Genomic DNA, 93,354 nt, shown 5'->3' with positions numbered 1-93,354 from the left:
CGGCAAGGTGGAACGCTTTTGGAGGACCCTTAAAGAAGACCTTATTGAAGATACCGATTTCGACAGCTTTGAAGAGCTGGAAGATGAACTCCTCAAATATCTTGTTTATTATAACTGGGAACGGCCACATCAGGGCATCAATGGTAAAAAACCTATCGATATGGTCACCCTAAACAACAAATAAAAATACCTGATTCTGTTACCGAATTACTAAACCCTTACAGCAATGACGCGGGTTTTAAATTTCCAGTTCAAAAACCATCTCCACAACCATTTTCAAATCCTCAAATCAACCTATCTTCAAATTTTTTCATCATCTGCACATTTGCATATTTAAAATCTGCACATCTGAAATCTGCACACCCGCATATTTAAAATCTGCACATTTGCACACATCAATGCTTGAAAAACGATAGATAAACCTGCTTCACAATATGATACCCCGCAAAGGCGAAAAACAAGATGGCGATACTGGTATTAATTAACCGCGTACTAAGTGCAAATTTACTTTGTATATACCGGGCGAACAGCGCGTAGATATATAAGCATAAAAAAGAACCGGCTGCAGAGCCTACACTAAATATCACTAAGGCTATCCTTCCGTCAAGGATCCATTCGTGAGTAATGAGGTAAGTTCCTGTAACCATCCAGAAAGGTACTTGCATGGGGTTTAAAAAGCCCAGCAGGATGCCATACTTGATGCTGGCATGTTCGGAGTAAGTAGTTTGGGGTGGTTTATTGCGATGGATCCAGGTAATGGCGCCCAATACGCCAAAAAGGATAACCATTACCCAGTCGATAATAACGGCCAGGTGCATTTGGCCCGAAAGCCACCTTGCGGCCTGCATAATGCAATAAGTGAAGAAAAACTCAACGCATGAAAAAGCGATGATAAAGCGTAAAGCCTCTTTTATGCCACGGTTTATAGTGATCTGTATAAGTGAAAGGTTAATGTTGCCGGGAGGGATGTAACCAATAAAGTTGGCTATCAGCCCGATGAAAAAGGTAAGAAATATCATTGCGGCAAAGATATGTTGTTAAATTGAAAATTTGGAGATGAGTTGATTTGAAAATTTGAAGATGTGACAATTTGAAAATGAGTTTGCATTTCAAATCTTCAAATTGACAAATTTTCAAATCAATCTGCACTTCTTCCGTACATTTGCACATCTGCATATTTGAAATTGCACGTCTGAAAACATGTCAACTGATAAAATAATCTCCTTACTTCCATCCGCTACCGAAATAATATGTGCCCTGGGGCTCGAAGATAACCTGGTGGGCCGCTCACATGAGTGCGACTATCCCGAATCGGTAAAACAATTGCCGGTTTGCACCGAAGCGAATTTTCCTGATGGTTTAAGCAGTGCCGATATTGATGTGAAGGTGAAGGAAATTCTTGCCGATGCCTTATCAGTTTACACGGTAAAACGCGAACAGATCAAACAACTGGCACCCGATGTGGTGATTACGCAGGATCAGTGCGAGGTTTGCGCGGTATCACTAACGGATGTGGAGCTGGCTCTGGATAACTATCTTGATAAAAAAGCCCATATCATTTCATTGCGACCAAATAGTGTAGAAGATATCTTTAATGATATAATCACCATAGCCAATGCGTTGAATGTACCCCAGGCAGGTGCCGACCTGGTGGAATTGCTTAATGAACGGGTTGATATCATTAAACATAAATTGAAATTTGCAGATAGCAAACCAACCGTAGCCTGTATAGAATGGCTGGAGCCAATGATGATATCTGGCAACTGGGTGCCCGGATTGGTAAACATAGCCGGCGGTACACCTGTGCTGGCCCAGGATGGCAAGCATTCACCCTATGTAAGCTGGGACGAGATTCGTGCGCAAAATCCTGAAATCATCGTAGTAATGCCCTGTGGCTTTTCAATAGAGCGCAGTTTAAAGGAAATAGATATTTTAATGCGGCTTCCGGGCTTTGCTGATATGAAGGCCGTGAAAAATAATCGGCTGTATATTGCCGATGGCAACCAATACTTTAACCGCCCCGGTCCGCGAATTGTCGATTCTATCGAGATCCTGGCCGAGATCATCCGCCCTAAGCAGTTTGCCTTTGGGTACGAGGGTGAGGGCTGGATAAAGTTCGGGGTGTAAGGTCTGCCGGTCATTGTACTTAAGACCAATTTAGCCCTCCGCGCGTCATTGCGAGGCACGAAGCAATCTCCACGATGGCAGGGCGAATATGCAGGCTTAGCTTTTCTGTCTGCTCTGTATAGTAGGGAGATTGCTTCGTTCCTCGCAATGACGGGGTTACAATAAATCACTTTTTGTCATACTGAACGCAGTGAAGGATCTGTTGTTGCCATGCTTTTTTGCTAGGTACAGTCTGCGAATAGATCCTTCGTCCCTAAGTATAACAAAATTTTCAAACGTCATTTTTTTTCAGTGTCCCCGCGATAGTAAAACTCGTGACGGTTCTGTATAAATCAGGAAGTAAATAAAATCTCCACTTATTAAAATTATTTAAAAAGTTGTATATATTTACGTGTCCAATAAAATTAAACACTAAAATTATATGCGTAAAATTTTTACTACGATGCTTATCGCGGCATTTTTTATGAGTTCTGCTTTTAAAACTACGGATGCTATAAAATTTAATGCTGCCGATTTGCGCATTAGCTGGGAGGTAATGGATAATAACTACCAGGGTAAAAATGAAGCGTTGACCGCGCTGGTAATTACCAATAGCGGTAAAGACGTATTGCCAGCAGGTGGATGGAAGTTCTACTTCAACTCGGGCCGTGGCTTTACCGAAAACGCGGTAAGTGGCAATGCCAAAATAAATCAGGTAAACGGCGATCTGTACAGTATTACCCCAACAGCAGGTTTTAAAGAACTGAAACCGGGTGAATCTGCCCGCATCGAATATGTAAATGACGATCCGGTAGTAAACGTTACCGATGCCCCTGAAGGTATTTACCTGGTTTGGGATGCCCAGGCCGAAAAGGGCTACAGCATTGGTTCGTTTGATATCAAGCCCTATAAGCCTACCTACGCGGGCTTAATCACCCCAGAAATTGTTTACGACAGGAATAAAACGGTAAGCGATATTCCGGCAGATCAATTGCCTAAAATTTTGCCTACCCCGGTAAGCTATAAGGAAACGGGGAGCGCTTTTACATTAACAGCCAACATACATGTTTTATCGGCTGATAAAAGGTTCGATAAAGAATTAGCGATATTAAACAATGACATAAAAGCCTTATTTGGCAAAAGGGCGACCAATAAGTATGCTGATAATGTTATTTCGCTTGAATATAAAGAAGGCTTAAATGCAGAAGGGTATGAGCTAAGCGTTAAGCCATCTGCAATAACTATCCGTGCAACTACTGCGGCGGGTATGTTTTACGGTATACAATCGTTTAAAACGTTGATACCAGTAACAGCATTAGCTAAGCCAACATCATCTATACAAATTTCTTGTGTTGAAGTTACCGATGCTCCCCGTTTCCCGCACCGTGCGGTGATGTTGGATGTAGCCCGTAACTTTCAACCCCAAAAACAGGTAATCAAATTGCTGGAGGCTATGAGTCTTTATAAACTGAACGTTTTACACCTGCACCTAACCGATGATGAAGGCTGGAGAATAGAGATTCCGTCGTTACCCGAGCTTACTTCCGTTGGCTCAAAACGTGGGCATACATTGGATAGTAAAAACCATTTGCCGGCATCCCATGGTTCGGGCCCGGATGTGAACAATCCTTATGGTACGGGCTTTTATACCAAAGCTGAATACATCGAAATTTTGAAATATGCTACTGATCGCCATATCACGGTAATCCCCGAAATAGAAACTCCCGGCCATGCCCGTGCTTCTATCAAAGCGATGGATGCCCGGTATGATCGCCTGATGGCCGAAGGTAAAAAGGAGGAAGCCACCAAATATCTACTCCGCGATCTCGATGACAAATCCGAGTATCGGTCTGTACAGTACTGGAACGATAACGTGATCAATGTATCGGTGCCATCAACCTATACTTTTGTGGAAAGGGTTGTTGATGACCTGATCAGCATTTATAAAGAAGCGGGTGCACCGCTGCCAAACATTCATTTTGGGGGCGATGAAGTGCCACCGCATGTATGGGAAAAATCTCCGGCTTATATCGCTTTAAAGGCCACCCACCCGGAGATTCAAAACACCGGCGACCTGTGGTATTATTTTTACGGCCGCGTTAACCAGATATTGAAAGCTAAAGGCATTCACTTATCCGGCTGGGAAGAAATGGCCCTGCGCAAAACCAGGCTTGATGGCAACGATACTTATGTGCCTAACCCCGATTTTACAGGCGAACACCTGCAGGCAGATGTATGGAACAATGTTTTGGGTGGCGGGCAGGAAGACCTGGCTTACAAGCTGGCTAATGGCGGTTACAAGGTAGTGCTTACCTGCGTTACCAATTTGTACTTTGATATGGCCAACTACAAGTCATTTGATGAGCCAGGTTACTATTGGGGAGCGTTTTTAGGGATAGATAAATTTTATTCCTTTATTCCTTACGACTATTTTAAAAATGCCGATGTAGATAAAAATGGTGCACCAATAAATAGGAGCATATTTTTAGGTAAGCAACGCCTTACTGATTATGGCAAAAGCAATATAATAGGCTTACAGGGAGCGCTATGGGCCGAAACGGTAAAAGGCACCGAGCGTATGGACTATATGATTTTCCCGCGCCTGTTTGGCCTGGCCGAACGTGCATGGGCGCAAGACCCTGCGTGGGCTACAGAAAAAGATCCTATAAAGGCGCAGCAGGAATACCAGCAATCATGGTCGGTATTTTTGAATGCGCTGGGTAAAAGAGAAATGCCACGTTTGAGCTATTACAATGGCGGTTATAACTATCGTGTGCCAAAACCGGGTATCAGTCTGCAAGATGGCAAATACTCAAGCAACATAGAGTTTCCCGGTTTAACTATACGCTATACCACCAACGGGAAAGATCCGGATGCCGGCAGCAAAGTTTATACCGGCCCTGTTGATTATAAAAGCGGTGTGATTAAGTTCCGCGCTTTTGATCCAAAGGGCAGGGGAGGTAATGTAGCTACCGGTGGTGAGGATGCAGAAGGAAAGAAACAGGGATCGACTTTGTAAGTAGATAAGAACGTTAAAAACACCCGTTATTGGTAGGAACGAAGCAATCCCCAACTATGCAGAGCCGCTCTGTACTTGGGGGATTGCTTCGTTTCTACCTATGAGGTTTTGGATTTTGGGGCGTGTGGGCCTGTCAGTCTGAGCCTGTCGAAGACTCGCGCGGAGAGGCCTTTGCCCACTATCCTTCGACAGGCTCAGGATGACAGCCATTTTTTTTACGTCATTTTCTCCTTCAAAGGCCAAAACGGATAGTAAAACTTGCAATGACGTTTTAAGAATGTTAGTTGACTAATAATTTAAGCCGTAGGATATCTTCTCCTTAAAAGAGCGTAGAACTTTTCGGCAGTTGCGGCTTTACTATCCCAGTTGTTTTTGGCAACATAATTTGTTTTCAAAAAGCGTTCGGCTTCTTCAAAAGTGTTAAAACGGTTCACTATTTCAATGGCTTCGCTATAGGCCAGGCTGTAGCCGTTAAACAGATCTTTAATATAAAGCAGTTTATCATTCAGGTTAATGGCCGATTTAAGATCATTAACAGGCAATGCGTTTACCTGTGCCGATAACCCATTTTCCCTTTCGGCTTTTTGGGCCGACATTTTTTGATTGAAGGTAAGTATCTGGTCGCCTTCTGTTTTTGCTGGCTCCGGCTTAGTCACCATTGGTTTAAATAGTTCTGGCTGGGCTACTGGTGTTGGTTTCTCAGCTACAGGCGGTTGTACGGCTACAGGCAGTTCAATTATTGCTACTGGTTCGGCTATCTTTTCTTTCTCTTCGGTTATTATTGGTTCATCCAATACCAACTCGTTAGTGAGAATTATGGGTTCACTGCTTTCAAAAGTATATGAATCTACAGTGCTTTCTAAACTGGAATCAATTACCACTGGTGCGGGTTCCTCTTTAATCGGGGCAGGCTCAGCTATTTCGGGTTTAACAGGGTTATAAGCTGCTGGAGCCGGAATAACTGCCTCATTGCTCAGTTCGAGTTTAGCTTCAACAACCGGTTTCTGTTGTACTACCGGCTCAAAAAAGCGGCGTTCATATATCGGCTCTTGTTTTGGTAAGGGAGTGGCTGCCGGTTTTGGAGTTTCTATAACCGGCTCTGGTTTTGCAACAACTTCGGGCGCATCAGCAGGTAGCACTTTGCGCTCGTGAATTTTGCGTAATATTTCGGCGTGGTCTTTTAAAAAATGTGCGTTGGCTACAAAAAGCTCCAGTTCAAGTTCATTCAGATCGCTGCTGTCAGCTTTAAGGTAATCATATTGGTCATTAAGCTCTTGTAAAATGCCGCCGATCTTTTTAAATACATCCATTTGCTTCATGGCTTCAATGTTAGGAAAATGCTTACCAAAAATAGGATAAAATTCTGATATTTGGGCCCCACAATAGTTAAGTATGGTATATCACGAGGATGTTTTTAGGCGTAAGAGTGAATTTGGCGGCAGTATTGAACTTGTCTGCGGATCAATGTTTTCGGGCAAGACCGAGGAGTTGATCAGGAGGCTTAATCGTGCGCGCATTGCCAAATTAAAGATAGAGATCTTCAGCCCTAAATCTGATACCCGTTATGGCGAGGACGCCATCATTTCACATAACGCCAATAAGTTTTCTTCAACTCCTGTTGATAGTGCTTCTGCTATATTACTGCTGGCTAATGATGCTCATGTAATTGGTATTGATGAGGCGCAGTTTTTTGATGATCAACTACCCGAGGTTTGCACCATACTGGCAAACAGGGGTGTGCGGGTTATTGTGGCTGGGCTTGATATGGACTTTAAGGGCCGCCCGTTTGGTCCGATGCCGGCAATTATGGCAATTGCCGAATCTGTTACCAAGCTGCACGCCGTATGTGTTCAATGCGGTAATCCGGCTTTATATTCTTATCGCCTGGTGCCCGATGAATCTAGAATATTATTGGGCGAAAAGGAAAGTTACGAACCACGCTGCCGTATTTGCTATAATAGCTAACAATTTAATTTTTCTGTAATATTTTCTTCATAAAGCGTACCTGCTAAAACAAAAGGTAAGTCTTTATTTGTTATGGTTGTGATTGGATATGATAGCTAGTTGTGAATTATAGGTAAATTTTATAATTTTCAATTAAAATTTATTATATTCGATCCTAACTATGAGGACTTTATGGCGAAGAAAATTTTAGTGATCGAAGATGATAAAGACATTCGCGACACCATTGTTTATGTTCTGGAAGAGGAAAAATACGAAGTTATAGCTTCTGATAATGCCCGTATACTAAAAAGGCTGGTGGAGATAGATCCCGACCTGATTTTGCTGGATAACTGGCTTACCGATTGGAAGAGTGATGCCAATGGTCAGCAATTGAGTAAAGGCTTAAAAAGCGATCCGGCTACAAGCGGTATCCCTGTGATCATCGTTTCGGCGGTTAATAATATTGAAGAAGTTTCAAAGGCTGGCGAGGCCGATGGCTTTTTAAAGAAACCTTTTGATCTTACCGAACTGTTACATATAGTAAAAAAGCACGTTAAATAACAGGCTTAGCCTGAAATGAAAATGGCCTCCTGGTATTATCGGGAGGCCATTTTTCGTTAAATCTTAATTCCGAAACCAATGTTAAAAGTCCGGCCGTCCGCAGGCAAAATACCGGGACCAGGGTACATATTAATGCGGCGGGTAAAGTATTGGGCATTCAGCAGGTTATTCACGTTGGCACTAATGTGGTAGTTTTTAAGGAAGCTATAATTAAAAGCCCAGTCAACCACATGGTAGGCAGGTACAACGCCGGTTGCCCCTGTTGGGTTAAATACGGTGTTATTGGCATCGCTAAAGCTTTTGCTGGTATAGCTCAATTGCAGGGTGCTGCTAAAGGCTCCGCTTAAAAATGTTAAACCAGTACGGTTTATCCATTCGGGTACATTCTCCAGGTGATTGTTCGCCAGGCTTATATTTTTACCCGATGCGTTATTGGATCCGCTGGTGTAGCGGCCATGGGTATATGCCAATGAATTGAACAAACGGATATCACTACCGGCATGTTTGTTAAATGATCTTAGTAATGATACCTCGGTATAGGCTTCAATGCCTTTGGCCACGCCGTTGCCTATATTAGTTAAAAATAAATGGTTTACATTTTGCGCGTCGGTTTGGGTTAATGTACCTGCACGGTTGCCGTAGTAAACGTAAAAGCCGTTAACATCATAATTAAAAATGGTGCCGATATGCCCGCGATAACCCAGGTCGATATCATAACCTCGGCTATCCTTAATATTAGGATCAATAATTGTCAGCTGATCGGCAGGGGTAACAGCGGCGTACAGGTAGGGTCGGTATGCCTGCGAAATGTTGCCATATAGCTGGCTGCCATTGCTAAACTGGTATTGTAGCCCTGTACCAAACAACGGGAAATTCCGGTTGCCTTTATACCCAATAGGGAAGGTGGCATTATTAATAACACCCGATGTGGTGCTTTTGATCACTTCGTATCTCACACCCGGAGTTATCGTAAATTCGGGTGTTACCTGGAAAATATTTTCGGCAAAGACAGCGTAATTGAGCGAATGCAATCTCAGGTCGATACCATAAGGTTTAACCAAAGTCAAATCGAAATCGGATGCAATGGTACCTGTTCCTTTTTGCTTGCGCTTTGTAGTTTCCTCAAAAAACCTTACCCCGGTGGTAAATGTACTGTTCAGGTTGCCCAGTTTGTAGGTGTGCAGTAAGCGGGCCTCGGTAGTAAAGCCGGCATAGTAATCCCTATCAACCTGGCGCGGATTAAAGGTTTTTAAGCTGGCATTAACCGTATCCTTAATGTTGGGTGTGTTGATGAACTGTACGCTGTTACGTTGCCCAAACAATACATGCGATGTAACTTCCAGTTTTGTGTTACTGCTAAACGCGTAGTTAAATAAGAGGGCGGGAATATTAATCTCCGGGTTAAAGAAATTCCTGGCCCGGAACGACTGCCGGTTATCGGCCTCAAACTGCGCGTCTGTTAAGCCTCCCGCAATCTGCTGCACATAATCCGACCGGGAAAACTGCAGGGCTATACTGCCTTTGCTGCTAAACTGGTATTTGATATTGGCATAATAGGCGTGATAATTAAAGGCAGCGTTTGGTCGCCAGCCATCGCCTCTGCGGGTGGAGTAAAAAGCGTAATAGCTCACCTTGCCTACCTTGCCCCCAATAGCATTATACGAATTGAAGAAGTTGTTTGAGCCCGCGGTTTGTTCGCTTTCGATACCGAAAACCTTAGTGCTGTCGCCTTCTTTTATTTTGTAGTTGACCATGCCGCCAAACTGCGACCCAAATTGCAAAGCAGCCGAGCCGCGTACAAACTGAATTTCGCTGATGGCCTGGAACGGGACATTGTAATGATTTTCGGGATAACCAAACGCGTCCGAATTGGTATTATACCCATTTTGGCGCATATTCATTTCAATTGACCGGTGCGGATCGGTACCGCGTGTGCCAATGTTTAGCTGCAGGCCGGCGCCATCCATTTCCCAGGAGTTAACACCCGGAACTTTGGCGAAGACCATCCGTGCAGTATTGTTGGCCAGGTTTACCTTGCCCGCATCAGGGTATATTAAATGTGTGTTTTTACCGGCGAAAATATAGTTACCAACGATGGTGGGCAGATATTTAGAGCGACTTTCTTTAATAATTACACTATCGAGGTGTAAGGTATCTTTGACGCTCTTTTGTGCCAGTGCAGAACCAGACGCTGTAATGAACAGAACCGAAAAAAGTATTTTATAAAAATTAGTCATGAATCGTTTTATTTTGATAGATATGGCCGATAATTAGCTGTAAGGCAATAAATAGCCATGCATTACTACTGCCATCTGTTGCTGAGGGGAACAAAAAAATGATAAAAGCTGCTTAGGCAATGTTTTCTGGCGGGCGGCCATCTATCAGGATCAGCGGTTGATTGATATCAATAAAAATAAAAGTGTTTAGTTTTTTGATTGCCGATACCCTGGATGTAAACGTGTATGCTGTTATAGGGTAGTTGTATTTATTATCCACTCCCGTTTTTTTTCCGGATGACTCGTGCGCCTTTTTGCTTATCGGGATATCGTTGAGCTGTTTGGCATATATCACATTGTCGGTTAGTAATTTGGTGGTTTCGTAATTTGGAATGCACTGTACAAATACTGTATCGCGGGTTACCTTGAGTTTTACATAGTTATAGGCAATGCCGGCAAACTGAACCTGGCCAGATACGCACACAAATGATTTCCAATCGTGTATTTGGGGCATGTGTTGAGGTATCTTTATTTCGATAAGGTTGGTGGTATCGTATTTTCCTTTGCTAATCTGTTCGGCCGCGAATTTATCAGATTGGTAAACCAGGTATTGGCTCAACACCATATATCCGCCTATATTGAAAAGGTGGGCTATAAGCAATATGGTGGCGAAGAACTTTTTCAAGAATGATTCTAAATAAGCACAATGCTAAGTATAATTTTTCTTGGTTTACTATTTTATTTAAAAATAGTGGGAGGGTGACGAGGGGTGACTGTACCGGCTGTAATTAATTAGGCAAGTTTGCGGGGCGATTTGCTAAGTTTAAACCACATGGTTCCTTTATCTTCACCCTGCTTTACTTTCTCTTTACCCGCATCTTAAAGCTTGCTTCTTAAAATTGGATTATATACATTTGTAAATGTCTGATTTTCAAACTATAACTTCCGGAACAAATACCAGGGAGATTTTATTTTGAGTATTCGGGTACTTAAATAAAAAATTCAGACTACTTTTATTGAACCAATTTTATAAACAGGTAATATATGATAATCAAAAACTTTTACTTTTTGCTGGTCGGCTTGCTGCTGATCAGTTTTACTGCATGCAAAAAAACATCTCCTTCTAAGGGCGGTTCCGGGAACGTTCCCGGAGATTCGGTGGTAACTGGCGGAAAGGAATTACCCGCAGGCGCGGTAGATGGAGTTACCTATTTAAACTCAGGTAAATCAGTCATTTTAAACTTATATGCTCCGTCAAAAACATCAGTAAGTGTTATAGGCGATTTTAATAGCTGGACAGCTGATGCTAAATACGCGATGAACCACACGCCAGATGGCAAGCGCTGGTGGATCCAGATAGATAACCTAGATGCGAGTACAGAATATGCTTACCAGTATTTAATTGATGGCAGCCTTAAAGTGGCCGATCCATATACCGAAAAGGTGCTTGATCCGGACAATGATAAAAATATAACGGCCGATACATATCCGGGTTTAAAGGCTTACCCAATCGGCAAAACAACCGGTAATGTAAGTGTTTTGCAGGCCAATCAACCTGCCTACAGTTGGAAAAACGCCACCTTCGCTCGCCCCGAGAAAAAGAAACTGGTTATTTATGAGCTCCTTGTGCGCGATTTTACCGATAATCACAACTATCAAACCCTGAAAGATACGCTTAACTATTTGGCTAATCTTGGTGTAAATGCCATTGAGCTTATGCCCATTAATGAGTTTGAGGGTAACCAGTCATGGGGATATAACCCATCATTTTACTTTGCGCCCGATAAATATTACGGTACTAAAAATGCTTTAAAGGCATTTATTGATGAGTGCCATTCGCGCGGTATTGCGGTTATCCAGGATATGGTTCTTAACCATTCGTTCGGGCAATCGCCAATGGTGCAAATGTATTTTAACACAGCCGCGGGCAAACCTGCTGCCAATAATCCCTGGTATAATGTTGATCCTACACACCCTTATAATGTAGGGTACCAGTTTAACCATGAGAGTGCAGCTACCAAATATTTTGTAAAAAATGTATTGAAATTCTGGATGCAGGAATATAAAATTGATGGTTTTAGGTTTGATCTTTCCAAGGGCTTTACACAAGTTAACTATGGTACCGGCGACGCAGCCGTTGGGCCGTGGGGGCAATATGATGCCAGTCGGGTTGCTATCTGGAAAGAGTATAACAACTATATTAAAAGCATCGATAATAATAACTTCTATGTAATACTGGAGCACTTTGCCGCCAACCAGGAAGAGAAAGAACTGGCCGGAGAAGGTATGATGTTGTGGAATAATTTAAATTATAATGCCAATGAGGCTACCATGGGCTGGCTAACTAATTCAAATTTCCAGGGACTGTTTTATGATCAGCATACATTTACCCTGCCATACCAGTTGGTAGGCTATTTTGAAAGTCATGACGAGGAACGCCTGATGTTTAAGAACGAGACTTATGGAAACGTATCCGGCAGTTACAGTACAAAAGATATACCCACAGGCTTAAAACGCGAGGAGATGGCTGCCGCGTTCCTGCTATCGGTACCGGGTCCTAAAATGATATGGCAGTTTGGCGAGCTGGGTTATGATAAATCCATTGATCTTTTTGGGCGTACCAATAATAAACCTATACTGTGGAATTACAATGCTGATCCGCAGCGCAGGCATTTATACAGCATATATTCGCAATTGATAAACCTGCATAAAAAGAACGCGGTGTTTGCCACTACAAATTATGTTTACAACCTTTCGGGAGGAATTAAAACAATCCAGTTGAAGGATGCCAGCGCCAATGTTGAAGTGGTAGGTAATTTTGATGTGGCATCGCAAACGGCCAATATCACCTTCCCAACTACTGGTACTTATACCGATGTCTTAACCGGCGCCAGCATAAATGTGGTTTCATTAACCTATTCCATAACACTTGCACCGGGCGAATACCATGTTTACAGCAGTACTGCTTTGACTCGTTAGCAGCGGGGCTAACATGCTAATAATAAAGGCTCCGGGCGTATTGCGGGGCCTTTATTGTTGATTAAATTTCAATTAAAAACTTAATTGCCTTATTTATAATAGATTGTTGATTAATTAACTGTACATTTGCTTAATTAAATAAAAATATAATGCAAGGAACAGTAAAATTTTTCAATGAAAGCAAAGGTTTCGGATTTATTACACCTACAAATGGTGGTGCCGAAGTTTTTGTACATGCCTCAGGCCTTATCGATACTATCCGTGAAAACGACAGTGTTACCTACGATGTAGAACAAGGTAAAAAAGGCTTAAACGCGGTAAATGTAAAAGTAGGTTAAGACTTAACTATTATATAAAGAATCGTACAAGCATCTGCTCCACAATGGGCAGATGCTTTTTTTTGTGGGTAAATTTTATTTAACCCGTTATTATTTCCACGCGTCGTTGGTTCGCTTCTACTATTACTTTTTTTGAAAAACTTTTGTCATCCTGAACGATAGTGAAGGATCTATTCGCAGACTTTACAGGGCGAAGAAGCATAGCGCATAATAGATCCTTCACTATCGTTCAGGATGACAAACACTTCAAAACATTATTTCCCTCTTTATCTCCTCTGGGATTTTATTCCTTGCAATGAAATCCCAGAGCACAAAAAAAACGCGGATGATTTTCACCATTCGCGTTTCAAATATGTTTTCGGATGCATCTGCATCCGGCTAATCTCTTAGTTCAAGTATGATTGTAAAAGATTTGATTTTGAGTTGTGACGTAAACGCATCAACGCTTTATCTTTTAACTGGCGTACACGCTCGCGGGTAAGGTTAAATTTCTCACCAATTTCTTCTAAAGAATGGGCAGCATAACCACCTAAGCCAAAAAACAGGATGATAACCTCGCGGTCACGTTCGGCAAGGATACCTAATGAACGTTTGATCTCTTGTGATAATGAATCCATCATCAGTTCGGTATCAGTTGCGGCATCGGTGCTTTGCAAAACATCAAGCAAAGTATTTTCTTCACCTTGTATAAATGGAGCGTCCATTGATACCTGTCTGCCAGCGTTGCTTAATGAATCGGCAATTTTATCAACAGATATTTCCAAATCATCCGCCAGTTCTTCTGGTGTTGGTTGTCTTTCAAATTCTTGCTCTAATTTAGATGCCGCTTTGTGAATTTTACTTAATGAACCAATCTGGTTCAAAGGTAAACGTACAATACGTGATTGCTCGGCAACGGCAGATAATATAGATTGACGGATCCACCATACTGCGTACGAAATAAATTTAAAGCCTTTGGTTTCATCAAAACGTTTTGCAGCCTTAATCAAACCTAAGTTTCCTTCGTTTATAAGGTCACCTAAGGTAAGGCCCTGGTTTTGGTATTGCTTTGCAACCGAAACCACGAAACGCAGGTTGGTTTTTGTTAACCGTTCTAATGCAGCTTGATCACCCTCACGAATCTTCTGCGCCAGGATCACTTCTTCCTGTGCGGTTATTAAATCTACTTTACCTATCTCGTGAAGATATTTTTCAAGTGATTGAGATTCACGATTGGTAATGGATTGGGATATTTTGAGTTGTCTCATTTTTTTGAATAGATTTTTTTCAGCTAATTATTAGTCCGATAAGATTTTACACGGTTGGTTTAACCTGCAGTATAAATATATGATGAATTAAACGGTGCTCCTATGAATTTTTCTAAACCCGGAATATTTATAAAACGTGGGTTGGCTTTTGACATTATAGCATTAGGATGCGCGGTATTTACAATATTGAAATATAGTGCAGTGACCGGTAAAAGTTTAATCAAATGTGATATCTCTTAAATGGATGCACAAAGATACGCATTAAATTGCTATTATTGTGTCAAAAATACAAGTATTTGAATGCTAAAAATGAGGCATATATAAGGATTTATTGTAACTATTTTGTGCCATTTTCTTCCGGACCTTTTTCATCCTTGTCTTTTTTGTCTTTATCGTCTTTTTTATCCCTGTTTTTGTTCCACTTTATTTTTATTTTCCCATCTTCGCCATCAGCGGCCAGTATATGAAGCACAATACCTTTCATACGTTTTTTATTGCGTTGGGTTACATCAATAATAGCGGTATCGCCTTTAGGATTACGTAAAGGAATATCCATAGCAATGTTGGTACCCTTTGATAAGGAATAAACGCCGGCAACATCCATATTTATAGCGCTTGAATTGATTTGCATAGGGTCAATATTGATCTTATCTCCGTCAATATTAAACTTCATATCCAAATTAGCAAACCTGATATTTTTAAGATCCCTGAAAGGGAAAGCAAATTTACCTACACTTGTAATAGGTGTAAAGTTAAGCAGCGCCCCTTTTTTTAGGTTAACGGTAACCAATCCTTTCAATGATCGTGGAACCAAATTACCCTGGCTATTTATGCCACCGGTTAAATGAGCCTGCGCGGATAATAAACCGCTAAGGTTTTTTGATGTGAAATTTTGCATACCAAAATTATTAAACGAGGAAAAGAAGTTGCTGGTATTCACATCATCAATTTTAGTATTGATAGTGAAGTTATTAGTGGCTCCGTTTTGCACAAAGCTGCCATTTAGTTTTAATGAACCACCTGCGTTTTTAACACTTACATTATTTATTTTGATGACATTATCAGCCATTAAAAAATTTGCAGTGGCATCTGTAGCTAAAAAGTTTTTATAATATACTTTATCAACCCTGAGGTGTATTTCGGCCTTGCCTTTTTCAAAAGCAGTGCTCAGTGCACTATTGATATTGGTTTTTTTACCGGACGATTTAATCTCCCCGGTAGACTGCCGGCTGTTTAAAAATCCTAAAAACTCTGCCAGGTGCAATTGCGGACTGCGCACCTGCCAGTTAAGCACTATTTTTTCCGGAGCTGTATAATACAAGTTAAGAAAATTGTTTACCCGGCCTTCCATAAACACAATGCTGTTGCCCGATTGCATGCGAATATTGTTCAGCAATAAATTATTGCCCGAAAATTTGATGGTGATAGCCGTGTTTTTAAAATTCAGGTTACGCGGCACGTAACTTACATTGGCGTTTTTAATGTTGATAGTGCCGGCAAGTTTAGGCTTGGTGATTCTATAATTAACCAGGTCGGCTTTATAGGCCAGCTTCAAATCGGCATAACCTTTGGTGAATTTAAGATCATCATCGCCAACGGCGCGATTAAGCTTCGCGATATCAAAATGCGATTTAAAGATGCCGCTTGCAATGGGCGTATTTAAATTGTTGATGAAGGCTGTATCAATAGTAAAGGGAATCTTTTGGTAGGTGCCATTAAAGTGATAAAGTTTTATCACCGAGTTTTCATCACTCAAACCCTTTCCGTTGATGTAATTATTGGAGAATACGCCGTTGAAACTACAGTTTTCAATCTTAACGCCGGGTATGGTCACCACATTATCTTTTACTTTGGCAGTAACAAAAATGGACGGATCGCCGCCTCCGCCAAAAGCGCCTGCAATATCACACGTAACCGCGATAGGATTGTTAATATTAAACATGCTGAGGCTTTTTGTAATGTTGGGAGCCAATAGCTGGGCAGCGCTTGTCCACAAAATTTCGTCATTCTTAATATTAAGCACAAATTCCACATTGGGTTTGGCCACATTAAATTTACCTCCAATGGTAAATTCATCGTCGCCAATGTTTAAAACATTGGGTGCTACAGTTATCAGCTTTGCTGGTTCATTGTAAGTTATGTCAAATATGCCATCCAGCAGTTTGTTTTTCATAAAGCTACCTCTTTTGGTATTGAAAGAAAAATTTTTAACCAATGTTTGCAGCTTGATATAGGCATGCCAGCCGGTTGCCGGGTATTGCATCTGCCCGTTTACATCATTTACCTGAAACTTAAACAGCTTAAAGGCTTTACGGTCATCAACCACAAAATTAACGTTGCTAAGGTTAAAGCGTTTTATCTGGGTTGAAGATCCGTTTTTATCTGTCGGAGCGTTTTTTTCTTTAGGTTTACCCTTAAAAACGGCTGTATTACTGTAACCAGTGCTATCGGTAAACAAATCGATATTCGCCTCACTAATGGATACCTTGTTTATCTCCACGCTGCCTTTTAACAGCGCCGCTGCATTTACAGAAACATCAAAGTTTTTGGCATCCAATAAAGTATGATGATGAGCGGGCCATCGCTGATCTTTAATAACCACATCTTTTAAACTAACAGAAATTCCCGGAAATCCTTTAAAAAATGTAGGATCAAGCTTGCCGATAGTGAGTGTACCATCCAGGTTTTTATTTAGTTCGGTGGTGATCATTTTGAGCACCTTTTCCTTGTTGAAAATAATATACATAGAAATGCCGGCAAAGGCAATTATTATAATCCCTATTACAGCCCCCAATATTTTCAACGATGTTTTTATCCACTTCGGCATTACAACTATTTTATTATAAAAGATTTAATAAGTTTAATTGTTTGATTTATACAGATATAAACACATTGGTTATAAAATACTAAGCTGAGGTGTATTTATTTGCAGTCGTTATTATGTTGTTAGGAGAGCTATAATTATAATATTACAATTATTAAAAAATAGGTTGCTGTATAGTTGAATCTGTATCCGGGAGACGCAAATATGCGTTTCTACAGAGAATTGTGAATAACCTGTTGTTAAAACAAATCATTTTTAGGCTGCTTTGCTTTTTACCATTTGTTAAGTGGGTTTGCTTTTATCATGTTGAATTTTGTGCCTACAAAAATCAAAGAATATGAAAAGTGAAACACTCGCCGGTAAAAGGGTAATATTATTAGGGGCCAGCACAGGCCTGGGATTGGCCACTGCCAAGGCGGCTGCCGCTGAAGGGGCTAAAGTGGTTATTGTATCCAGCAATCAACAACGTATTGATAAAGCGCTTGAGGAACTTCCAGAAGGGAGCGAAGGGTATGCCGTTGATCTGGGTAAGGAAGAAAACATTAAGGCATTTTTTGAAAAAATAGGCAGGTTTGATCACCTGGTGTATACTGCCGGCGAAAATTTAAGTCTGAAAAACATAAGTGATACAGTTGTTGAAGAAGCAATAGGCTTTTTTAACCTGCGCTTTTGGAGTGCATTTACCGCGGTAAAATACGGGGCACCTCATATTAACCCAGGTGGTTCTATATCGCTTACCAGTGGTACGGCCAGTGAAAGGCCTGGCGCGGGCTGGTCTGTTGCCTCTGCCATTTGTGGAGCTATGGACGGTTTTGTAAGGGCTATGGCCGTTGAGCTGGCGCCAATTCGTGTTAACTGTGTTGTGCCGGGTGTTATTAAAACAAACCTGTGGGATGCCATGACCGAGGAGCAGCGCAATGGCATGTACAATTATCTGGAAGGTAGTTTGCTGCTTAAGCGGGTAGGCGAGGCAGAGGATGTTGCTTTAGGCTTTTTATACCTTATGAAACAGCAATATGGTACAGGCCGCAGCCTAATTATTGATGGCGGTACGGTATTGGTATAACCGTATTAAATAATGAAAAGGACAGGAGATAAAGGTTAGCTTCTTTTATCTCCTGTCTTTTTTTTAATTCCGGGAAAATATTCCTTAAAAATTCCGTGTGTTTTATTTACTGGTTTCCTTACGGATAATTGGAGCCACCTTTGTGCCATATAACTCAATGGCTTTCAGTATTTTTTGATGCGGGGTATGGCCTGTTACCAATTGAGCAACAAAGCGGGTATTCCCAAATAATTCATATTGATGCATTATTTTATCTACCGCCATTTGTACATCGCCTACAACCAAAGGTCCGCTCTGGCGTAGGTACTCAAATGAATCCCTGGTCATGGGCGACCAGCCACGGTCTTTGCCTACCCGGTTCATCAACGCTTCATAGGATGGGTAAAACTCATCCGCAGCATGATTGGCGTCTTCGGCCAGGTAAAATTGGGATGATATGGCCAGCTGCAGCTTGCTTACATCATGCCCGGCCTTCTCTGCCGATTCGCGGTAGGCCTCCACAAAGGGAACAAAATGCACCGGGTCACTACCTAATATAGCAATGATCATAGGCAGGTTTAACTTACCGGCACGCAATGCGGATGCGCGGGTACCGCCAACGCCTATCCAAACCGGGATGGCTTCCTGCAGCGGGCGGGGGTAAACTCCCTGGTTTATAACCGGCGCGCGGAATTTACCTTGCCAGTTCAGGATTTCCTGTTGGTTGATCTGCAGGAACATTTCAAGCTTTTCGGTAAAAAGGGCATCGTAATCATCCAGATCGAAACCAAAAAGGGGGAAGGATTCAATAAAGGAACCCCGACCGGCTATCATTTCGACCCGGCCGCCCGAGATCAGATCTACAGAGGCGAAGTTTTGAAATGTGCGCACCGGATCAACAGAGCTCAATACCGTTACCGAACTGGATAGTTTGATGTTTTTGGTGATAGATGCCGCCGCGGCCATAAATATCTCTGGTGCCGAGATCACAAAATCGGAGCGGTGGTGTTCGCCAAAAGCGAAAACATCCAGGCCCACTTCATCAGCCAGCTTAACCTCTGCCAATAATTCCTGTACCCGTTTGTGGGCGTTTACAGCTTTGCCGGCAGTTCCATCAGGGTGTACTTCGCCAAATGTGCTTATTCCTAATTCCATAAGTAAAATTAAGAAGTTTAAACATGTAATTTAGGCAGTGGAGGGAAATTGACAGGATGGTGATAAGAACTGATTAAATACAATTGTTATCTTGCAGGTAGAATTATACAAATGAAAAATATATTTGACGCATTTATTAAGGAAAAAGGATTTGTTGTTCTTGATGGTGCAATGGCCACCGAGTTAGAAGCAAGAGGGGCTAATCTTAATCATACATTATGGTCGGCCAAATTATTAAAGGAAGATCCTGAATTAATTAAGCAGGTACATTACGATTATTTGCTTGCCGGCGCTGATGTTATTACAACGGCAAGTTATCAGGCCAGTTTTGAAGGATTTGCAAAAAATGGATACACCCACCAGGAAGCTGTTGAACTGATGCAGTTAAGTGTGCAATTGGCTTTCGAGGCACGCGGGGATGCGATGAAAGTTATATCCCGAAAAGAAAAGCCGTTGATAGCGGCGTCTGTTGGGCCCTATGGGGCATCTTTAGCCGATGGTTCAGAGTATCGTGGTAATTATGGCGTAAGTATTGAAGACCTTAAGTTATTTCATCGCAGCAGAATTAAATTGTTGATTGAAACCGGTGCAGATTTGTTGGCTTGCGAAACAATACCTTGTTTGGATGAAGCTATCGCATTAAAAGAGTTGTTATTGGAGTTTCCGGAGGTGCAGGCCTGGATTAGTTTTAGCTGTAAAAACGATACTCAAATTAGCAGTGCAGAAGAATTTTCTGATGCTGTAAAATTAATCAGTCAATCAAATCAGTTCATAGCTGTTGGGGTTAATTGTACCGCACCGCAGCACATAACATCGCTTGTAAAAATAGCGGCAATAAATACAGGTAAGCTTATACTGGTTTACCCTAATAAAGGAGAAATTTGGGATGCGGTTAATAAATGCTGGTTGTCTTCGTCTGCAAGCCACACACATTTTCTTGATGATGCAAAAGGCTGGTTTGCAGCGGGTGCAAAAATTATAGGGGGCTGTTGCAGAACAACTCCTGAGGATATAAAGCAATTACAACTGTTGGTGGATTAAAACTTATTTCTTCTCCAAGCTCTTTTTTACCCTAAATTTCACAATCCGGGTGATCAACGCTAGGGGCATGGGCTTATCAATCGGAAATTGAACCGAACCCTTTGCTCCCTTGTATGCCGAGAGTTCTTCTTTAAACTCCTCGATGCCGTTGGGTGTTGGGTATAGACCTATATGATTTTTGAAAGCTGCAAAGTGAATTAAGTTACCCTTGAGCGTGAAAGTAGGCATCCCATAACTTATTTTTTCTCCGGCCGCGGGTGCCGCTTCTTTGATAGTTGCACGAATTTGCTGCAGGATTTGCTGAACATCAGCTGGGAAATCTGCTATATACTCGTCAATAGTGGTGGCTTTGGCTGTTATCATCTTTTTACATAGAGTTTGGGCTATCTGCCTGGTTTATAATGTATAAATATACAAAACCTGTCAAATGCAAAAAACTATTTGCCAACTAATTCCCGATCCGCAAAAGGGTACTCATTAAAATACCCTTCGCGGATCTATAAAACAAGGTTTGGGTTTATGGCCATGCGAAAATAAATAATAGCTGTCTTTTAGTTCCCCGGGTTGCGTACAAGCACTTTGGCGGGTATTTTATTGCTAAAGAAATTCCTGATGATAGTTATTTTCCCGCTGCGGATAAGATAGCTGATGAATAAGGCGATTAACATAATTTATTATTTAACAATACCTGCAAAACGTTGATAAAAGGCGGTAGGGCTGTCGGCATTTTTAGGCTCATACTTGCCTGCAATAATGGGGATATAAATTACCCTTCTGCGGCTTTCTTCGCCAATTACAGATGACTGGGCTACACGGTGCCATAAGCGGCCGTCATGTATGGTGAGGTCGCCAGCTGTAGGAGTAATGGCAACTTCATTTTCATCCGTGTCATGATCTAAGAAATATTTTTTACGGAAAAGCATCTGGTAAAGATTCTGTTGATGGGTTCCGGGTAAAATTCTTAATCCCCCATTCTCCGGTTTCAGTGTACTCAGGTGGATTCCCACATTAAGCATTGGGTTTAATTTTTGGCCATGGAAAATATCACGCAAGCCATCTGTGTGCCAGCCCATTTTGGTAAAACTGCTTTCGGGGCCGTTTACGTAGTGATTAAAAACCATTCCATCTTTTTCGTCGGTACCCAGGCGGGCGCCTTCGCCAATAAGGTTCAGCAATACCTGGAACCGGGGATCTTTGGAAAATTCATCTAACGCCGCATGGTGTTTGTTAATAAAAGCGAAGCGCTGCACAATAGGTGAGCCATCAACATCTTTACCATATTTAATGGGTACACCGTTTACCTTTTCTACTTTATTAGCAATCCAGTTTTGCTGAACCTGTTCTGATGCCTGTATGATGTTAGCTACCGTTTCGGGTTTAATAAAATTTGTAAAGTGTATAAAACCGTGCTGGTTAAAAAAAGCTTGTTGTTCGGGCGTAATTGCTGAGCCTAAAGTGAATTTTTGATATGAGCCTGCCATGAAAAAGAAGAATTAAAATGCTTGGAAATGAGTGCGAAAAACCTGGGAACTGCTTTAAACAGTTTTTAAAATAAGGAGATGATCCTTGGGGAAATTAACAACAACAGCTGCACATGACCCTTTGGGAGAAGGGCATTCGCATGGAGCATGCAAACGGTATGTGTTGTTGTTTAATCAATGTATATAATGTCTATGTATTTAATAGACTATGCAAAAGTATGTAATTTGTTGAACCAAACAAATTTTTGTGAAAATATTTTTTTAACGTTTGTACAGGCCGGCGGTAACACGCTCAATAAACCCCTTGGGGCTATGCCTTGTAGCCGCAGCCGATAGTTTATTTAAAAAGCCCGGCACAATCTCGGCCTTTTTACTGAACATCCTACTGATGCCTATGGCGGCAACATCATCGGGTGTCATATTGAATTTGGCTGCCAGATCGGCCAGCGCGTCCATACCTGCACGATGGGCAAAGCCCGTGTCGGTAGGGCCGGGGCACAGGCAGCTTACCGATACAACAGTATCTTTTAATTCATAGCGTAGAGCCCGGCTAAATGAGAGTACAAATGATTTTGATGCTGCATAAACCGCCAGCGTGGGCACCGCCTGGTAGGCCGCAGTGCTGGCGATGTTTAATATATGGGCTTGCCTTTGCGATTTTAAAACCGGGAGTAAATGATAACATAACTCAACCACTGCATCTATATTAACCTTTATCATGCTCATCTGCCCGGCCAGGGCCAATTCATCAAAGTTACCCCAAAGACCATAGCCGGCATTATTTATAAGTATGGATATAGGTACCGATAAGCTCCTGCTCCACTCCGTTATCCGGGTAGCAGCACCGGCGGCTGATAGATCGGCTAAAAAATAAGATACTTCCACATGATACTGCGCTTTGATATGAATCGATAAATCTTCCAATTCGTTTGCTGATCGGGCCACCAGCAATAAGTTATAGCCCTTTTTGGCCAGTAATAAAGCTATTGATTTGCCTATGCCTTTACTTGCACCTGTTATTAAAGCGTATTCTTTCATCTAAACAATGTCATATCAAACTAAAAAATCAGATCGATGTTGCAAGTTTAATAAATACTCTACTAAATTTGTAGACTATTTAAAATGTTATTACGTTTGTGCCATATATGAAAAAGGCTTTTCATCATTTTTACTTGGCTGGCTATAATAATTGCCCAAATTATTGTTGTTGTGGATAAACAAATTCCATGTACTGTTTGCTATTCATTTACGTTATAACATTAACCAGATAAAAACCATTTTTCATGATAACTCGTCGTATAACCCCATATTTTAAGGCGTTTATAATCATAAGTTACCTATTATATTGTTTACCCGCTCATGCCCAATTATCAGCAGCGGTGCGTTATAAACTAAAACCGGGCGATACCACAGCCAAAGACTTTTTTGAAAACGATTTTAATATTCCTGTTTTATCGGATGTAAGCAAAGCACCGGCTGCCGCCAATAAAGCGCGAATTAATAACGAAGCTGATGTAAACCTTATTGAAGGGATGGAAACCCATTTAAGTAACCGCCAGGAAAGAAAAAAACTGATGGGCTACTTAAAAGAGCTTTCGGCGAATAACAATGAGGTAAATTATAATCAATCAAAAGTTAAAGTATATTACAGGCTGGCCAATGTATTTGCAAGGTTGCGTTTGTATCCTTTGGCTATGAAATGTTTTTTTAAAACAATGCAATATGCAAAGGGCAAACAGGCAAATAATAACCCGGCGCCATTGCAGTATTCAGCTGATTCGCTGGCAGCCGATAGCGTGAATAAGGATTCTACCTTAAATACCAATTATTTATCCATTAATACAAAGGACGATTCGGTATTTATCAATGCACCAGGTCCCGTTGGGTTAAAAGACAAAACCGAAGAAAAAAGCAAAGCGATAACTTATGATCGCATCATCAATACATTTAATGATGGCAAAAAGGCTGCCGCATATGCATTGCTTTTTCATGTAAAACAACCGGTACCGGGCAAACCCAAAGTATTTGCTTTTACCAATACAGGGCATACTTTTATTACGCTTATTAAGTATAATACCGATTCAACATCGGTTTCTATTTCTTTTGGATTTTACCCACAAAAAGACAACCTGTTTTCGGCAACGCCATTGGATCCTTCCTGCTCGGGAACGTTTAAAAATGATTGCGGGCACAGGTGGGATGAAGTGATGGGTAAATTTATTTCCAAAAAAAGATTTGAAAAGATCCTGCTGCTCACCAAACGTTATGATGGCCTGGAGTATCATCTATCCAAAAATAACTGTACCGATTTTGCTATTAAAGCAGCCTCCTATGCTGGGTTTGGTGTATCAAACAGCAAAGGTAGCTGGCCATTAGGGCATGGAAATAATCCCGCAGTAACCGGGCAAAGCATTATAGCGGGAGGCGTTTATGACGATGACAGCAAGGCCGATCTATTCATTAATTTTGACGAGGTTTTAAATAAAAGTAAATAAGCTGTAGCAATGATATTTACCTTGTTAATTTGGGGTTGCACCTACGGAGCAAGCTTGTTTTTATTAAAAATTGCTACAAACAGGTAGCTCCTGACGGAGCATATTTACTTGCGAAATACATTGTGAGCTTTGGAAAATACGTTAAGGAAAATTTAAAATATGGTATTTTAAGGGATAAGTATTATTTTACCGTTACTCTTCCTGCTTTCCAAAAACGTGTGTGCCTGTTTGCCATCAGCGAGTTTAAAAATGGTTGGCGGCGAAATGGCAATTTCATTATTGCTAATCCAGTTAAAGAGCTGGCTGGCCCGCTTTATTCTTTCCTCTTTTGAGGTTAGGTAACTCCAAAGGTCGCCGCCTGTGAGTGTTTTTGAGGTATCCATCAGCATTCTTGGATCAACAAATGCGGGGTCGCCGCCTGCCATGCCAAAAAATACTACTTGTCCGCAGTTTTTTGTTACCTCAAAGCTGTCCTGTAAGGTGCTGCCAATGCTATCATAAACCACATCAACACCGCCGCTGCAAAAAGATAAAACTTCGTTTTTCCAATCATCCTGGTACAAAAATACTTTGTCAATCCCGTTTTGTAAGGCTGTTGCTGCCTTCTCTGCAGATGAGGTTAGCCCTATTGTTTTTGCTCCCAAAAGTTTACTTATCTGGGTTAACAATTGCCCTACGCCGCCTGCGCAGGCATGGATAAGCACTACTTCGCCAGCTTTGGTTTGGTGGCTATCTGTAGCCAGGTACTGCGCGGTGAGGCCCTGTAGCAAAACCGAAGCAGCAGTTTCAAAACTAATGTTTGCCGGTAAGGGAATGGCATGATCAACAGGTACGGCCACCATTTCGGCATTTGCAAAAGGCACATCGGCAAAGCCAATGCTATCGCCAATTTTAAAATCGGGGTTGTTGTTGGCGTTGATTACCACACCTGCACCCTCATAACCGGCTATAAAAGGAGGGGTACCCTTTAGGTGATAATTACCTTTTCGGCGATAAACATCTGCAAAATTTAAGCCGATGGCTTTCATTTCAACCAATAACTCTCCGGGTTGTAATATGGGGGTAGGAATGTCAATGTATTCAAGTACTTCCGGGCCGCCAAAAGTTGAAAATGTTAAAGCTTTCATTTATTGCAGATAATTTTAAGATTGGGCAAAAGTAGGAAATCAACCGGGAACCTGTGTTGCCCCGGAATCAGGGTGATGTAAAAATCATGACTCTATATAAAGAGCTGGGTCCTTTAAATAAACAAAGCGGCAGGTAAATTACCCGCCGCTTTGTTATCATATAAATTAAACTGTTTAAGCTGATTATTTATAATCAGGATTTTGAACCAATACGCCACCACTTTTATCAATTTCTGTTTGTGGCAGTGGCCATTTGTAAAATTTATTTTCAAAATGGTAAGGGATCAGGCTATCCTTTACTTTATTTAAAACATCATCCGCAATGTGCCACCTCATTAAATCATAATGACGTAAGCCTTCAAAAGCGAGCTCAACGCGGCGCTCATGTCTTATCCTTTCGCGCATTTGCTCTTTGGTATATCCTGCCGGGTAAGCGGGCATAGTTACACGGGCACGCAGATCTGTCATCGCTTTATAAACGGTTGCATCCGGACCGGCAATTTCGTTTTGTGCTTCTGCATACATCAGCATCACTTCTCCTAAACGTAATACAATGGCATCCTGGCCGCTAAGTGTCGAGAACCCGAATGGAAGATTGGCCGGGTCAAGAAATTTTAGTACGCCATAACCTGTAGGACGAGGGTTTGACGGATTATGTACTTTACCTCCGCCAAAATCAGGATGATCAACATACACTGTTTTGCTTAACCTTGGGTCGCGGTTGTTAAACGGCTTTTTTGTATCGGTAAGGGGCGAAGTACCATAAGGTAAACCATCGGTACACTCAAACGTGTTAACAAAGTTAGGAAGCGGACTTGCTGAGCACCAGTCGCCGTAATCCCTGTCCCAGTAAGCTAAATTGTTAGGCGCCAAAAAATTAATAGAAAAGATAGTTTCTGTATTGTTTTTCTGTGTGGCGTCTCTGAAATTGTCCTCAAAGTTTTTAGTTAAGGTGTATTGCGACATAACATCCTTACAAAGATCCCTTACCTGCGTTAGCATAGCTACATCAGGCGTACCTGTAGTGCCATAAGCTGCAAATAGAAGTACACGGGCTTTTAATGCCTTGGCCGATGAAGCAGCAGCATGTCCTCCGTTTGAAAAATATGGAGCGGTATTAAGGTTTGCAATACTGTAATCAAGATCTGTTGTTATTTGAGTCAGTATCTTAGATGCAGCTACTTTAGGCTGTTTTTGGGTAGCCAGGGTAAGCGGCTCTAAAACCAGGGGAACATCACCATAAATGGTATATAACTGGTAGTAAAAAAATGCTCTTATAAACCTTACTTCGCCCTCATAGGCCTTTCTGTCGGCATCTGCAATATCAGATCCTTTGTAGTTAGCCAGGTTTTGAATAAATAAATTTACTCTTCCAATACCAACATAGCTGTCTTTGTAAATACCGGTTTCATAGCCACCAGTAGTAGGATTTAAGTTACCCTGATCAACATCATTAACGCTGCCCGAGTTAAACTGCGCATAACCATTATCGGTAAGGCAATCACGAATGGGAAGTTCCTCTGCAAATTCATTGTTTTGTAAAGACGCGTAAACTGCGGCAAGGGCTTTGTCAAAGTCGCTTTTTGATTTATAAAAGGTAGATGTGGATATCTGGTCCAGCGGATTCAGATCCAGTGTTTTTTTACATGCACCTAAAAACAGTGATGTAATTAATATAGTTGCTATAATTCGATTTTTCATGTGGACTGATTAAAAGGAAACGTTTACACCAAAAGAGTATATTTTATTTTGCGGGTACTGCACTAAATCACCACTTCCATAACGTTCAGGATCAAGACCCTTAAATTTGGTTATGGTAAATAAGTTATCGCCGGCAAAGTAAACCCTTAACCTGTCAATACCTATGCTCTTGGTTACCTTAGACGGCAGTGTATAGCCAAATACTAAATTTTTAAGCCTTAAGTATGATGCATCCTGTAAAAAGAAAGTTGATGGGCGGGTAAGTTTTTGCGGAGCGCTCCATCCCCAGTAAATACGAGGCATAGTGGTTGATGGGTGTTCAGGAGTCCATCTGTTCAACCAATCGGTTGTTGGTGGCGTGCCTTGTACAAACGGAATTACTCCCCAGTTAGATACGTATGATTTGCTACCGTAAACACCTTGCATCATAGCCGAAAAATCAAATCCTTTAAAGCTTGCCGATAGGTTAAACGAGTAATTTAATTTAGGGTATACGCCGCTTATAATGGTTCTGTCATCACTGTTAATCTTGCCATCGCCATTAACATCTTTATATTTCAAGTCGCCCGGTAAAGTGCTATCGTTAAATTGTTTAGGCGAGTTGTTTACCTCGGCAGTTGACTGAAAAATTCCTGCAACCTGCAGCATATAAAAAGAGCTTATAGGCTGTCCGTTTTTGTTAGTGGTATAATCAAAAATGTCTTGCTGACCGTATTTTACCAGTTTGTTATTAAAGTGATCTAAATTAACTCCTAAGCCATAGGTAAACCCGCTTAATGATCCTTCATGAATCATGTTGCTGTAGTTTAAACCAAGCTCAACTCCGGTATTATCAACAACACCATCGTTAATAGTTGGTGCGCTTAAGCCCACAATGGCGGTAACCTGTGATTGCCTTAAGATATCAATTGTTCTTTTCTTGTACCAATCAAAAGTTACATTAAAGTTTTTGAAAAGCGCCAGATCCAGGCCAATATCGGTCATGGTAGTAGTTTCCCACTTAATATCGGGATTGTTTAATGATTGTTGGGCTACGCCGGTTGTTAAGGCGGAGTTATCAAAAGAGTAATTCCCAGTCAGATTTAATAATGCCTGGTATGGGTAATTCACAGTATATCCACCTATTACAATGTTTTGGTTACCCAGCTTTCCCCATGAGCCTCTTAACTTAAAGTTATCCAACCAGGTTAAATTCATGGCTTTTACAAAAGGCTCTTCAGATGCGCGCCAGCCTCCGGAAAATGATGGGAATACCCCCCATTTATTATTACCGGCAAATTTTGAGCTGCCATCATAACGGATATTGCCCTCTAACAAATAGCGCTCTTTGTAGTTATAATTTACACGGCCAAAGTATGACATTAGCGCCCATTGGTTTGCTGTACCGCTGGCTCTTTGAATGTCTTGTCCGCCGGCGTTTAGTTCCCTTAAATCCTCATCAGGGAAATTCTGACGGTAACCCTGCAGGTATGAATATTTACTTTGCTCAACACTGTAACCAGCCTGCGCTTTAATGCTGTGCCCGTTAAAGTTATGGTTGTAATTTAAGTAACTGTACAAGTTTGAGTAAACAGTTTGTTCGTCCTGGTCGGTTAATCCCTTACCCAAATCTAACGAAGTAGAAAGCGTGTTGGTTTTGAAATTATATAGATCAAGGGTTGATTTATAATCCTTGTACTTATCCATATTAACATTTACAGCTCCCTTGGTATACCATGAAAAATCCTTGGTAAACTGTACTTCAAACCAGCCTTGAGCATTAACGGCGTAATCGTTTGTATTGTGGGTGAAGCTATTGTCAAGTACAGCTATAGGGTTTTTGTTGTTGTATTCATAATCATAAGCCTTATAGGTAAAGTGCCCGCTTCCATCGGTAAGGTATGGTCCGTAGGTAGGCGCTTGTGACATGGCCGAAAGGAATAAATCTTTTGAGCCACCTGCAGCAGATTCTGTGGTGCCGGATTTTAATAAAATATTAGTTCCGAATTTGATATGATCGTTAATTTTTGAGGTTAGATTGATACGACCAGTATATTTTTTATAATTGAAACCCCTGATAATACCATTCTGATCAACGTAACCTAATGATATGTTATAAGTGGTCTTTTCATTTCCACCACTAAAGGTTAGGTTATGGTTTTGTGTTGGAGCCGTTTTAAAAATAAGACTTAACCAATCGGTATTAGGATAATGAACACGATCTGAACTGTTACGGTAAAGATCTATCTGATCCTGCGGATAAAGACCATATAGTTTGGTAGGATCGTTAGGATCATTTAAACCAGTATTGATACGGGCCTCATTATACAATTCCATGTATTGAGCGGAGTTGGTTATCAGTTTAAAAAGCTTGGTTGGCTTGTATATGCCAACATTGCCATCGTACTGAACTTTCATTTGGCCTGCTTTGCCTTGTTTGGTGGTAATTAATACTACCCCGTTTGCGGCCCTTGAACCATATATTGATGCGGAAGCCGCATCTTTAAGAACGGATACATTATCAATATCTGTAGGATTAATATCACTAAAACTACCCGGAACACCATCTACTAAAACCAACGGTGCTGATCCGGCGCCACTAAAGGTTCCGTTTCCCCTGATCTGTATGGATACACTTTCGTTACCCGGTTCGCCCGAGCCCTGGCTCACCTGTACGCCGGGTATAGTTCCCTGCAACATCGAAGCCGGATTTATAACCGGGCGCTTATTAAGATCTTCGCCGCTTACTGTAGAAACAGCACCGGTTAAGTTTACCTTTTTTTGCGTACCGTAACCTACAACTACCACCTCATTAAGTGCAGATGTTTGTTCCTTTAATACCACATCAATTTTAGCCTGGTTGCCAACGGTTATTTCCTGGTTAACAAAACCAATAAAACTAAATACCAAAACGGCTTTACTATCAGGTACGCTAAGAGAATATTTACCATCAAGGCCTGTTTGAGTGCCAATCTCAGAGCCTTTTATTTTAATGGTAACACCAGGCAGGGGTAAACCCTTGTTGTCTTTAACCTGGCCTGTAACCGTAATAGCCTGAACAGGGGTTGTTTCCTGTATCTTAGGTGTAACTACGATGGTTGTATTATTGATTACATAAGTAAACGGTTGGTCCTGGAAACATTGTTTTAATGCTTCTTCCAGCTCGACGTTTTGTAAATGCACGTTTACAGGCACTGCCAACTTTAGCATTTTGGCATTGTAAAGCACACTAAATCCACTCTGCTTGTGGATCTCTTTTAGTGCTGCAGCCAGGGATGCATTATTTTTGTTCATGCTGATTTTTTGTGCATAGGTAGTGGAGGCACTAACCTGCAGTATGGAAATCAAGCATAAAAAGAACGTCAATTTCATAATCAGAAATAATTTAGATTGGATACGGGGAAGCTCCCTGCATCTAATTGCAGTAGAAATTTTATACATTTGAATGTTAGGTTAAATAATTGGTTATGAGAAAAATGATCATTGGTTTTTACCTGGCAGCTTCACAGCTTAATACCAGGGGCGGTGCGAACGCTCCTGGTTATTATAACAGGTTAACATTATTGGGCAGATATAACTACTTCATAATGATTACCCTCCTTCCTTCAATTTTATAGTGAATAGTACGGGTTAACTGCATATTGTTTAATAACTCATTAATGTTTTTGTACCTGGATATGGTACCGCCAAACTCGTTCTGTTGCACATTGTCGCGATACTCAATATCAACATCATACCACCTGCTTACCTGTTTCATCACATTTACAATGCTTTCGTCATGAAATACAAAGAAGCCATTGATCCAGGCCATGTTTTCTTCGGTATCGGCCTTGCTAACTTTAATCGCCGCGCCGTTTTCGCCTGCAGATCCCTGTTGGCCGGGAACCAGCATTACTGCCGAGCTTGCATTTGACATTCTTACAGATCCTTCTAAAAGAGTAGTGGTTATGTTGTTATTATCGCTGTAGGCATTTACGTTGAAATGAGTACCCAATACCTGCACCTGAGCACCGTTAGCTTTTACAATAAATGGTTTTTCTTTATTTTTTGCCACTTCGAAATAGGCTTCGCCGGTTAGTTCAACCTGCCTGTCGGTACCGGTAAATGCCTGCGGAAACCTTAATGATGATGCGGCATTTAACCAAACCTTAGTGCCATCTACCAGTTCAACTTTATATTGTCCGCCGCGTGGCGTAGTTATGGTATTAAACTCTGGCGCGGCGCTTGCAACAGCTTCGGGGCTGGTTTTTGTAAAATGATATACAAGTACGCCATTAGCAGTTTTACTCACCTTGATCCCGGTTTTAGCGGCAATTTCACCGTTTTTAGCATCATCGAGAATAATATTTGCGCCGTTGGCCAGCGTGAGGTATGCTTTGTTACTGCCCGGTACAATTTGTTGTTGCTTGTTTTTTGCTATGCCGGTAACTGCCTGTTGTTTTGGTTTTTCACCTTTTATAAAAAACAAGCCCGCAAATAAAGCTATCAGTAAAACAGCTGCTGCGGCCATCCAACGGTAATTGGCTTTTTTACGTGGTGTAATTTCAACTACTTTGCGGCTGTCATTTAGTTTTTGCCAAATTCTGTTGCGTACATCCTGCTCATCAACTAAATCATCGGTCCAGTCATCGCCCTGCAATTTCATTTCATCGCTGTAACTATCAAGCAATTCCTTTTCCATAGGGGTGCATTGCCCGTTAATGTACTTTTGGTACAAAGCCAGAAACTCGTTTTTGGTTATCATCAGGAATATATATTACAGGTTTATACATTATATGTGTAGGTAACATTTAATCACACACATACTTTTTGTAAATTTTTATTTGCAAAAAGTAAAACATTGAAATATTTCAGGTCTTTTCATACTTTTACCCTACCAATTATGTCTAATTCCCCGCTTAGTGACGCTGAACTTTGGGCTGCTATCCGCCGCAATGACGAAGCAGCTTTTACCGCTCTTTTTGACCGGTACTGGGTAAGGCTTTACAAAACCGCGCTGGTGTACGTTAAAGATCGGGAGGAGAGTGAAGAAATTGTGCACGATGTTTTCCTGAATATCTGGAACCGCAGAAACCTGCTGGAAATTGAGTCATTCCCCAATTTTTTACTTACGGCTATCAGGTACCAGGTGTATAACAGGATGAGATCGGCAAAGTCACCCGTTATTTTGGCTCCCGAGGGACTTGAATTAACGGAGCAGGTAGATAGTAACGCAGGCGAGCGGCATATTATGGTTCAGGAGTTTGAACAGGAGCTGGATAAATACCTGGTACAGTTACCCAAACGTTGCCAGGAAATATTTTACATGAGCAGGGTGAGGCAACTCTCCAACCAGGAAATTGCAGGCCAGCTGGGCATCTCAAAACGTACAGTTGAAAACCAGATAACAGTTGCACTTAAGCACCTCAGGATTTGCTTTAAACACATTTCGTCGTTTATTTTAATGATCTACCTGCTTAAATAAATTCAGCCGCTTATCGGCTTTAGCACAGGGCCGCTCTCCGATACATTATTTGCTTTTTTACTATATTCGTTTTTTTTACAATCATCCCTGTATGTAAACAAAGGTATATTAAGGTTTTTTCCCGTAGCGGCTTTAATCGTGCCTTGCCTTATGTAATTTAAGGGTAATAAAAGCAATATTTTTTAATGGAGGTTAAATTCAGATTAGGTGAATATAAGGTTCTTATATTCAGGATTTTATTAGGTTATTTATTTTATTTTATTGGCAGGGTGCTGTTTTTTGCATTTAATGCAAATCTTTTCGCTGTTGATCACCTTTCCTCTATATTAAAACTGTGTTATTACGGGATGGCTTTTGATACAGCCGCGCTATTATATATTAACAGTTTGTTTATTGTATTGAGCATTTTGCCCTTAGCCATTAATACACGGCCCGGTTTCCAAAAAGGGTTAACAATTTTATATTTCATTACAAACCTGCTGGCTTACGCTACCAATTTTGTTGATATTATTTACTACCGTTTTAGCCAGGTTAGATCAACAAAGGCTACACTTGATGTGCTTGCCGATGAAAACAACAAGAAAGCATTATTTAAACATTTTTCCGGAGCATACTGGTATGTAATTATCATTTTTATATTATGCAGCCTTTGCTGGATATGGTTATATAGCCGCGTAAAAATTAAACCCAATCCGGGGAGAAAACCGGCATCCTATTTTTATTCATCAGTAGCTGCATTCTTAATTGTGCTGGCTTTAGTTATTGGTGGCATACGGGGCGATTTTAGTCACAGCACCAGGCCTATAAACATGATTGATGCCTACAAACACGTAATCATCCCCAACCAGGGCGATATTGTATTAAACACACCTTTTGCCATTTTCAGAACGCTTAGCGCCAACAATTTTAAACTTGAACACTGGACAGACCAAAACTATATTAACGCGAATATTAAGCCTGTAAAACAATACAACAACACCCCCGCTGTAAAGCCTAATGTTGTAGTTATTATATTGGAAAGCATGGCAAGGGAGTATTGGGGAAGTATGAACAGGGGCGCCAATATACCCGATTTTAAATCCTACACTCCTTTTTTAGATTCATTATCTGATAACAGCTTAATATTTACCAATGCTTACGCCAACGGGCGGCAATCTATTCACGCCATGTCGTCCATTTTGGCTGGTATTCCATCGTTTCAAACCGCCTTTACTTCATCGCCTTATGCAAAGCAACAAATCCAGTCCCTGGTATCTGTTTGCGATACGTTAGGTTATCAAACTTCGTTTTTTCATGGGGCGGCAAATGGTTCGATGGGTTTCCAGGGCTTCGGCAATATTTTAGGATTTAAAAACTATTACGGCAGAACGGAATATAACAACGACAGGGATTTTGATGGCATTTGGGGTATTTGGGATGAGCCATTTTTTCAATTCATGGGTAAAACGCTTAACACCCAGAAACAGCCATTTATGGCTACGCTGTTTACCCTATCATCGCATGATCCCGATCAGATTCCGGAAAAATACAAAGCGAGGTTTAAAGGTGGTCCGCTTACTATTGATAAATGTGTACAATATACAGATAACTCCCTGCGGCTGTTTTTTAACTATGCAAAAACGCAGCCCTGGTTTAATAACACCATTTTTGTTATAACTGCCGATCATACCAGTCAAACTTATTATCCTGAATATAGTAAGGCTATTAACCGGTTTGCTGTTCCCATATTGTTTTACAGTGCTAATAAGGCTTATGCTTTAAAAGGTGTGAGGACAGACCTGGCTTCGCAAATGGATATATATCCTTCCATAGTTGATATGATAGGTTATAATAAGCCTTTCAGATCATGGGGCAGAAGCCTGATCACCAATTCCCCGGCCGAAACACCAAGGGTAATCAATTCGCCGGGTAATATATACCAGTTTATGCAGGGTAATTATATTTACTTGTTTGATGGAAAAGTATTTACGGGGATTTTTGCGGCTGCCGATAAAGGGCTCGAAAAGAATTTAATGGGCGGGAAAATTGATTCTGAAATGGATAAGGCAATGCTTGATTGTAAGGCCCTGATCCAGGATTATACAGATCGTATTGTAAATGGAAAGTTGAAGCGGTAAACTACTTCTTCGCCCTGTTTTGCGGGGAGCAATCTAAACGTTATTGATATTATGCTGGTGCTTTCGTTAAAAGTAACAGTAACAACGGATTAACAAAATCGCGGTTTTGGTGTTGTAGCTTATTATAAAGCTGCCTGTAGGTTGCTTAAAACTAAAATAAGAGCAATTATTATGGCGGTTTCGTTTTTAAAGCACAGGTGGCAAAAAATTGTATTGATCAGTTTGGCGGCGGTGGGTTTATTGGTGCTTGTTGTAGCATTATTCCTCAATAGTTTTTTAACCAGCAAGCTTACTGCAAAATTAAAGGATGCGGTTTTAAAAGGCTCCGATAGTTTATACCATGTAGATTTTAGTAAAGCCGAGCTGCATGTTTTTGCGGGGAAGGCCACTTTGTATGATATTACCTTCGGTCCGGATACTGCTGTTTACCGTAAGATGCAGGAAAGTGGCGATGCCCCCAATCATCTTTATGAACTGCACGTAAAGCGACTGGAAATTTCGGGAGCGCACCCGCTGCAAACCTGGTTTAAAAAGAAAATGGATATTGGCCGGATTACGCTGAATAGCCCGGAAATATATATCAGTAAAAACACAGATAAGCCGCACAAAAAGGAGCAGAAGGATAAACGAACCCTCTACCAGAAAATTTCCAACAGTTTTAAAATGATCCATGTAGGTCAGATTAACCTGGATGCTATCACCTTTACTTACAGAGATAAGAGTGTCCCCAAGCCTTCGGTTTCTGTACTGAAGGAGATGAACCTGCAAGCTACCGACCTGCTGATAGATTCGACAACGCAAACAGATACCTCCAGAACATTATATTGCAGGGACATCGTTACAGAGCTGAAGCATTATACCCAAACTTCTGCCGGGGGCCTGTATAAATATAAAGTGGGATCGATAAAACTATCCACCCGCGAAGCCCGGTTGGATATTGCAGGGATAGACATACAGCCACTAAGCGTAAAGGCATTTTTTGCCAAAAGCAAAAGCGACCGCTTTACCCTGCACCTTGATAAGGTTACCTTTCATCATTTTGATTACCGCAGCTATCGTAGAGCGCAGGACCTCCTGGTATCAAAAATTACTGTTGATAAAGGAAATTTCGAAGTTTTTGCTAACCCCAATGGCCGGCTTCAAACTACCGACAGGCTGGTAACCTTCCCAAACTGGGCTATCCGCCAGGTAAAAGCGGGGCTCAATGTGGATACGCTCGATATAAAAAAGATCGACGTTACCTACAGCGAGTATAACAAAAGCTCCGGGAAAGCCGGGGCGGTAAAGTTTGATAATACTACGGGTAGGTTTCTCAACCTCACTAATAAAAAAGCTATCCTCAGTCAGCATCCTGTTTGTACGGTTAACCTCAGTACTTATTTTATGGGCAAAGGCAAGCTCGATCTGGCCTTTGGTTTTAATTTAAGCGATGCCCTTTATAGCTACAGCTATAAAGGGCACCTGGGCTCTATGGATATGTTGGCGGCTAATCCGGCGGTTATGCCCCTGGGCCTGGTAAAAATAACATCGGGAAGGGTAAATAGTCTCAACTTTAATATTCACGGCAATAAAAAAAACGCTGCCGGTAAGGTCACATTCCTCTACAACAACCTAAAGGTGGATTTACTGAAACGCGATGAGGAAAAAGGTTACGCGAAAAAGTCGTTGATGTCTCTGCTGGCCAATGCCGTAATACTTAAACAGGATAACCCCGAAGAGGGAAAGCCCATACCACGGTCGGCCAACGTGGTTTTTATCCGCCCGGCAAATTTTCCTTTCTTTAAAACAATATGGCTTACGTTGCTCGATGGACTCAAGTCATGCGTAGGGGTAGGCAAATCGCAGGAAAAAGAAGCCGGTAAGCCAGTTACTGAAAAGGATAAAAAGGAGCGGGAAAAGGCTTTAAAAAAAGCAAGGGAGAAGAAAGAAAAAGAGGAAAAAAAATTCAGGGAACAGCTTGAAAAAAAGAAGAATTAGAAAATTATACCCAGCGGATATAGCAGTTGGATCTGCATCCGGGAGATACAAAATATGTATCTATACACCTACACGTATTGAAACTTGATCCTGTCATTAGGGAACTCATTGCTGTGCTGTATTTTCAATTGCTTTAGTTTATCATCAAAGTATTTATAAATCTTTTTTGAGTTTTTTTCGGCTTTCTGTTGGTTCTCAAACTCTTTTTCCAGGTATCTGGAAAGTGCAAACAGCGTTCTTGGAAATTCATAAATGGTTATGGTGCCATCTTCTTCCTTTTTTGCCCGTACCCAGTAAGGGTCATTTTTTGTTGATTCACGAATATACACTACATCACTTTGTGCTTCTACCATATTGCAGTATTTAACCAAAGCGTTAAGGGTACCCGGTATGCCTACCTTAACGTTAACCTTGCCGGGAGAGTAAGCTACAAGATTAGCATCCGGGAAAGAAAAACTGATATCGGCCTTGCCTTTTAAAAGTTTAGCCAGCCTGCCGGTAAAATTCATAAAATAACCCATCGCCAGTATTTCGGCCAGCGACCTTCTGTAATTACGCTTGTTTTCGGCATGGAAAATTATTGCCAGTATTACAGATACTACAAATCCAGACCCAAAAGCCATCCATTTATTGGGGAACGTAATAATGCCATCAAGGAAGCCGCCATAGGTACCAATGGTTGGTATAATGGAAAATATAAAATCCTTAAACGGGAAAAATCTGAAAGTAAAGGTCATGACTATCAGGTTATTAGTTAATAGTAATAATAGTGATTAATTAAGTGGTATGCAAAAAATGTTGGAATTTGTTTGAATTGCCACAGGCAATTTGTTGAGAAACACCTCATTCACAGCAGCGATGCGGAGAGTAAGGATAATAGCGTACTGGATGCCTGGTTATTAACCTTTTAAAAAAGAAAAGCCCTTCTTTTTTAGAGAAGGGCTTTGGAGCGAAAGACGAGATTCGAACTCGCGACCCCGACCTTGGCAAGGTCGTGCTCTACCAACTGAGCTACTTTCGCATTGGTGTTTCCTGTTTCGAGTTGCGTTGCGGTTAACCGTGTGCCTATCTCGTTTTCGGGAGCGCAAATATAAAAAGAATTGAATACTCTGCAAGTTAAAAATACACTAACCATCTGCTTAATTTAAATTATAGGTCGGCAAGCGAATAATAAGGCTCTTATTTAAGCATTGCCTTGGCTCAATTTGCGGCATGCCGGATGAAATTATTGGGAAGATATTTAAATGACAAATAAATTATATAAAGTCTATGTGTTTAGTAGAATATATTATATATTTGCTGACGAAATAAGTTCTTTAATTTTAATTATCAAGAAAGACTGAGGGAAAGGCCCTATGATGTCTTAGCAACCTGTAAGCCCATTGTTATAAAGGTGCTAATTCCTGTCCGCTATAAAAGGTGGAGAAGATAATATTCGCAAAATTATTGCACAGCCCATGGCTGATCATTATCTCCCTTTCTCTCTGAAATCCTGTTTAATTAAAATACTTAAAAATTTATGCCTGCTAAAAGCAGCATTAAAATTTACAACTATGAATATTAAACATTTACTCATTACCTGTTCGTTTCTGATAAGCGCCATGTTTGCCGGCGCGCAAACTGCAAAACCAGCTGATCCTGCATCTATTGATCGTGGCTATATTGTAAAAGTTGGCGACCAGGCACCTGCAGATTTTGAACTGCAACTTGCCGATGGTACCAAAACCTCCTTAAAAGAGCTGCGCGGCAAAGTTGTTATTCTGCAATTTACAGCCAGCTGGTGCAGTGTATGCCGCGAAGAAATGCCCCACCTTGAAAAGGACGTATGGCAGGCTTATAAAGACAAAGGCCTGATTCTGATAGGCGTAGATCGCGATGAGCCTCTTGAAAAAGTAACAAAATTTCACCAGGAAATGAATATCAGCTACCCGCTGGCGCTTGATCCCGGAGCCGATATTTTTGGCCGGTTCGCCAACAAAAAAAGCGGCGTAACGCGTAATGTTATTATTGATAAGGATGGTAAAATAGTTTACCTCACCCGTTTATATGATACCCAGGAATTTGCATCGATGCTAAAAGCTGTAGATGCGCTGGTTAATAATAAAACTGCATCTGTTAATTAAAAATACCGGGCAATTACGGAGTAAGCTGCTTGCAATTATTTATTCCGGTTGCTTTTTCTATAAGTCAATATCTTAATGTTATGAAAACAACAGCTACCTTTTTTCACGCCAACTATTCTTCTGATGCTACGCTGTTTACCTGCAATTCTTTCCATGGCTGTATGCAAAGCATGCGTTGTTGATGCTAACCCAACCGCAATGGTTATTTAATGAGTGTGCTTGCTGCAGCTTGTTATCTTTTAAATAACCACAAAGCAAAAATTAATTCTTTACAGGTACTATAAAGCATATCAGCGGGTATTTCATGCCAAAAAAGCTGTTAGCTAATGCTTTCATTCTGCTGTATTGATATTCAAAAACTATTCACAATCTATTTATCATGCTTAAAAATTACAAACTGTTACTGGCAATTCTGTTGCCATTTTTTCTCATCCAAACAGTTGCGGCGCAATCTGTTAAAATAAGCGGGGTGGTAACCGCTAAATCCGATGGCCTGCCATTGCCTGGTGTTAATATCTCTGTAAAAGGAACTTCCAATGGTGCTCAAACCAGTGCAGATGGCAAATTCTCCCTCAGCGCCAATGTTAACGATATATTAAAAATTACTTATATAGGTTTCGCAGCGCAGGAGATCACCGTTAAGCAAGCTGAAAACAATTTACAGATCATATTACAGGAGGCTGCCAATTCCCTTAACGAAGTGGTAATCACGGCCCTCAATATATCTAAGGACAAAAAGTCATTGGGCTATGCTGTTCAGGGGTTAAAGTCGAAAGATATCTCCGAGGCTAAAGAAACCAACCTGGTGAATGCGCTGGCCGGTAAAATTGCCGGGGTGCAGGTAACCAACAGCCAGGGTGATATGGGTTCGTCCCGTATCATCATCCGTGGCGAAACCTCTATCGCGGGTAACAACCAACCGCTGTTTGTGGTGGATGGTGTTATAGTTGATAACTCCCAGTTTTTGGGTACAAACGGATCAAGGGATTTTGCCAATGCCATCGCCGATCTTAACTCCGAGGATATTGAATCTGTAAGTGTACTTAAAGGCCCCAATGCGGCGGCTCTTTATGGTTACCGTGCGGCGGCCGGCGTTATCCTCATTAAAACTAAAACAGGTAAAGGCGCAAAGGGCTTGGGTATCAATATTAATTCAAATACCAGCTTCTCAAACGTACAGCTTTTGCCAAATTATCAAAATCAGTATGGCCAGGGTTCAAACGGTAAATTTAGCTATGTTGATGGTAAAGGCGCCGGTGTTAATGATGGAGTTGACGAAAGCTGGGGCCCCGCGTTGGATGGCTCATTAATTCCGCAATTTAATTCAAACGGAGTTGCCGTGCCTTTTATAGCGCACCCGGATAACGTTAAAAATTTCTTTAAAACAGGAGTAACCCTTAACAATGGTGTAGCATTATCAGGCGGTAGCGATAAAGCGGATTATCGCTTATCCTACAACAACCTGCACCAAACAGGTATTATCCCGAATACATCACAGGGAAGAAATTCATTTTTACTGAATTCTACCTTCAGACTTAGTCCTAAATTAACGGTAACCACCATTGCCAATTATATTAAAGACGATGCCGACAACCTGCCGGGTGCAGGTGGCAAGCGCGCTACCAGTACCATGCTGCAATTTACCTGGTTTGGCCGCCAGGTTGATATAAGCCAGTTAAAAAACTACAAGGACGCCAATGGCAATACCTTTAACTGGAACAACAGTTACTACAGTAACCCGTACTGGCTGGCTTATGAAAATACGGTTGGGCAACATAAAAACCGTATTATAGGTAGTGTGGAATTGAACTACAAGATCATCGAAGGATTATCTGCCAATTTCCGTACCGGTACCGATTATTATAACGACAGGCGCAAGATCAAGGTAGCTTATGGCACAAACGGTACACCATTTGGCTCGTATGAGGAGGATGCCTATAGCGTGAACGAAAACAATACCGAGGGCCGTTTACAATACACCAAAAAACTCAATAATGATTTCTCTTTAGATGTTTTGGGCGGTGGTAACATCAGCACTATAGTAAACGAGCAAAACGATCAGGTGGCGCCAAAGCTGGCAGTTGCAGGTTTATATACGCTAAGCAACTCCCGCGATCCGTTGGTATCTTCCAATTTGTATGGCAAGCTTAAAACCTATAGCTATTTTGCATCAGCTCAAATAGGGTTCAGGAACTACGCTTTTATTAATCTTACCGGCCGTAATGACTGGTCGTCAACCCTGCCTGCTGCTAACCTATCTTATTTTTATCCATCAGTGAATGGTAGTTTGATATTATCAGAGGCGCTGGATATTAAAAGCGATGTGTTAACCTATGCAAAATTAAGAGGTGGATGGTCAAAAGTGGGTAAGGCTACAACACCATATCAACTCATCAATACGTATGATTTTACCGCTCCTTTAGGTACAAACCCGCAACAAAATGCAAATAGCGTTGATTTAAATCCGAACCTTAAACCGGAAACAACCACATCTGCCGAAGCTGGTTTTGAGCTTAGTTTTTTCCAGGACAGGGTTCATTTTGATGTGAGCGTGTATAACACCAATAGTGTAAACCAAATATTAAAAGTCGACGTGAGCCCATCTACAGGGTATAGCCAAAAGCTTATCAATGGGGGTAAAATCAATAATAAAGGTTTAGAAGTTCAATTGGGCATAACCCCTATAAAATCGAAAGAATTTACCTGGGATATCAATACCAATTATTCCCTTAACCGCAGCAAAGTGGTTTCGCTTGATGCGGAAGGTCGTTTGCAGAGCTATATATTGGGTACAGACCGTACCGTACAGGTGTTGGCCGCAATTGGACAACCTTACGGCACCTTGTTCGGCAATGCTTATCTGCGCAATGCATCGGGACAAATCATTGTTGGTGCAGATGGTACGCCAACCATCAATCCTACCAAACAATACCTGGGCAAGTTTACCCCAAAATGGCTGGGTAGCATCAATAACAGTTTCACCTACAAAGGAATAAACTTAAGCTTTTTGGTTGACGCCCGCATTGGAGGCTCTATTTATTCAAATACAAACCGCACCGGTACCTATACAGGAGTTCTGGCCTCAACATTGCCGGGCCGCGGAGCAGCAAACGGCGGCTTAAGCTATTATTATCCGGGTAATAATACCAAGCTTGCAGCTGTACAGGTGAGCGGTACTGCGCCGGCGGGAGCAACGGTTTATCAGGACGGTGTTATTTTCAAAGGTGTAAAGGCCGATGGTACGCCAAACACAACAATACTGCCTGCACAATCATACTACAAAGGTTTTACCAATGTTGATGAGGCTTTTGTTTATGATGCTTCATACATTAAACTGCGCGAGGTTAAGCTGGGCTATACATTCCCGTCAAGGTGGGTAAAAAGCGTAGGCCTGCAGGCTGCAACGCTATCAATTGTGGGGCGTAATCTTTGGATCATCCATAAAAATGTGCCAAATGTAGATCCCGAAACAGCCTTCAATAATGGCAACGGACAAGGGTTGGAAGATCTTACCCTGCCTACCGTTCGTAACATTGGTTTTAACATCAACCTTAAATTCTAAAAATCATGAAACTTAAATATACATCGTTGCTATTATCAGGTGCTTTTTTGCTATCTGTAACATCGTGCAAAAAAACCTTGGTTGATATTAACCAGAATCCAAATGCCGCTCAGGTTGCACAACCAGACTACCTGCTTACCGCAGCTACCAAAACCACGGCCGATACCTATTGGGGAACAGCCAATAATATGGATGCCAGCCTGCTTTTTGTGCAATACTGGTCTAAAATTCAATATACCGACCCGGACAGGTATATATATACCAACAGTGCCTTCCAGGAACTTTGGACGGTAGGTTATTCAAAAAGTATTGTAAACCTTAACCAGATCATCAAGTTGGGAGATGCACAGGCTAATACTAATTATAAGGGGGTAGCACTGGTGCTGCGCTCATGGGTGTTTAGTTTGTTAACAGATGCTTATGGCAATGTTCCTTACAAGCAGTCTGCCAATATCGACCAATACTTAACCCCGGCCTATGACACGCAAAAGGATGTGTATTATGCCTTACTGGATGATTTGAAAGCAGCCCAGACCGCGCTTGACCCGGCAGGCAAAGCTATTTTAGGCGATGTGATCTATGGTAATGATATTGCCAGATGGAAAAAGTTTGCCAATTCATTGCGCCTGCGTATTGCGCTGCGCATTGCAGATCGTGATGCTGCGAAGGCCAAACAGGTATTGGATGATATTAAGGCTGAGGGCGGGGCATATATCAGTTCGAACTCAGATATAGCCCAGTTTATCTATTACAACTCGCCTAATCAAAATCCGATAAGCAACCTGTTTGATACCAGGGACGATTACCGCATTAGTAAAACTATTGTTGATAAGCTATTTGCGCTGAACGATCCGCGCCTGCCTGTCTACGCCAGTAAAACCAAAGATGCTACACCGCAAACCTATGTTGGCTTACCAAATGGTTTGTTGGTTGGCGATGCCAGCAGCATTGGCTTTACCAAAACATCAAAACCAGGCACTTATTTTTTAGCGCCAAACGCGCCGGCTGTGATCATCAGCTATGCCGAGGTTTTGTTTGACCGGGCCGAAGCTGCCGCACGTGGTTTCACTACCGAAAATGCTGCTGATTTATATAAGCAAGCTATACTGGCATCATTAGCTCAATATAGCATTACCGGTGGAATAGCAAGCAGCTATGCAGATCAACCTGCTGTGCAATATGATGCAAGCAACTACAAAAAATCAATTGGCGAGCAAAAATGGATCGCCTTGTTTGGGCAGGGTCTGGAAGCCTTTGCCGAATGGCGCAGGCTTGATTATCCGCAGCTGCAACCCGCAGTTGCCGGTACCCTGAATGGTAAAATACCGGTAAGGTTTATTTATCCCGGTACCGAGCAATCGCTTAATGGGACGAGCTACAAGGCGGCCGTGGCTAACCAGGGCGCTGATGTGCTGACTACCAAATTGTGGTTTGACGTGAATTAATCTTTTGTAAGCGGTCATACTTATTTTAAGTATGGCCGCTTATTGTTAAAAGGCGGAGTGGCCGAGTGGTTTAGGCGAGGGTCTGCAAAACCTTTTACGGTGGTTCGAATCCACCCTCACGCCTCATTGTTAAAATACTAAAAATATAACATTTGAAAAAGCTGGCTGTACTGTTATTAACCATAACATTTTATTTTACCGGTGACGGGTTGCAGGAAACGATGGCACAGGCTATAACCCATGGCCCGCGTGTGCTGGTGGTAATGGCTCATCCTGATGATGAAAGTACATTTTCTGTTACGCTATATAAGATTGCTAAGGAACAGCATGGCATTGTTGATCTGTTTGTGATCACCAACGGCGAGGCTGGGTACAAATATTCGACACTGGCCGAAAACTACTATGGCCTTGAACTTACAGACGAGAAAACGGCAAGGGCGAATTTACCCGCTATCCGCAAAAAGGAATTGGTTAATGCAGGCCATATTTTAGGTGTGAATGGATATTATTTTATAGATCAGAAAGATGCTCATTACACCTTAAATGAAAAGGAGCCGCTGGATACCAGTTGGAATGTTCCTGTGATAAAAAAGCGGCTAAACCAAATTCTGACAAGTAACCATTATGATTTCGTATTTACTTTATTGCCAGAAAACACGACTCATGGGCAGCACAAGGCGGCAACACTTTTAGCTTTGAATGCCATAGCTGCTTTAACTGTTGATAACAGGCCCATTATTTTAGGGGCCGTTACCCTGAACAAAACAGATTCAGTAACCCGGTTTTCCAAATATGCCCAATACCCGTTAACCCATACTTTAACCGATACAGCTTTGTGCAGGATTGACCGCAGTGCTTCATTCAGCTATAAAAACAGGGTAAACTATAAAGTTATAGCCAACTGGGAAATAGCCGAACATAAATCACAAGGCCTTACCCAGATGACCATGAATGATGGCGACCTGGAGGAGTTTTGGTATTTCTCCATTAACGGAACACCTGGAATTAACACTTGTAAAGCACTATTTAACAGGCTTAGTTATACACCCTATGCACCCAAAACTTACCTGGATGCGCAGCCTGTATATTCTAAATCAAAATAAATTAACTATCGGGCTTACATTTTCATGCCCTTATCTGTATCTCCATTTTTAAAAATGGCTTCACTGTTTAGTAAATACACACCGTTGGTAACTATCACGTCACCGGCATTTAACCCGGCAATAACAGGGGTGTAAGTTTGGTTTCCCGGGCCCGGTTTAATACTTCTCGGCGAAAAACTTCCATCTTTATCTTTAACCCAAACCTTGCTGCCCCGGCCATCAGTTAAAATGGCGGATGTGGGTACAGCCAAAGCGCGTTTGCTGCCATTGGCAATAGATATATAGGCCAGCATCCCTGGCCTGATAAGCCCCTGCGTATTGGCTACACTAATCCTTACCAAATCAACTTTAGAGGCATCTGATAATTCAGGGTTGATGAACTCAACTTTGCCGTTAATCACCTGGCCGCCAAGGTCAGGGAATGATACTTTAACCCGGTCGGCCACTTTGTAGTTTCCGGCTTCACCGGCATATAGCTGCGCTTCGATCCATAAACTATTTAAGGTTTGTGTTTTTAAAATCGTCATTCCTTCCGTTACATAGTCGCCCTCGTGAACCGCTATATCACTTACTGTGCCTTCAGCTTTGCTTAATATGGTTGTTGTGGCCGATGCTTTTCCGGTGGCTACCAGGCTCCTGATCTGTGCTGGTGATAATCCCCATAGCTGCAGTTTGCTTTCCGCGGCGACAATCAGTTGCTTATAATCAACATCGGGGTTATGCAAAACCTTTTGCTGTTGCCGGGCCAGCAGGTATTCCTTTTCTGCTTCCTGCAAATCTTCGCTGTAAATAGAATATACAGGCTGACCGACAGCTATTTTTTCGCCAACAGTTCTGATATATAATTGTTGTATCCGCCCTGTTATTCTTGCACTCAGTTCTTCGACTTTATTTTCATCCGTAGTTACAGTTCCGGTGATTGTTTTTTCAGTACCGGTATTTTCCTCCCTTACGGTATCTGTTACGATACCGGCCAGCTGAATTTGCGTTGCAGTCAGTTTTATTTTATCGGGGGCAGTGCCGCCAGTACCGGTAAGCTCCACTTTGATGAGTTTCATACCACAAATAGGGCAGTTACCCGGATGCTCTTCATGTACCTGCGGATGCATAGAGCAGGTATAATAAGCTTTGTTTGATGCTTTAGTTATTGGCTGTTTGGGCTTTTGCTGGCATGCGGTAAACAGCGTGGTAATCAGCATTACAAAGAATAGGATCCCGGCTGATTTTAACGCAGCAGGGTGTTTTTTTATATTATTCATTGCCTTGTGTTTTGATAAAGCTTTCGCTATCTGTTAAATATTGGGCGTTTGATGCCAAGCTGTCGGTTAAGGATAAGCCCTTTATAATTTGTATATCATTGTTGTTTGTGGCACCCGTAAAAACCTGGTGAGCCTGGTAGGAAACACCTTTTTTTAGCCAGACGACTTTTGTGAATCCTAAATCAACCAATGCCGATTTTGGTATCCATAATCCGCTGGTTGTGCCGGTTTGTATGGTGGCTTTAACTACGTTATTTACTTTTAAGGCATGGTCCATGTTGTTTATATACACTCGGATGCTGGTGCTTTTATCGGCTTCGCGTAAAACGGGTTCAATAAAATTGACCTTCCCATTTATTGTTTTGCCCGGTAAATCTGGTAAAGTAATTTTTACCTGTTGATTTAACTTTAACCGGGAAACAGCCGAAGGGGCAATCTTAATAATTGCCCATAGTTGGTGAGGATTAACCACATTAAATAAGGTTTGTCCTTTTTGAACATACATGTCCTCCCTGATAGCGAGCGGAACATTAGCGGCAAAGCTTTGTGATGACTGTTCGTTTACGGCATCGCCCATTTGGCTGTGCTGCACATCATGAACATGACCTTCGTAAGCACTATATACAGGTAAGCTGTAAAATGATTTACCTGTTTTTACTACCTGGCTTATTTGCGCTGATGTTAAACCAAGCAGCGATAATTTTTGCCGGGCGGCATTAATCAGCCCCGTTTCCTGCGGCGAATTTTTGGTTAGATAGATGAGATCCTGCTGGGCGGTCACTATATCCGGGCTGTAAATATCAAAAATACGCTGGCCGCTATGTATTGCCTGGAAAGCATATTTGATGTATAGTTTTTCTATCCGCCCAGAAAATCGCGCTGAAATATTATTGAATGTGCGGCTGTCAAAATCCAGGTAGCCATCACCATATATTTCTGTAGCTGTTTCAATTTGCTTTGGTGTAATTGCCTCAACAGATGAAATAACGTTACTATTAACCGGTTGCAAAACCGTGTTGAGGCTAATGCCCGAGCCCTCACTGGCCTGTCCAGATTTTTTTACCAGTGCCATGCCACAAATTGGGCAGCTACCGGGATGATCTTCCATGATCTGCGGGTGCATAGGGCAGGTATATTTTACAGCGCTTTGGGTCTGCGCCATAACCGGCGGCTTTTTTTTATCAGAACAAGCACTAAGCAATAGGGTGCTTAACAGCAGGCTTGTCCATATTATCTTAATACTTTTCATATTCCCTTTCATAAGCTACCTGTAATTGTAATACTTCCTGTAAGCGGTCTAATGCCTCCATCCTGGCCGTTTGTAAACCTTTAATGTTATCCAACACAGTGGGCAGGTCGCCGGTATTTTGTTCATAAGCCAGTAAGGATGTTTTATAGGTGTTTTGTAAAGCCGGGATAATGTTTTGCTGATAATTTTTTAACTGCCTTTTTTTACTGCCTATATCCGTTTTTAAACCGGTAAGCTGCCCTTCGGCCTGGTTGAGTATAGCTGATTTTTTTCGCTGCAATTCCTCCACTTCGTAACGGATACCTTTTAAGTTGGCCTTGTATTCTTTAGATGCCCAGGGAACGATGGGTATGGTAACGGATCCCATTAAAATATATTGATTTGCATAGCCGCCATAGCTCAGCATGTGCGCGGCCTGGATCCCAAAATCGGGTTTACGTTTGCTGTATTCCATTTTGGCGTTCAATTGCTGTAATTCAATATTCTGGCTTATTCCTTTAATATCACTGCGGTTTGTTGCCAGCGCCGCGGTATCGGTAATGGCCGATTCATAATCTTTCCAAACGGTATTTGTATCCACTGTAAAGACAGTTTGCTGGTCCCTGTTCATGAGGGTGTTTAGCATAATGTTTTTTTGGCTTATCTCGTTGTTCAATTGTTCGCGGGTATTGTTCAGCACATAAAGCTCTGCTTTGGCTTTGTAAATATTGCTCAGCTTTTCTTTACCATAAGTAAGGCGGATGTTGGCATCCTTGAGCATATACTCCAATAAGTTTTGTGTGTTTTGTAACAGAGCAAGCTTCTTTTCCAGCACCACCCGTTCATAGTAATATTGTTTTGCCTGGGCAATGAGTTGGTTTTTTAGGTAGTTCTTGTCTTCCGCTGTTACTTTTGACATTCCTTTCATGTAGGCCTCCTTAGCGCGCAGTTTGGCCGGGTTAGTGAAAGTTTGTTCTGCCTGGATCATAAAAGATCCCACGTTAGGGTTAACCTGGTAAGGCGTTTGATACTGACCAGCGCTTATCTTTGGCGCATCAAGGCTTTTTGCTCCTGTTGCATAAGCATCCTGCGAGCTGATCCTGGCATCATAAGCCTGCAGGGCCGGATTAGCAGTAATTCGTGCTACAACACTATCTAACGGTAATCGTTGTGCTTTTGCCGTTATGCCGGTAAGGCAGATCAATAGGGTATATACAATTTGATATTTCGTTTTCATGATATTATTCCTTTACCTCCAATACTTCCAGTTTGCCATGTTTTTTTAGTTCGTACTCCTTTACCATCAAAAAGATTAGCGGGGTAACCAGTAAAATATGCGTGGAAGAAGTTAATACACCGCCAATCATCGGCAGTACAATTGGCAGCATCACATCGCTGCCGGTGCCGGTTGCCCAAAGTACAGGTACCAAACCAAACAGGGCTACGCAAACGGTCATGAGCTTGGGCCTTAACCTTTTTACCGCGCCATTCATTACATAAACACGCAGGTCTTCGCGGGTAATGGTTTCGCTGGAATTACCCTTTAAGGCAACCAGCTGCTGCATGGCATCATTGAGATAAATGACCATGACGATACCCGTTTCCACAGCGATACCGAACAGGGCAATAAAGCCTACCGCTACAGCGACTGATAAATGCACCCCAAAAAAATAAACCATATAGGCCCCGCCAATGAGTGCGAACGGAATACTGATGAGGCTAAAAAATGCTTCCCTGATTGAGTGAAATGCAAAGTACAGGCAGGCAAATATGATGACAAGCACTATAGGTAAAATCAGCTTGAGGGTATGCTCCGCGCGGATCAGATTTTCGTACTGGCCGCTCCATTCAATAAAATAACCTTTTGGCAGCGATTTAACCATCGTGTTTAACCTGTTTTGGGCCTCCTGCACGGTACTGCCCAAATCCCGTTCACGAACATTGAACAATACTGTGCCGCGCAACAAGGCATTTTCCGACTGAATCATAGCCGGGCCATCACTAATCCTGATATCCGCAACAGATGATAAGGGAACAGGACCGTAGGAGGGTGTTTGAACCAGGGTACGCCTGATCTCATCCAGGTTACTGCGGTAATCCTGTGCCAGGCGCAGGTTTACGCTGAAGCGTCTTCGCCCTTCAATGGTTGGCGTAAGGTTCATACCGCCCAGGGCGCTTTCTACAACCTGGTTCACATCATCTACACTTAGTCCATAGCGGCCAATAGCATCTTTATTCACCTGTATATCCAGGTACTTGCCGCCGGTAATGGGGTCAACATATAAATCTTTCACGCCGTTAATGCCCTGCAAAGCCTGTTTCATTTGGTTGGATAAGGCATAAATAGTATCCAGATTTTGCCCATATACTTTCAACCCAACATCGGTACGGATCCCTGTAGAAAGCATATTGATGCGGTTGATGATGGGCTGTGTCCAGCCGTTTACAACACCGGGGATCTGTAGCTTGGCGTTGAGCTCATTAATAATATCTTCTTTTTTAATTCCTTTGCGCCATTCGCTGGCAGGTTTTAGCAGGATAATAGTTTCCACCATACTGATGGGCGAATTATCGGTTGCCGTATTAGCACGCCCGGCTTTGCCCAGTACATTTTTAACTTCGGGGATACTTTCAATGATCCTGTCCTGCACCTGTAAAAGCTGCTTGGCCTCCGAGTTGGAAATATCCGGTAAGGTAACCGGCATAAACAGGATAGTGCCTTCATCAAGCGGCGGCATAAATTCGCTGCCTAAACTCAATAATAGCGGTATGCTGATGAGTAACGCGACTATGTTAATGCCTATGGTTGTTTTGCGCCAGGTAACACACCAGTTTAACAGGGGCCTGTAAAGCTTTTCCAGCCCGCGGTTTAGTGGGTTATGTTCGTCTGTTTTTAACTTCCCTTTCAGGAAAAAGGAGATTAGCACCGGGGCAAGTGTTACGGCAAGTATAGCATCAATGGCAAGGATAAATGTTTTTGTCCAGGCCAGCGGGCCAAACAGTTTACCTTCCTGGCCTTCCAATAAAAATACCGGGAGGAAAGAGGCGACGATGATCAGCGTAGAAAAAAATACGCCACGGCCAACCTGCTTGCAGGATGCTTCTATAATTTTAATTCGTTCTGCTGTGGTCATGGTCTTTCTTTTTCTTGTGCAATGGATAAATTCCGGTGCGAGTTTTCAACCATTACAATGCCGTTATCTACTATCACTCCAATAGCCAAAGCGATGCCCGTTAATGACATGATATTGGAACTGATGCCAAAAGCGTTAAGCAGGATAAAGCTGGCAGCTATGGTGATAGGAATTTGAATAATGATACTCAGGGCGCTCCTCCAGCTGAACAGGAACAGGATAACAATAATTGATACCGTAATCATTTCTTCAATCAGCGTATGTTTTACAGAGCCAATGGCATTCTCAATCAGCTCACTCCGGTCATAGGCGATCTTGAATTTTACTCCCGAAGGCAGGCCCCGCTGGATGTCGTTCATTTTATCCTTAACCGCATGGATCACCTTATCAGCATTTTCGCCGTAGCGCATCACTACTATGCCGCCTACAGCTTCGCCTTGTCCGTTTTGGTCAAATATGCCCAGGCGCTCATCGCCACCCATTTGCACGGTGGCAACATCTTTTACCTTCACCGATACAGATTTGATGGTTGCAATGGAGATATTTTCAACATCGGGTAAACTCTTAATATAACCCAGGCCACGAACAATGTAGGCAGTGCCGTTCATTTCAAACTTGCGGCCGCCAACATCATTGTTATTGCTTTTTACTGCCTTGAGCACCTGCGATAAAGGGATATTGTAATAGTTGAGTTTATGTGGGTCGATATTGATCTGGTATTGCTTTTGAAAACCGCCGAATGAAGCTACTTCACTAACCCCCGATACAGTTTGCAGCCCCAGTTTTATATACCAGTCCTGCAAAGCCCGTTGTTCGCCAAGGTCGATACCTTTGGCATCCAGCGTGTACCACAAAATATGGCCAACCCCGGTTCCGTCCGGCCCTAATGTTGGCGTAATACCCTCCGGGAGTAAACGCTGGGCATAGTTCAAGCGCTCCAGTACCCGGCTTCGCGCCCAATACACGTCGGCTTTATCTTCAAAAACAATATAAACAAAGCTCATCCCAAACATGGAGGTAGCGCGGATAGCCTTCACTTTAGGAATGCCCTGTAAATTGCTCACCAGCGGATAGGTTACCTGGTCTTCCATGATCTGCGGGCTGCGGCCCTGCCACTCGGTAAATACGATTACCTGGTTATCTGACAGATCGGGGATGGCATCAATAGGATTCTCGCTAACGGCGTAAGCGCCCCATGCAAAAAGAATGGTCGCGATGAGCAGAACGATATACCTGTTTTTTAAGGACAGGGTAATAAGTTGATTAATCATCTTAATGGTTTTGATAATCCCGGTGTATGAGCACCGGGATTAAATGAATTACATTTTCATTGATGTAGCTTTCTTTTTAGCAGGCTCCTTTTTTACCAGGGCCATACCGCATTTAGGGCATTTTCCTGGTTTATCGCTCAATACTTCGGGGTGCATGGTGCAGGTGTATTGTACTTTAACAGGTTTAACCTTTTTGGTTTTAGTGGTGTCTGAAACCGCGGTAGTTGAGTGAGATGCAAAAACGCTTGCTGCTGAAAACAAGATTGCAATGGCCATCAGGGTTACTTTTTTCATGAAAATAAAAATTAAAAAAATGGAGAAATGGCATAAGACTATAGCAAGTCCTATACGTTGATTATAAATTAAGATGATTGATTTTAATTTAAAGCGTAGCCGGTTTACAGGTAGTAAAGGCTAAATAGAAAAGGTACAGGTCAAATCCTGTAGGTACAGTTGCGGGTATAGATAGGTATATCGGGGCTTGCCGGGGGGGCGTTGCTTTGATAACCAATACTGGCATCGTAATCTTTAATAATAACTGTTGAATTCCAGGTATTGAAAGAGGGCAGAATTACCGGTGATAACGTACCCAAAACAAAAGAATCGGCACTTACGTGGGTATCCTTGATCTTAAAACTTTGTTTTTCGTTTTTGCAGCAGTCATTGTTGTTTTTAGCTGCTTTGCCTGTGTTATCAGTTGAGCCATAGATGAAGGTAACCGAGGCCAGTTTACCGCAGCAATAAAAACGGTTTACCCCAATACCCACACAGGATAAAAGGTAAACGGCTGTTAATATAATGAGTGCGCTGCGTTTCACAATTCGAAGATACTTAATAATTTAAATTTTATACAAATCACATTATATAATGCTGTGATTTTACTTTTTGCAGACGGGCATCCGCAGCCACAATAATGTTATTAAATCATTGCCGTTGACTTTAGTCAACGGAGTAATTTGCATAATTGGGCTGAAGCCCACAATGATGTTTTATTTTACCGTTGACTTTAGTCAACGGCAATGAATAATCTTTGTTTTTAAACAGCATCTTAGATATTTACATGTAATGCTTTAATATGTGTATCATTTGAGGGTAGTTCAAACCTCACCTTTGTTATGTCAAAACAAACAAGACAAAAACAAAACAACATAACAAAGGAAATCATGAAAACGCTATCAGAAAAAGTAATCTTAGTAACCGGCGCATCTAAAGGTATAGGAGCAGCAGTAGCTCAACAACTGGCTAATGCCGGTGCCAAAGTAATCATCAACTATGCAAGCGGTAAAGAAGCCGCCGATGAAACCGTTAACCTCATTAAACAAAACGGCGGTGATGCCATCGCCATACAGGCTGATGTAAGTAAATCAGCCGAAGTAGCGGCTATGTTTGATGCAGCAATTGCTCACTATGGTAAAATTGATGTATTGGTAAACAACGCCGGCATCATGATCACCAAACTGCTAAAAGATACTACCGACGAAGATTTTACCCGCCAGTTTGATATTAACGTACGCGGCACATTCAACACCATGCGCGAAGCCGCCACCAAACTGGCCGATAAGGGCAGTATCATCAACTTCTCTACTTCGGTTAATCGCATCATGCTGCCCACTTACAGCACTTACGTGGCTACCAAAGCAGCGGTTGAGCAATTAACCCGGGTATTTAGCAAAGAAGTTGGCGCAAGGGGTATCAATGTAAACTCCGTTTCTCCTGGTCCTACCAATACAGAACTGTTCACCAAAGGCAAACCACAGGAAGTAATTGACCGCCTGGCATCACTATCTGCCTTCAACCGCATCGGCGAGCCTGAAGATATCGCCCGGGTTGTTGTATTCCTGGCCGGCGATGATGCCAAATGGATCAGCGCGCAAAATATTGGTGTAAACGGTGGAATGGCTTAAAATAGAGTCAAGAAGTTAGAGTCAAGAATTAAGACAGCAAAAGCACGATTAAGGGAGAGTCGAGAAGTTAGAATCAAGATCATATAAAACATTGATTGTATTTCAAATCAATCGCTGAAATCATCAAGTAATCAGTGTAATCACAATTTTTAAAAAGTAAAGTCATGAACTCATTAAATAATAAAGTAGCATTAATAACAGGATCGGCACGCGGTTTAGGTAAGGCAATTGCAGAGCGCTACGCGGCATTGGGCGCCGATATCGTGATCAATTATTCACGCGATAAAGCATCAGCAGATGAAGTAGTAAGCAACATCGAGGCTATGGGCGTGAGGGTAATAGCCGTACAGGCCGATGTAAGTAAAGTTGCCGATATTGAACGCTTATTTGCGGAGGCAAAAAAAGCATTTGGCAAAATAGATATCGTGGTGGCCAATGCTGGTATCGAGCTGGTAGAAACCCCGGTGGTTGATTTTACCGAGGAGCAGTTTGATCGCGTATTCGGGATCAACACCAAGGGTACTTACTTCACCATGCAGCAGGCTGCAAAAAATGTGGAAAACAATGGCCGTATCATTTACATCGCATCCAGTACCACTTCATTCCCTGTACCCGGAATGGCTGTGTACGGCGGCAGTAAAACCACTCCGCGTTACCTGGTTGATATTCTTTCTAAAGAGATAGGTCATAAAGGCATAACTGTAAACTCTATTATCCCATTTGCGGTTGATCATTCGGGCATTTTTGCGGAAGCAGGCAGCTATCCTGAGTTAAGGAAACAATTATTAGACAGCTGCCCGATGGGTAGGCTGGCCGAAGTGGAAGACGTGGCCAATGCCGCCGAATTTTTTGCCAGCGACCTGTCGTCATTTGTAAATGGCCAACACTTACTGATCAATGGCGGCGCCACTAATTAATCAATAATTTAATTTTTGGCAACTGATGGGTTTGGTGCTAAGTATTCAGCTGAAATAGAAGTAAAATAGATTACTGAATAAATAAAAAAAGAAGGTGCTCCCGGTAAAATGGAAGCGCCTTTCTTTTTTAATAATAATATCATGTTCGTAAAGCCTACAATGGATAAGCCGTATCGCTTTTGGTTTCTGATAAAACAAAAAAGCTTTGTACGGTGGTGATATTGGGAAGAGTTGCCAGTTTATTTCTGTAAAAATGGTGGTAGGCCTCCATATCACTTGTGGCAATGCGCAGGATAAAATCAAATGCGCCGGTCATCTGAAAGCATTCCATTACTTCAGGAAACTTGGCTACTTCCAGTTCGAAATTATTTAAGGTATTGGCCGTATGATCATTTAAAAGCACATGGCTAAAAGCAATCAGGTTTCTGTTAATCTTCTTTCGGTCGAGTATAGCAACAACCCTTTTTATATAGCCCTGTTCTTTCAACCTTCTGATTCTTTCATGAATGGTAGCGATAGATTTATGGAGCTTATAAGAAATTTCCTTATTGGTTAATGAGGCATTTTGCTGTAAAAGCTTTAAAATTTCCAGGTCGGTTAGGTCTAAATCTGTCATTGATAAAAAGATTGAAAAAACAAGCATTGAAAAAACATACAATGATAAGAACTAATGTTCTGCGAAACTGAAAAATAACACTATAAAATATGATTAAAGCATAAAATTTATGGATTTTATGGAAACCATTGTTCTTATTATAGGATATTAGGACATTTATACCATAAATTTTAAGGTATGGTAGGGGCAGCAGTATTGGATTTAGATATAGAATTGGAAAAAAGGTTTCAAAACTTATGGCATCTGGTAGGTAACACACCAATGTTAAAGTTACAGTACACCTATAATGGCAACGCTGGAGAAATTTATGTAAAATGTGAGCATTATAACCTTACAGGCAGTGTAAAGGATAGAATGGCGCTGTACATTTTACACCAGGCTTATAAAAATGGCAATATAAACCCCTGCGATACCATTATTGAGGCCACCAGCGGTAATACAGGTATTGCCTTTGCCGCGATTGGAAAAGCGTTGGGGCATGAAGTAAAGATCATTATGCCCAACTGGCTAAGCAAAGAGCGGATAGATATTATCAGAAGCATGGGGGCCGAAGTGTTATTGATTAGTAAAGAGCAAGGCGGCTTTTTGGGCAGTATAAAACTTAGTGAGGAGCTTGCAGCACAGGGAGGTGTATTTTTACCGCAGCAGTTTGAAAACAACCACAACGCCGAGGCTCATGAAATGACCACCGGGCCAGAAATATGGAGGCAATTGGCTAATATCGGTCTTAAACCCGATGCGTTTGTGGCAGGCGTAGGTACCGGCGGTACAGTAATGGGAACAGGTAGATATCTGAAAGCCATGAATCCGCAAATTAAGATTCATCCTTTGGAGCCGGCCGAGTCGCCTACATTAACAACGGGTTATAAGGTTGGCAGCCACCGTATCCAGGGAATTTCTGACGAGTTTATACCTGCTATTGTAAAGCTCAATCAAATGGATCAGGTTGTTCAGGCAAATGATGGCGATGCCATTATTATGGCACAAAAGCTATCCAGGCAATTGGGACTCGCCGTTGGTATTTCATCGGGCGCCAACGTGATTGGAGCAATTAAGCTGAAAGAGCAATTAGGAAAGGATGCCGTAGTGGTTACCCTGCTATGCGATAGCAATAAAAAATACCTGAGCACAGACCTGGTAAAAGAAGAAATTATTAAAGAAGGCTATCTATCTACCGATACCGATTTTACCGGTTATCAGCCTATCTCCCGCTTAAACGAATTTATTATCCCATAAAAACAATCAAAAACCTCATGAAAAAAATCACAATTGTTGCAATAGCCTTTGTTCTGTTTGCGATACAAAGCAAAGCGCAAATACTACAACCCGTACGTTGGAGCTATGCCGCAAAAAAAACCAGCGCCACCGAAGCGGTAGTATTTATTAAAGCTACTATTGACGAAGGCTGGCATGTATATTCCCAGTTTGTTAAAGATGGCGGCCCTGTAAAAACCACCATCGATTTTACGCCATCAAAAGCGTTTACACTGGTAGGTAAAACTATCGAGCCTCAGCCCATAACCCGCATGGAAAAAGTTTTCGGGATGGAAGTTGGCTTCTTTGAAAAGAGTGTGATTTTTCAGCAAAAGATCAGGCTGAAAGCCAAACAAACTACAGTAAGCGGCAAGCTGGAATACATGACCTGTAACGATCAAAAGTGCCTGCCACCAGATGATATCGAGTTCAGCATCCCGGTAAAATAAACCAATATCCATTCAAATTAAAATGAATTTGGGGAATACCCCAAGGCTACGCCTTTGCCTTATTTTTTGGCGCGATACAGTATCCATGTGGTCCTGAATATTATTTATCCCGGTAGTAAAAGGATTACAGGTTTTAAAGAACAAAATTAATGAAGCAGACCATATTACTTATTTTACTCGCAGCGGGTATCCTGTTAAGCCCCAATTTGGCAAAAGCGCAGGATACCGCCTCAACAGCAGGTATCGAATTTACAGAAATAAACACGCCCCCGGCTGCAAAAACCACCGGGACAGACAAAGACGGCAGCCGGGAAAAGGTGATTAGCAAAAAAGTTGTAAAGGCACCTGCAAAAGGAGCAAATAAGGGTCAAAATAAACAAACATTGCTTACCATTTTTTTAGCCGGTTTGGCAGGCGGATTTGCAGCATTGCTCATGCCCTGCATTTTTCCGATGTTGCCCTTAACGGTAAGTTATTTCACCAAATCGGGCGATAAAAAAGGTAGCCCGGCTGGTAAAGCGGCAATTTATGGTATCAGCATTATAGCTATATATGTGGTAATGGGGCTTGTGGTAACAATTGTTTTTGGGGCCGATGCCTTGAATAGTTTGTCCACAAACGGGATCTTTAATTTTGGTTTCTTCCTGCTCATCGTTGTATTTGCGGCATCTTTCCTGGGCGCATTTGAAATTACCCTGCCATCAAGCTGGGTAAATAAAATGGATCAAAACTCAGATAAAGGCGGGTTGATGGGATTGTTTTTCATGGCTGCTACACTGGCCCTGGTATCTTTTAGTTGTACCGGTCCTATTATTGGCACCCTGCTGGTACAGGCTGCTACAACGGGCGCGTTGCTTGGTCCGGCTATAGGTATGTTTGGGTTCGCGCTGGCGCTGGCTATTCCTTTTGTACTATTTGCCATGTTCCCCAGCTGGCTGCAATCTTTGCCTAAATCGGGCGGCTGGCTTAATAGTGTTAAAGTAACATTGGGCTTCATGGAGCTTGCCCTTTCTTTTAAATTTTTAAGCAATGTTGATCTGGCCTATCACTGGCACTGGTTTGATCGGGAAATATTCCTGGTGTTGTGGATCGTGATTTTTGCGCTGATGGGTTTTTACCTGTTAGGTAAGCTCAAATTCAGTCACGACAGCGAGTTGAAATCCATTTCGGTGCCGAGACTTTTCCTGGCCATTATCGTGTTATCGTTCACCATGTACATGGTGCCGGGTTTATGGGGAGCACCGCTCAAATCTATCAGCGCTTTTTTGCCGCCGCAATCAACCCAGGATTTTGACCTGTCTGCCCCGGGTATTACTACTAATAACAGGAGTAACGAGGCAGCTACCGGCCCCCATAAATATGCCGATCTGTTTGATAAGCCAAAAGGCTTTGATCCGTATTTTGATTATGAGGAGGGAATAGCCTACGCCAAAAAGATGCACAAACCGGTGATGATTGATTTTACAGGCCATGCCTGTGTTAACTGCCGCAAAATGGAAGCTAACGTATGGCCGGATAAACAGGTATATCAGCGTATCACGCAAGATTATGTACTTATCCAATTGTATGTTGATGACAAAACAGATTTGGCAAAAGAGGAGCAGACTACCACTCCCGAAGGCCGGAAAATTCAAACCATAGGCAATAAATGGAGTCACCTGCAAACCTCCAAATTCGTATCCAATTCGCAGCCATTTTATGTGCTGCTTAATCCGGATACACAGGAGCCTTTGGTAACGCCGGGCGGGGCAGATTATGATCCGCTTAGTTACTTAAAATACCTTGATGCCGGGTTAAAAGCTTATGCGATACAATGAGTTGTATGAGTTGGATGGGTTACTATAAAAAGTCTTCGTTCGTTCTTTAAGCAGTTAATAGTTAATTAAAAAGCATTCTCAGAAGCGGATGCTTTTTTTTATTAAATCACCTTAGTACAGCTTTTGGGATGATGACCGAACAATCAGTTCGGTCTCCATTCGTTCTGTGGTGAACTCTTCAACTGGCCACTTGCTTTCGATGGTTTTAATAAGCATTTCTGTAGCCTTTTGTCCTATCTGGAACGCTGGCTGGCGAACAACGGTTAATGGCGGATCAAATAGTTCAACCACATCAGAGTTGGTGAAGCCTGCCAATGCAATATCCCCCGGTATTTTGACCCCCAGTTTTTTTAATATAGATACACAACTGATGGTAAGCCGGTCGGCGGCTATAAAAATAGCTTCGGGGCGGTCGTCCATAGCTAACAGGGCTTTTACGGCAAATTCTATTTCATCATAAATCATACCCCCGTGCTCACAATGTTTTAAATAACCGGGGTTAAATTCCAGGCCATGTTTGTCCATTGCGGCTTTAAAGCCATCAAATCTTTCGTGGCTTATTGATAAATTATTTGAACTGGTAAGGTGTGCTATTTTTTTAAAGCCCGAGTTTATTAAAAGTTCTGTAGCGTCAAATGCCCCCTTAAAGTTATTTGCAACTACCCTGTGGGTATTAATATCGGTAGCTACCCTGTCAAAAAATACAATTGGAAAACCTTTTTCGTGTAAATACTTGTATTGTGAAGTATCGGTTGTTTGAGTAGATAGGGAAACCAGTAAGCCATCAACATGCCTTGAAAGTAAGTGCTGCACGTTTACTGTTTCCCGGTCAAATGATTCATGGGTTTGGGTGATAATAACATGGTAACCAAGATTGTAAGCAATGGACTCGATGCCATTAATAGCCTGCGAAAAATAATCATTGGCTACCTCGCATACTACAACACCAATGGAATGGCTTTTTTGGTCCTTAAGGCTTAATGCTATGGGGTTTGGGCGGTAGTTTACCTTTTCGGCAAACTCCTGAACCAGTCTTTTAGTTTCGGCGCCTATTTCATAGCTACCCTTTAAAGCTCTTGATACAGTTGATGTTGATACACCCAAAGCCTTTGCTATGTCCTTAATGGTATAAGATTCAAACATAATTTGGTCCTTTGAGCCTGCAAAGTACGGTTAACACCAAACAGTTTCAAATATTAGGGCTTTTTGTTACATACCTGTTTTTTGTAAAAAGCTGGTGTGAGCATGCTTTTGTAAACAGCTTTTAAAACCGTGCAAACGTTCCCGGAAACGTTTGCGCAGTTTTAGTTGGCCAGATACTTTTTTTTGTACTCAAGAGCGATTAATCTTGCTTAGGAATTTTAAGCCTCCATGCTATCGGCATGGTCAAAATTAATATCCATTACCAATTGTAAGGCGTTATCAAATTATCTGTAGAAAAAACATGTCGGTAAAAGCATCATTTCAAAACAATGATTAATTAAAAAATTACCCCAATAAAAACAATATGATCTTATCAAAATATAACCTGAAAAGAATAAACGTACCAGGACTTGAAATACCCGGTGAGCAAATATTTGAATTGCCAGAAAAAGTGCTGCAATTTGGTACCGGAGTGCTGTTAAGGGGCCTGCCCGATTACTTTATTGATAAAGCCAACCGTACAGGGATTTTTAACGGCAGGGTGGTTGTGGTAAAATCAACAGATACAGGCACAGTTGATGATTTTGATAAGCAGGATAATTTGTACACCATTTATTCAAAGGGCATTGTAAATGGGGAGGAAGTAAGCACGCAGATTATCTCATCGGCCATAAGCCGGGTTTTATCTGCCGCTAATGAATGGGAGGCAATTTTGGAAGTGGCTAAAAGCCCTGAGTTGCAGGTTGTGATATCCAACACTACAGAAGTTGGTATTAAACTGGTTAAAGAGGATGTGCGCAAGCACCCGCCAGCTTCATTCCCGGGTAAGCTACTCGCTGTTTTATATGAGCGATACCAGGCTTTTAATGGCAGTACGGATAGCGGCCTGGTTATTATCCCTACCGAACTTATTGTTGATAACGGGAAAAAACTGGAAGCTATTGTATTGGAACTAGCCCACCTTAACAAACTGGAACCCGCTTTTATGGACTGGCTGGAAAATAGCAATAGTTTCTGTAATTCATTGGTGGATAGAATTGTACCAGGGCGACCGGATAAGGCTTCGGGCGAGGAATTGGAGGCGAAAAATGGCTACACCGATAACCTTGGCATCATGGCCGAAACCTATAGTTTATGGGCTATCGAGGGCGATGGCAAAATAAAAGATGTGTTATCATTTTACCAGGCAGATGAAGGCGTAGTGATAACGCCCGATATTGAATTGTTCAGGGAGTTGAAATTGCGCCTGCTTAACGGCACACATACGCTTTGTTGTGCGTTTGCCTACTTATCAGGATTTAAAACTGTTAAAGAAGCAATGGGTGATGAACAGTTTACAAAGTTTATTACGCAGTTAATGTTTGAGGAGATCAGGCCTGCTATTCCATATAAAATTGATGATGTAGTTGCTGCTGATTTTGCAAACAAGGTTTTGGATAGGTTTCGCAATCCATATATCAGGCATGAGTGGTTAAGTATCTCGGTACAGTACTCTACTAAAATTAAAATGAGGGTTATTCCGTTATTATTAAACTATTATAAATTGAAGAATGAGGTACCGGCATGTATTGCATTAGGTTTTGCTGCCTTTATCCGTTTTATGCATGTTAAAGCAGGGGACGAGGGGCTATATACAGGTACTATTAATGCAGAGGAATATAAAGTTACAGATAGCCAGGCCGCCTATTTCGCAAAGGTTTGGGAAAACGGGGATAGTAATGTTGTAATTGAAAACATCCTAAAAAGTAAAGACCTGTGGGATGCAGACCTAAGCGCTTTGCCTGGCTTTACAGCAGCCGTGACTGAGCAATTTAAACAGATCAATAATGGATAAAGGATTGCTACACTATCAAAATTAAAACAATGAAACAACAAATTATAAAAGTCCATCCTGCCGATAATGTACTGGTAGCCCTGGTTGATTTGCAGGCCGGCGAAGAGGTTGAATATAAAGGCGATGGTTATACGTTAACTGACTTCATTCCGGCCAAACATAAATTTGCCATTGCGGATATTCCAGAAGGTGGGGAGATTATTATGTACGGAGTTTTGGTAGGTAAGGCAAAAAGTCCTATCCCGGTTGGTGGTTTGCTATCCACCGGCAATGTAGTGCATGCGGCCAGCAGTTTTTTAACCGGCAGCAGCCATACCGACTGGCACAAACCCGATGTAAGTAAATGGCAAAGCCAAACCTTTAACGGCTATCACCGCGAAGATGGTAGCGTGGGTACTGCCAATTACTGGCTGGTGGTTCCGATGGTGTTTTGCGAGAATCGCAATATTGAAGTATTGCAGGAAGCGCTGGTAAAACCTTTGGGCTATGGACGAAAGAAAACCTACGAGATAAAAGCCCAGCAACTGATAGGTATGATTAAAGCGGGCGGAGAGATCAATGAAGTATTATATACCGAAATTGATGGCGATACCGCTCAAAGTACAGGTAATAAGCTGTTCCCTAATGTAGATGGTATTAAGTTTTTATCACATACCGGCGGTTGCGGCGGCACACGACAGGACTCCACTACCTTATGCGGTTTACTGGCAGGTTATATTACACACCCCAATGTGGCGGGTGCTACGGTATTGAGCCTGGGATGCCAAAATGCAGAAGTAAGAACCTTGCAGGAGGAGATCAATAAACGCTCGCCTGAATTTAATAAGCCACTGTATATCCTGGATCAGCAAAAAACCGGTAAAGAAGCCGACCTGATGGAGTTGGCCATCCGGCAAACCCTTGCCGGGTTAATGCAGGCTAACAAAATTACCCGTAAACCAGCGCCATTAAGTAAGCTTGTTATTGGCCTGGAGTGCGGTGGCTCTGATGGCTTTTCCGGAATTTCGGCGAACCCTGCTATCGGTTATACTTCAGATCTGTTGGTGACTCTTGGCGGTTCGGTTATTTTGTCTGAATTTCCTGAACTGTGCGGCGTTGAACAAAACCTGATAGACCGTTGCCTGGATAAAGACAAAGCCGAACGTTTTGCCAGCCTCGTGAGCAGCTATAGCCAGCGTGCCGAAGAAGCGGGATCAGGCTTTTATATGAACCCATCGCCGGGTAATATAAAGGACGGATTAATAACAGATGCCATTAAATCAGCGGGTGCTGCAAAAAAAGGTGGCACATCGCCGGTAGCCGATGTGCTTGACTATCCTGAAAAAGTTACCAAGCCAGGTTTGAATTTGCTGTGTACACCCGGCAATGATGTGGAATCAACCACGGCCGAAGTTGGCTCTGGAGCTAATGTGGTTTTGTTTACAACAGGTTTGGGTACGCCAACCGGCAACCCGATAGTTCCGGTTGTGAAGATTGCCACAAACACAACCTTGTTTAACAAGATGAGCGATATCATTGACATTAATACCGGTACCATAGTTGAAGGTGACGAAACCATTGAACAGGCAGGAGAAAGGATACTGGACTATGTTATTAAAGTAGCTAGCGGAGAAATTGAAGTAAGCGCGGTACGGCACGGCCAGGACGATTTTATCCCGTGGAAACGCGGAGTATCCTTATAAATAGATTTACAATTACTAACAATATTAAGAGTCAAGAATCAAGAGTCAAGAATCAAGACAGCCAAAAACGTCAAAATATAAAAGTTTTCCAAAAACTTTACATTATTGAGTCGGGCATAGATTAGCTTACTGTTGTTTTCTCTTGATTCTTGACTCTTAACTCTTGATTCTTATTTAAAATAACATAATGAAAATACTTACCTGTATAACTCCTGGCCAATTGGAATACGGCGCTGCCGATGTTCCTGAACTTAAACCTGGCAATGCTTTGCTTAAAATAAAACGAATAGGCATCTGCGGAACCGATCTGCATGCGTTTGAAGGCACGCAGCCTTTTTTCAGCTATCCGCGTGTGTTAGGCCACGAGCTTGCAGCCGAATTGCTTGATGCAGGTGGCGAGGATGGATTTGAAAAAGGAGAAGCTGTAACATTTATACCCTATTTTAATTGCGGGCACTGTATAGCCTGCCGCTCTGGTAAGCCCAATTGCTGTGTTAACATACAGGTTTGCGGTGTACACACTGATGGCGGCATGGTCGAATACCTGCAGGTACCCTCCCGTTTACTGGTGCATGGCGAAGGGCTTAGCTTTGATGAGCTGGCACTGGTTGAACCATTGGCTATAGGTGCGCATGGCGTACGGCGGGCCGCAGTACAACCCGGAGAGTTTGTACTGGTTATTGGCGCGGGGCCAATTGGTTTGGGTATTATGGAGTTTGCGCGTATAGCAGGGGCAACGGTAATAGCTGCCGATGTAAACACGCAGCGTTTGGCTTTTTGCAAGGATAACCTGAAAATTGCCCATACCATAAACGTAAAGGACGAAGATACCCTGGCACGATTAAATGAAATTACCAACGGCGATATGCCTACCGTGGTAATTGATGCAACCGGCAATCAAAACGCCATAAATGGTGCTTTCCAATACCTTGCACATGGTGGCAGGTATGTACTGGTAGGTTTGCAGCGGGGCGATATTATAGTTAGTCACCCGGAGTTTCATAAACGCGAGGCCACCCTGATGAGCAGCCGCAACGCTACCCGGCAGGATTTTGAGCACGTGATCAGGTCTATGAAAAGCGGGCAGGTTAATCCACAAACTTATATTACGCACCGGGTATCATTTGATGAAGTAAAAGATCAGTTTAAAAGCTGGCTAAACCCGGCCAACGGAGTTATTAAAGCCATGGTTGAAGTATAGGCAATGATGAGAAGATTTACAAAATGCAATTAGAGGTATGGCACAAAAAAGCTACTTAGCGTTAATTTAACTGAGAAGCTTTTTTGTGTTAGCCGGAGGATTTATTAATCACGTTTAGTCCTTCGGCATTTGTTTCACCGGGTCAAACGGTTGTGCTCCTTTATCAATTACAACATTTTCCGCGGCATCCATTAGCCATTTTCCGTTTTGTTTCACATATACAATGGTTGCCAGGCCATCAGTCGGACTGGGGCTTTTCCCGTCAGGTAACGGAACGGGGTGCGGGTCAGAAAAATGCCAAAATAGGTGGGCTATCGCCACATCATTTGTTACAAAGCGAATGGCAACAGATGTTTTCTCGCATACCGCTGTTTTAAAAATTGTATTATGATATACCTGGTGTGCATATTGTGACTGCTTTCGTCCTTTCCACCACATGCCTACCACATTTACCCAATCGGTATTTTCTGTAGTATAGTTTTTCAAATCATCATAATTATGATTGTTCCAACTATATATCATAGCATCAACCTGCTTGTCGATGGCTGCTTCATCTTTGGTGCGATCCTGAGCAAATATGAGCCCACTTATCAATAAGCAGATGGTTGTTGTAAGTGCCTTTTTCATAACTAACTGTTTTTATGTAAAAGTATCCCCGAAAGAAGGGAAACACATAGTACAAAAACGACGTCTTAGCAGAAGAGTCGGTTAAAAAATTTCGTGGGTGATTTTAAAAGATCCGCTTCAATCGATGAGGGGTTGACGCCTGCAAATTCATGAAAGTCGCGTATGAGGTGCATCTGATCAAAATATCCGCATTCATTCGCAATGTTTATCCAGCTAATGCCAGGCTGTTGTTCTTTAATAATCCAGGCCTGGGCAAATCTTACCAAACGGGAGAAATGTTTGGGCGATAAGCCTATCCGTTGTTGAAATACCCTTTCAAATTGCCGGGTGCTTAAGCAGGCGTGGGATGCCAGCTGGTCTATTTTAAGTAATCCGCGTTCTTTTATAATCCGCGGAAATACACGATCAATGGGCAAGATCTGTTTTAGTTTTCCTGCACGTTTTAGCAGAAAACCTTCAACAATCATTTTCATTTCGGAAAAAGAACCAGCTTCGCATAGTCTTTCGTTTATTTCGTTCATTTCATTTCCCAGCAGATCCAGCGCATCAAATGCATCATTGCATAAAAGCTCATTCATTGGGATACCTAAAAAACGATACAAGCCACCGGGCTGGAATCCCACCTTTATCATCAAATGATGCCCTCCCGGGATGATAATTTGTCTGTTAACCTGGGGGCCGGTTATGATGGATGATGAAAGCGTTTCCCTTTTTTTTGTGGGTACGCACTCCGCCTCCACAACATCCCTTACATAAAAGAATAAGCAGTTTTCGGGAAGCGGTGGAATAGAAAAATTGGGCACTTTTTTTGCCGCCTCAAACTTTACCTCATGAATCATGATGTTGTTTACAAACTCTTTTAAGGCCGGATGCGGCTCGTAGAATTGTTGAAACATAACACTCGCAGGTTATTTACAGTTGGCAAATGACAATTCCCTAATCGCTAACGATTTATTATTGGAGTAAGGCGTGATATAATATCCAGCCGATACAGAAGCTAAATTAATGAATTATTTGCTGACTTTTGATAGGCTGCTACCGATAATAGAATTTGATAGTATCTTTTAAGTGTTTGATTGTAAGAGTTTTGTTATTTGGGTTCTTGAAAAAAAGATACAGGCGTTTGGAATTTCTGACGGCACTTTTGAAGGTGTATGGGCTATTTTAAAAATCTCGAACTATTTCTTGTCTGATTATGGATTTCCTAAATTCTAATCGTTAAAATTTGTTTTTATTTTTAAAAGTTTATTAAATGATGGAGAAAGTTCAAGCCATAGCCCAGCAGTTAGTTAAGTTTAATAAAAGTTTATAAATTTATTGATCAGTTATTGAAGGCTATGACCCGATTGCAAAAATTAGGATTGATTTACTTATACCTATTACCACCGATAGTAGCAGCAATTGGATTCGGTATAGGGAAGGTAAGTTTTCTTATATATTTACCTTTATGGGCCGTAAATATCTGTTTGATAATTATGGCGGTTAGGCAACTTACTAAACGTATGCCAAATGCCGGGGAAATTAAATCCAAAGGCTGGATCAGTGCTGGTTTACTCCTAATTATTCCTTGGATGCTATTCTCTATTTTCGCCGGTATGGGACCACCGCCAGCTACAATGGTGGGGTGGCTGGCAGCTTCTGCAGAGCAACAGGTTAGATACACCATCCTGATGTTCGGGGGCATCAGTGCACTAATGGGTTTCGCTCTACTGAAGACAAAATTGCAAGATCAAGGAGAACACATATATTCAATTTTAGGGTTTACGGTTTTAGGGATTGCCATCCCACTATTTATACTGAATATGGCTTTCTGGGGCTATTATCTTACGGATGTCTTTCGGTTTTTTGTAACATTGCCGGTGGGTAAAAGGCCGGATTGGTATCCGCCCGTCAAAATGTTTTTTTACGTGATTTCTGTTGTTGAGGTAGCCTCAATTTACTTAGCCACAATTCTTTTCGCCGTTGCGCTCAAAAAGACACACATTCTGAGCATCCGCGCCAGTTGCTGGTATCTTGTCATTGCATTTATAGGTATCGTGTTGGTTATTTTACCACCAACCATACCGGAACCGTTCTCTACAGCTGGCTATCTGGCAGCTGTTCCCGCTATCCCTTTTATCATGCCTTACCTAATGGGGGTTCGCTTATTGCGTTTTAACAAAATCTCGAATTAGTTCTTCTGCTCAGATTGGAAAGAATTCGAACCGTTTTTTAGAAGAATTGCAAACTCGGTTAAGTCATTACATGGAATGGGAGAGGTTTTCCATTAAAGCCGCAATATCATTGTTTTATACCTAAAAGCGTTTCCGGCCACTTTCAGAGGTGTTAGAGACACTATTTTCTTTCTTTTCCGCTTAGTTAATATCTATGCTTAGAAACCTAGCCCCCCAGAATTCCACTTGATCCCCGAAAACTGCGTTTGGAGTTTACAGCGGCGTTTAACAACATAAAAAAAGCCTCTTAGAATTAACTAAGAAGCTTTTGAAAGTGTGGTATCAACTGGGATCGAACCAGTGACACAAGGTTAAGTAAGGAATTTTTATTTGACACGCTTGTATATTTCTACAGATTGGCCATTTGTTGCACTATTAATCACCTGGGTATATTCGTCATGACCATTCATCGTGACTTTAACAGTAAATTTATTACCCTGAAGAAGCCGGTAATTTGATATTTGCTCTTCTTCCCTAAGCGTATCATTACTAAAAGTAAATACCCCAGTACCAAATCCATTTTTAAAGATGTTTTTTTCCTTATTCTGAAGGAACCTGTGTATGAAAATAAAATGTCCTCCCCAGAATATTTTATACTGCGTTACATCAGTTGGGATCGTGTCCTTGCCTTTTATTGTATAGGTTCTTTCCATTTTCCACAAACCATCAAGCACTGAGCTATCCGCTGGCGGGAATTTTTTATAATCTTCTTTCAATGCATATTTTACACCTTTTACTGTGGCAAAGTCGGGAATGACTTGGGTATAACCACCAGGTTTTCTTGTAATCTCAAGATTATAGGTTAGGGATGAGTCAAGCGCTCTGCTGGTATAAATACTATGTTCCTTAAGTCGGTTAGCCGAGTCAAGTGTATAAGTGCCAACACCAAACCCAACAGATGAATCAGGAACTATACTGGCGTATACATAGTTACGATCTGTATAGATTTTAACTTGAGTTCGTTTAATAGTAGAGTCTTTGCCTCCTCGATCGAGCACTTGTTTTTCAAGTTCATACGCACCCGACAGGCTTGCCTCAGGAGACTTCTCTTTTTTCTTACATCCCAAAATCAATAAGCTAAATAAAGCTGCAAAAATTAAAATCTTGTTCATAATGTTTAAGTTTTAATATGATATAGAAATTTATTTCGTCTGGTGGAGGTTCTTTTTGGCGGTTGATAACTTAATTATTTAATAAAAAAGCCAAGTAAGGACAAAATAAATGCCTAAAATTTTACCACCATAAATAATACAATTGATTACATAAACTTACAAATAATATATATGATAAGCAATTTGTTAGTAAATCATTAAAAGCTTGTTAATGATTTATTTAAAGAGAAAAAACCATCTAATTAGATACGGGGCGATGTGAATTTTCGGACTGATCTCAAAAAAGTCGTTGCATGTCAGGAAAGGCGGTTAAACGCAAAAAATCCCCTTAGCGTTAACTAAGAGGATTTCTGTTTCTGTGGTATCAGCTGGGATCGAACCAGCGACACAAGGATTTTCAGTCCTTTGCTCTACCTACTGAGCTATGATACCTTCTTTTCGGGAGTGCAAATGTAGTTTTCTTTTTCGAGTTTGGAAATTATTTTTTGAAAAAAGTTTGAATTTATAGCGCTATAGTCGCATATTTTGAACAATCTTTCAATAAATCAGGTACTTAGCTTTTGTTATTTTTTTTCACTTTAAAAACATTTCTGTGTATCAACAATTGAATTTAACTTTGAAAAGCTACCATGCAGGTATCATGATTGAACAGGCTTTATTCATTGCCTTTTTTGAAGTGTATATCCGTGAGCGGGCGACTATGGTATGTGTTAGCTCATTTAGGCAAGTAAAGGGGGCTGTGAGGGGATTATGCTTTCTATGGTGCTGTTTCCTGTCGAGAAGGAATGGTGGGCCTTGTATCGCCTGTAATGCCTGCGCAGAGGCGGGCTCAATGAATGTGAGCTGTCGGGGCTATTGATGTTTGGGATGGTGCTGCTCTCTGGAATAGTTTAATGGAGGCAGAGAATGATTAAATGATTGTTTTTAATAAAAAAGATATGTTACAGGATACCGCAGCAATTGAATCAAAGTATCAATTATTTATAGAAAGAGTAGCAGCCACAAAACTGGTGTGGGCGCTAATGAGCAAAACAGGATGGGCAAACTCTCATTCGCATGATAATGAAGAAGTTACTGTGGTGCCATTTTGGTCGGAAAGGGCTTATGCTAAAATTTGTGCCAGGGACGACTGGCGTAGTTACGTTCCGACAGAAATTCCATTGGCAGAATTTTTAGAAAGCTGGTGTGTGGGTATGGCCGAGAATGAAACTTTGGCCGGCATTAACTGGGATGCAAATATGCTTGGAAAAGAAATTGATGCTTTACAGGTGGCGCTTGATATTCTTAACCGGTTAAGCGTTATTAATTCGGCCATCGCGTTTAAAAACTACAGTAGTATAAGTGAATTTATAGGCGAGATCAGCGAATCGCCTGAATAAATTATTAAGCATTGCTTAATATTGGCGACCTCCGGTGGGGGCCAATGGTTTATGAACCTTTTATCTTAAAATAATTTAGGGCGTTTTTTAGGCTATCTAAACGTACCGGGCTCATGTTCTTTACCGGCAATTCTAAAGTGGTTGCCATGGAGTCAATATCACCCTTGGGGTCTTCATAGGTTTGTACAATAATATCGTCGTTTATTGTACTTAATTTGAGGGTTCCTGTTGTGTCATTTCCCTGGTATTCAACGTTGTTGAGCCGGTGCAAATTGAATGAAAAATACTCCTGCCGGCCATGTGGATAAGTTTTTCTTAAGCGCAAAAAGTAATCGTTAGTAAGGGTGATCTCCCACTTTTTTAGCTGGATATCAGGTGCAGGGTTATATGATTCAACAAGGCATTTATTGCTCCAGCTTAGCCATTCCAGTTCATCGATACCCGGTTTAAACCCGTAAATGAAGCCGCTGAAGGCCAATATTGCTATAATTACCGTGTTTTTTTTAATTGGTTGCAAGATTGATGTTTTCATGACAACAAAATGTAACCCGAAGTTAATAAATTGATATTTTTGCAAATGGAATTTTCTCAACAATCAAGAGTTTGGATATACCAGGCCGATAAAAAATTAACCGACCAGGAAGTATTTCTGATCCAGCAGGAGCTTGATAAATTTGCCACTGGTTGGACGGCTCACAACAACCAGCTAAAGGCCAAAGGAGAGGTGCGGTACAATCGTTTTTTGATTTTGATTGTAGACGAAAGCCAGGCTGGCGCCAGCGGATGCTCAATTGATAAATCGGTTCATTTTATGAAGCAGATAGAGCAGCATTTTAACATCAATTTATTTGATCGATTTAACCTGGCTTATCGCGATGGTGAGGAGATTTTATCATTGCCGCGCCATGCGTTTGAAGATATGCTTAAACAAGGCAAAATAAATACCGAAACCATTGTTTACAACAACATGGTACAAAACTTAACCGAGCTGGAAAGCAAATGGGAAGTGCCTTTTAAAAATAGCTGGCATATTCAGTTATTCAGGGATCTGGTTATTCAATAACTAAGGCCCTGCTTAGTTAAAGATCATCATAAGCTATTTGGTTTTATCCAGTCGTGTTGGTTTTTCATTGGGGAAGCTAAACAACATGTACATTTTACCCCCGGCTGTTTTAAAGGTAATATCAGCCCTTTCATTCTCCTGCATAAAAAACGAATCCTTTGCATACGGAGCAAATTCAATAGGTAATTGGTCATTCTGCTTAAAGTAAAGTTTATTACCCTCCAGGTATAGTTTAAATTTATCCCTGGCGTTATCAGTTATGGTATAATCGCCGGTATATTGCTCAAGCTCCTTTACCGGTACCGGGGTTACTTTGTGTTTTTTACAGTAGGCAAAGGCTATTGCGTTTTGCATTACCTGTGCCAACGCCGCACCGTGACCCGCGTTAGGGGTTATCGCCGTTGCAATTTCAAGACTTTTACAGTTCTGCTTTTCCATGTAGCTTTTAAATAGCTCAATATTTCGGGCCGTTTCGTGCTCGTAGGACCCTACGCCGGCAAACACCTTACAGTTAAGGTCCTTATTACTGGCAAAATATTTTTGTGCCGATGGTATCAACTCGCTGCCGCTGTTCCCCGGTGCGCCTATGAACACCATGTTAAATAAGCCCGGATGTTGAAACAGCACCATAGTAGTGAACATACCGCCAAAGGAGTAGCCATATAAAGCTTTATTATCATTTACCCGGTATTTACTTTGCACAAAAGGGATTACTTCCTGCTCAATAAATGATAAAAAATTTGGTCCGCCGGTTTTTGGGTCAAGGTCGCGGTTTCGTTTGTTTGGCCTGCTGCCGTAGCCAATACCTATAATAAGGGCTTCGGTGGTTTCATAATCCTGCCTCAGCATATTAAAGCAGTTCATGGCAACGGTCATGTTCCAGTCGCCATCGGTCATGTACAGTACCGGGTATTTTGTTTTGGTTGTATCGTATCCGGGAGGGAAATGTACATATATCGTATAATCTTCTCCAATCACTTTTGAGCTGTAATCCCATGAAACCATGTCTTTATCAGTAAAAGGATTTGGCGATGTGCTTTTTACCTGGCAGTAACAAGGCTGTAACAGTAATACCATGATTAATGTGCCCAGGGATAGTTTCAATGATGTTGATAACATAGCTTGATATTGATTTGCGTACTGTTGATCTGTTCTTCCATAACCTTAGACGCATGGTGTGTTATTTTGGTTGCACATCTGCTTGAAATTAAGTCATTTGTTATTAAATTTATTTTATGGAACAATATGATAACAGGGTAGATGCTTACATTGAAAAGTCGCCCGAATTTGCAAAGCCAATACTTACTTATTTGCGGCAGTTAGTTCATGAAACTTCTCCATTATTAACCGAAGCGATTAAATGGGGTTTTCCATTTTTTGATTACAAAGGCGTGGTTTGTCAAATGGTAGCTTTCAAAGAACATTGCGCATTCGGTTTTTGGAAGGCAACATTGTTAAATGACCCTAATAATGCATTAAGCATTGGCGATGGTTCTGCCGGCAGCTTTGGCCGCATCACCAAAATAGAAGACCTGCCTTCAAAAGAGATTCTGCAGGATTTTATACTGCAGGCCATTGCCTTTAATGAAAGCGGTAAAAAAACTCCCGAAGCGGTAAAAAAGGCTTCGGCCCCTAAAACCGAATTGGTTATCCCTGAATATTTCACGGAATTTTTAACGGCTTACCCCAATGCCAGCCTTAATTTTGACAGATCGAGCTACTCGCATAAAAAAGAATACGTGGAGTGGATAATTGATGCCAAAAGCGAAGCCACACGCCAAAAACGTATGGAAACAGCCGCCGGGTGGCTTGCCGAAGGTAAATCAAGACACTGGAAGTATAAATAATGAGTAAAAGAAGATAAGCAGCCTTGTTGGTAGTCGCCTTTGTATAACATCATTGGCATAAAACAAATGATATTGCTTGTTGTTATTTTGCATATATTGCTATCGTGAAGGCTCCCTTTCTTTTTAAGTATCTCCTTGTAATTGTTTTTTTTATGATGCTTGCGTCTTCCTCAAGAGGATTTTCAATCCTGGCGCATGAGGCTATAGTTGATGCGGAATGGATGGGTAAAATACAGCCGTTGCTATTAAAACGATACCCTAATTCAAGTATCGCTGATTTAAAAAAAGCCCATGCTTTTGCTTATGGAGGTTGCCTGGTGGCAGATATGGGGTACATGCCATTTGGTGATCCTTATTTTACTGATCTGCTTCATTATGTGCGCAGTGGTGATTTTATAACTACTTTAATTGACGAATCACAAAACCTGGATGAATATGCCTTTGCACTTGGCGCGTTATCACATTATATGGCCGATCAATATGGCCATTCGCTGGCTACTAATCGTTCGGTTCCTTTAGGTAATCCAGTTCTTCAGCAAAAATTTGGCGCAGTAGTTACCTATAATGATGACCATACTTCGCACAGCAGAATGGAATTGGCATATGATGCCATACAAACAGCCAAAGGGCATTACGCGTCAATAGCTTATCATGACTTTATTGGCTTCTCTATGTCGAAACCGGTACTTGAAAGGGCTTTCCTGAAAGTTTACGGCCAAAATCTTAATGAGCTGTTCCCAAGCTTTGAATCCAGCGTTGCTACATTCAGATGGGGGGTGCGCAATTTATTCCCGGCGATAATTCATAATGCCTGGCAATCTAAAAAAGAAGATATATTGAAAGTCGATCCGCTGGTAAAACGCGGCAGTTTCAGGTACAGAATGCCCCGGAAAATGTTCAACAACGAGTTTGGTAGTAATTATGCCCGTCCGGATTTTAAAGCCCGTGCGGTCGCTTTTATGATAAAAATATTACCTAAGGTAGGGCCACTTAAAAAATTCAAATTTAAATACCCGGGCGTGGCCAGCGAAAATTTGTTTATAACAAGTATGGATAGTATTTTGACTAACTATTCTATTGCCTTAACAAGGGTAGGGAACCATAAATTGCAGCTCAGTAATATTGATTTTGATACAGGGAAGCAGACTAAACCTGATGAGTACCCACTTGCTGATAAAACCTATAACCAATGGTTGCTGAAACTGCAGGATGGCAAGTTTGCATGCATAACTCCCGATATGCAGCAAAATATCCTCACTTTTTATAGCGCCGCCGATAGTATAAAATTTGAGCAGAACGATCCGGGGAATAATAAAAAAGCACTGCAGGCGCTGCAACAACTTAAACTTTTGGCAGTAAACACCAATCGTTAGGATTTCAAAAAAAGGATAAAACTGTAATTTTTCTTTATTTTAAAAATCCAAAGGCCCCAGTCTCTTCATGTTTTTCATGATGAGGTATTGCCTGTGTTTTAAATAACGGGTAGGGTTAGTTGCCGACCATTTAAGCGGACTTGGAAAAATAACAGCTATGGCCGCCGCCTCATGTTTGGTAAGATCAGATGCCGGCTTATGGAAGTAGGCCTGTGATGCCGCCTCAATGCCGTAAATGCCATCGCCCATTTCAATCTCGTTGAGGTAAACTTCCATGATGCGTTTTTTGCTCCAGAAAACTTCTATCAGCACCGTAAAGTAGGCTTCAACGCCTTTACGCAATAAGGAGCGACCTTCCCATAGAAAAACATTTTTAGCTACCTGTTGTGATATTGTACTGCCACCTATCAGTTTTTTGCTGTGCTGGTTTTTTTCAATCGCTTTTTCAATCGCATGGAAATCAAAACCATGGTGTTCTAAAAATGATTGGTCTTCGGCAGCTACGGCGGCGCGTTTCACGTTATCAGATATTTCGTCGAAGCTTTTCCATTGCTTATCAATCTTCCAATCCTTATCGCGGGCTTTTTGTTGAAAGCCCCGCTCAATCATAAGCCAGGTAAAGGGTGGGTGCACAAAGCGGAATAACAGTACACCAAACAAGCTAAGGCCAAAAAATAGTATAAATGCCAGCTTAACTACCCTAAAAATGAGCTTAAATATACCACCGAACTTGCTTTTTGATTTTGAAGTTCGGGTGCCTGGTTTTGAATTTGTTTTTCGGGGAGAGTTGTAATTACGTTGCACTATTTATAGTAAGTTTCTATTAAATGAAAAAGGTGCTTTGCAAAGCAAAACACCTTTTAAAAATCTAAAATTAAACTCAAAATCCGAAATAGAAATCAGGATTTCGAAATATAAATTATTCAGCTACTACTGAGAAAGGAACCTGTACCTTAACTTCTTTGTGCAGGTTTACGTTTGCGATATAATCACCAACAAACTTTGGTTCCTGATCAAATGTGATACGGCGACGGTCAACCTCAAAGCCTTCTTTTTTCAATGCATCAGCAATTTGAATAGTGTTGATAGCACCAAATATTTTTCCGCTTTCACCGGCTTTAGCGCCAATGTTAAGTTTAACACCTTCTAAACGGGCAGCAATCGCATCAGCATCCTTACGGATTTTCTCTTGTTTAAACTGAGCTTGTTTCAAGTTTTCAGCTAAAACTTTGCGAGCGCTTACGGTAGCTAATATGGCGTAGCCTTTAGGTAAAAGGTAGTTACGGCCATAACCTGGTTTAACGTTTACAACATCGTCTTTATCACCCAGGTTTTTTACATCTTGTTTTAAAATAACTTCCATTTCTTAAATCTCCTATTATTTTAATGAATCTGTAACGTAAGGTAATAAACCAATGTGACGGGCACGTTTAACAGCCTGGGCCACTTTACGCTGAAATTTCAATGAAGTACCAGTTAAACGACGTGGTAATACTTTACCCTGATCGTTAATGAACTTTAATAAAAAGTTAGCGTCTTTGTAGTCGATATACTTAATACCATTCTTTTTAAAACGGCAGTATTTTTTACGGTTATCCTCCACCTTAGGAGCGGTAACGTATTTAATTTGATCGTTTGCCATTAGTTTGAAGCCTCCTCTGTTGTTTTAGGTTTCTTGTTAAAGGCACCGCTACGTTTTTTGTCATTGTAAGCAATGGCATGTTTATCTAACGCTATGGTCAGGAAACGCAAAACACGCTCATCGCGCCTTAATTCAATCTCCAATTTGTTAATTAAATCACCCGGAGCCTTAAATTCAGTTAAGTGATAGTACCCTGTAGTCTTTTTTTGAATAGGGTACGCTAATTTTCTCAAACCCCAATTATCCTCCTGGACAATTTCGGCTCCGCCATCAGTTAAGATTTTGCTAAATTTGGCAATGCCTTCTTTAGCTGTTTCTTCTGATAACAACGGGGTTAGAACGATCACGATTTCGTACTGTTGCATTATTATACTTTGATTTTTAATTAATTACCCGCTATTACGGGGCTGCAAATGTAGTGATAATTATTAAAAAATCAATACATTCCTATTAATATTATTGCGGTGGTGCAGCATACCCAAAAGCTGCAATTCCATTTACTCCAGGCACTTATATAGTCGTGGTGATTTTTTGCTTTTTCGTTAAGTTTTTTTCAAAACATTTACACAAGGTTGTTGTTACGCAATCGGTAAGTTGATGAAATATGAAAAAAAAGTATTCAAAGCTTGCCAATTTTGTAACAATTTTTACGTTTTAGTACAAAAATAACATTGGTGCATGCTGTGCTTAATTATCTAAAAACGAAATAGATATGAAGAAAACATTGATTTTAACGACAATATTGCTCGTTCATTTAGTTGTAAATGCACAGGTAAAGGATGTTCATGCAAGTCTGGAACTGCAGGGTGTCGAAACTACCAACGATGTTGTGCCATTCTGGCTAAGGTCAAATCAATTCGGCAGTATTCCGCTTTCAGGCACATCTGGTAGTCTTATAGGTAAAATCCGCAAGGATTATGATACCACCAAAACGTTTGGTTGGGGAGCATCATTTGAAGGCAGAGGGAATATCGGCCAGGGCAGCCAGTTTATACTGGTTGAAGGATTTGTGAAAGCTCATGCGGGTATTTTTGAGTTAAAGGCCGGGCGCTCCAAAGATATTGTTGGGCTGGTAGATTCTTTATCTTCCGGTTCGTTTCCGGTATCAGGCAATGCGCTTGGGATACCGCAAATTAGTTTGAGTATACCAAATTACTATAGTATACCTATTTTGGGAAAGTTATTTGCGGTTAAGGGTGCATTTGCAAACGGAGACGTTGGTGATGTGCATGTAAATACAGGAAAAATACCAGGGAAAAACACCAATTATTTTTTATCAAATAGTGTTTATGTAAGAGTAGGCCAACCGTCATGGCGATTTAAATTTCTGGCAGGTTATAACCATGAGGCATTATGGGGAGATGAAAAGCATGTTTTTCCCAGGTTTGATTTATCCGGATGGGAAACGTACAAGTATGTTGTTACCGGCAAGGTATACCAGGGATCAAAAGTTGGTAATCATTTAGGTTCGTTGGATCTTGGGGCAGAATATAAGTTTGATGCGCTTACGTTATTAATATATAGGCAAAGCTTTTATGATAAGGGGGCCTTAGGGTCATTGGCTAATATAAAAGATGGCTTAAATGGTATTAGTTTAGTTAATAATGAAAAAAATAATACAAGTAATTTTTATTGGAAAAAAGCGGTATTTGAGTTATTCTACAGTGTTAATCAGGCCGGTACATTAGATTCAAAAAGCACAAAATCAGGCGCAGAAGATTATTACAATAATTATGAATATTTACAGGGCTGGTCATATAAAAATTTAGCCCTGGGTAATCCTTTTATTACCACAACACTTGATGCCCGTAGTAATCTTGTCAGGTCCGACAATCAATTTTTTATAAATAACAGGGTAAAAGCATTTTATGGAGCAGCGCAATTTTATGCGTTTAAATGGTTTTATACCGGTAAATTATCTTATTCAGAAAACTATGGCACGTACGCAACAGGTTCGGAACCCTATCGTGGCGTTGGCGGAATTAAACAGCCGTCGCCAAATGCTTTTAAGAAAGTAAATCAGTTTTCTGCTTACCTTGAGGGCTTAAGACCATTAAAAAACGGGTATAATATTGGTTATGACATTGGTTATGATAAGGGAGGCCTGCTTTATAATTCATTTGGTGTTATATTAAAGGCATCAAAAACTTTTTTATAGGAGAAAAGAATTAAATATTTAACGAGTTTTACAAACCCTGCAAGGTTATTAAGCGTACCACTACTAAATATTGATTATGCAGCTTACAGAAAGTGAGATTTTAATTGGCGATTTTTTTTTGAATAGTACAGTTATGTTGTCTCCCGGTGGTAGTGACCGGGCTATTGAGGGAGACTGGGATGATGAAGATGATGAGGATTTTGACGATCGGCTTGACGCCGAGAATGACCTGCATGAGATAAGGGTGGGGAATAACACTTATGAACCCGATCCGGAGGATGATGATCACCTGCCGGATGATGATCTGCAGTAACCATTAAGCAATATCTTAACATTCATGTTTTGGTGCTTTAACTTAAAGCATTTTCTTGTTAACTTCGTGCTGTGGATAATTTCATTGTTTCGGCCCGTAAATATCGCCCGGCTACTTTTGAAACCGTTGTTGGTCAGCAACATATAACCAATACGCTCAAAAATGCCATTAAAAATAACCAGTTGGCGCAGGCATTTTTGTTCTGCGGTCCGCGTGGGGTGGGCAAAACCACCTGTGCGCGTATATTGGCCAAAACTATTAACTGTACCAATTTACAGCCCAATGGAGAAGCCTGCGGCGAATGTCCCTCATGCAAAGCTTTTGAAAACGGTAATTCTTTTAACGTACATGAGCTTGATGCGGCATCCAATAACTCGGTTGATGATATTCGCAGTTTAATTGAGCAGGTGCGCATACCGCCGCAGGCTGCCCGGTACAAGGTGTATATTATTGATGAGGTACACATGCTATCGCAGGCGGCATTTAACGCGTTCCTGAAAACGCTGGAAGAGCCACCTCATTACGCCATATTTATATTGGCCACTACCGAGAAGCATAAAATACTGCCCACTATACTTTCGCGTTGCCAGATATTTGATTTTAACCGCATCAGGGTTGATGATATGGCCGGCCACCTGGCGTCCATTGCCGGTAAAGAAAACATCAGCTATGAAACCGATGGCTTGCACATTATAGCCCAAAAGGCCGATGGTGGCTTAAGGGATGCGTTATCGATGTTTGATCAGATTGTTAGTTTTTCGGGCGGCAAGGTAACCTACCGCTCTGTTATTGATAACCTGAACATACTTGATTATGATTACTACTTTAACATAACAGAAAGCCTGCTTAAAGAGGATACGGCAAAAGTATTGTTGTTTTTTGATGAGATCCTGTCACGTGGTTTTGATGGGGCGCATTTTATTGCCGGTTTAAGTGAACATTTCCGTAACCTGCTGGTAAGCAAGGATCAATCCACATTAAAATTACTGGAGGTAAGCGAGGGCATCAAGAATAAATACCTGCAGCAATCACAGGCAGGCTCGGTGTCATTCCTGCTCTCGGCCATGAATATTGCCAACCAGTGCGATGTTAGTTATAAGCTGAGTAAAAATCAGCGATTGCAGGTTGAGCTGGCCTTGCTCAAGATGTGCCATTTGCCATCAGCCTTTAATATGGCTACTACACCGCTAAACGCAACGCCCTTCGCCGAAGGGTCATTAAAAAAAAAACCTGATACCACAGCAATAGCACCGGCGCAGGAGCCTAAGATCATTCATGAAACGGGTGTATTAAACGATGCACCCCCGGTTTATAATAAAACTGCACAGCCTTCGGTTAATAAGCCCGAGCCTGTAACTTCTTCGGCACCGGTAAAGGAAGCTGCCCCTATTATAACCGAAAAGCCTAAAATATTTATCCCAAGTCCCAGTTTAGGTTCTTTATCTATCCCCTCATTAACAGACACCGGCAAAACCGAGGAGGAATTGCTTGAAGAGGAAGATCCCTACCTAAAGGGCGATGCCCGGGAGGATTTTACCATGGATAGTTTTTTGCGATACTGGAGCGATTTTGCCGCTAAAGTAAAGGCCGATGGTAAGAAAAACCTGGTTACCATTTTTACCTCAAACGCTCCACGCATGATAAAGCCGTATGAGTTTGAGATTTTAGTAGGCAATAAGGTGCAGGAAAACATATTTAAAGAGGAGCGGCCCGAAATGCATAATTTTTTACGGGCCAAGCTAAACAACTTCACTATTGAGGTAAATGCGCGGGTTGATGAACAGAAGGTTGTACGCAAGCCTTATACAACAAGCGAAAAATTTCAGCACATGGTATCACGCAATCCGCAATTGATGGACTTGCGTAATCGTTTCAATCTTGATCTGGATTGATTTTTATACGCAATAATAAGAAAACTGAAAATTGTACAAAACAGAACATACTTTACCTGTTTCTGAATAAAAGGCACAAAAAGTGACTGTTTTTGTACTCAGAAAGTTGCCCCTTTTTATTTAAAAAAGGTATCATTCTTAGGGTAGCCTTCTTCATCCAGATCATCCCTGTCATCTTCGGGCGTATGAGCCAGCGCGGCGTCTACAGGGTCAACCTCGGTAATATTGCCATTGTCAATGTGCATAGCCAGATCATCTACATCTGTTTCAATTGATCTTTTTTCAGAGTATTCGCCATCGGCAGTATCGTAAGGATTCGCTTCATCATAAGTGGAGTTCATATCCTCGCCGTTTTTTACTGATGTTTTGTATGGATCGGGATGGTAGTAATCGGGGTCGTCGCTTTTTACATCATATTCAAAGCTATCCTCGTCGGCGTTATAGCTCAGGTCTTCCTCTTCCACTGTAGTTTCATCCAGGTCATCTTTCAATGTCCTGTTCCCGTCATTGCTGTTATCAGTTAATGCATCGTCATCATCTTCGTAGCCGGGATCAATATTCAAGTTATTCATAAGCTTTGAATTTTATATTAAATATACAGAAAAAACCTTGCCAAAAAATCAACAGAATGCCACTAAAATAAAAATAAAATAAGCCTGTGGTTAATAATGAATTTGTTTACGATAGGACGTTACTCCGCCAATTGCAAATTTTACACCTATGGTTAGTTGCGCGTAAGCATCTTTATTGGAAGCCTGCGTGCTGTAGCCATCCAGGTTGTCACTAAATACAAAATTATACTGATACCCAATATCAATTTTAACGCTGGGCTGGTTATAGTCATTATAAATCTTAAACTCATATCCAAGCCTTGCGGGTATAAATAGTGCTTGTGCATTATTATCTCCAACTGCATAAGCAGGGTTTCGTTTGTCAAGACTTTTCGCTACTATATGGTTGGCAATGTAGCCTACACCGGTAGATACATACCAGTTTTTCATCACATTCATAAACGGGCTTGCGGAGTAATCTATAAATTCGCCGGCCTGTAACTGTGCCCGGAATAAAAAAGATGTAAAATGATTTTCAAACTGCCTGCCCGATGAGGATTTAACAGAATCTCCACCCTCTAAACGGCCAACCTGCAGTTCCAATACATAGTTAACATACGGAGATTGGTTGTAATTAAAATTAAAGTGGATGGAGGGTGCAATTCTAAGTGTATTTACATCGGCCATAACAGCAGTATTAAGACCAACAGCTGTACCAATGTCATACTGGGCGTAATCATACCCGATTTGCGCTTTTGCCAAAAATGAAGTTGTACACAGGGATAATATCAGGGTGATCTTTGCTATTAGTTTTACCATAATGAAGCAACCGGGCTTTGGTTTAGCAACCGGCTTGGGTTATTAACGTTTAATTTTATAAAAATAGCATCATTGTTTATAAAAACAATAAACTGTGTTAATAAATCGTCAGGATTATCAAATCAATTATTTTCATATGCTATTTAGTTAATTTGATAAACTCAAATTAATATATTTGAAGCCATTTAAATAAAACAACAACATCAGATATGTCAAAAATTAAAGTAGAAAATCCGGTAGTTGAGCTGGATGGCGATGAAATGACCCGGATAATCTGGAAATTCATCAAAGACAAATTAATTACCCCTTACCTTGATCTGGATATAAAATACTATGACCTTGGTATTGAGTATCGCGATGAAACCAACGATCAGGTTACCGTTGATGCCGCAAATGCTATTTTAAAATATGGCGTAGGTATAAAATGCGCAACCATTACTCCCGATGAGCAGCGTGTTGAAGAGTTTGGCTTAAAACAAATGTGGCGTTCGCCAAACGGAACTATCCGTAATATACTGGATGGTACTGTTTTCCGTGAGCCAATTGTTATGGCAAATGTTCCGCGTTTGGTACCAAACTGGACAGCTCCAATTTGTATTGGCCGTCATGCTTTTGGCGATCAGTACCGTGCTACAGATTTTGTAACCAAAGGCAAAGGTAAATTAACCATTACCTTCACCCCGGAAGATGGTGCTGCAGAGCAATCATTTGAAGTGTATAATTTTAAAGGCGATGGTGTAGCTTTGGCTATGTACAATACCGATGAATCAATAAAGGGTTTTGCACACGCGTGCTTTAACCAGGCATTGATGAAAGGCTGGCCTTTATACTTATCAACCAAAAACACTATCCTTAAAAAATACGACGGTAGGTTTAAAGATATCTTTGAAGCCATTTACCAGGAAGATTATAAACAAAAGTTTGCTGATGCGGGCATCACGTATGAGCACCGTTTAATTGATGACATGGTTGCATCGGCCTTAAAATGGAACGGTAACTTTGTTTGGGCTTGTAAAAACTATGATGGCGACGTACAGTCAGATACTGTAGCACAAGGCTTTGGTTCATTAGGATTAATGACTTCAACCCTGGTTACACCAGATGGTACCGTAATGGAAGCTGAAGCTGCCCATGGTACAGTTACACGTCACTACCGTGAGCACCAGGCGGGTAAACCAACCTCAACAAATCCAATTGCATCAATTTTTGCTTGGACAAGGGGTTTGGAATTCCGTGGCTTACTGGATAACAACCAGGAACTGATTGACTTTTGCAAAGCGTTGGAAGAAGTTTGTATTGAAACTGTTGAAAGCGGTAAAATGACAAAAGATTTGGCCATCACTATTAAACCAAAAGTTGAGCATGGTACAGATTATTTATATACCGAAGAGTTTTTAGCTGCAATTGATGAAAATCTGAAAGCAAAGCTTGGTAAGTAATCATATTTAACCAAAAATGAAAGAAGCTGTCTCCAAAAGGGCAGCTTCTTTTGTTTTTGGGATGTTTTATAATTGGAAAATGCCGGGGATGGAAATCAGCTCATGTGATCCGTATAAAAAAAGAAGCCGCCTCATTGATTTATGAGGCGGCTTTCTTTTTTGTAATAGGTAAATCTACTCTGCAATTATCAGGAAGTAGTTCTTTTTGCCTTTTTGAGCAACAAGAAACTTTCCGTTAATTAATGAGTCTGTATGGTAAGTGTCATCTGCCGAAGCAATTTTTACTTTATTGATGGCCGTTCCGCCGCCTGCTATCATTTTTTTGGCTTCGCCCTTTGACGGGAAAACCGAAGTTTTCGCAGCCAGCAGATCGGTAACATTTATACCTTCCTGTAATTCGGCTGCCGAAATAGTATAGTTAGGTACGCCGGCAAACAGGCCGAGTACTTCGGCATCATTCAATTCGTTTAAAAATTCAATGCCGATGTTGCCAAACAAAAACTCCGACGATTTTATCGCTTTTTCGTATTCTGCTTCGCCATGTACACGGATGGTGATATCTTTTGCCAGCGCTTTTTGCAGGATACGGGTATGTGGAGCTGCGTCATGCTCAACTTCCCAGGCTTCAATAACCTCACGATCAAACAATGTAAATATGCGGATGTAGGCTTTAGCATCAACATCAGTAGTATTTAACCAAAACTGGTAAAATTGGTATGGTGATGTACGCTCAGCATCCAGCCAAACCGCGCCGCTTTCTGTTTTGCCAAATTTGGTGCCATCAGCTTTCTTGATCAATTGGGTTGTTAAAGCAAATGCTTCGCCCGCATCTTTACGGCGGATGAGCTCGGTGCCGGTAACAATATTACCCCACTGATCGCTGCCGCCCATTTGCAGGGCACAGTTATGGTGTTTCCACAGGTAGTAAAAATCATAGCCCTGTACCAATTGATAAGTAAACTCGGTGAATGACATACCGGTATCGCCTTCAAGTCGTTTCTTTACCGATTCTTTAGCCATCATATAGTTTACAGTGATGTGTTTACCAACATCCCTTATAAAATCAAGAAAAGTAAAGCTCTTAAACCAATCATAATTGTTTACCATCTCGGCACTGTTGGCGCCGGTGTTAAAGTCAAGGAAACGGGTCAATTGTACTTTTACCGATTCCAGGTTATGATTCAGGATATCCTCTGATAATAAATTACGCTCCTGCGATTTGCCCGATGGATCGCCCACCATGCCTGTTGCACCACCTACCAAAGCATAAGGCTTGTGGCCCGCGCGCTGAAAGTGGATCAGGGTCATGATTTGGGTTAAATGGCCTACGTGCAATGAATCGGCAGTAGGGTCAAATCCAATATATCCCGAAGTCATGCCTTTATTTAACATTTCTTCGGTACCCGGCATAATGGTATGCAGCATGCCGCGCCAGGTTAGTTCTTCAACAAAATTCATATCAAGTGTTGTTTCAAAAGCTGCAAAGATATAAAGCTGAGCAAATTATTCATCATGGATATGGTACGAATAATTGTGTTAATGGTTAACTACAGGTAAATTCTATTTCAAATAATTACTTAATGTTTGTATATTGAGCAAAACGGGGTATTTTGCAACGTAGCGCTTATGAATTTTTTATCGCATTATTATTTCGACAAGCATACCAGTAATTGTTACCATGTATTGGGAACGGTGCTGCCCGACTTGTTGAAAAATGCCGATAAGCACATCATTCTTCACCCCGAAAAACTGCATCATGGTAATAATGAGGTTAATTCCATCATAACCGGCTGGAATAAACACCTGGCGGTTGACCGTTATTTTCACTCATCCGATTTTTTTTTAACTCACTCGCATGAATTAAAAAAGGCGTTGCTGCCAGCTATTGAAGGCTCGCCGGTGAAGCCATTCTTTTTGGGGCACATCGCTTTGGAGCTCATCATTGATAATTTATTGCTAACTACCGGCAAAATAAGCGTCGATGATTTTTACGCGCAATTATCCGGCTGTAAGCCCGGGATCATTGAGGAGTTTTTAACCTTCTCTGGCCTGGCAGATACCAGCGTTTTTTTTAAATTTTATGAAGGTTTTAAAAAAAGCCAGTACCTGCATACCTATGCCGAAACCCACCAGATAGCTTACGCCCTTAAACGCATCTGCATGCGGGTTTGGAAAGATCCCTTTACCCCGGAGCATGAAGCGCAGATGAACGGCGTTTTGGGCAATTACAGGGATTATCTTTTAGATAGTTTTATGGATATTTTTGAGGAGATAGAGGACAAATTGAATAATCTGTAACTCCCTTTTTACTTACCGTTGTTTATAATCTTCTTTAAGGCCTCAAAATCTTCATTTAATAATAGCTGATAAAGTTCTTCTACCTCCTGCCAGTTTGCAGCCTTGTAAGATAGTTCGGTATTTTCCACAACGCATATCATTTGCAGCCACTTATTGGTTTCCAGTATAATTTCCTCTTCTTCTGTGCCCACCCAAAATGCGCCGTGCTCATCATCCATTTGTTGAGTTTCGGCAATGGCGGTAATTATATCAGGCATACCAACATTATCTATGCTGTCGCCCCAGGCTTTTTGCAGGTATTTGATCATTTAATTAAGCATTAATTTACTGTTCAGGAAGTTGTGTTGTTTTAAAACAGGCATACTAAATTAGCGTATTTTGCTTTACCAGCACCTATTCTCCTCAAAAAGCCTTAAATATCAGTAATTAACATTAAAATATTCTTTTTTAAATAAAATTATGTCTGTACCTTTGCAGTCCCAATTAACAAATTGGGAAAAGGAGATAAATTATTTAATGGCAAAAAAACAAGAAGCAGAAAAAGAATTAAAAGCGAAAGAAGCTGAACTGGGTACAGTTACGGCGTCTGGCGAAAAAGAAACTATTGAATCAGAAGCTGATTCAATCTCTATCGAAGAGATCAAATCAAAAATTGCAGCTACACCAAGCGAAGATTTCGACTGGGATGCAGATGACAAAAAATTTGGTAACTACAGCGATAGCGACCGTGAGAAATTCGAGAAAATGTATGATGGAACTTTTAGCTCTATCACCAAAGGCGAAATCATCACTGGTACTGTTGTTAACGTTAACAACAAAGATGTAGTGCTGAACGTAGGATTTAAATCAGACGGTTTAGTTTCAGTATCGGAATTCCGTGATACACCTGATCTGAAAATCGGTGACACAGTTGATGTATTTGTAGAGTCGCAGGAAGATGCTAACGGTCAGTTAGTACTTTCACGCAAACGTGCAAAAACTCAAAAATCATGGGAACGCATTAATTCAGCACTTGATAATGATGAGATCATCACTGGTTTTGTTAAGAGCAGAACTAAAGGTGGTTTAATTGTTGATATTATGGGCGTTGAAGCCTTCTTACCAGGTTCACAAATCGATATTAAACCTATCAGGGATTACGATGTGTACGTAGGTAAAACAATGGAATTCAAAGTTGTTAAGATTAACCACGAGTTTAAAAACGTTGTGGTATCGCACAAAGTGCTTATCGAAGACGATTTGGAAAACCAAAAAACAGAAATTGTTGCTAAACTTGAAAAAGGACAAGTACTTGAGGGTACTGTTAAAAACATTACCGACTTTGGTGTATTTATTGACCTTGGTGGTGTTGATGGTTTATTGCACATTACTGATATTTCTTGGGGCCGTATTGAGCATCCACGTGAAATTCTTGCATTGGATCAAAAGATCAACGTTGTTGTTCTTGACTTTGATGACGAGAAAAAACGTATTGCTTTGGGCTTAAAACAATTAACTCCTCATCCTTGGCAGAGCCTTGACGAAGGTATCGTTATCGGTTCTAAAGTTAAAGGACGTATTGTTACTGTTGCTGATTACGGTGCATTCCTTGAAATCATCCCTGGTGTTGAAGGTTTGATCCACGTATCAGAAATGTCATGGTCACAAAACTTACGCAACCCTCAGGAATTCCTGAAAGTTGGTGATGAGATTGAAGCACAAGTGTTAACACTTGACCGCGACGAACGCAAAATGAGCTTAGGTGTTAAACAATTAACTCCTGATCCATGGCAAAATGCTGGTGAGAAATATGCTATTGGCACAACTCACATTGCTACAGTTAAAAACATGACCAACTTTGGTGTGTTTGTTGAACTGGAAGACGGCATCGACGGTTTAATTCACATTTCTGACTTATCATGGTCTAAAAAAGTAAATCACCCTAATGAATTCACTAAAGTTGGTGAAAAATTAAACGTGGTTGTTTTAGAACTTGATATCGATAACCGTAAATTAAGCTTAGGCCACAAACAGCTTGAAGAAAACCCTTGGGATACTTTTGAAACCATCTTCACTATTGATTCAATACATGAAGGTACCGTGTTAAAAGTAACAGACAAAGGTGCTATCGTAGCTTTACCTTACGGTGTTGAAGGCTTTGCGCCAACCAAACACCTGGTTAAAGAAGACGGCAAAAGCGTTAAAGCTGAAGAAGCTGCTGAATTCAAGATCATTGAATTTAACAAAGAAAACAAACGTATAGTTATTTCACACTCACGTATATGGGAAGAAGCTCGTGCTGATGCTCGTGTACAGGAATTTGAAAACCGCAAAAAAGAAGCAAAATCTGCAAGCAACGCGGTTAAAAAAGTGAAAGAATCAGTTGAGAAATCAACTTTAGGTGACCTTAGCGTATTAGCTCAGTTAAAAGAGCAAATGGAAGGTGCTGAAAACAAAGCCCGCAAGGCTGCGCCAGCCCCTGCTGCTCCGGCTCCGGCTAAAACAGCTGAACCTGAAGAAGAAGCATAAGCTTTAACTGAAGCATAATTTTACAAGCCCTTCCGAGAAATTGGAGGGGCTTTTTTTATGGAGCCTTAAGTTTGCTATTGATAATTGCTATATTTATTTCATCGAAATATGGAACAATCGTTAAGTAGAAATCAATTAGTAATTAACTGGTGGGCAAAAGGACGTTTCAAGTATAATAAGGGCTTAGTAATAGCGGGTATTAGTGCATTTGTTTTGTATGCTATATTGGCATCCCTTTTAATAGAACCATATGACGAGGATTTTGAGATAACCTTGTTTACTATTGCTTTTCAAGGAATGGGTTACCTATTTATGATAGGGTTAGCAAACCTGTTCTATTACCTCGGACCGCTAATAGATTTGCTTATAAATAAAAGTGATAGTGATAAATTTAGAAGTGATTTATATAGATTGGGTTATTGGTTTTCTTTTGGATTGCCTTTTCTAATTCCCATTAGTATAGTTGTGCAATACTTTGTTTTGTATGCAGGTAAATAATTTCCATCATAAATATCACGAAATTTCATGCCCGGAGAAACCAACCTCAACACTTTATTAAAAAACATGACACCTGTTTTAAATGACGGTGATTATGTTTATTGTGCCATTTCAGATGTCGATACTATAGATATCAAAGAGATCATCGGTTTATTTAAGGAAGAAGAGGCAACAACCGTTATTCTCAAAAAAGAAATCGCGGATCAACTCCATTTAAAATACGAATACATCGCCGCCTGGATAACGCTTACCATTCACTCCTCATTAGCAGCAACCGGCTTAACGGCTGCATTTGCCAACGCGTTGGCCGCAGAAGGGATTAGCTGTAATGTAATTGCTGCATACTATCATGACCATATCTTTGTTGCCAAAGAAGATGCAGAGCGGGCGATGGAGTCTTTGAAGAAGTTGGCTGAAAGATAATTTGTATTTGTGTACTTCGCGATTGCTTCGTAGCTATCTATGATAAGTTTATTATTAAACGTATATGCATTTTAAAAAGGCCTGTCACCCTGAGCTTGTCGAAGGGTCGTGCGCAGAGGCCTTTGCCCACATGCTTCGACAGGCTCAGCAGGACAGCCCTTTTTTTTAACTTCAGGTCATCTTTCAGAGTTTCACTAAATTTTATGGCGACCTATGATGTATTCGCAAAAAAAATTTTTGTCATGCTGAACGCAGTGAAGCATCTATTATTCGTCATGCTTCTTCGCCCCGTAAAGTCTGCGAATAGATCCTTCGTCCCTCAGGATGACAAACTTTTTTTAACACTTTAATGATATTCGTCAAAACAAGCATATCTTGATCTACTGTGAGTAATGCCCGCTTTTAAAACTCATCACCCAAAACTCAAAACTATTTGTTATTTTTGCCCAAATCCACCCATACGATGCAAAATCTTACACTGCTCGACGGTCAAAAATTTCAGATAACCATACAACGTTTATGTCACCAGTTAATTGAAAATCATAATGATTTTTCAAGTTCGGTATTGATTGGTATACAGCCCCGTGGCATTTATTTGGCCCGCCGCGTTGCCGAAGAATTACGTAAAATACTTCCCGGTAAAACAATAATGCAGGGCGATCTGGATATCACCTTTTACCGCGACGATTTCCGCAGACAAGGGTCACCACTGGTGCCCAATCAAACTAAAATAGATTTTATTATCGAAGGCAAAAAAGTGATCATGATGGATGATGTGCTCTGGACGGGGCGTACCATTCGCGCGGCCATGGATGCCATGCAAGCTTTTGGCCGGCCCGAGAAGATTGAGCTATTGGCACTGGTTGATCGCCGTTACTCACGTCATATCCCGGTAGCTGCAGATTATGTAGGAATTGAAGTAGATTCTATTGCGTCGCAAAAAGTAGTGGTATCATGGAAAGATACGGATGGAGAAGATAAGATAGTATTAATATCAGAGGGGCAAGATTAATAGGATATTAAATATGTCATTGCGAGGAACGAAGCAATCGCGACCTGTGCAGATCCACGCTGTATAGTATAGAGATTGCTTCGTGCCTCGCAATGACGGACATAAGATAATAACGGAAACAAAAAATCCGAAATCAAAATAAAATGGCAGGACTAAGCACAAGGCACTTATTAGGCATAAAAGATTTAAACCGGGCAGATATCGAGTTGATATTTGAAACGGCTGATACTTTTAAATCAGTTTTAAACCGACCGATCAAGAAGGTGCCGTCTTTGCGCGATGTAACCATTGCCAATATATTTTTTGAAAACTCTACCCGTACCCGTTTATCGTTCGAGCTGGCAGAGAAAAGATTATCAGCCGATGTGGTAAACTTTGCAGCTTCTTCCTCATCGGTAAGCAAGGGCGAAACACTGATAGATACCGTAAACAACATCCTGGCCATGAAGGTGGACATGGTAGTGATGCGTCACCCATACGCAGGTGCCGGTATCTTCCTGTCTAAGCACGTAAAAGCGCAGATTGTTAATGCAGGTGATGGCGCGCACGAGCACCCTACACAGGCTTTGCTTGACGCTTTTTCTATCCGCGAAAAATATGGTGACGTTGCCGGTAAAAAAGTGGTGATAGTAGGAGATATACTGCACTCGCGTGTAGCCTTGTCAAACATCCTTTGCCTTAAACAATTGGGTGCCGAAGTAATGGTTTGCGGTCCGACTACGCTCATCCCTAAATACATCGGTTCCTTAGGCGTTAAGGTGGAGCATAACCTTATCAAAGCCCTTAACTGGTGCGATGTAGCCAATATGCTTCGCATTCAGTTGGAGCGGCAAGATATTAAGTATTTCCCTTCGTTAAGAGAATACACCATGCTGTTCGGATTGAATAAAACCATCCTTGATTCATTGGATAAAGAAATTACCGTAATGCACCCGGGCCCTATCAATCGTGGCGTGGAGATCACCAGTGACGTAGCCGACAGCAAACAATCAATCATATTAGACCAGGTGGAGAATGGTGTAGCTGTGAGGATGGCAGTGCTGTACCTGCTGGCCGGGCAAACACCGTAAAGAAAGATAATCTCACAATGAAGACAGATCTGCTTAAAACGTATTGGAAAAGTACTTATAAGGGCACTGTCGCTGCATTTGTTTTTTGCTCTGTTCTTTCTTATTTCAATGGTTCTGCTGCGCCTTTCATTTTCTTCCTGGTATCATTTGGGCGGGACTATTATCATTACGATGCTAAACTTGCTTATTCCAATAAATTAAAAAGAAAAGGTCTTACCGAAGAAGATATTCGCAATATCTCTTTCGTTAGGAACTGGGAGGAAGCGAGGGCTAAAGGAATTTGGCTATACTGTATAACTGATGGTGGGATAATCCTGGGAGCTTATTTGTGGATACTTATCAGTATGTTGCTGATAACAACCTCTATCGTAACGATTAAGGAGTTGGCGGCTGATCCGGGAAATATGTTTGCGTTTATTGCTTACACCTATATGATTGGAGCTGCAATTGGCGTTATGATTAACAGAATCAGGTGGCCGTATAATCAACGTAATTTCATCAATTTAACCGATCCTCTTAATAATAAGTCCCACCGGGCTTTACAGTGGGATCAATAAATCAAAATCCCTGAAGATGAAATTCAAAAGTCTCTCTTGCTTGCTTATTGTTATTAGTTATTTGTTGAGTTCAAACGCTGCTATGGCCCAAAGCCTTCAGCAACGTAAAACCGATTCGGTATTTGCCTTGGTTAAAACCTATTTTAATCATAAACGGGCCGATTCATTATACTCATTGGCCGGCGAAAGTTTCAGGAAACAATTAAGCGAGGATGCTTTCCGTACGGTTGCCAATCAGCAATTGATCCCCCTGGGAGAAATGAAGGGATCGTCCTTAATCAGCTTTGTAAATAATAAGGTAGCCACTTATAAGGTAATCTTCAGCAGCGTTACCTTGCAGCTTCTGCTGAGTATCGATCGGGAAGACAAGATGGATATGCTGCTTTTTCAGCCATTTAAAGAGGCCACAGCCCAAAGGATAACGAAGGCTGCCACATCAAATAAAATGCTCACAGCCATGGATAAAAAGGTTGACTCGGCCGCCAGGGCTTATGTTGACCAGGAAAATACGGCGGGCCTGAGTATCGGTGTTTTAAAAGATGGCAAGATCACTACTTATGGGTATGGCGAAACCACTAAGGGCAACAGCAAATTGCCGGATGCCAATACTCTTTTCGAGATTGGCTCCATCTCCAAAACGTTCACATCAACTATCCTGGCCTATTATGTAAACGAGGGAAAAGTAAAATTAACAGACCCCGTTACCAAATACCTGCCCGATTCTGTAGCCGCAAATCCGGCACTTAAAGCAGTTACTTTACTCACTTTAAGTAACCATACTTCGGGCCTTGCGCGGATGCCGGATAATTTGAATCCGGCTACGGATCCATTGAATCCCTATAAATTATATGATAAAAAGCTGCTTTTCGCTTATCTGAAAACCTGTAAGCTCAATAGCGTACCCGGTGAGCAATATGCTTATTCAAACTTAGCGGTTGGTTTATTAGGAGAAATTTTAATGCAGATCAGCGGTAAAACCTATGATCAGCTGGTGGCAGATATTATTTGTAAGCCGTTCGGTATGAAAAGCACTGCTCAGCATTTAAACCCCGCGTTGCAGGCCCGTTTTGCCACCGTTTATAACGGCGAAGGTAATTTAACCCCGGCCTGGGATTTTGATGCCCTTGCGCCCTGTGGCGCGCTGCATTCCTCATTAAACGATTTGATGATTTATGCAAAAGCCAATATGACGCCTCCCGGCAACAAGCCTGGCAAAGCACTGGAATTAACCCATCAAATAACCTTTAAAAAAGATGCCAAGCTGGGCCTTGCCTGGCATATCATCACGGTGAATGGGGTTGAATACATTTTTCATAATGGCGGTACCTTTGGCAGCAGTACATTTTTAGCTTTTAATAAAGAGAAAAACCTGGCCGTTGTTGTGCTCTCTAATTGCGGCGAAACGGTGGACGCAGTAGGCGTAAATATTTTGAAAATGTTGCAATAAGAGATCCGTCAAAATAAAAGGATGTGTACACAAAGCAAAAGTCCGTCTAAAAATAAATAAATCCTTGTTACGAGGTACGAATCAATCCCAAACTTACAGCATACGATTTTGTTATTTTAAAAAATCATCCAGGTAACCTAATATTATTTTCGTTTGCATCATTAGGCTGACATGCCCCTGCGAAGGAACAACGGCCAGATGCGATTTTGGCATCGGCGCCAAATCTGCAGCTATTCCACCTCCCAGTAATTGGTAGGTTTTCATCAACTCCACTTTGTCCAGACCATCATTGTCGCCCGATATAAGCAATACCGGTGAAGTAATTTTCGCAATATTGGCATCACCCACGTTAAAG

General features: G+C 41.4%; 80 protein-coding genes, 3 tRNA genes and 1 riboswitch (1 of these 84 running past the window's edge). Of the genes, 43 read left to right on the top strand and 40 right to left on the bottom strand.

Annotated elements, in window-relative coordinates:
• Positions 1 to 184, top strand: a 184-nt coding sequence (locus AC1DYB_RS16845) for an integrase core domain-containing protein (protein WP_477436628.1), incomplete at its 5' end; no start/stop codon positions are given.
• Positions 185 to 395: 211 nt separating this feature from the next.
• On the opposite strand, the gene AC1DYB_RS16840 is transcribed toward AC1DYB_RS16845, so the two are convergent.
• Positions 396 to 1,019, bottom strand: coding sequence for a LysE family translocator (locus tag AC1DYB_RS16840; protein WP_295721511.1), 624 nt, complete (start codon positions 1,017 to 1,019; stop codon positions 396 to 398).
• A gap of 181 nt (positions 1,020 to 1,200) precedes the next feature.
• Between AC1DYB_RS16840 and AC1DYB_RS16835 the strand changes: the two genes are divergently transcribed.
• Together AC1DYB_RS16835 and AC1DYB_RS16830 are read left to right on the top strand one after the other, a co-directional pair.
• Complete coding sequence (locus AC1DYB_RS16835; RefSeq protein WP_477436626.1) at positions 1,201 to 2,127, top strand: cobalamin-binding protein; 927 nt, start codon at positions 1,201 to 1,203, stop codon at positions 2,125 to 2,127.
• A gap of 421 nt (positions 2,128 to 2,548) precedes the next feature.
• Positions 2,549 to 5,125: a family 20 glycosylhydrolase gene (locus AC1DYB_RS16830; protein ID WP_477436624.1), complete on the top strand. Its 2,577-nt coding sequence runs from the start codon at positions 2,549 to 2,551 to the stop codon at positions 5,123 to 5,125.
• A 296-nt stretch (positions 5,126 to 5,421) separates the two neighbouring features.
• Here AC1DYB_RS16830 and AC1DYB_RS16825 read toward each other — a convergent pair whose 3' ends face one another.
• Positions 5,422 to 6,444 (bottom strand): hypothetical protein, encoded by a 1,023-nt coding sequence (locus AC1DYB_RS16825; RefSeq protein ID WP_477436622.1) that lies wholly within the window; start codon positions 6,442 to 6,444, stop codon positions 5,422 to 5,424.
• Between the two features lie 73 nt (positions 6,445 to 6,517).
• Between AC1DYB_RS16825 and AC1DYB_RS16820 the strand changes: the two genes are divergently transcribed.
• Positions 6,518 to 7,090 carry a thymidine kinase gene (locus AC1DYB_RS16820; RefSeq protein WP_477396225.1) on the top strand — a complete coding sequence of 191 codons (573 nt, stop codon included), beginning with the start codon at positions 6,518 to 6,520 and terminating at the stop codon, positions 7,088 to 7,090.
• A gap of 171 nt (positions 7,091 to 7,261) precedes the next feature.
• Complete coding sequence (locus AC1DYB_RS16815) at positions 7,262 to 7,630, top strand: response regulator (RefSeq protein ID WP_295721614.1); 369 nt, start codon at positions 7,262 to 7,264, stop codon at positions 7,628 to 7,630.
• A 56-nt stretch (positions 7,631 to 7,686) separates the two neighbouring features.
• Here the strand turns inward: AC1DYB_RS16815 and AC1DYB_RS16810 are convergent, their stop codons facing one another.
• Positions 7,687 to 9,867 carry a TonB-dependent receptor family protein gene (locus tag AC1DYB_RS16810; protein ID WP_477436620.1) on the bottom strand — a complete coding sequence of 727 codons (2,181 nt, stop codon included), beginning with the start codon at positions 9,865 to 9,867 and terminating at the stop codon, positions 7,687 to 7,689.
• Positions 9,868 to 9,979: 112 nt separating this feature from the next.
• Positions 9,980 to 10,531: a hypothetical protein gene (locus AC1DYB_RS16805; RefSeq protein WP_477396221.1), complete on the bottom strand. Its 552-nt coding sequence runs from the start codon at positions 10,529 to 10,531 to the stop codon at positions 9,980 to 9,982.
• A 359-nt stretch (positions 10,532 to 10,890) separates the two neighbouring features.
• On the opposite strand from AC1DYB_RS16805, the gene AC1DYB_RS16800 reads away from it, so the two are divergent.
• Positions 10,891 to 12,825, top strand: a complete 1,935-nt coding sequence (locus AC1DYB_RS16800; protein WP_477436618.1) for an alpha-amylase family glycosyl hydrolase — start codon at positions 10,891 to 10,893, stop codon at positions 12,823 to 12,825.
• A gap of 146 nt (positions 12,826 to 12,971) precedes the next feature.
• Positions 12,972 to 13,163 carry a cold-shock protein gene (locus AC1DYB_RS16795; RefSeq protein ID WP_091145844.1) on the top strand — a complete coding sequence of 64 codons (192 nt, stop codon included), beginning with the start codon at positions 12,972 to 12,974 and terminating at the stop codon, positions 13,161 to 13,163.
• 386 nt (positions 13,164 to 13,549) lie between these two features.
• On the opposite strand, the gene AC1DYB_RS16790 is transcribed toward AC1DYB_RS16795, so the two are convergent.
• The gene (locus AC1DYB_RS16790; RefSeq protein ID WP_295721622.1) at positions 13,550 to 14,410 is read right to left on the bottom strand and encodes a sigma-70 family RNA polymerase sigma factor; all 861 of its coding nucleotides are present in this window, start codon (positions 14,408 to 14,410) and stop codon (positions 13,550 to 13,552) included.
• Between the two features lie 337 nt (positions 14,411 to 14,747).
• Complete coding sequence (locus AC1DYB_RS16785) at positions 14,748 to 17,237, bottom strand: AsmA family protein (protein WP_477436616.1); 2,490 nt, start codon at positions 17,235 to 17,237, stop codon at positions 14,748 to 14,750.
• Positions 17,238 to 17,571: 334 nt separating this feature from the next.
• Between AC1DYB_RS16785 and AC1DYB_RS16780 the strand changes: the two genes are divergently transcribed.
• On the top strand, positions 17,572 to 18,300 hold the full coding sequence (locus AC1DYB_RS16780; protein WP_477436614.1) for an SDR family oxidoreductase: 729 nt from the start codon (positions 17,572 to 17,574) through the stop codon (positions 18,298 to 18,300).
• A gap of 102 nt (positions 18,301 to 18,402) precedes the next feature.
• Here the strand turns inward: AC1DYB_RS16780 and AC1DYB_RS16775 are convergent, their stop codons facing one another.
• Positions 18,403 to 19,434 carry an LLM class flavin-dependent oxidoreductase gene (locus AC1DYB_RS16775; RefSeq protein ID WP_477436612.1) on the bottom strand — a complete coding sequence of 344 codons (1,032 nt, stop codon included), beginning with the start codon at positions 19,432 to 19,434 and terminating at the stop codon, positions 18,403 to 18,405.
• A gap of 111 nt (positions 19,435 to 19,545) precedes the next feature.
• Here AC1DYB_RS16775 and mmuM point away from each other — a divergent pair, with 111 nt between their 5' ends.
• Entirely contained in the window at positions 19,546 to 20,475 is a 930-nt protein-coding gene (gene mmuM / locus AC1DYB_RS16770; protein ID WP_477436610.1) for a homocysteine S-methyltransferase, read from the top strand.
• Positions 20,476 to 20,478: 3 nt separating this feature from the next.
• Here the strand turns inward: mmuM and AC1DYB_RS16765 are convergent, their stop codons facing one another.
• The 3 genes from AC1DYB_RS16765 to AC1DYB_RS16755 form a co-directional block, all read right to left on the bottom strand.
• Positions 20,479 to 20,838 carry an iron chaperone gene (locus tag AC1DYB_RS16765; RefSeq protein WP_295721632.1) on the bottom strand — a complete coding sequence of 120 codons (360 nt, stop codon included), beginning with the start codon at positions 20,836 to 20,838 and terminating at the stop codon, positions 20,479 to 20,481.
• A gap of 311 nt (positions 20,839 to 21,149) precedes the next feature.
• Entirely contained in the window at positions 21,150 to 21,956 is an 807-nt protein-coding gene (locus AC1DYB_RS16760; RefSeq protein WP_477436607.1) for a phytanoyl-CoA dioxygenase family protein, read from the bottom strand.
• A gap of 261 nt (positions 21,957 to 22,217) precedes the next feature.
• Positions 22,218 to 22,994 carry an SDR family NAD(P)-dependent oxidoreductase gene (locus AC1DYB_RS16755; RefSeq protein WP_477436605.1) on the bottom strand — a complete coding sequence of 259 codons (777 nt, stop codon included), beginning with the start codon at positions 22,992 to 22,994 and terminating at the stop codon, positions 22,218 to 22,220.
• Between the two features lie 245 nt (positions 22,995 to 23,239).
• Between AC1DYB_RS16755 and AC1DYB_RS16750 the strand changes: the two genes are divergently transcribed.
• A complete protein-coding gene (locus tag AC1DYB_RS16750) occupies positions 23,240 to 24,451 on the top strand; it encodes a hypothetical protein (protein ID WP_477436603.1) in 1,212 nt (403 codons plus the stop codon).
• 167 nt (positions 24,452 to 24,618) lie between these two features.
• Here AC1DYB_RS16750 and AC1DYB_RS16745 read toward each other — a convergent pair whose 3' ends face one another.
• The 4 genes from AC1DYB_RS16745 to AC1DYB_RS16730 form a co-directional block, all read right to left on the bottom strand.
• Positions 24,619 to 25,578, bottom strand: coding sequence for a quinone oxidoreductase family protein (locus AC1DYB_RS16745; protein ID WP_477436601.1), 960 nt, complete (start codon positions 25,576 to 25,578; stop codon positions 24,619 to 24,621).
• Between the two features lie 183 nt (positions 25,579 to 25,761).
• Positions 25,762 to 27,279: a RagB/SusD family nutrient uptake outer membrane protein gene (locus AC1DYB_RS16740; protein WP_477436599.1), complete on the bottom strand. Its 1,518-nt coding sequence runs from the start codon at positions 27,277 to 27,279 to the stop codon at positions 25,762 to 25,764.
• A 9-nt stretch (positions 27,280 to 27,288) separates the two neighbouring features.
• The gene (locus tag AC1DYB_RS16735; RefSeq protein WP_477436597.1) at positions 27,289 to 30,630 is read right to left on the bottom strand and encodes a TonB-dependent receptor; all 3,342 of its coding nucleotides are present in this window, start codon (positions 30,628 to 30,630) and stop codon (positions 27,289 to 27,291) included.
• Positions 30,631 to 30,835: 205 nt separating this feature from the next.
• Positions 30,836 to 32,002, bottom strand: a complete 1,167-nt coding sequence (locus AC1DYB_RS16730) for a FecR family protein (protein ID WP_477436595.1) — start codon at positions 32,000 to 32,002, stop codon at positions 30,836 to 30,838.
• 138 nt (positions 32,003 to 32,140) lie between these two features.
• On the opposite strand from AC1DYB_RS16730, the gene AC1DYB_RS16725 reads away from it, so the two are divergent.
• From AC1DYB_RS16725 to AC1DYB_RS16715, 3 genes are all read left to right on the top strand, one after another.
• Entirely contained in the window at positions 32,141 to 32,722 is a 582-nt protein-coding gene (locus AC1DYB_RS16725) for an RNA polymerase sigma factor (protein ID WP_477436593.1), read from the top strand.
• A 185-nt stretch (positions 32,723 to 32,907) separates the two neighbouring features.
• Entirely contained in the window at positions 32,908 to 34,839 is a 1,932-nt protein-coding gene (locus tag AC1DYB_RS16720; protein WP_477436591.1) for an LTA synthase family protein, read from the top strand.
• Positions 34,840 to 35,010: 171 nt separating this feature from the next.
• Positions 35,011 to 36,816 carry a hypothetical protein gene (locus tag AC1DYB_RS16715; RefSeq protein ID WP_477436589.1) on the top strand — a complete coding sequence of 602 codons (1,806 nt, stop codon included), beginning with the start codon at positions 35,011 to 35,013 and terminating at the stop codon, positions 36,814 to 36,816.
• A 68-nt stretch (positions 36,817 to 36,884) separates the two neighbouring features.
• Here the strand turns inward: AC1DYB_RS16715 and AC1DYB_RS16710 are convergent, their stop codons facing one another.
• The gene (locus AC1DYB_RS16710) at positions 36,885 to 37,553 is read right to left on the bottom strand and encodes an STING domain-containing protein (RefSeq protein WP_477436587.1); all 669 of its coding nucleotides are present in this window, start codon (positions 37,551 to 37,553) and stop codon (positions 36,885 to 36,887) included.
• Positions 37,554 to 37,761: 208 nt separating this feature from the next.
• Positions 37,762 to 37,837: transfer RNA gene (locus AC1DYB_RS16705), tRNA-Gly, on the bottom strand.
• 302 nt (positions 37,838 to 38,139) lie between these two features.
• Positions 38,140 to 38,251, top strand: a riboswitch (SAM riboswitch).
• 118 nt (positions 38,252 to 38,369) lie between these two features.
• Here AC1DYB_RS16705 and AC1DYB_RS16700 point away from each other — a divergent pair.
• From AC1DYB_RS16700 to AC1DYB_RS16680, 5 genes are all read left to right on the top strand, one after another.
• Positions 38,370 to 38,939 carry a TlpA family protein disulfide reductase gene (locus AC1DYB_RS16700; protein WP_477436585.1) on the top strand — a complete coding sequence of 190 codons (570 nt, stop codon included), beginning with the start codon at positions 38,370 to 38,372 and terminating at the stop codon, positions 38,937 to 38,939.
• Positions 38,940 to 39,318: 379 nt separating this feature from the next.
• Positions 39,319 to 42,501 (top strand): SusC/RagA family TonB-linked outer membrane protein, encoded by a 3,183-nt coding sequence (locus AC1DYB_RS16695; RefSeq protein WP_477436583.1) that lies wholly within the window; start codon positions 39,319 to 39,321, stop codon positions 42,499 to 42,501.
• Positions 42,502 to 42,506: 5 nt separating this feature from the next.
• Positions 42,507 to 43,946: a SusD/RagB family nutrient-binding outer membrane lipoprotein gene (locus AC1DYB_RS16690; RefSeq protein WP_477436581.1), complete on the top strand. Its 1,440-nt coding sequence runs from the start codon at positions 42,507 to 42,509 to the stop codon at positions 43,944 to 43,946.
• A 51-nt stretch (positions 43,947 to 43,997) separates the two neighbouring features.
• Positions 43,998 to 44,070: transfer RNA gene (locus AC1DYB_RS16685), tRNA-Cys, on the top strand.
• Positions 44,071 to 44,098: 28 nt separating this feature from the next.
• Positions 44,099 to 45,049 carry a PIG-L family deacetylase gene (locus AC1DYB_RS16680; protein WP_477436579.1) on the top strand — a complete coding sequence of 317 codons (951 nt, stop codon included), beginning with the start codon at positions 44,099 to 44,101 and terminating at the stop codon, positions 45,047 to 45,049.
• Positions 45,050 to 45,063: 14 nt separating this feature from the next.
• Here the strand turns inward: AC1DYB_RS16680 and AC1DYB_RS16675 are convergent, their stop codons facing one another.
• The 7 genes from AC1DYB_RS16675 to AC1DYB_RS16645 form a co-directional block, all read right to left on the bottom strand.
• The gene (locus AC1DYB_RS16675) at positions 45,064 to 46,308 is read right to left on the bottom strand and encodes an efflux RND transporter periplasmic adaptor subunit (protein WP_477436577.1); all 1,245 of its coding nucleotides are present in this window, start codon (positions 46,306 to 46,308) and stop codon (positions 45,064 to 45,066) included.
• Positions 46,301 to 47,557, bottom strand: coding sequence for a heavy metal-binding domain-containing protein (locus AC1DYB_RS16670; RefSeq protein ID WP_477436575.1), 1,257 nt, complete (start codon positions 47,555 to 47,557; stop codon positions 46,301 to 46,303). The genes AC1DYB_RS16675 and AC1DYB_RS16670 overlap by 8 nt, the downstream gene beginning before the upstream one ends.
• Positions 47,544 to 48,773, bottom strand: a complete 1,230-nt coding sequence (locus AC1DYB_RS16665; protein WP_477436573.1) for a TolC family protein — start codon at positions 48,771 to 48,773, stop codon at positions 47,544 to 47,546. The genes AC1DYB_RS16670 and AC1DYB_RS16665 overlap by 14 nt, the downstream gene beginning before the upstream one ends.
• A 4-nt stretch (positions 48,774 to 48,777) precedes the next feature.
• Positions 48,778 to 50,670, bottom strand: a complete 1,893-nt coding sequence (locus AC1DYB_RS16660; protein ID WP_477436571.1) for an efflux RND transporter permease subunit — start codon at positions 50,668 to 50,670, stop codon at positions 48,778 to 48,780.
• A complete protein-coding gene (locus AC1DYB_RS16655; RefSeq protein ID WP_477436569.1) occupies positions 50,667 to 51,941 on the bottom strand; it encodes an efflux RND transporter permease subunit in 1,275 nt (424 codons plus the stop codon). The genes AC1DYB_RS16660 and AC1DYB_RS16655 overlap by 4 nt, the downstream gene beginning before the upstream one ends.
• 48 nt (positions 51,942 to 51,989) lie before the next feature.
• Entirely contained in the window at positions 51,990 to 52,235 is a 246-nt protein-coding gene (locus AC1DYB_RS16650; protein ID WP_477392235.1) for a heavy metal-binding domain-containing protein, read from the bottom strand.
• Positions 52,236 to 52,375: 140 nt separating this feature from the next.
• Complete coding sequence (locus AC1DYB_RS16645) at positions 52,376 to 52,759, bottom strand: HYC_CC_PP family protein (RefSeq protein WP_477436567.1); 384 nt, start codon at positions 52,757 to 52,759, stop codon at positions 52,376 to 52,378.
• 345 nt (positions 52,760 to 53,104) lie between these two features.
• Between AC1DYB_RS16645 and AC1DYB_RS16640 the strand changes: the two genes are divergently transcribed.
• Both AC1DYB_RS16640 and AC1DYB_RS16635 read left to right on the top strand, forming a co-directional pair.
• The gene (locus tag AC1DYB_RS16640; protein WP_477436565.1) at positions 53,105 to 53,845 is read left to right on the top strand and encodes an SDR family oxidoreductase; all 741 of its coding nucleotides are present in this window, start codon (positions 53,105 to 53,107) and stop codon (positions 53,843 to 53,845) included.
• Between the two features lie 164 nt (positions 53,846 to 54,009).
• Positions 54,010 to 54,762, top strand: coding sequence for an SDR family oxidoreductase (locus AC1DYB_RS16635; RefSeq protein ID WP_477436563.1), 753 nt, complete (start codon positions 54,010 to 54,012; stop codon positions 54,760 to 54,762).
• A 154-nt stretch (positions 54,763 to 54,916) separates the two neighbouring features.
• On the opposite strand, the gene AC1DYB_RS16630 is transcribed toward AC1DYB_RS16635, so the two are convergent.
• Positions 54,917 to 55,378 carry an Lrp/AsnC family transcriptional regulator gene (locus tag AC1DYB_RS16630; protein WP_295721686.1) on the bottom strand — a complete coding sequence of 154 codons (462 nt, stop codon included), beginning with the start codon at positions 55,376 to 55,378 and terminating at the stop codon, positions 54,917 to 54,919.
• 177 nt (positions 55,379 to 55,555) lie between these two features.
• Between AC1DYB_RS16630 and AC1DYB_RS16625 the strand changes: the two genes are divergently transcribed.
• The 3 genes from AC1DYB_RS16625 (at position 55,556) to AC1DYB_RS16615 (ending at position 58,898) form a co-directional block, all read left to right on the top strand.
• A complete protein-coding gene (locus AC1DYB_RS16625; protein ID WP_477436561.1) occupies positions 55,556 to 56,614 on the top strand; it encodes a PLP-dependent cysteine synthase family protein in 1,059 nt (352 codons plus the stop codon).
• A 17-nt stretch (positions 56,615 to 56,631) separates the two neighbouring features.
• Positions 56,632 to 57,081 (top strand): protein-disulfide reductase DsbD domain-containing protein, encoded by a 450-nt coding sequence (locus AC1DYB_RS16620; protein ID WP_477436559.1) that lies wholly within the window; start codon positions 56,632 to 56,634, stop codon positions 57,079 to 57,081.
• Between the two features lie 149 nt (positions 57,082 to 57,230).
• Complete coding sequence (locus AC1DYB_RS16615; protein ID WP_477436556.1) at positions 57,231 to 58,898, top strand: protein-disulfide reductase DsbD family protein; 1,668 nt, start codon at positions 57,231 to 57,233, stop codon at positions 58,896 to 58,898.
• A 111-nt stretch (positions 58,899 to 59,009) separates the two neighbouring features.
• On the opposite strand, the gene AC1DYB_RS16610 is transcribed toward AC1DYB_RS16615, so the two are convergent.
• On the bottom strand, positions 59,010 to 60,041 hold the full coding sequence (locus AC1DYB_RS16610) for a LacI family DNA-binding transcriptional regulator (RefSeq protein WP_477436554.1): 1,032 nt from the start codon (positions 60,039 to 60,041) through the stop codon (positions 59,010 to 59,012).
• Between the two features lie 364 nt (positions 60,042 to 60,405).
• On the opposite strand from AC1DYB_RS16610, the gene AC1DYB_RS16605 reads away from it, so the two are divergent.
• The 3 genes from AC1DYB_RS16605 to AC1DYB_RS16595 all read left to right on the top strand — a co-directional run bounded on the left by AC1DYB_RS16605 (position 60,406) and on the right by AC1DYB_RS16595 (position 64,758).
• A complete protein-coding gene (locus tag AC1DYB_RS16605) occupies positions 60,406 to 61,875 on the top strand; it encodes a tagaturonate reductase (protein WP_477436552.1) in 1,470 nt (489 codons plus the stop codon).
• A 29-nt stretch (positions 61,876 to 61,904) separates the two neighbouring features.
• Positions 61,905 to 63,557 carry a UxaA family hydrolase gene (locus AC1DYB_RS16600; protein ID WP_477436550.1) on the top strand — a complete coding sequence of 551 codons (1,653 nt, stop codon included), beginning with the start codon at positions 61,905 to 61,907 and terminating at the stop codon, positions 63,555 to 63,557.
• Positions 63,558 to 63,744: 187 nt separating this feature from the next.
• Entirely contained in the window at positions 63,745 to 64,758 is a 1,014-nt protein-coding gene (locus AC1DYB_RS16595) for a zinc-binding alcohol dehydrogenase family protein (protein WP_477436548.1), read from the top strand.
• Positions 64,759 to 64,872: 114 nt separating this feature from the next.
• Here AC1DYB_RS16595 and AC1DYB_RS16590 read toward each other — a convergent pair whose 3' ends face one another.
• Both AC1DYB_RS16590 and AC1DYB_RS16585 read right to left on the bottom strand, forming a co-directional pair.
• The gene (locus tag AC1DYB_RS16590; RefSeq protein WP_477436546.1) at positions 64,873 to 65,385 is read right to left on the bottom strand and encodes an SgcJ/EcaC family oxidoreductase; all 513 of its coding nucleotides are present in this window, start codon (positions 65,383 to 65,385) and stop codon (positions 64,873 to 64,875) included.
• A 65-nt stretch (positions 65,386 to 65,450) separates the two neighbouring features.
• Positions 65,451 to 66,281, bottom strand: a complete 831-nt coding sequence (locus AC1DYB_RS16585; RefSeq protein WP_477436544.1) for an AraC family transcriptional regulator — start codon at positions 66,279 to 66,281, stop codon at positions 65,451 to 65,453.
• Between the two features lie 606 nt (positions 66,282 to 66,887).
• Between AC1DYB_RS16585 and AC1DYB_RS16580 the strand changes: the two genes are divergently transcribed.
• The gene (locus AC1DYB_RS16580) at positions 66,888 to 67,559 is read left to right on the top strand and encodes a hypothetical protein (protein ID WP_477436542.1); all 672 of its coding nucleotides are present in this window, start codon (positions 66,888 to 66,890) and stop codon (positions 67,557 to 67,559) included.
• A 365-nt stretch (positions 67,560 to 67,924) separates the two neighbouring features.
• Here the strand turns inward: AC1DYB_RS16580 and AC1DYB_RS16575 are convergent, their stop codons facing one another.
• Positions 67,925 to 68,710 carry a hypothetical protein gene (locus AC1DYB_RS16575; protein WP_295721712.1) on the bottom strand — a complete coding sequence of 262 codons (786 nt, stop codon included), beginning with the start codon at positions 68,708 to 68,710 and terminating at the stop codon, positions 67,925 to 67,927.
• A gap of 359 nt (positions 68,711 to 69,069) precedes the next feature.
• Positions 69,070 to 69,142: transfer RNA gene (locus AC1DYB_RS16570), tRNA-Phe, on the bottom strand.
• 506 nt (positions 69,143 to 69,648) lie between these two features.
• On the opposite strand from AC1DYB_RS16570, the gene AC1DYB_RS16565 reads away from it, so the two are divergent.
• The gene (locus AC1DYB_RS16565; protein WP_295714301.1) at positions 69,649 to 70,089 is read left to right on the top strand and encodes a DUF2750 domain-containing protein; all 441 of its coding nucleotides are present in this window, start codon (positions 69,649 to 69,651) and stop codon (positions 70,087 to 70,089) included.
• A 49-nt stretch (positions 70,090 to 70,138) separates the two neighbouring features.
• On the opposite strand, the gene AC1DYB_RS16560 is transcribed toward AC1DYB_RS16565, so the two are convergent.
• The gene (locus AC1DYB_RS16560) at positions 70,139 to 70,621 is read right to left on the bottom strand and encodes a hypothetical protein (RefSeq protein WP_477436540.1); all 483 of its coding nucleotides are present in this window, start codon (positions 70,619 to 70,621) and stop codon (positions 70,139 to 70,141) included.
• 45 nt (positions 70,622 to 70,666) lie between these two features.
• Between AC1DYB_RS16560 and AC1DYB_RS16555 the strand changes: the two genes are divergently transcribed.
• On the top strand, positions 70,667 to 71,152 hold the full coding sequence (locus AC1DYB_RS16555; protein WP_477436538.1) for an ABC transporter ATPase: 486 nt from the start codon (positions 70,667 to 70,669) through the stop codon (positions 71,150 to 71,152).
• 33 nt (positions 71,153 to 71,185) lie between these two features.
• On the opposite strand, the gene AC1DYB_RS16550 is transcribed toward AC1DYB_RS16555, so the two are convergent.
• The gene (locus AC1DYB_RS16550) at positions 71,186 to 72,271 is read right to left on the bottom strand and encodes an alpha/beta hydrolase-fold protein (protein ID WP_477436536.1); all 1,086 of its coding nucleotides are present in this window, start codon (positions 72,269 to 72,271) and stop codon (positions 71,186 to 71,188) included.
• 116 nt (positions 72,272 to 72,387) lie between these two features.
• On the opposite strand from AC1DYB_RS16550, the gene AC1DYB_RS16545 reads away from it, so the two are divergent.
• Both AC1DYB_RS16545 and AC1DYB_RS16540 read left to right on the top strand, forming a co-directional pair.
• Complete coding sequence (locus AC1DYB_RS16545) at positions 72,388 to 72,999, top strand: YdeI/OmpD-associated family protein (RefSeq protein WP_477436534.1); 612 nt, start codon at positions 72,388 to 72,390, stop codon at positions 72,997 to 72,999.
• 152 nt (positions 73,000 to 73,151) lie between these two features.
• The gene (locus AC1DYB_RS16540; protein ID WP_477436532.1) at positions 73,152 to 74,372 is read left to right on the top strand and encodes a zinc dependent phospholipase C family protein; all 1,221 of its coding nucleotides are present in this window, start codon (positions 73,152 to 73,154) and stop codon (positions 74,370 to 74,372) included.
• A 39-nt stretch (positions 74,373 to 74,411) separates the two neighbouring features.
• Here the strand turns inward: AC1DYB_RS16540 and mtgA are convergent, their stop codons facing one another.
• The 4 genes from mtgA to rpsF form a co-directional block, all read right to left on the bottom strand.
• Positions 74,412 to 75,176 (bottom strand): monofunctional biosynthetic peptidoglycan transglycosylase, encoded by a 765-nt coding sequence (gene mtgA / locus AC1DYB_RS16535; protein ID WP_477436530.1) that lies wholly within the window; start codon positions 75,174 to 75,176, stop codon positions 74,412 to 74,414.
• A 115-nt stretch (positions 75,177 to 75,291) separates the two neighbouring features.
• Positions 75,292 to 75,735 carry a 50S ribosomal protein L9 gene (rplI, locus tag AC1DYB_RS16530; RefSeq protein ID WP_076377921.1) on the bottom strand — a complete coding sequence of 148 codons (444 nt, stop codon included), beginning with the start codon at positions 75,733 to 75,735 and terminating at the stop codon, positions 75,292 to 75,294.
• A 15-nt stretch (positions 75,736 to 75,750) separates the two neighbouring features.
• On the bottom strand, positions 75,751 to 76,014 hold the full coding sequence (gene rpsR / locus AC1DYB_RS16525; protein ID WP_067054791.1) for a 30S ribosomal protein S18: 264 nt from the start codon (positions 76,012 to 76,014) through the stop codon (positions 75,751 to 75,753).
• Positions 76,014 to 76,379 (bottom strand): 30S ribosomal protein S6, encoded by a 366-nt coding sequence (rpsF, locus tag AC1DYB_RS16520; RefSeq protein ID WP_295714278.1) that lies wholly within the window; start codon positions 76,377 to 76,379, stop codon positions 76,014 to 76,016. Before rpsF ends, rpsR begins: the two co-directional genes overlap by 1 nt.
• Positions 76,380 to 76,726: 347 nt before the next feature.
• Here rpsF and AC1DYB_RS16515 point away from each other — a divergent pair, with 347 nt between their 5' ends.
• From AC1DYB_RS16515 to AC1DYB_RS16505, 3 genes are all read left to right on the top strand, one after another.
• Entirely contained in the window at positions 76,727 to 78,172 is a 1,446-nt protein-coding gene (locus AC1DYB_RS16515; protein ID WP_477436528.1) for a capsule assembly Wzi family protein, read from the top strand.
• Positions 78,173 to 78,248: 76 nt separating this feature from the next.
• Entirely contained in the window at positions 78,249 to 78,485 is a 237-nt protein-coding gene (locus AC1DYB_RS16510; protein WP_477436526.1) for a hypothetical protein, read from the top strand.
• A gap of 71 nt (positions 78,486 to 78,556) precedes the next feature.
• Complete coding sequence (locus tag AC1DYB_RS16505; RefSeq protein ID WP_477436524.1) at positions 78,557 to 80,377, top strand: DNA polymerase III subunit gamma/tau; 1,821 nt, start codon at positions 78,557 to 78,559, stop codon at positions 80,375 to 80,377.
• Between the two features lie 116 nt (positions 80,378 to 80,493).
• Here the strand turns inward: AC1DYB_RS16505 and AC1DYB_RS16500 are convergent, their stop codons facing one another.
• Positions 80,494 to 80,949: a hypothetical protein gene (locus tag AC1DYB_RS16500; protein ID WP_477436522.1), complete on the bottom strand. Its 456-nt coding sequence runs from the start codon at positions 80,947 to 80,949 to the stop codon at positions 80,494 to 80,496.
• Between the two features lie 90 nt (positions 80,950 to 81,039).
• Positions 81,040 to 81,747: a hypothetical protein gene (locus AC1DYB_RS16495; protein WP_477392206.1), complete on the bottom strand. Its 708-nt coding sequence runs from the start codon at positions 81,745 to 81,747 to the stop codon at positions 81,040 to 81,042.
• A 209-nt stretch (positions 81,748 to 81,956) separates the two neighbouring features.
• On the opposite strand from AC1DYB_RS16495, the gene AC1DYB_RS16490 reads away from it, so the two are divergent.
• A complete protein-coding gene (locus AC1DYB_RS16490; protein WP_295714259.1) occupies positions 81,957 to 83,186 on the top strand; it encodes an NADP-dependent isocitrate dehydrogenase in 1,230 nt (409 codons plus the stop codon).
• Between the two features lie 174 nt (positions 83,187 to 83,360).
• Here AC1DYB_RS16490 and tyrS read toward each other — a convergent pair whose 3' ends face one another.
• Positions 83,361 to 84,644, bottom strand: coding sequence for a tyrosine--tRNA ligase (gene tyrS / locus AC1DYB_RS16485; protein WP_295714257.1), 1,284 nt, complete (start codon positions 84,642 to 84,644; stop codon positions 83,361 to 83,363).
• Positions 84,645 to 84,812: 168 nt separating this feature from the next.
• On the opposite strand from tyrS, the gene AC1DYB_RS16480 reads away from it, so the two are divergent.
• Entirely contained in the window at positions 84,813 to 85,484 is a 672-nt protein-coding gene (locus tag AC1DYB_RS16480; RefSeq protein WP_477392204.1) for an ACP phosphodiesterase, read from the top strand.
• Positions 85,485 to 85,492: 8 nt separating this feature from the next.
• Here the strand turns inward: AC1DYB_RS16480 and AC1DYB_RS16475 are convergent, their stop codons facing one another.
• Positions 85,493 to 85,792 (bottom strand): hypothetical protein, encoded by a 300-nt coding sequence (locus AC1DYB_RS16475; protein WP_477392203.1) that lies wholly within the window; start codon positions 85,790 to 85,792, stop codon positions 85,493 to 85,495.
• Positions 85,793 to 86,000: 208 nt separating this feature from the next.
• On the opposite strand from AC1DYB_RS16475, the gene rpsA reads away from it, so the two are divergent.
• From rpsA to AC1DYB_RS16440, 7 genes are all read left to right on the top strand, one after another.
• Positions 86,001 to 87,992: a 30S ribosomal protein S1 gene (gene rpsA, locus AC1DYB_RS16470; RefSeq protein ID WP_295714306.1), complete on the top strand. Its 1,992-nt coding sequence runs from the start codon at positions 86,001 to 86,003 to the stop codon at positions 87,990 to 87,992.
• Positions 87,993 to 88,100: 108 nt separating this feature from the next.
• Positions 88,101 to 88,490: a hypothetical protein gene (locus tag AC1DYB_RS16465; protein WP_477436519.1), complete on the top strand. Its 390-nt coding sequence runs from the start codon at positions 88,101 to 88,103 to the stop codon at positions 88,488 to 88,490.
• 27 nt (positions 88,491 to 88,517) lie between these two features.
• Positions 88,518 to 88,913 carry an ACT domain-containing protein gene (locus AC1DYB_RS16460; RefSeq protein ID WP_477436517.1) on the top strand — a complete coding sequence of 132 codons (396 nt, stop codon included), beginning with the start codon at positions 88,518 to 88,520 and terminating at the stop codon, positions 88,911 to 88,913.
• 463 nt (positions 88,914 to 89,376) lie between these two features.
• Positions 89,377 to 89,925, top strand: a complete 549-nt coding sequence (gene pyrR, locus AC1DYB_RS16455) for a bifunctional pyr operon transcriptional regulator/uracil phosphoribosyltransferase PyrR (protein ID WP_295714248.1) — start codon at positions 89,377 to 89,379, stop codon at positions 89,923 to 89,925.
• Between the two features lie 143 nt (positions 89,926 to 90,068).
• Positions 90,069 to 90,995, top strand: a complete 927-nt coding sequence (locus tag AC1DYB_RS16450) for an aspartate carbamoyltransferase catalytic subunit (protein WP_090467170.1) — start codon at positions 90,069 to 90,071, stop codon at positions 90,993 to 90,995.
• Between the two features lie 17 nt (positions 90,996 to 91,012).
• On the top strand, positions 91,013 to 91,552 hold the full coding sequence (locus AC1DYB_RS16445) for a hypothetical protein (protein WP_477436515.1): 540 nt from the start codon (positions 91,013 to 91,015) through the stop codon (positions 91,550 to 91,552).
• Between the two features lie 16 nt (positions 91,553 to 91,568).
• On the top strand, positions 91,569 to 92,999 hold the full coding sequence (locus tag AC1DYB_RS16440; protein ID WP_477436513.1) for a serine hydrolase domain-containing protein: 1,431 nt from the start codon (positions 91,569 to 91,571) through the stop codon (positions 92,997 to 92,999).
• A 111-nt stretch (positions 93,000 to 93,110) separates the two neighbouring features.
• Here the strand turns inward: AC1DYB_RS16440 and AC1DYB_RS16435 are convergent, their stop codons facing one another.
• Positions 93,111 to 93,354, bottom strand: the 3' end of a protein-coding gene (locus tag AC1DYB_RS16435; protein WP_477436511.1) for an alpha/beta fold hydrolase. It continues 632 nt past the right edge of the window; the window shows 244 of its 876 coding nt (coding positions 633-876); its start codon lies off the right edge, out of view; the stop codon is at positions 93,111 to 93,113.

Source organism: Mucilaginibacter sp. P2_A4, from assembly GCF_056405015.1.
The sequence above is the reverse complement of the archived record's forward strand: the minus strand, read 5'-3'. Positions and strand labels throughout refer to the sequence as shown.

Bases quoted from the DNA above. Each gene is read 5' to 3' on its own strand.
- AC1DYB_RS16840 (WP_295721511.1), bottom strand. From the start codon at position 1,019: ATGATATTTCTTACCTTTTTCATCGGGCTGATAGCCAACTTTATTGGT.
- AC1DYB_RS16835 (WP_477436626.1), top strand. From the start codon at position 1,201: ATGTCAACTGATAAAATAATCTCCTTACTTCCATCCGCTACCGAAATA.
- AC1DYB_RS16830 (WP_477436624.1), top strand. From the start codon at position 2,549: ATGCGTAAAATTTTTACTACGATGCTTATCGCGGCATTTTTTATGAGT.
- AC1DYB_RS16825 (WP_477436622.1), bottom strand. From the start codon at position 6,444: ATGAAGCAAATGGATGTATTTAAAAAGATCGGCGGCATTTTACAAGAG.
- AC1DYB_RS16820 (WP_477396225.1), top strand. From the start codon at position 6,518: ATGGTATATCACGAGGATGTTTTTAGGCGTAAGAGTGAATTTGGCGGC.
- AC1DYB_RS16815 (WP_295721614.1), top strand. From the start codon at position 7,262: ATGGCGAAGAAAATTTTAGTGATCGAAGATGATAAAGACATTCGCGAC.
- AC1DYB_RS16810 (WP_477436620.1), bottom strand. From the start codon at position 9,867: ATGACTAATTTTTATAAAATACTTTTTTCGGTTCTGTTCATTACAGCG.
- AC1DYB_RS16800 (WP_477436618.1), top strand. From the start codon at position 10,891: ATGATAATCAAAAACTTTTACTTTTTGCTGGTCGGCTTGCTGCTGATC.
- AC1DYB_RS16790 (WP_295721622.1), bottom strand. From the start codon at position 14,410: ATGAGACAACTCAAAATATCCCAATCCATTACCAATCGTGAATCTCAA.
- AC1DYB_RS16785 (WP_477436616.1), bottom strand. From the start codon at position 17,237: ATGCCGAAGTGGATAAAAACATCGTTGAAAATATTGGGGGCTGTAATA.
- AC1DYB_RS16780 (WP_477436614.1), top strand. From the start codon at position 17,572: ATGAAAAGTGAAACACTCGCCGGTAAAAGGGTAATATTATTAGGGGCC.
- AC1DYB_RS16775 (WP_477436612.1), bottom strand. From the start codon at position 19,434: ATGGAATTAGGAATAAGCACATTTGGCGAAGTACACCCTGATGGAACT.
- mmuM (WP_477436610.1), top strand. From the start codon at position 19,546: ATGAAAAATATATTTGACGCATTTATTAAGGAAAAAGGATTTGTTGTT.
- AC1DYB_RS16765 (WP_295721632.1), bottom strand. From the start codon at position 20,838: ATGATAACAGCCAAAGCCACCACTATTGACGAGTATATAGCAGATTTC.
- AC1DYB_RS16760 (WP_477436607.1), bottom strand. From the start codon at position 21,956: ATGGCAGGCTCATATCAAAAATTCACTTTAGGCTCAGCAATTACGCCC.
- AC1DYB_RS16755 (WP_477436605.1), bottom strand. From the start codon at position 22,994: ATGAAAGAATACGCTTTAATAACAGGTGCAAGTAAAGGCATAGGCAAA.
- AC1DYB_RS16750 (WP_477436603.1), top strand. From the start codon at position 23,240: ATGATAACTCGTCGTATAACCCCATATTTTAAGGCGTTTATAATCATA.
- AC1DYB_RS16745 (WP_477436601.1), bottom strand. From the start codon at position 25,578: ATGAAAGCTTTAACATTTTCAACTTTTGGCGGCCCGGAAGTACTTGAA.
- AC1DYB_RS16740 (WP_477436599.1), bottom strand. From the start codon at position 27,279: ATGAAAAATCGAATTATAGCAACTATATTAATTACATCACTGTTTTTA.
- AC1DYB_RS16735 (WP_477436597.1), bottom strand. From the start codon at position 30,630: ATGAAATTGACGTTCTTTTTATGCTTGATTTCCATACTGCAGGTTAGT.
- AC1DYB_RS16730 (WP_477436595.1), bottom strand. From the start codon at position 32,002: ATGATAACCAAAAACGAGTTTCTGGCTTTGTACCAAAAGTACATTAAC.
- AC1DYB_RS16725 (WP_477436593.1), top strand. From the start codon at position 32,141: ATGTCTAATTCCCCGCTTAGTGACGCTGAACTTTGGGCTGCTATCCGC.
- AC1DYB_RS16720 (WP_477436591.1), top strand. From the start codon at position 32,908: ATGGAGGTTAAATTCAGATTAGGTGAATATAAGGTTCTTATATTCAGG.
- AC1DYB_RS16715 (WP_477436589.1), top strand. From the start codon at position 35,011: ATGGCGGTTTCGTTTTTAAAGCACAGGTGGCAAAAAATTGTATTGATC.
- AC1DYB_RS16710 (WP_477436587.1), bottom strand. From the start codon at position 37,553: ATGACCTTTACTTTCAGATTTTTCCCGTTTAAGGATTTTATATTTTCC.
- AC1DYB_RS16700 (WP_477436585.1), top strand. From the start codon at position 38,370: ATGAATATTAAACATTTACTCATTACCTGTTCGTTTCTGATAAGCGCC.
- AC1DYB_RS16695 (WP_477436583.1), top strand. From the start codon at position 39,319: ATGCTTAAAAATTACAAACTGTTACTGGCAATTCTGTTGCCATTTTTT.
- AC1DYB_RS16690 (WP_477436581.1), top strand. From the start codon at position 42,507: ATGAAACTTAAATATACATCGTTGCTATTATCAGGTGCTTTTTTGCTA.
- AC1DYB_RS16675 (WP_477436577.1), bottom strand. From the start codon at position 46,308: ATGAATAATATAAAAAAACACCCTGCTGCGTTAAAATCAGCCGGGATC.
- AC1DYB_RS16670 (WP_477436575.1), bottom strand. From the start codon at position 47,557: ATGAAAAGTATTAAGATAATATGGACAAGCCTGCTGTTAAGCACCCTA.
- AC1DYB_RS16665 (WP_477436573.1), bottom strand. From the start codon at position 48,773: ATGAAAACGAAATATCAAATTGTATATACCCTATTGATCTGCCTTACC.
- AC1DYB_RS16660 (WP_477436571.1), bottom strand. From the start codon at position 50,670: ATGACCACAGCAGAACGAATTAAAATTATAGAAGCATCCTGCAAGCAG.
- AC1DYB_RS16655 (WP_477436569.1), bottom strand. From the start codon at position 51,941: ATGATTAATCAACTTATTACCCTGTCCTTAAAAAACAGGTATATCGTT.
- AC1DYB_RS16650 (WP_477392235.1), bottom strand. From the start codon at position 52,235: ATGAAAAAAGTAACCCTGATGGCCATTGCAATCTTGTTTTCAGCAGCA.
- AC1DYB_RS16640 (WP_477436565.1), top strand. From the start codon at position 53,105: ATGAAAACGCTATCAGAAAAAGTAATCTTAGTAACCGGCGCATCTAAA.
- AC1DYB_RS16635 (WP_477436563.1), top strand. From the start codon at position 54,010: ATGAACTCATTAAATAATAAAGTAGCATTAATAACAGGATCGGCACGC.
- AC1DYB_RS16630 (WP_295721686.1), bottom strand. From the start codon at position 55,378: ATGACAGATTTAGACCTAACCGACCTGGAAATTTTAAAGCTTTTACAG.
- AC1DYB_RS16625 (WP_477436561.1), top strand. From the start codon at position 55,556: ATGGTAGGGGCAGCAGTATTGGATTTAGATATAGAATTGGAAAAAAGG.
- AC1DYB_RS16620 (WP_477436559.1), top strand. From the start codon at position 56,632: ATGAAAAAAATCACAATTGTTGCAATAGCCTTTGTTCTGTTTGCGATA.
- AC1DYB_RS16615 (WP_477436556.1), top strand. From the start codon at position 57,231: ATGAAGCAGACCATATTACTTATTTTACTCGCAGCGGGTATCCTGTTA.
- AC1DYB_RS16610 (WP_477436554.1), bottom strand. From the start codon at position 60,041: ATGTTTGAATCTTATACCATTAAGGACATAGCAAAGGCTTTGGGTGTA.
- AC1DYB_RS16605 (WP_477436552.1), top strand. From the start codon at position 60,406: ATGATCTTATCAAAATATAACCTGAAAAGAATAAACGTACCAGGACTT.
- AC1DYB_RS16600 (WP_477436550.1), top strand. From the start codon at position 61,905: ATGAAACAACAAATTATAAAAGTCCATCCTGCCGATAATGTACTGGTA.
- AC1DYB_RS16595 (WP_477436548.1), top strand. From the start codon at position 63,745: ATGAAAATACTTACCTGTATAACTCCTGGCCAATTGGAATACGGCGCT.
- AC1DYB_RS16590 (WP_477436546.1), bottom strand. From the start codon at position 65,385: ATGAAAAAGGCACTTACAACAACCATCTGCTTATTGATAAGTGGGCTC.
- AC1DYB_RS16585 (WP_477436544.1), bottom strand. From the start codon at position 66,281: ATGTTTCAACAATTCTACGAGCCGCATCCGGCCTTAAAAGAGTTTGTA.
- AC1DYB_RS16580 (WP_477436542.1), top strand. From the start codon at position 66,888: ATGCCAAATGCCGGGGAAATTAAATCCAAAGGCTGGATCAGTGCTGGT.
- AC1DYB_RS16575 (WP_295721712.1), bottom strand. From the start codon at position 68,710: ATGAACAAGATTTTAATTTTTGCAGCTTTATTTAGCTTATTGATTTTG.
- AC1DYB_RS16565 (WP_295714301.1), top strand. From the start codon at position 69,649: ATGTTACAGGATACCGCAGCAATTGAATCAAAGTATCAATTATTTATA.
- AC1DYB_RS16560 (WP_477436540.1), bottom strand. From the start codon at position 70,621: ATGAAAACATCAATCTTGCAACCAATTAAAAAAAACACGGTAATTATA.
- AC1DYB_RS16555 (WP_477436538.1), top strand. From the start codon at position 70,667: ATGGAATTTTCTCAACAATCAAGAGTTTGGATATACCAGGCCGATAAA.
- AC1DYB_RS16550 (WP_477436536.1), bottom strand. From the start codon at position 72,271: ATGTTATCAACATCATTGAAACTATCCCTGGGCACATTAATCATGGTA.
- AC1DYB_RS16545 (WP_477436534.1), top strand. From the start codon at position 72,388: ATGGAACAATATGATAACAGGGTAGATGCTTACATTGAAAAGTCGCCC.
- AC1DYB_RS16540 (WP_477436532.1), top strand. From the start codon at position 73,152: ATGATGCTTGCGTCTTCCTCAAGAGGATTTTCAATCCTGGCGCATGAG.
- rplI (WP_076377921.1), bottom strand. From the start codon at position 75,735: ATGGAAGTTATTTTAAAACAAGATGTAAAAAACCTGGGTGATAAAGAC.
- rpsR (WP_067054791.1), bottom strand. From the start codon at position 76,014: ATGGCAAACGATCAAATTAAATACGTTACCGCTCCTAAGGTGGAGGAT.
- rpsF (WP_295714278.1), bottom strand. From the start codon at position 76,379: ATGCAACAGTACGAAATCGTGATCGTTCTAACCCCGTTGTTATCAGAA.
- AC1DYB_RS16515 (WP_477436528.1), top strand. From the start codon at position 76,727: ATGAAGAAAACATTGATTTTAACGACAATATTGCTCGTTCATTTAGTT.
- AC1DYB_RS16510 (WP_477436526.1), top strand. From the start codon at position 78,249: ATGCAGCTTACAGAAAGTGAGATTTTAATTGGCGATTTTTTTTTGAAT.
- AC1DYB_RS16500 (WP_477436522.1), bottom strand. From the start codon at position 80,949: ATGAATAACTTGAATATTGATCCCGGCTACGAAGATGATGACGATGCA.
- AC1DYB_RS16495 (WP_477392206.1), bottom strand. From the start codon at position 81,747: ATGGTAAAACTAATAGCAAAGATCACCCTGATATTATCCCTGTGTACA.
- AC1DYB_RS16490 (WP_295714259.1), top strand. From the start codon at position 81,957: ATGTCAAAAATTAAAGTAGAAAATCCGGTAGTTGAGCTGGATGGCGAT.
- tyrS (WP_295714257.1), bottom strand. From the start codon at position 84,644: ATGAATTTTGTTGAAGAACTAACCTGGCGCGGCATGCTGCATACCATT.
- AC1DYB_RS16480 (WP_477392204.1), top strand. From the start codon at position 84,813: ATGAATTTTTTATCGCATTATTATTTCGACAAGCATACCAGTAATTGT.
- AC1DYB_RS16475 (WP_477392203.1), bottom strand. From the start codon at position 85,792: ATGATCAAATACCTGCAAAAAGCCTGGGGCGACAGCATAGATAATGTT.
- rpsA (WP_295714306.1), top strand. From the start codon at position 86,001: ATGGCAAAAAAACAAGAAGCAGAAAAAGAATTAAAAGCGAAAGAAGCT.
- AC1DYB_RS16465 (WP_477436519.1), top strand. From the start codon at position 88,101: ATGGAACAATCGTTAAGTAGAAATCAATTAGTAATTAACTGGTGGGCA.
- AC1DYB_RS16460 (WP_477436517.1), top strand. From the start codon at position 88,518: ATGCCCGGAGAAACCAACCTCAACACTTTATTAAAAAACATGACACCT.
- pyrR (WP_295714248.1), top strand. From the start codon at position 89,377: ATGCAAAATCTTACACTGCTCGACGGTCAAAAATTTCAGATAACCATA.
- AC1DYB_RS16450 (WP_090467170.1), top strand. From the start codon at position 90,069: ATGGCAGGACTAAGCACAAGGCACTTATTAGGCATAAAAGATTTAAAC.
- AC1DYB_RS16445 (WP_477436515.1), top strand. From the start codon at position 91,013: ATGAAGACAGATCTGCTTAAAACGTATTGGAAAAGTACTTATAAGGGC.
- AC1DYB_RS16440 (WP_477436513.1), top strand. From the start codon at position 91,569: ATGAAATTCAAAAGTCTCTCTTGCTTGCTTATTGTTATTAGTTATTTG.